Here is a 115,343-nt window from a genome sequence, read left to right on the forward strand (position 1 = left end):
GATACCTGAATTTCCGGGACATCAATTTCTGGGAGATCACCCAAAACGATCTCTTTGATGACAGGGTATTTCATATACAGTCGTCACATTTGTGTGCCCCCATTCCAACAAAGGCAATTCGCAACCATTGAAATGATTGTCCCTCGTAGCTGGAGCACTGAATCCGTTACCGGAGCCGTTACATCGGCGTAACGGAAATACAGGGTACGCAAAGGATCACCGGTTTTTATTTCAAGCATATCGCCTTTAATAATGTTGATTTCCTGGATGTCCTTTTTCATGATCGTTTGATCGCCTATATCGCTGACAAAACGAATAGCGGCTGCGTTATCCAAAATCTGGTACGACATATTAAGAGTTGTTACCGTTCTTATTTCTGGTTTCTACGATGGTTTCTCCAATGAGCGACCCCACGAATCCCCCCAGGATGATATACGCATTGGTATCCTTTTGCATCTCCCGGGCATACCAATAGGCCAGCAGGGATGTCAGCAGCGTGGCGGTGGAGACAATGGCTTTTTCCTTCATGGGTGGCTATCGGCTTAGGTAATGAGCAGCCAGCACAGCCGCAATCGCCAGCCCTATGGTTCGGAGCATACCTGCTCGTTTTTGGTGCCGGACCTGCTTTTGCAAGGCTTTGTTTTCGGTGAGAAGGGTTTGTTGTTGCTGCACCGATTGGGTAAAGGATAATTGCAGGGAGTCGTACTGCTGTCGCTGGACCTGTAGCGTCGAATCCTTGTTGCTTACCTGCTCCTGAAGGTTGGAGGTCGTCTGGTCATACAGACTGTCTTTTAGATTGTAATTGGCGATGAGGTCTTTCACGGTTGCTTCAAGGGAATCGCAGTCGGTCAGTCGGCGGGCCGTGTCCGCCACTACGGTGGGGGACCGGTCCAGGAGATCATAGACCTGCGATTGCAGCGCAATGTTTTTCTGTTTGGCCTTTTCGAGCGCCACACGGGTCGTCTGCAAGGTTGTTTGCAGGGTTTTGGCCTTAGCACCGAGCGAATCGATCCTGCCCTGGTACACCGCCTGGGTGGCGGCCACCTGCTTTTTGAGTTGATCCGGCTGAATGGTTGTGACGGAAGGCAGTCCCCGGCCGGACGCCCCGCAACCGCCAAAAAGCGAGCAAAAATAAAAGCCAAGAACAAAGCCTACTACCAGAAGAATGAGATAGGAATATTTATTACCAAAGGTTAACATGGGTACAAGTTGAAGGTGATACAATCAAAGGTCTCAGGCATCCGCTTTCGGCAGTTCGGGCAGTGTACACTTTTTTTCGAGCGAATACCCGAAAACACCCGCGCCTACAAGGCTGACAAAGGAGTAAAACATGAATTCCGGCACTTCGCGGCCAAAGAATTGCCGGGCGATCCAACTGACCAGGATGACGGCGATAAAAAGCAGGACGACTATTTCCCGCAGCGAGTAGCTGCCGTTCTTGTCCTGAAACAGTTGACTTAGAAATTTTTGTACGTTTTTCATAATTCTTCGTTTACATAGTTATAGGTAACAAGGGCGGCGGTCGCGCTGACCGCCAGCCCGATGAGAGAGAAAACTAATTTTTTTTTGCTTCCCGGATGAGCGCCCGCTCGTCGATCAGCGTATAGGTAAACTCGTTTCCGTAGAGCTGTTTATGGCGCTGGCAGAGCGACATGAACAGGTTAAAATCCTCGACGTTGGCGAAGACCTGACAGCCAGCAGAAAACTTATCGACGAACCGGGTAGTCCCTTCGCCCAGGGCGTGGTGGATATTAATCCCGAACAGGCCGGTATCTTCCTTTCCGTTCATAAAATCCAGAACGGCCTTGCGTTCGTAGTCCCGCAGCACCGTCACCGGGCGCACCTGTACCAGGGCGAGGTATTTTCCCCGGTGCATGCCGATGGCATGTGATCCCGGGTATTGGCCGGCCTTGAGGATAGCCGTTCCCTGCGGGTTTAGCGGATTTTCGAGCCAATAGGTGCCCGGGTCGGTGGTGGCCGGCCAACTGTGCAATTGCCAGTCGCCCGAGGTGGTCTTGTAATACACATTCAGCGTGTCGTCGAAGAGATTGGGCCGGGTGTTGTCCGACCGGACACCGACGATGTTCAGCTCAAAGGGACGGCTGAACTCCCGGTATCCTTTGTCGGCCAGTGCGGCCTGGATGTTGGTAAGAGACATAGGGTGATTCATTTTAGTGACGAAAAAGAGGATTACATATAGCGGACAAAGCGGGTCGGAACCAGGAAATACTGTCCCTGGTTCTCGAAGAGTGTATAGTCGAGCCTTCGGGAGACCTCGTTGCCCAGCACCACCCGCGCCGGGACACTGACCCGGCGGCGGGCATTGATCCAGATCGCCGCCGGTCGGATGGTGATGATCGGCAGACCGCCCAGACCCGACAGGCTCCACTTACTCCCATTGAACTGCAGGCCGATGCGCAGGAATTCGAATTTGATCTGTTGTTGTTGGCCCCCATCGGTAAAGGTGTTCAGCAACCCGTTGACGATCGTCTGCCGGACGCCATTGATGTGGTTGGTTTTGAAGGTGGCATTGGCGGCAGTATAGTCGGAGGTGCTGGGTAGCTTCTTCAGCGCTGTGATCGCCGCGTTAAAGTCGTTGTTCGCAACGGCGGTGTACAGTTCTTTTCCTACGGCAGCAGCACCCGACCCCGCTGATTGGACAAGCACATTGTAGGTGCTTTCATCGATGGTTGCCGGAAGCCCGATCTTCTTTAAAGCCTTTACCGTCTCGGGGCCGAAACCGCCGTCCGCCCCGTACTTCGGTAGGATGGACGCGCCATATTTGGCGATCAGGGCCTTTTGCAGCAGACGTACTATCTCCCCTTTCATGCCCTTTTTCAGCGGAAAATCGGAGCTATCGGAAGTCGTGGAAGCCTGCGACTGAACAGCAGCGGGGATAAGAGGTTGCGAACGGGACCGTTTGGCAGCCGCCTGCGAAGCAGAAGGAAGGAGTGCCGTGATATCCGTCGAGTTTCCGCCGGACGAAGGCAGGAAAGCATCCATGTCGCTGCTCGTCCCGGCAGCACCCGCCTTCTTTTGCTGGATTTTCCGGTAGAATTGCCAGCCGAAATAACCCAGCACCCCAGCAGCACTCACCGCAATGGAGGTGAGGATCACTTTTTTGGTATGCTTTTTACGCGAGGATTCCATGAGCTATGCATTAGGTTTATCGGTGATGATTTTCATGTACGAGGGATATTCCCAAAACTCCAGTTCACTGCGCAGATCGCTATCCAGCTCGTTACCATAGAGAGCTTTGTAGACAATGCCCAGCTGCCGATACGCCGCTTGCGTGGGAATCTCCATAAATACCGCTTTGATTGCCTTTTCATCCGTACCAGGGAAAATGCCATAAGTGATATCAAAAGCCGCCTTCAACCGCTGCGCCCAGGATTGGTACTGCGCCAGGGTGAGCTGGGGGGTCCGCGCAGTACTCCCTCTCGCAGGCTTAGCCGAGAGAATAGCCAGCACTTCGTTGTACTCGGTGGTCTTGAGATCGCTTTTCAGGTCCAACATCAAACTCCGGTTATAGAGCCGCTGGTAAGAGTTAATCACCTTTTTAAAAGAGGCAATGCTGGGGATTGTCAGTATCACCTGCCGCAAGGCAGGCATGTCTTTTCCCGGCCAGCCGTTGTTTTCGAGAGCCATGCGGATCTGCTGGGCGAAAGCGGCCGGGTTGCCCTCTTCAAAGGTCTTTTTTTCCTCGGCGGTGGACACCGCTTTGCGGATCAGGCTGCGGCCGAGCAAAAAACTTCCGCCCACCACAACAAAGCCAAGCAGGGTGTATTGCAGCTTCTCTTTGAACGAAAACCCATCAGGAGGTGGAGCGGAAGTGGAGGGCATAGGGATCGGGTTAGGGTACGGACAACAAACGGGCGGTTAACGGTTATACTTTCAGGTACTTTTTAGCCAGCGCGGTTTTCACCGGGTCGTGTTTAATGATATAGGCTAACCGCGTGAGTTCGGTGTGGGTCAGGGCCGAGGCCAGGGTAGTGAGGGCCGTCATCTTCGCCTCGGCTTCTTTTTCACTGGCGGCTTCCAGCGTCAGGTCATACACAAACTTTTTCATGGTTGGGGGTTTTTGATGGTGAGTAATTCGGCTACGGTGGACAGCGTTTCAGGGGCTTCGGCAAACCGGGCCAGTACCTGCATCACGGTTTCCAGCTCCGGCTGTTGGAAGGTGGCTTCCAATCGGCGGAGGGTATCGATGTAACGCAGTTGCTCCGGGGTGAGCCCTGCCCCCGGCTCGGACCTTTTGCGGAAGCTGGCCTCCGTCACCGGTTCGGCGGGCGAGGCTACGCTGGAATCAGCATTATCCTGCTCGATCAGCCCGGCCAGCGCCTCGCCGCCTGGGATGCGTTGCAGCAGCTGCGGATTGCGGCGCACGAATCCTTCCAGGATGATGGATACTACCTCGATCCCCTTGATCTGCTTTCGCTGCTGGCCAGCCTTTACCGCTTCCAGCTCCTGGCGAACACTGTCCGCCTCGCTCTCGGCTTCTTCGACCTGGGCGCGGGCTTCCTGCAACTGCTTGCGTAGGTCTTGCAGTTCATACTCCCGGTCGCGGGCGGCCAGCCTTTCGGCGACAATGGTGTCGATCTCGCCCAGGCCACCAAAGGATTTTTCCGGGCGGTCCGAACCGATCATGAAGCAATACTGGTCGTTGCGGGGAGACAGCCCGGAATTATAGACCAGGATACGCAGCTTGGCGGTGTCCTCGTCGATGTATTGTTCATAGCTGTCAAACTCGGCAACGTCTTCCGTTTTGGGTACGACCTTCAGGCTATCGACGAATATCTCATAGGGTCGGGCCTGTCCTTTGGTCGCCATATCTTCCAGGAAGCGCTTGATCTTGTCAATTTTGAAGGAATCGAATTTTTGATGAATAACGGGCATGGCTAATTAGCTTTTGGAATGACTTGGATAAACCGGACATGACTGGCAAAGACGGACAGGTTGGTGACCTGGATGTTGCCCTGGTGCTCGTATTGCAACTCGTTAGCACCGTCCTCGCTGGTATCAAAAATGCCGACGTCACTTTCTACCCGCACGCTTGCAGGCGGTTCCACCAGCAGGAACAGATCGGTATGGGCAGCCAGGTTGCGCTGTTCGCCCGGCTGCAACCGCAGGTGCCGGAACCGGAGATGGTAGTCCTCCCGGCATAGCTCGGCCATTCGTCTGGCAATGTATTCTATGGCTAGATCGGCGGTCATGCGGCAGTTTTTTCGATCCACAGATAGATATGCACGAAATAGGCATCATCGTCCGTTCGTTGGTTCCAGAAATACCCCTCGACAAAATCTGTATGGGGTAGGCTCAGCTCCCATTCCGCCTTTTTGCGGTTATGCGTCCATAGAGCGGGTGTCCAATTCCGAAAACCGATGTTCTCGTCCAAATGAATGTTCTTGTCCTTGACCAGATCGTCCTGGTAGAAAATCCCGCCGCAGCCCGGCGCTTGCAGCACCAATTTGCCAAACAGCTCGTTGGGCTGGAACTGAAAATGCGGATCGATAGGAGAAGGAGGAAGCCCTCTTTCCCCCTGGTCGGGGAGCATTCCCCATTCCACGCCGATGATCCGTCTTAGGTTATGCGGCATCCGAATTTGGAAGTAGGCCTTTTGGCCTTGCCGGGTGACGGGTATCGTATAGGCGATGACTTCTTGCTGTTGCATACGGTGTTATTCGGCGGTTTCACAATCCAGGTAGACCGTTACCCGGTAGGCGGTGAACGGGGCGGCATCGTAATTGGTATCGATATAGTCAATCTTTACCTGCCCGTTGCCCGGTGGTATACCGCCCAGGTTGTAATACCGGTCGTTTGGTGACACGTTGATCCCTGACATCAGCAGCTTGCTTTCATACTCCTGCGGGAAAATCTCTTCCTTGTTGATCTCTACGCGCTGCGATCCCCGGTAATACAAAAGGTCATCCCGGTCGGAGGTAAACAGCAAGCCATTTATCCGGGTGATCGTTTTATCCAACTCAAAGGTTTGCGAGTAGCTGCCACCGGCGGCTACCACTTGCAGATCGAATCGTTTCTTTACGTGGGTATACATGACGAAGCATTTAAAAGAGATGGGAGACCTTACGGGGTCAGCCCACCGTATGTGCGAACCATGACAAACACAAACTATTACGGGGTCGTGATCGTTCCATGAAGCCCCGCATACAAATAGGTATTGTTGGGGATGCCGTTCATGGTGCCGAGCTGTACCGTGAGCTCGATCAGGATATCGTCCAGGATCAACCGGGGATTGGCCAGCTTGTAGTACCCCTGCGGTACATTGTGGTAGCTGGACGTCTTGAAGACCGCGTTACTGGTCTCCGGAAATATCTGTTTCTTATTTGCCTTAAGGTCGGTTTCACCGGTGGCCAGTGCGGGAAAGCCTTCCAGACCGGTGTAGTTGGTGGACATGATATTATCTACCGTTTGGTCCACGGAGCTACCGGCCAGCAGTATCACTCCGCTGACCAGCAGCGCCTGGTTCTTCGGCAGCTTGGCGTTGGAGATATTACGCAGGCCGATCTGTTTATCGTCCTGGGTCTCGAACATTTTGATCGTTTTGGAATTGACGATCTTAATGGAATAGATGATCGTGTCGGCCAGCCGCAGGTCGCCCTTTGCCAGCCCATCCTTGATATAGGAGGGTAATTCCGCGAAATGCTTTTCCATTTCGGCGCGGGAGCCCCGGCTGGGCATCCCGGTGCTGGACAGCTTGTTGATCGTTCGCTGCCGCCGAATGGGGTTCATTTTGCGCAAGGCCCCCAGCAGCTCGTTATTGTCGGTAGCATCCAGCCCGATCAACGCACCCGCGTTGTTGTAATCCTCGATGCCTTCCAGAAGAGGTATCATACTATTTGTTTTCGTAGGGTGAAAAATGTGATTAGAGAAAAGTACAGCCCGTCATCAATAAAGCCTGTCATCGATGTCGCCCACCGCGTTCTCGGGCAGCTCGCCCGTTACCTCCGGCAGGTCGCCTGCTACTTCCGGAAGTTCGCCGGTGGTTTCGGGTAATTCTCCCGATATCTCCGGCAGCTCACCAGCCGGCCCCTGGAATTCCAGCGCGCTCTCGGCCAGCTGGTTCTCGATCTCGCTCAGGGCGGCCAGATCACCGCTTAGGGCATCGGGATAGGTGAAGTACTGCACGTCCCCGATACCTGCCGTTCCCTGGGGCAGCGCGGCGGGCTTTTTCTTGAGGAACTTATCGAGGTAAAACTTCTGCGAAAAGGAATCTTTGTAGGCCAGCAGGCGGTCCTTGATCCCGTCGAAACCATCCAGCCCGCTGGTCGTGCCCTGGCTGCTGGACTGGAAGCCATTGGAGGCCATCATGCCTACGCCGAGCAGCTGGACAATACGGTTATTGGTGAAGTGTCCGGCGCCGGTGACCAGGATGCCGACCAGCAGGGAGGACTTGCCGATGGCAGCTCCCGCCAGTCCGCCCCCTACCACACCGACCAGGAGGTCCTTGCCGGTTTCCACCGCCGTTTGGATCATGCGTTTGTCCGTTGGAGCGGTGTGGTCCACGCCATGAAACCCGTAGTGATGATGGTGTTTGCCTTTTTTGCCGGTGGCATGCCCGGTGGTATTTTTTCGTTTCTTAGCCATATACTCTTTTTTGATTGTGGGAAATAGGGGCAGCTCAGAGCAGCGCCACGGATCGTTTAGCAGGCATCTTTTTTTTCTTTTTCGTTTTGCGGGGAGTGCGCTTGTGCTGGCCTGGCACCCCGGAAAGCGGGGGACTGGCCCGGTGTGGCGTTGGCTTCAGCATATGGTAACCGATCGCCAGTAACGTGATCCCGCCCACGCCGATCGCTACCGGCTTTAGCCAGCTTTTGTTCTGTTGCCAGAAACTGCCGGTGGCCGGCGGTGTGCTGGCCGGAAGGGCCGGGAGGCGGGCTGCGGCAGCAGGGATCACGGGGGTAGTAACTGCGGCCGAAGTAACAGGCTCAGCGGTCGCCGCACTCGTATCATCGGCTTCGGCCGAAGAAGCGGCCGTATCCCCGGAGCTCTCGCCTCCATCCGAACCGGTGTCCACCGTCGAGGCGGTCGTCCGCTTTTTCATCGCTGCTGCAGATGCAGGGCCGCTGCCGGCATCGGAAGGGGCAGCAGCGGTGTCCGTGGCTGTTTCTGATCCGCCCGCAGCGGGTGTCACGGGGTCAGTACTGCTCCCACCAGGGTCCCCTTGTTTATCGCCGGTATCATCCGCCGAAGTATCCGTGCTCCCACCCTGGCTCTTCCCGCCGCCGAAAATGCCACCCACTTTCTTTAGCGCAGCGACCAATTTGACGATAACGCCCGATGCCGCGGTGATTGAGGCGAGCGTCACCGGTTCACCCAACGCCCCAAACCCTTTAAAGCCCTGGTAGCTCCGCTCGTTCTCACTGTAATAGATGTCCGGGCCTAATAGCTGTTCCAACGGAGTGCCCACGCCCATGCGGTCGATGTCGCCGAAATCCAGGGACCCCAGACCCGCCAGGACCGCCTTATCCTTATTGCCCTTGCCCTTCAGGATCGCTTTTTTCAGGTTGTTCAGTTTGCCACCTGCGCCGTAAAATATTTTTTCCAGGGAAGTCCGGACTTTGACCAGCCCATGCAGCTTTTGGGCGCTGATGCCCTTCGCGGCAGCCTGCGCCGGTGTCATGTAGCTCCATCGAAGTTGTTTGGCAACGCCGCCGATGTTTAGTTTCATCGAGGCCAGCAGCCCGTTACGGAGCAGGATCGTCGCCGGGTTAAACCTATTGACAACATTGAGGACTTTTTTGAGATTCACCTTTAGCCGGAATTTGCCCAGCTCACCGATCTCACCGGTGTACCCCGGCGGATATTTATCCTGATCTCCCATTCCGGAAACCGGGTCATCGATGCCATTTAAAAATTGCAAGTCCATAGGAAAATCTTTTTTTGCTGAATACGGAACTTCATAGTTGAAATCATTGGTCACGCAGTCGATGATGATCTCCCCCGAAGCCACTGGCACGACCGGATAGATGTGCTGGAAGAAATCCTGCCGGTACTTGGTGATCCGCAAGAGATGGGGAATGCCCAGGTTGAGAAGGATCGTAGAAATGAACACCGAATAACAGTCACAATCTACCCCTCGTCGTCGGTCGTGCCAGGCCCGGGCGGGACTGCGGATCTGCTCGAAGCCTTTTTTGTCTTTCTCATATTGGATGTGGTGGTACACGAAATCCCAAATATTGGAACAGGTGTCATACCTCGAACGGCCTTTCAATTGTTCCGCGATGGCCCGGGTCTGGTCAAGGTGCCTATACACGACCTTGGGAATGAACGCTACCGTATCTTCCAGTGAGGCGTTTTCCCGGACGGTATAGACACCTCCCTCCGCCCGTGGGAAAAACCGGTCGTAGGCAAGACCATCTTGGATGACCCTTTTGTGTGTTGCTTCCATGAGGTACGGATTAAGGGGTTTTTCTAGGGCTAATTTTTTAAGTCGATCTCCTGGGTGTCCGTATAGTCCAGCCGTTTCCAGCCCAGATCAACGACCGTCGCGGTTTTTACGATGATCTTGACCGGTTGCTTGTTTTGGAGGAAGCTGAGCAGGCCGGATGCCACGGATAATACCCCGGACAGCGGAATCTCGATCAGTATCTTTTGAATATTCACCTCACTATAGGCGTTAATGGTGATATTCTGGTTGACGACCTTCGAGCTGCCCAGCAGCGAATCCTTATACAGCAGCGTGACGAAGGGAAACTTGATCGAAAACCCCGAATCACTCGGATTTTTGATCTGAACGTCCGTTCGTAGTACCACTCCCGTAAGGCCGATGGACTGTACGCTTACCTGGGGCGTGATGATCAGGTTGGCCTTCATCCGGGCTAACCGCCTACCATAGTAGACGAGAACCCCGCAACCGGCAGCCGCCAGCGCTATTTTCTTCCAGTCGCTCATTGCTTTTTCTGTCTGGTTCGTTCAATACGGTCAGCGGCTAGTTTATAAGCCAGCCAGATGCCGCCGCCGATGGCCGCTTTCAGGGCATAGCCTGCTATACCTGCCCAATCCAGGTTAGCCATGAGTATGCAGCCGGCGAGTAGCACATTGCTCGATAACTTATCCATTTGAATGCTTTCTGTTTTCATACGTGAACGATTGATGGTTGAAAGGGCGGTCCAAATACCCGGATTAGCCGCCCCTGGCAAGGGAACCTGCCTCGGCGAAATGGGGTCTGCCAAAGGTCTCCAGCATGCACTCCACCTGGATGGCCGTGTAGTAGTTCCCTTCCTTCTCACCGATGGCGGCGGAATGGGTATCGATCCAATGGCGCATAGTTCGATAGCTCACGTCGAAGATGGCGCAGAGATCGATGATCCGGTAGGGCTTCACGATCAGGCGGCCACCTTCATCGAAGTATTGTTTTGGTTTTCGCTGGCTCATGGGATCAGATTGTAAAGAGAAAATTGGCGGCAAAGACCTGGAAGGCTTCGAGCGCGCCCGGCACCTGCCTGTCGGAGAAATACCCTTTCCAGTAATGGTAGTTCTTGCCGGTCGGTTCTTCGCTAAATTCCAGTACCGCTTCAGCCAGGGCTCTCAGTTCCCGGAAGTATTGCGGAAGCGACTCCCGGACCGTTTTGATCTGCTCGTACCCGGATTTGGTAATGGCGAAGCCTGATTTGTTGCGCCTGTCCAGCCAGACAGAAGGCAGCGGCAGCCGATCCATGTACCCGGCAAAAAGCACCTGGGCGAGAACGATCCGCTGGCAGAAGGCCAGGAAGGCTTTGCGGGAATCTTTAGATTGCGATAAGTACTCCTTGATCTTCTCCTTGGCGGCATCGATCTCTTTGGTAGAAAAGGGGGTGCTGTTCCAGAGGCAGGAGGAAGCAAACAGCCAGGCCGTGTTTGCCAGGGCAGCAGGGCCGGAGGCGTCCTTTTTGAAGCCCTTGATGGAACGCAGGGCGGCACGGTAGGTTTTTCCGATGCGGGAATAATGGGATTGCATTGTTTGTTTTCGTTTAAGGTTACTTGATGGATTGACGATACAAACTTACAACGGCCCGAAAACGCACTGTCCCACTCGGGATAGTTCGGGACAACTCAGGCGCAAAAAGGTTAATTTGGGAACATTATAGCATGGGAATGCAACGCAATACAATGGAAATTTTCGGGAGAAAGGAAGTCAGGATGAGGCAAACGAAGTTCTTGCCACCAGTATGGAAGAGCAAGCCGGGGATAGATAAGGGAAGCCAGTAGAGCTAACAGGAAAGAGGTTAATACGGAATCTGCAGTGGCGAGAGTGCGAGAGAAAGCTGATCTTCATTCATCGTGCACCCCCGGTGGGGGGCCCAAGACATCGAAAATGGTCTGCACTTGGAGGGTGGTATATAGGCGGCCTTCTTTTTTGCCGATAGTGGCCTGATGGGCCTTAAGCCATCGCACCATCGTTTTACGGCCCACTTCATAAATGCCTGCTAGTTCCTTGATGTTATAAGGGCGTACGTCAATTGTTCGGTTGTTCTTCATACGGTTAGAAAAGGGTCAAAGAATAGGTTAGGGGAAAGGTAAGTGATTACATGGACAATGCTAGGGAGGGATTCCATGTAGGCAGACAGCAGGGAGGGAGAACGTATATCGGAGATAGATAGCTGGTAGGCCCTTATATCCGCAGATCGTAGAGTACAAACCCTTTCCATTCCATTGCGGGAAGGTGTCGCGCATGGTCGATCTGTTTATAGAGAGTGAATTTTCTAGTGTGAATATTGCTGTGGGCCCTTGCCTAATTCCCCAATCCTCTCATAGCTTTCAGCCCACTGGGGCTCGTTTTTTAGATGCAATGACCTGCATTTTACATAACGGGCAACCAATGCCCCGTCTCAGTGTAGTCGATATACTAAATATACACGTAATATTTTATAATCAGTTGTTAAAAATTCCGAATATCTGCTGATTAGCGTCTAGGCAAGGCAGAAAGGTCGTTCACTAGTAAAATGGGCATGGCTAACCGTTAAAAGGCTTACAAGGAAGGTAATGAACCCTTAAATAGGGGATACGCTGGAGGTATTGAGGAGGAATTGCGGAATCCATGGAAATGATCGGGAATCATTTGGGATTAATAACGGGCTCCTGAAAACGACCAGGATAATAATGCGGAATATCAACAATCACCAAGGGGCCTAAATTCATACCTACTGTTTCCCCTTAGTCGAAATGAACAATTCTCGGATGTCACAATCTAAAAACTGCGAAATCTCATAAAAGGTGAGAACAGAGGGCTGAATTTTGTTTGTTATCCAATTGGACACGGTAGATTGAGCAACCCCAAAATGCTGCCTCAAATCCTCGCTGGTCTTCTTTTTATCGGCTAAGACCGCTTTAATCCTATTTATGTCGATGTTTTTTTGAGACACTTTCTTCTTTGGCATTTTGTACAGCTCTTTAAAACAAAAATAAGCTATACAAAAAACTGGAAATAAGCAGATTATAGCATATAAAACCATGTTTATATTATTTGACACTATATTTATGGCTCTTTATACTATATTTGATAAAAATTACGAGCTATAAACTCTTTTTCCAAAATTCTATAACAACAGTGAACATGAAAAATGCCCAATATACTCTCGATTCATCATAGGAATTGTAGCTTTGCAAGCTTATAAAATATTCTAAGCGAGTTTGCATTATTCTCGGTCTGCGAAACTGCGACATTTCAAGACTACGAGGAATAAGGTAAATCGCTCACGTTACGGCGTGGGCGTTCTTATTCGTAGTCAGGGTGTCGCAGCCCTCGCAGACGGTAAGGACTAACCCACGCCATTTTTAATTAGGGGAAGTCCTGCCGCTCCATCTCCAACCTATTCCTTTACCTCAATCCTTGCACCATGTCCCCCCGAGCGCTCCCACCATCTCCCAGACGGTTCTTTAAGAAAAACTCCCATCTAATTACAGTCTCCAAGCGGCTTACAATTGATATATCCAGCCAAGAAAAGCTTTTCAAAACGCTCGGACCAATACAATGTGAGCTAGTTGACACGCTTTGCAGTTTTGGTGGCGTACCGGATAATGATGTGATCATGATAATTGCACAATCACTAAAAAAGATTTGGAAAAAAAAGCAAATGCTAAGAGTAGTTGGGCCGGGCCATATTATAGCTACAACCACTTTTGAAATCATTCATGTTTACTTAGTCAAAAGGGGTTGGGGCGACAAATGGGATCAGATTGGAGATCAGTTAAAATTCTACCGCCGGATCATTGAAGAAACACTTGATTTTAAGAATTAATATCCGTTAACCATATCAATTGTACACTATGAAAAGAAAATGGCTTACTGATGCGCTAATCCCACTATCCATAGTTGTGTTCTTCCTCCCATTTCTGTATTGTGGCTGGGAATCGAAAAAGCAGTATGAAGAAAGCTGCGCTACCTTTTGCGATTCCATTAAACATCGGCATGGTTTCTACGACGTGAAAATCGATAACAGAGGTTTGCCCATGCAAATGCATGGCTTCCCTTATACCGATTGGTTTATCACTTTGCGAGGCGTGATCGACAACCAAGATAATAGCAGAGCTTATGCCAAGTGCTTTGCTGATAATGTCGCCGTCCACTATACCGGGCTTATTGATTCAATTACTATAATCTACGCGGATGAATCAACCGTGTACCGCAAAGACAGTTTCGCAAATTCTGAATTGATTGATCGGTGAGGCCGAAGGATAGGTCAATTACCAAGCTACATAATTCAAGTCAATGGAAACAAGATTATTAAACGGCGGCGAATTTTTAGAGATAACCCAAAAAATAATAAATGCGGTTCAACCCGAGTTTATTATTTGCTATGGCTGTCGAACGATAGAAAGGAAATCTTGGGGTGCCTTTTTAGATAACGGTAGCAGCACCCATAGCGTGCAAACAACCTACGATCTTCTGGTCATTCCTCCACAGGATTGCAAGTATCAGGATCACGAGGTTGTCCAAAAGGTCGAGCAGCAATCTGCACGCCATTTCCAACTAAATTGCTTAGTTCACAAAATTGGCTATGTCAATGAAGCAATTAAAGCAGGGAGCAGGTTCTATTATTCGACATTAAAATATGGTCTGACACTCTATGAATCTGGAAGGGAATTACTATTGCCGTTTCCTACGCCTCCCGACTTAAGTTCGGTAGATGATTGGAACGGATGGTTCGATCGGGCGCAGCGCTGCTTCTCATTAGCGGGTGACGCCCTTTCTCGCAAATATTACGAGCAGACTCTATTCCTACTTCATCAAACAACGGAATTTGCTTGTATAGCCCTATTACGATTCTTTACCGGCTATCACTCGGCGACGCACAATTTGACACGGCTTTTAGCGATGACCGAATCCATCTCTCTTGTGCCTCGATCCGTCTTTCCAGGTACAACGAAAGAGGAAACGGAACTACTAACCGTTTTAAGCAAGGCTTATTCCGATTCACGATACAAGGAATCGTATACGGCTAATCCCGAAAAGGTAGACATTATTATGGAAAGGGTTAAGGCTTTTATGGAAGTAGCAGTCACATTGCATATAAAAGGACCACACGCATTGGATGAGCCGACGACCATGTACGGCTATATGCAAAGGGCATCCCAACATGATCGGTGAATCCGTAAAAGCCCGTTTTTAATCCGCTACCATAATCCTATGAAATCAACCTAAGAGCGGGAATTACCCACTTATTTATATAGTTACCTGTCTCGCGTTGAAAACTACGACATTTTCACAGTGGCGAGAACAACAAGGTAACGGCAAGGCTCTAATTGGTAGTATGCCTAATCGTTTAGGCGTGAGTATCCACATTTGTCACGGGTGTCGTAGCCCTTCAACGCAAATGGGATGTCTTGCGCCTTTTTTCATTTAAACTATTTATATGCAAGTTGAATATAGACTAACACCGATAGCCCTTTGGCACATACGTAGACCGTCACCAGAAATTAAATCAGAACTGGCAAGAAAATTAGGCAGAAGTGGGTATGCCCTGGGAACACATATACAAGACGATTGGAAAGCAGATTATGTTCCAAAAGAAACAGCTTTAGCACTTCTTCGAGAAGCCACGGGACTACCAGACAACAAAATTATAGAGGAGATCGAGATCGAGTCACGGCGTAAGAGGCGTTACTAGCCTTCGCATATCGGCCCGTTTTGATCCGTTTTTAAACTTCCTATATGAAAACTAAATACAGGCTAACAATAACGGCCTTGTTGCGGATACATAGACTCCCCATAGAACGAAGGATGGAATTAGTTGGAAAGTTGGGGCGGCTCGGATACCTGGGAGGAACAAAAGTAATAGACCACTGGAAAGCGGATAATATCCCAAAAGAAACAGCTTTGGCGGTGCTTCGGGAGGCCACAGGACTACCAGACAACCAAATTATAGAGAAGATCGAGTTACCGCCTGAGCCACAATACGGGCTTCTGTATTTCGGGGCGCCTCTTTATTAATCCGTACACTGTACGGCATTTCAAGCGCGAAGTAATTCGCGTTCACGCTTCACTAAATAGTCAAGCTATGAACATGCCATTATTATCGATCAAAATACAACACCCATCTTTTTGGAAACAGACTGTAACAGTCGATTTTCCTGGCTTAACAGCATTCTATAACAGGCAAGAAGGAACACCGGCCAGTCGAATATGTGCGGTAATCTTCGGTGATTTTGCCGGCTTTGTCACACGATTCGGTGGCGGCAGCGGCGACCTTGCCGATGCGGTTGCGCTATATACAGCACTCGAACTCTTTGATGAGGATCCCATGTATTTTTCTCACCCGATCAGGGCTATGAACAGGGCTACCAATGCACTCACGGCGATGATCTCGTTTAAACGCTGGCGGGTTAGTGAGGAAAAAGGAAAATTACTCGGCCTTGAGAGAGAACTATCGCTGCTTGCTCCTTATCATGTCAAACAAAATTAAATTCAAATGTCATCAGATAATAATCTTATACCTCCACGGCTACCCGTCCCTGACGGGTTCGAGCGTGGCATGGCCCGTATCCGGCAATTCTGCCAGGATTTCTCAGAACAGGACGTTCAGTCCTCCCTTTCCAAATCGCTCAAAGCGTGTGTCACAAGTGACATACCGGATTTTGCAGACGCGGAGGACCGACAGGACATTTATTATGTGTTCGAGCACCTCGCGCAGCTAATGCACGCAGTCTATCTCCTGGGTACAGCCAGCCATCTTATTTTAAACAGATTACCAACTATTCCTACCGATGAAACAGACGAAAATCAAAGTGATCTACCATACCCGACAGGAGTATTCCCACTATAAATACCCTAAGCTCTGTATTCATGGTCGTTGGTTCGAACAATGGGGATTTCAATGGAGAGATGAGGTATTTATCGCCCCTCGCTCTAAAACAGGCCTTGTAGTAGTCAACGCCCGGATCAACGCCACCAACGTCCTACCAATACTCGCTAATACGAGGATAAAGCGATTGTCTACCACCCTGTTTGGCTATGCCGCTTTGCTTCTCCAGGGCCGTTGGTTTTGGTTTTTTGGTTTCTACCCTGGCGATCATGTCGAAATAAGTAACCCGGCCAGCGGCATAATACATATTCAAATTATACGGTCGGGAGCTGACATCGAAGCCGAGCAAGATGAGCTAAAGCGTCTCGGCATTGCAGAATGGAAACTCTTCAAAGAGCTACTTTCCACGAAGCGGGCTTAATTATTAATCGTAAAAACTACCTTATCATGCAAATCATCTCCAGCTATCTCAACCAACTTTACCCCCTACCGATATCCATTCAACAACGTATCGATGAAAGTTGCGATATAATTCAGTTCGATAGGAATGACAGTATTGACATCATCGGTAAAACTCCCGAACATTTCCTCCTACTCAAATCAGGTATCGTTAAATCCTTCCGCAGAACATCCACTTCCACACTTATCACCGGGTTCAAGGGGCCGGGTGAATCGTTGTATCACGTAAACAACTTATTCAAGCATGAACCATCAGAAGAAGGTTTTAAGGTGGTCAACGACACGGTAGCGGTTGCACTTCCTTACAGGGTGATCCACGAAATATATTCGAAGTATCCAGATTTCTTACTTCAACTTCTTAAGCTGATTGACATAAAACTACTCGATCTACAGAAACATGCGTATATCCTTTCTCAAACAATGGATCAACGCATCCTCTTTTCCTCGAAGTACTTTAGCCGCATTCTGCCGGAAATTCCCAAGACTCAATTCTGCCAGTTTCTTTGTATGTCACGGACCACTCTTTACGATTTCATAACCCCCAGAAACGAATTGTGGAAGCCAGTTGACCAACAATAGCCATAAAAGTATTACCGTATCTGAATACCAAATAATCTTCACTATTGCTTATTATATGAGAATTTAATTCAACCCACTATGAACAAGTTCATTGAACTATTGGAAAAATTCCACCCAATGAGTCCAGACCTTAAATCCAAAATATATGACTCACTTTTGCGGATGGAATTTCAACCAAAGCAGCACTTATTTGTGGGAGGTCAAATCCCTCGAAGCTTATATTTTGTTGAAAGCGGAATGCTAGAAAGTTATGTTAACGAAGACAGCGGGAGGCGATATTCTGCATTTTGGTCCGCCGGCAGTATCATCTATTATCATACCAATATATGGAACCGCGCTATTGCCGATGAATCTTTAATTGCACAAAGGTTTTCCATTGTGCATTCATTGCCTTATGAAAGTTTATTTGAAATTCACAAACTGTTCTCGGAATTTAATTATCACATTGCAGGGTTTTTGGAACGCATGAACCTCGAATTAGAAAGGAGAATCCGGATACTATCAATGAAATACACAGATGGCAGGGTTTCAAAATTTATGGAATATTATGGCCAGATTGCGTATGATATTCCCGTGACGCATCTCGCGCAATTTTTGTGTATGTCAGAGTCAACATATTATGCGATCTTAAAGCAGCAAAAGCGGTTAAAAAAATGATTATCGGCGTAATTCCTGAACATCTCTTATTAGGCACATTATGAATCTAACAAACGCAGGAAACTCGCTTTGAGCTCTTTGAGTGGTTGAGCGCTATCAAGGTAATATATTGGGGCATGTAGCATCATGCCATAGTTAATTGCAACCGCAGCCTGCATAAAAGTATGCATATCGGCCTCAAAAGGTGAAATCGGTGGCCTGCCCTGACTATTAGCTGATATCCTATTTATAATGACTTCACTTTCCGCATATAGGACTATTATTTTTTGTGGATTGAGTACTTTCATTTGTTCGGCCGAAAAAGGCAGAATCCTATATCCGTAAGCCTCCTTTGTTACGGCATGGGAGTCAACTATTACGTGCTTGGTATGTCTATGAAAGTTTGCAAAATCTAAGAGGCGGTTGTCAAGGGCATTTATATCGTCTTTTGTCACAACAGCCGCAGATTTTTCCCTTAATTCGGTTTGACTGTGTAATTGCGCACCTTTCGCTTTCAAATACAATGTGAGCTCCTTCCCATATTCAAATACAACTACACCTTCTTCCCTTTCCCTTTGGATTTCAGAAGAGAGGCTGCTTTTTCCAGAAGCGGGGGAGCCGGTCAAGTAGATAAGATTGTACATTTTTAGTATCTAAGCAATACAGCAAACGGGTCCTGAAGTTGGGCCGTATAGTCAATTTTTCTCACCGTCGGTTTATCTACCTTCGTTGTCGTTCCGAGAACGGCTTCAAGGCAAGCCTTATCTGTCCGACCCGTCAGGTACTCTGAGGCCAATTTGTCCTTGCTGGGCCCAATGCCAACGCTGAATTGATTCATGTCAACCTCCAAATCGGAGGGGTGAATTTCGTCCAATACTAAGGCATATTTAGATCCAGTTACGACTATACCGTCTGGAATTGGCTCCCAATTTACACCGTCAGTTGAATACTCCTTGGCTGGCAATGGGTTTTGGTCATGGTTAGATTTCACAGCATGCATCAGAAGATAAATGGCTCCTTTTTTTTTGACTTGAGAGTAGGCAAATGGCCTCACCTGGTTAACAGGATGACATGCTGCTCCGCCATAACCCCAAAAGGTCATCCCTGTTTTATCGAATTCTTTTTGTTTCCGGGCCAGTATTTGTTCGAATGTCTCGCCCGCATGATTTCCGACCTTCATGAATATGAATGAATCATGCTTTTGTTCATTGTTAATCATAAAATTAAATTGATCATTTCGTGATCTTTAGATGGAAGAATTCCTCCTCCCGTCAAATCTTTCACTTGTCTTATTGTTAAAGGAATATTGTCACCATAAAAGTTTTGCAGTTGGTCCGCTCGCAGCTCGGTACTGGAATATTTGGATTCATTGAAATTCAAAATTCTGAAGGAAATACAACAAGACTTTAGGCCCGGGTCATCATCTAAATGGTAACTATGAAACATCGGTATGAGTTCCGAAACCAAAAAACCGTTAGTTAGCATGAATTTTTGAGTATTAAATAGGACTTGGGATGTCCACTCGATTTTAGGATCATCTGCTATAACGACCGATGCCACACTTTCTTTGCCAGTTGCCTCTATTCCCCTCATCAAGAAAGCTTCGACACTTCTACCGCTATTGCTCGCTCCAAATGGAGGATTGCTATAAAATCCATCGAAATTTTGCCAGTATTTCCTCGGGATCGGATCAAAAACATTGTAAAGCTCTGCTGATATTCTATCAGCAATACCAAAGTGCTTCGCGAAATGCTGTATGGAAAGCACTATTCGTTCATCAAAGTCGAGGATGTGGACGCTTTTCGGGCCTTTTTCGAGTATGCCCCTATGATGAAGATGTACAAGACATAATCCAATGGAATCCCCATCACCAATGAAGACGATGTTTTTGTCGTTAAAGAATCGGCCGACGTGCTCGGCTTGAAGCAACATATCGCCCGCCCGCATATAAATCTGGTCAAATTCCCGTAGAGGTTTCGGTCGGTTGATAATAACCTCAGAAATGATGTTTAGTGCCTCCCTGAGATTGATATGGCTGCTCATTTTTATAGTTTTTTTATTAAGCTCATCACTTCCGTCCCCACCTTGGGAAAGAGATAACGAAGTACAAGCATAGTCATGGAAATTATTTCCGTAAAGACAGAGACTATAAATGTGGATGCGACCCAGTGTGGTATACTGATGACATTGAACCCAATAAGAAAAAAGGCAGTGTTTATTATAAGTACCTGGAGGAAGAGGGCGATTAGAATAGCAATCGCAAATGCCTTTCGCATTTTTCGGTCTTCAGTCTGCTGCTCCTTCCAAGCTTCAACAATTGTTCTCAGCCTGAAGCTTTTATCGTGAATCTTCTTATACTTGCCGTAAATATCCAACTGATCCGAAGTGACCGGATCTCCAATTGCCTTTACAAAATCCTGAATTTCCGTAGGTAGGTTTGGAGTTGTGCTCATTTTTTAGGCTAATCGAAGCCTCTGAAGTCGATATCCCATCGCCTCTTCAGAGACGTTGAATTTTCTCGCTAAATCTGTTATGTCATTATTTCTTTGATACTCAAGTTTAACTAATTCCGATGGCATCAAAAGAGCAGCAGCAAACTGGTTTGCCTGGACCTCGGTTCTCTTAGATTGATCCCCACCCTCAGTGTCGCGGAATAAATCGACCTTTTTGTCAACAAATTCTCCGTCACTTAGTAAGTGTAGAAAATGATGACCTAGTTCGTGCGCAATGGTAAACCTCTTTCTATAGGGCGGATCAGACTTATTTACAAGAATAGAAATATTGCTGCCTCTCTTAGCGATTAGCCCGGACAAATTATCATCCGAGAATACAGCATTATTAACCTTTATGCCGATATTGTTAGCAAGGGTGACAGGGTCAACAGGAATAGAGAATAGGCCATGATCCTTGAGAATTTGACTGGCTCTACTTTCTATTTCATTTGTATTCAAGGTCGTATTGCTCATACAATATCCGTGTATAAAGATATAGAAATAAATCTCTATTTAATAGGCTTGTGGTGAATTTTGGTAGATAGTTGAATTAGCGGTAGTATTATCTCGTTGATTTTCAATTTCTTTTGCAAATGAAACCACTTCTTCGAGGGAATGAGCAATTCTTTCAAAGACCTTGTACATGAGTTCCGGCTCTCCATCGGTAAGCAGTATAATCGTAGGTTTGCCTGCTCCCTGCATCCATCCCGCTTCTAAATGGGCTGATTTACCACAAGGGGTGACTAATACACAAATGTCCGCTTCGAGCATGGCATTAAAGTCCGAAGTAAATCCCTTCTCAACGATCGGATGTTCTAGTGATCTCGCAAATTGCCGATGATTCCATTCCCGCCAGTTCGGGTCAACGTCAGACCAGTGGAAAGGCTTGCCATGCCCTGGATTCTTAAAATCATAAACGTCAAAACCGGTTTCTCTCAGCCGCTTTACCACAATTTGCTGATAATCATTCCTAAAGCTGCTTGCAACATAAACTTTCATGGCATCTAGAAAATTAGTGAACCTCAAAATTATGTACCAAGTCAGCGACTTGTTGCCTTGTTAATGAATATTGGTTATATGTTTCCTTATTGACACCCATCTAATGGTTATTAACGGGATATCCACACTCAAATATACTAAATATATTAGTTTAATTTTAGTAAATTATTTAGCTCGGATTTATTTAGGTCAGTCAGTCGGCCATTCATTGATCTTTAGCCCCCTCCGGAATCACCGAGCACCGCCGAAGGCGAGCGGAGGCAATCCCGCCCTCTCCGCAGTATGTATCCGCAATTATTTGTTACACAAATGGTTGCGGTTTTGTATTTTGCGTGGGGAGTGAACAAGGGAACGACTTTACAAAGAATGCTATCAGCAAGGGGATTTGCTCATTTATACCTTACATACGGTATGTGGTTATCCGTGTTTAGACTATAATCACCCGCCTTAACCTGTACAACTACTTTGCTTCTTTCGTGGCCCCAGGCATTCGAAATGTAATGGATATGCGGACCTTGACCAAGTTCCTTACCGTTAACGCCGTTCATGGTATAAATGAAGCAGTGCCATAGGGAGCCTTTGTCAAGGATTCTTGCTGCCACAAAACCGCGCTGAAGTATCCCGTTTTTAATCTGCGATTTGTTCAAAGAAGTGTCACCCCAAATTCTGGTAGAGCCGTCTTCTTCAACCATTGCAGCAGCCGGGAATTCTTCCGCATTAAGGCCGGTTGGTAATTTTTCACCGGTGTACATGCTCAAAGTATATTTATGATCCAGATATGCGCGGTATATAAACGCCTGTAACACGCTGGAGGTAAGGCCGTCGGATGCAGCAATTTTGTTTATCTCAGCGAGTTGTCGCTTTTTTTTATTTAAAGACAACAGTTTAAATAGTTCTTCGGGTACAAATAAACTCATTACTTCATCATAATGCTGTTCGAATTGCCGAAGTCCTTCTTCCTGGCCGTGTTTGAAATTGACCTCAGGGTCCGAGGATTCAGGGTATCTTGGATGCTTAATTCCTTTTAAGGCCATTTGGACACTGCTGTTCACGTATATTTCGCGAACTTTCTCAATCGGATTCACATATTCGTAATCTCCATTTTTTAAAACAATGACAGAGCCCTTTTCGGTAGGAATAGACATGACCTGCATAAGTTCGATATTAGTTTATTATTGCACTTTGCGTTTCATCTTCACAAAGGTATTAATCGTGTTCAAAAGACTATAAAATACCCATTCTAATTGTTCCTCATTGTTAATTCGCCTGGTGGATAGCTTATTGTGCCGAATACTGAAGTTGTTAACTATATTGAAAAATATTTCAGTATCTCCTTCGAACATTCCATCCAATTCTTTTCTTAAGGGCTCAAGAACAAACGCCAAGGCTTCACATGCCGACCTCTTACTTTCAAAGTTGGTAGGTTCATCAAAAAATGCCTTTCTCGCCTGCTCGATCGAAGCATCACTAGTGGGATCACCTGTCGATATCTCTTGACTTACCAAGCCAAACATTGGCATCTTAGGGAGCCCTTTTTCAACCTCTTCTTTACCTATCTTGGTTAACTTTAGGCCATGATATGTACCCGCACCGTGAAATTCCTGTCTAATCTCAACCCAATACTCGGCCTTTAAGAATTCTACGATTCTTTCAAATTCATTGGGAGTCGCATAGGCAATGGTACTCACTAACCTAGCGTTAAGATCGAACGATTTGAATTCCTTTCCACCATCGTCATAGAGATATTTTAGAAAATGCCTCGCCTTCGCCTCAAATGCATAAGGTATATTTTGTTGCAAGATGTTGTTGACAATGTTTGTGGTAATCATCTCAGCGGGTTCATTTTTTATTTTTTTGTTTCTATAAATTCCAGCCAAAATATATTTTTGATCTTGCGGTAAGCCGTGTGCTGCATTATATCCTTGGCTTGAGAAGCAGACGGTTCCTGTTTCTGGCGTATCATAGCAAAACGCATCTTGGTCGCCGAGCAATCTCTCGGACACCCTCCTTCCAGTTAAAAAGCACTCTACCATAGTGAAATGTCATTTTTGGGTTCATTCGAAGTTAAATAAAATTAAAAATATCTTTTAATCATTAATTCCTTCCGATCGAATTCATCTCCCGATACAAACTAGCCGTAGCCCTTTTTGCTGACCGCTTTTGTTTATCTCAAGAGTATCGTGGTCAAGAAATGATACCAAAAGAACAGACCCCATGCCAGGGGCCTGCCTGAAAAATAATACTTCTCTCGTACATCAAGCTGTAGACCCGAATTCCTGCACTTCACACTGGACCGAGAAAAGAGGGGACCTCACCTAAAGTGATATATGCATTAAAAAATGGAATTAAAATAGAGAATTGAGCGAAGCGGATCTTACAAACGATATTAAATTAAATTAATTGATTTAATTCTAGCTTCCCACAAAATCTGAAGGATTAATTTGCTCCGTGGGTCTGTTTCGAGGAGCTTGTAGCATTAAACTCCAAAGGGCCGATCATTCGTTCAGCCTCGCCGTAAGCGGTGATTAAATTATTAATTGACGTTTCTGAGGTGTCTTTGCTTGATTCATAATTCATCATCGCTTTATTTAAGTAACGGTAGGCATCTCGAATGTCGTTAGACTTTTTCCCAAGGTTAAATGCTGACAACCATGAAAATATGCAAGCGGCCGCTACAGAACAAAACTTTACAGTTCTCTTCTTTTTTTCGTCACCTACACTGGAAGCTACATATATTGACATGGTAATAGCAGACAGGCCAAGAAATGCGAAAAGACCTTGATAAAATATGGCCATTTGGTCCCATATTCTTAATGATCTTTCCATTTCTTTTATTGCTAAAATGGGGTTGTGATAATTGCTTGTTGTAGATATCTGCCTGGCAGAATTTAAAGCAACGATACTCAATATAACTAAAAAGGAAAGTAACAGTCCTATTATTAAATATGGAATGTAGTCCTTTTTACTTTTTTTGCTTTTATTGATTTCAATATCCGGGTTTATTGCGGTTGTTTCTGTAACCATTTATTCCGCCTTTTTATATTGATAGGAACCCAATGTAACTATTGTTATACATAGTAACAACAGTCAAAACACCCATTTTATTGACAGCAAATTCAGGGAGTTATAGTATTTGACTCAGGCAGACTAAAAATATTTTAGAAAGTCATTGATTTTCAACAGGTCTTTAACAAAAATGTTCGAAAGTTGTCCCCTCCAGTCCGCTAAGATTATTTTCAAACCTGATTAAGGGCTCGTAAGACGCTGGTTCTACGGGCCCTTTTGAATTTTTCCACTACAAGTTGATCCAAAGGAATTCAAGGTTCATGGTGCCTGATTCGGTGCCCCCTTCCGCACCTCAACTTTGAGGCACCGAATCGCCCGAAAGGCCCACCCGGCCAGCGATTCCCAACGATCAACCGCTTTTGGTGACGGACGTAAAAACCGATTCGCAAACCAAAAAAACAGTGGAAAATGGAACATCGCATCAGCATCCTCTTTTACGCCAGAAAATCCAAAAAGAACAGTGATGGCCTGGCACCCGTCTACATCCGGATCACCGTCAACGGTCACAGGCTGGAACAAAGTGTTCAAAGACTCGTCGACCCATTGCAATGGTCAGCCGCTGCCGGGCGGTTGAAAGGAAACACCAACCAGGTGCGCCAGCTGAATCTCTACCTCGACACCCTATCGGCCAAAGTTCTGCAAATGGAGCGCGACTTGGTGATGGATGGCGTCGCCGTCAATTTTTCAAATTTCCGGGAAAAATGGCTTGGAGTGACGGAGCCGGCCCGAATGCTCTTGGACGTATTCCAGCAGCATAACGACCAGATGGCCGCGCTGATCCGGGCGGGCAAGGATTTTTGCCCGGCAACACTAGATCGCTACAATACCTGTCGCGACCATGTTCGGTCGTTTATTCAATGGAAATACAGAACGGCCGACATCGACATAAATCGGCTGGATTATGATTTTGTCGCCGATCTGGAGTTTTGGCTGAAAACCCTTCGGAACTGCGCCCATAACACGACCCTTAAATATATCAGCAACCTCAAAAAAATCGTGAACAGCTGCATCCGAAAGGGCTGGCTGACGAGAGACCCTTTCGCTGGATTCAAGCGGACCAAGCAGGAGGTGGAGCGAGAGGCCTTGACCGAAATTGAGTTGGAAAGGATAAATGCCAAGTCGTTCCCGACGGATCGGTTAAATTTCGTCAAAGACATTTTCCTATTCAGTTGTTATACTGGGCTGGCTTACGCCGATGTGAAGAAACTGCGGCGTTCTGAGATCGGTCTCGGAGTCGACGGAAATTATTGGATATTCACCCATCGGCAGAAGACAGACACGCCATCCCGGGTTCCCTTACTTCCCCCGGCTCGGGCGATTATTGAAAAATATAGAGACTTTCCCATATGTTGCGATTCCGGCAACGTCCTGCCAGTTTTGAGTAATCAGAAGATGAACGCCTATTTGAAAGAAATCGCCGATGTCTGCGGAATTGCCCGAAACCTGACTTTTCATATAGCCCGCCACACTTTCGCTACGACCGTCACTTTAAGCAATGGCGTCCCTATTGAGTCAGTTAGTAAGATGCTGGGGCATCGGAACCTTAAGACGACCCAACATTACGCCCGCGTTCTTGATCGGAAGCTAAGCGACGACATGCGCGCCTTGCAAACAAAATTTAACACAGAAAATCTTTCCCAATCTGCTTCGCACTCTGATATGACGGCTTAATTCGATAGTACATTAACCCAAAACGAAAAAAATGGGCAAACTACTCTACCTCGTGGAAAACGACCAAAAGCCAGCTCCCGGGCAACTCGTCACGATAAAGGATCTGGAAGAATTCCGGACGAAAATGTTAATGGACATTAAAACCATGTTCGAGGCGCACATGAATAGGACGGTCAAACGGTGGCTGAAATCCCATGAGGTCAGGAAGATGCTGGGTATCTCCGCCGGGGCCTTGCAGACGCTCCGAAATAATGGGAAGATACCATTTACCAAGGTGGGCGGTCTGATCTATTATGATGCGGCTGAGATCAATCAAATCTTGACAGAGCACAAAAAGGCGTCTTGAAAAAGGTTACGCGTTGGGGGTCTCAGAGGCTCATGCCCCAAGCTGTCTTCGCGGCTCGCTATTTTTGCGAGCCGCGAAAAGGTAGTATTAGTAGGGAGTTACTTTCTATGCATTCTCCGCCTCCAGATACTCAAATCAACGGTGGTGTCAGCAAAATTGTCATGGTACAATATCTTTCGTCCATTCGTATAAACATAGAAAGTAAAGTGCGTGACAAAAGACATTCCGTAGTCCTCCCCAACCACTACCCAATAATAAGGATGCCCTTTATCAGGATCTCCGTATATTAAGGGGAAGAGGTGTCTTTTCCCTTTTGTCTCGCGCCTGACATACAAATTAGCTTCCTTTATTTCCGGCAATTTCATAATTGTATCCATTGCGAAGTCTTCAGTTATGACACGTTTGAGGCTGGGATGCTCGATCCTGGCGTTTTGAGCATTTCCACAAACCGAAATAACTGATAGAACTAATCCGGATATTATTGATTTGTTCAACATGCCTTGAAAAGTGGTGAATCTTCGTTTGTCCGTACTAAATTTAATCTTTTAAAGCGAACCTTGGTATCGAGGCTTGAAATTCCATGGATGTACACTTCATGGAGGATAGTCCTCAAATTAGGGGGCAACGAGTGCGCATTTTAGCGCACAGCAAGATGTACGAATGTATACATATAAGGTTTTTTTACTTAGTATACGGAGAGCTTGCTTGGTTTGAGGGCGCCTTGGGTGCGCCCAGCAAGATGTATTGTTGTCAGCAATTTCTCGGCTAAGGGCCCTAAAATTCAATTCGGGTAACAGTGTTACCCGAATTGAAAAAGCCAGCACAAATTTAAGCAGCCGCAGCCGATCGGCGAGGGAATCCGGGCCCAGCATCCGGTCCGGCTTTGGCGCTTCGCGGCGGGAATGTTATTGCCCCAGCATGGGTTTCCAGCTCAGCATCGGTAAGGAGTGGACCAAATATCTCTGTTGCGCTCTATCAAAAGCAATAACATCCCTACCGCGAAGGGTGTGTCTTTTCTTCAAAAACAAAAAAACCGGCGCCTTCGCGCAGGATCGCTACCAATCTTCAGGCTCACCCGTGAGCTCAACCCTATCAGTCTTTTTTAGAATGGCCTAAACTATCGACTCGAAGCGCTCTTCCGCAAGATCGTTCAAAAGTGCAGCATTCTCTGCCACTTCCCCTATCGGCGCCTCAAGCTAAGAGAAAGTAGCAGGAATAATGACCGATCGAATTATTTAATGTTGAGTTCTTCAAAGCCGTGTGTTGTCACGAAGAATCCACTGGATCCGTCTTTCTCACAATGTCCCTTTTCCACATTCTTGTTAAGGCTATCACTCGGATTCACAAGCCTATTTTGGTTGGCTTCCCTCAGCGTACTTGCAACATCCCCTGTTTTTATACGATTTTTGCCATTCAACTGTAAAAATGCCGCTGTTGCCAAGAACTTGCGTACATTACTGGAAGTGGCATCCTTCGCTTTTAAGAATTTTGGTAAGTTATCCGGTGCGTTGGCTGACGATTCATGACCCGACTGATCTTCCTTTCCCCCATTTTTTGCTGCGTTTTCGCCAAAGGGATTGCTGGTCAATTCAATCCTTAAGAGTTCCGGGACCTTTTCAAGAAATTTTTCAAGTTGAGAGGAAACCCAATCCTGATTTCCCTCTCCAGAAAATTCTGCAATTCCAATTTTGATGTGAATTTTTGATTCGCTCATTTTAATATATTTTATTTACTAAACAAACTGTCGATTACGGAAGAATGAGTTAACCCTTGCCATTATCATATCTAGGAAAAAGAGTTGCGGAGTATCACTTTTTCAACCTCAGTAACACCGAGTGGTGAGATGCGCGCTCTGTCATTTATTTTATCGAATTCAATTAACCTGGCTTTGTGCAGAGGGTTTAGGATTCTGGCCTTAAATAAATCTTCTCTACTATATTCAACCCAACTAAAAAGGTCTGAAGCCATTGTCCAAGCCGGCCGGGTATGCAAAAGAACCAAAGTTTGATCGCGCACTTTCAAAGTCGAATCTAATACCCTTCGGACATTTTCAATCTCCCAAACTAGGGGATGCCTCCTTTCAATCAAGCAATCCGCCATCTCTTGGGCCTCAATCGTAGTCACGTTGTGGAAAACTCGTATTAGTTCCGCCAAAATCCAGCTGGAAATATTGACTACAGCCGTAGAATCCATATAGTTGGGGTCAACATCACCTCCAACATGTCCAACACCTCTGTTATTTCTAATCTCATAAAGGAAAGGAAGCACCCTGGGAATTAAAATGCGAACACTTCTATCTCCTATGAGTCCTGGATTTGCGGGAATCTTGCCAAGCGCCTGACAAGCATCAAACATATTGGAAGGTTTGGACGGACTGGGAGGGAACGTTCCGGCAATATAGCCGCTAATAATGCTATAGACCACCTCGCAAAATTTGCCACCGTTCAATTCAGAGGGTTCCCATCGATGCTCGCTATAGCTTGAAATAATACTATTATAACAATCGATTAATGGGGTACGCAAACCTGTTGGTAGATTGGCCAGAATGCCACTTGGTGAATGCATTGTTGTGCTATTTGAATAATCCCTTAACGAGTTCAGCTGCATACTTCAATCCCGGCGATGTAAGGGTCCAGCCGGAGTCTTTAGAGCCAGTCAATTTATTCCCAACCGCCTTGATATATACTGAATGATTGGCTGCACTATAACACCCGTATCTGGCGCATAATGCTCTTGCCGATTTATCATCAAATTTGGGAATGCCTGATGTCAAAAAGCTGGCAAGTCCTTGCAACATATAAGCGTTGATTGTTTTCGCTTTGCCATCTTTCCCTGGAATTTCAGAAGCGATGACGTCGGCTCTGCCATCGGCAAGGTGAAAAACAAGCTGCAAATCATCGCCTGAGACGAGATTTTGTTTCATCCAGATCTTAGCTTGACTTGACACGCTTGCTTCCCCTGGCGCATCATCACCAGGCTGGGTATCGGTATTAGGCGGAGAAATCATTGTATCACCTAACAAGGTGAGCGATGCTTGAACAATTCTCTGCCTTTCCAAAGCTTCAAACGGCTCAAGAAGTTCCACTATTTTCGAAGTGGTCTCAGTAATTTTGGGTTTTTCCATTTTTCCAATTTTAAATCGAAGATACACATTAGCTATAGTAATTAAAAGTATTTTTTTATCCGGTAAATGCATCGTATCCTATAATACCCGTCTCTACTGGTATTATTACGACATCATAGTGAATTTAACCACTCTATCAATTAATCTAGCTTACCATTCGTACATAAAGAGAACATAAAAGTTTTGTAATCACTTAATTATTAGATGTTTTTGATTTTTCATAAGCAGTAGTCATATATGCATTGCATGTGTTGATATGCATTTTTATATTGCTAAATTGACAAAACTAATTTAGAATTGATATTTATCAATAAACGCATTTAACAAAATCAATTTAGAAGGCAAATTTGAATCAATAACACATTTACAGGCATAGTTCTACGCTGTCTACAAATCAAAGCCGATGTAAAAAGGCAGAAGACAAGCTAAAAAGTAAAATAAAAGAGAAATGATGGAAGGAGGCGCATGGATTATACTAGTCTATCATGCAAACAAAATGCGAATTACAAATAATCCCATTTATGAGACTAAGTCTTACAATTTATATGCGCACAATAATTTTACAATTTCAATATTTAAGGCAAGCTATTGGGCTATTTTGCATATATTTTTCTTTTCTCTTTAAATTTTACCTAATTATATCCACGATAATTGGTACTATATCAATTATATTGCATATTGGGACGATTTTAGAACCGAAGGGGAAAGGTAGATATGATAGCACAGTCACAACTGAATTAATAATACCACGTTTTCAATTTCATTGGCAAACGATTCTTCCCAGCCATTGTTTTTAGCTCCTTCTATTATCATCAAGTTGCATGGGAGGTGGAACCTAATCTAATGCGAATCTTGCTTATTGTTCGCGATTTGGTTCGGAGTTAGGACAGATTTTGCCAAAAACAGTGAAAATTGCAGGCGTTGAAATTCAGATATAGGACACACTGAAAGGGGTTTATTGAAAAATCTGTCAAATTGTATTAATTATCAAAATATTTCAATATTGACATGCTAATTCTTCCCAAATTTTGCTGGTGGATTGTTGCTTATCAAAATATTGTATGGAAAGAAAGGCACCAATTAATTCGAATCTTGCTTATTGTTCGCGATTTAGTTCGGAGTTAGGCCAGATTTTGCCAAAAACGGTGAAAATTGCCGACGGTTCGTGTTGAGGAACACTTAATTCAAATGTAGCATATGGATAGGTCTATTGGAAAGGCTGAGCAATTCTGCTCTAAAATGGCTTAAATATAGTCTCAGGGTTCTCTGATTTTAGCCGCCCGTAGAACTCAATTGCATATCTATCTGTCATTCCGGCTATAAAATCACCAATGCACCGGTACTTATTAGGTAGATCTAAAAAGTGATGAAAATTCCTCTGGTAGTCGGCTGGCATTAGACGCCAGCCTTCATCATCTATTAAAGCTTTAAAGATTTCTTTGACGATTTCCTTGCCTCGAAATTCAGATACTTTTAATCTCGGAGAAAGAATTTGGCTCTCAAAAGTAAAATTCTTTAGGACTTCCACTCTAATCAATAGGTCTCTTCTGAGTTGCACCTTTGACAGTGCAGGATGCTGCGGATCAGGAAAATATTCTACGCCATTTACCGCTTCTCCGACTAAACCTGAGGTAAACTCGGTTCGAATGTAGCCATTGTCTGCGAGGTTCTTAGACGCTGTGAATGCGATGTTGGTCAAATTAGCAAAAGTCGCCTTTGCTTTGCTTTCTTCAATTGCAAAATATGTCTTGTCATCACCTTCGGCTTTAACAAAGCTAGACTCAGGGAATTCATAGATCGACCCAAAAATTCTGAGCAATTCTTCTCTAACATCTGCTGCACTAAATGGACCATCAATTGCTTTTGCTACCTTCCTAGCGACATTTTCAAAAACTTCTCCAGGATAGCAGAAAAACATTACTGGATGATAGAATCCTGCCTTGAAGCCATCCTCTAGATCATACGTCGAATATGCGATATCATCGGCAATGTCCATTATTCTACACTCAATCGTCTTAAACTTTCCCTCGAAATCCGGCCCAGCAACGTTTGTTTTTATTGTTTTTACTAGAGGCAACTCGCTATAATAGAAGCCTTTTATTGCATGGTTTTTCTGAGATTCAATGCGGTCTTCAGATACTTGAGGAATTACATTATCATATTTAAGAATTGAGGCCAATGATCTGTAGCAAACATTCAGCCCAAATCTATATTCGTTATCTTTTGTTTCTAGTTGCCCTTTTGCCCTCTTTTCAATCCTTGACAGAATACGCAAAGTCTGAGCATTACCTTCAAATCCTCCAAAATCGCGGAGACATTCATCCAAGGCTTCCTCACCCTGATGCCCGAATGGCGGATGACCCAAATCGTGTGCTAGACCAGCAAATTCACAAATATCTGGATTGATTTGATCGGCGACCTTGAGTTTGTAGACAGAATTTATTCTAATCGCAATAGATTTTGCAATCTGGGCGACTTCCAGGGAGTGTGTAAGTCTATTGCGAAAAAAATCTGACTCTAGCCCTGGATATAATTGGGTCTTGCCTTGTAATCTTCTAAATGCAGGAGAATGAATGAGACGGCCGTAATCCTTACGAAAAGGGGATCTATAGTTTTCATTTGGATCGTCAGGTTCAGGGTACTCTCTTGCAGAGTCTTTCTCACTATACATTACTTTTTAATCGTTATTTTAATAGAATCCTGCTTTTCGTTTATTGCCCCTCCCTCTTTTCTTGAGGATTGGCCAGTTTGGGAATCTCTAAAATGATACGTTTCATTATAGGCTTTATCCTTTGCCTTTTCAATTGCTGAGAAAGATTTTGTTGAATCGTTAGTTTTTGCTTTTCCCATAGAATTATAACGATTTGATTTTCTCAAATGTACAACAATTCAAGGGATACTCATAACCAATCTCCTAGGTAAGCTAAACGTACTGAAGCCTGATAATCAATAGGTAATGATTTTTCGACTTTGCCTGTGCGAGTAATTTTACAAACGAGTATAACGGGAAGGCACGTTCCTGGCTTGCCAAAAAGAGCAAATCATGATTTCCAAACAATCTACGTCAACGATAACAAACCACTACTAGTCTTGGAACGCTGGGAGAATGCTGAAGTAAAAGATTCCGTCGTACTACAATTTCCAGAAAATCGCCCACCTACTAATACGTAACGCTAGGCTGCCAAAATCTTGACAAATTCCCAAATCACCTTAATTGAATTTCGTTATTTTTGACATCAAATGTCATCAAATAATTAAGTGGGAAATTCGGTGCCCTAATCCAGCCCGATCGAGCCAACACCTTGAAAATAAGTGCCGTCGGAGACTCTGTTCTTGTCCCTCCCTCTCCGCAAACGCATGGGGATCCAATGGAATCCATCGAAATCCACGGGAATCCAACGAAATGCCTTCAGAATTAGCAAATCTGAAGGCATTTTTCTTTCACCTCGTCTCGCAACGGGTGTTTTTCAAATTGTACCCATGTGTATTCTCTCACATTGGATGAAGATTCCAACGAGCTCCCACTATCAATTCATGCTGATTTTTAATTTTTGGCTACAAAGTCCCTCAATCAGGCTACAAGGGGTGAAAAGCCTCTGCCGATCTTTGAACTCTAAAAAATAAAACATAAAAATATGGGAACTAAAACCTGGCTTATTACAGGAGCTTCACGAGGTTTTGGACGCGTTTGGACCGATGCTGCGCTTAAGCGTGGCGACAAGGTAGCAGCTACAGCACGCAACCTGACAAGCATCGCCGGCCTTAAAGAAAAATATGGCGAAAACGTTTTGACGCTTCAACTCGACGTAACCAACAGTGAGCAGGTGAAAACTGTCGTGGCACAAGCGCACGCTCATTTTGGGAGGCTTGATATCGTTTTGAATAATGCAGGCTATTCACTTGTCGGCACCATTGAGGAAGCCAGTGCTGGCGACGTCCGGGCGCTTTATGAGACCAACATTTTCGGCCCGCTGCAAATAATTCAGGCAGCCCTGCCGCTGCTGAGAAAACAGGGTGGCGGTCACATTCTTGGGACATCAAGTGCACTTGGCCATGTGGTAATGCCGGTCATCGGCTACTATTGTTCCTCTAAATGGGCATTCGAGGCCATCCATGAAAGCCTTGCGGCGGAGGTTAAACCTTTTGGCATTAAGGTAACGATCATAGAACCTGGCGCCTATGCCACCGAGTTCGGCAGCCAGGAGTCATTGAAGTTTGCAGCAGGACTCGATATCTACACAGACTTTAAAGCACAATTTGTTGGTGGGTTAAGAAACCTGGAAAGAGGTGATCCGAATGCGACAGCGGAGGCACTCTTCAAAGTTGTGGATGCTGAGCATCCGCCGCTACGGTTCTTTCTTGGCAGTCACAATTTGTCAGCTGTGCGTGCTGCCTATGCTGAGCGACTGGCCACCTGGGAAGAATGGCAATCCATTTCCGCCTCGGCACAAGGCCAAACCAAATAAAGAAAAATCTTTATAAATTGCTGAACATGAAAAAAGAAGGAAATAGCCATCATAAATTCAATTCTCTATCAGACGCTCACCGGGCTCTGGGGTTACCTCAACCCAGGCATCCGCTGATCAGCCTCATCAATGGTGAGAATAATGCGGCAAGCATGAATATGCCGTCCGGCTCCCATGTCCTGAATTTTTATAAAATATCGTACCGGCCAAAGTACAGCGGGAAAGTAAGGTATGGCCAGCGCTATTATGACTTTGCTGAAGGTGGTTTGTTATTCGCTTGTCCGGGTCAGGTGATCGGCGGCAATCATAACGACGTTGATGTGCGGTCTTGTTTCGATTACACGTTACTGATACATCCGGATTTTTTGTGGAATTATCCGTTGGCTAAAAAGATCAAACAGTATGGCTTTTTTTCTTATTCGGCCAATGAAGCATTGCACCTTTCGGAAGATGAAAAAGCAACGATCATTTCCATTTTTAAAATGGTTGAAGCAGAGTTGAACGGCAGGATAGATGATTTTAGCCAGGATATCATGATTTCTCATATCGAGCTATTGCTAAATTACGCGAACCGCTTCTACAAGCGCCAGTTTATTACTCGCAAAGTAATAAACAATGATCTTTTACTAAGACTGGGCGATCTGTTAAACGATTATTTCAACAATGAAACGTCAGCGAACCAGGGATTACCGACCGTTCAATACCTTGCAGGACAATTGAACCTCTCACCAGGTTATTTAAGTGATATGCTGAGATCACTCATCGGGCAAAGCGCACAGCAATATATTCACGAAAAACTCATTGAAAAATCCAAGGAACTTTTATCCACAACCAGTTTGCCAGTGTCACAAGTTGCTTTTCAGCTTGGTTTTGAACATTCACAATCATTCAGCAAGTTTTTCAAGACAAAGGCCAGGCTTTCTCCCTTACAGTTCAGACAATCATTTAACTGATGCCCCTTATTTCTTGATTAAAATGCCCTAACATTGAAGCGTGTGGGTTCGCCCGGCGCGACGGTATTGGGCCGGTTGGATGCCATATTCCGCTTTAAACGCACGGCCAAATGCGCTTGCGTTGTCGAATCCGCATTGCCAGCTAACGTCCATCACCGGCAAATCGGTGCGGCGCAAAATATCGGCTGCATGATGAAGCCTCACCCGGGTTAGATAGCAGTGCGGTGTCAGCCGGAAAGCGTATTTGAATTGCCTGACGAGTTGCGGAACGGAGAGGCAGGATACTCTGCTGATGGTGTCCAGGTCCAGCTTTTCCTTATAGGCCGAATGTAAAAAGTCCTTCGCAAAACATACCCGGCTGAAAATCTCCTTCCTGGTACTGGCTTTAACAGCATCGATCCTATTGGTGCCGTCGACCTCGGACTTATGGGTCCGGACAAGCTGCCGCAACAAAAACAGCAGATGTTCATCGGCCAGACCAGTTTGATCACCCAGGTTATCCAGGTGGGTCGTGAGATCCCGCAGTTGGCGAAGTAATCGCGGCTCAACCGGGTGCAGCGTTTGAAAAAATTCAAGAGTATCGTTAGCGGAGTGAAACGGATTGTCCGCCGAAGCTTCTTCGCTGCACAGGCAGTCACGAAAGACGGCACTGGCAAATTCTCTTTTAAAAAAGATGGACAGCACCTTGGTCGGTTCTCCTTGTTGAACCTGGCAGGCGTAACGTTGATCATCATTGAGAATCAGGAATTCACCGGGCCTCACCGCTACCCGCCGACGATCAATGGTATACCACTCTTCACCGCTGAGTACTGTTTTCAGCGAAAGGCAGCCGATGTGATCTTCGCAATGCGATCCATTGCTCCAGGCATTGAAGACGACATTGTGTATTTTAAATTGGCTGAAATGTCGTTCTTCATCGAACCCTGGCTCGCTGGCATCAGGCAGTCGGGTATAATACATAACTGGTCAAAAGATACAATTTTGATCATTTTGGCACATTGGTTTTTCCATGGACGGCATAATTTGGTTCCATTAAAATCAGCCATCTATGCGATCTGCTTCATCAAGGCAATCTGTTTCATCTATCCGATTCGTTTTTTTGGGGGCCGCGGGGCTGCTGCTGGCAGCCTGCCATTCCGGGGGGCATCCCGATGATCCGGCCTTACTTCAGCGGGTTTTGACAGACTATTTTGATGCGATCGGGCAGCACGACACGGCAAAGATGCAGGCGCTGACAACAAATGATTTCATTCTGTACGAGGACGGTCTCATCTGGAATAATGACAGCGCCTTTAAGAATATCCGGCGGCACCTGCCTTTTACTGTAAAATACACGTTGGGCAATATGCATTCCTACGTGGATGAACATTCAGGCGATTGCGTGTACACCAACCGTGCCGATTTTGTCTTCCACGACAGCGACAACGTGCATATAGAATTTCTCGAGACCGCCAGCTTTCGGAAGACGGCGGCGGGCTGGAAGATGAATGTACTGCATGTCACTGAGCGGGAGCCGCGTTACGACACGATCCGGTATTTGCGTGATCATTATGCCCAAAGGTTAAAAGTCTTTGCAGCCGAGCCGCTGGTAATGGGAAGGCTTGTGTTCCTGGGCAACAGCATCACGGAGCTCGGAGACTGGAAAAAGCTCACCGGTGATTCGACAGCGGTGAACCGGGGTATTGCAGCTGACAACAGTTTTGGGGTGCTTGACCGGCTGGGGGAGGTGATCGCGCGGCGACCGCGTAAACTGTTCTTGGAGATCGGCATCAACGATATTGCCCAGGATATCCCGGTAGGGGTGATCGAGAATAACATTTATTCGATTGCCCGGCTTGTCAGGGCAGGATCTCCGAATACGTCGGTGTATGTGACCAGTATTTTGCCGACAAATAATGACGTCCGGCAGGAATACCCTGAGCTTTATGGAAAGAACGGTATAGTGCAGCGGCTGAATTACGAGTTGCGTCTTCATGCCATGGAGAATGGGTTTGGTTATATCGACGTTTGGCGCCGGGTTGTCACCGCAGACGGCGATCTTCACCGGCGGTATGCGCGGCCAGACGGCCTGCATCTAAATGAGGCGGGTTATCGGGTTTGGGCGGAGTTGATACGAAATCTGCCGCACTAATCCAACGATCTGACACTTCTCCTCAAAGCCGAATCCAGATAATCAGTGAACCGGATAGTATTGGTCGAATCGATAAAGATCATCGTACTATCCATCTTCGACTTATCATTCTTGCTGATAAAATAAGCACACCCTATCAGATAGCCGAACCTCCGGCTCGTATCTCCTTGCCCGATGCTCCTGGATATCGAATCGATCTCTTTCTCCATATACCCTATCTCATACTGGTAAAATGCAATACTATCCTTATCATTTTTTTGTTGCGCTTTGGAAAGCTGCGCCTTTATTCTTGTATACTCTCTCACATATATTGTATCATCGAAGATCCTGCCAAATCGTTGCGTAACCGGCACATTCCATCGAACATGCACCGAATCCAGTGTAGCAGATGAATCCAGCCTCTTCAAATGATCGGAGAAAGTTGTATTCAATTGTTCTGTCAACGTTTTCCTGTGGCCGCACGTAGTGAGAAACAACAAGGCGAATGCCGCAAGCGTGAATTTTCTCATACGCGTCTTATTTACATATTAAGTTACAACTATTTTCACATAACGAATAGAACGAACCCTAACCGCCTTGTCATACATTTACTAATAAAAAACTATAAATATTGCAGACCTTTATCGCCGCTAGAATAACCTATGTCCTGTCGCATACGATTACTTCCTATACTATTCCTTCTCCAGCTTCAATGCCTGGCATCGAGAGCACAGTCAATCGCTCCCGGGTATACCATAACCAATTATAACAGTGATAACGCCCTCCCTCAGAACAGCATCAATGAAATGGCCTTCGACAGAAACGGCTTTCTATGGATTGCGACCCATATGGGCTTGGTCCGCTTTGACGGCAGGAATTTCCGCGAATACAACATGGCCAACTCCCCTGCCCTGTATTCCAACAGGGTTCAAGCGACCATCCGGTCAAAGTCTTCCGGGAAAATAATCATCGAGCCGGTGTTTCCCTCCGACCGTATCCTGACGGTCACCGACGACTACCAGCTAATAGAGGATAGCCTCCTCTCCGCTAATGCCCGGCAATCTCACCTACGCAGCAGCCCGCTATTCACTTACGACCACCTCTTTAAGAGGTGGGCAGCCGGTGACACCACGGTCTTCGACGGACTATTCATCAGGCTCCACCTCAACAGCGACATCCTTACGGTGAACGAACGACAAGCCTATGCAAGAAAAGATGAACATTATTACTACCTGGATGATAATACCGCCGATGTTCAACCGCTGTCGGAGATTTCCGGCCATCAGCTCAAGATCCAATTCATGGTAGGCGATGTCTATATCTTTGTGGACAGACAGAATCGGCTCTATGCCTATAAGGCTGGGCTCTTGCAGAAGATCACCGGGAGCCCCCGGCTCATGCAACTGCTGGGCGAGGTAGACGTCATCGGACCCTACCCGATACAGGCTGCCTTGCGGGCATTCAGGGACGACAACCACAGCTTCCTCGTACACAAAGGCGATATCCTGCTGCTTAGCATCATCAATGGGCAACTGGATGCCGAAACATTGGCCGCCAATACGCCCATAAGGAATGTCAATGGCCTCATCTATGACCAGCAAAATAAGATCATATACGTAGGTACAGCAACCAGCGGCCTGTATATTCTCAAAAAACAGGAATTCCAAAGACTCTTCTTTTCGAGCGACAATTATATCATCAATAGCATGTACGCGCAGGTGGAATTATCCGATGGCAATATCCTCACCTCCTCCGGTATCCTCAACCGCCGCAATAAAATAAACATCCCTACGCCGGGTATCTACGATCGCCCGGCCTTCCTACGCTCATCAGACGGCCATATCTGGTATTGTTCCTATGGCTGGTTAAAAAGAACCGACTCCAATCTGCATGAAATTTCGAACATCACCAACCTCGGCGACATCACCTACGTTGGCATCTGGGTCACTTCGATCGTCGAAGCCGACAATAAAGACATCCTGTTCAGCACTCAGAAAAAACTATTCCGGGTGAGAGGAACAACGGCAACCCTTTTGCTCGACACCAGAGCATCGCTGCAGAACGCTGAAATAATGACGATCAGGCAAGTGAGTTCAAATGATCTTTGGATCGGCACCGACGCAGGATTGTTTTCTTATAACCTGCAACACAATACGGTAAGCCGGGTGCCCGGATTGGAGAAGGCCACTATCAGAGCGATCTATAAAGCCAGGGATGGCAGCATCTGGATCGGCACCTACGGCCAGGGATTTTATAAGTACGTCAATGGCTGCTTTCTCCGGATGCCGATGGATGCCGTGGGCAACCTGGCCAGCGTCCATTGTTTCCTGGAAGACAAACACGGGAATTTCTGGCTGCCCACCAACAAGGGGCTCTTCAAGGTGGCAAAAAGCGAACTGGACAGCTTCGCATCGGGCAAAAAGAAAGACGTCTTCTATTATTACTTCGACAAGCAATCGGGATTCGCCACCAATGAATTCAATGGCGGATGCAGTCCCTGTGGTATTGTCACAAAAGATGGCCGCTTTTCTCTCCCCTCCCTGGATGGGTTGGTACAATTCGATCCGGACAGTGTGACGATCATCCCTCCTGCCAACCCTATCTTCATAGACCGGCTTTCCGCGGATGAAAAGAAAGTGCTTTCCGGTGATAATTTCAAACAAAAGCAGGACGCGGGTCCCTTGGTTTTTACCGTTTCTTCGCCCTATTACGGCAACCCGGTCAACCTGTACATGGAATATTCCATTCCCCAGCTCGACAGTAACTGGCATCCTGTGAACAAAGACGGCAGGCTGGAGCTCACCGGTTTGGGCCATGGCAGCTATACATTTACCATCCGAAAGCAGAATGGAGATGGCACGTACAGCTATAAAACGGTAAGATGGACCATACTCCCTTATTGGTACGAGACCATCTGGTTCCGGCTCCTGGCTGCCGTGGTGATCATCAGTATCCTCCCGCTCATGCTCTGGACGCGCTATTTGCGGCAACTGGCAAGAGCCAGGCAGCTCGAACAAAAGGTGGCAGAAAGGACGGAGGCGCTGTCTGAAAGCAACCGGATAAAAGAAAAAATGATCGCCATTATCCTGCACGATCTGCGTTCGCCCCTCCGCTTCCTGCATATGCTGGCTGTTCATATCTTTGAAAATTATCAAAAGGTGCCCGCACCCGAACTGGGTGAAATGTTGCAGAAGTTTCAAAATGCGACAAACGACCTGTACGGATTTACGCAGGATTTCGTGGTCTGGACAAATGCTCAGAAAGAAGGGTTCGTCGTACAACGGGAAAAAATAGTCCTGCGGGAGATCGTCGGAGAGATCGTCTCGCTCTATGAGACCGGCGCCGATATCCGCAATAATACCGTGCTCAACCTGGTGCCCGCTGCGATCACCCTGACTTCCGACCCCCATATATTGAAAACGCTCATCCGCAACCTTACGGACAACGCCAATAAATATACCCTCAACGGGGAAATAAAGATCGAAGCAGCGCAGCATGATTCCGTCGTCAGCATCTCCATCATCGACAGCGGCAGAAGCATGGAGAAAGCGCTGGTAGAGGAGATCCTTAATAATACCTATAAAACGGAAAGCGACACCAATGGTTTTGGCTATCACATCATCCTGGAATTATTAGCCAAGATCCAGGGCCAGCTGCTCATAGATGCACCGGGCATTACAGGCAACAGGATAACCCTCCTATTCAAGACCGCCGCATAGGAGACCATGTAGTGCAAAGCTTGGATTTTATACATAAGTGCTTCATAGTATTAATTGGATTTAGTGTAAGTGCTACTCTATATTCAGAGGAGAAAAAACACAAAAATGTCATTCCGTAAATACTTAAAGCCATCCAAATCAGTTATATTTATATTATAAATGTCAATTAAACAACTATATCGATCTCTTCACCATTATACCTATATACTTTATGACACGAGGCGCAGCCGACTGCATAACACCATTAAAAAAAAATTGATCCGTTATGAAAAAGATCCTGATCGCAGATGACCACAACATCGTAAGGACAGGGCTCATCTTCCTTTTAAAAGGTGAGTTCATGCAGGTGGAAATAGATGAATGCCGGGATGGGAACAGCACCTGGGAAAAGATAGAGGCCAGTGAATATGATCTCGCAATCCTGGATATCTCCATGCCCTCTACCGACTCACTCGCCCTGCTGAAAAAAATATTTACCCTCAGACCCGATCAGAAGGTCCTCATCCTCACCATGAACAGTGAAGAAGTATACGCAAAAAAATACCTGCAGCTGGGCGTAAAAGGGTTTATCAACAAAGAAGCGCCCCCCTCCGAGATCCGCAAAGCCATTGTAAACATCCTCAACAACAAAAAATACATCAGCTCCAGGATGAAGGATGCGCTCACCCGGGAAGTGCTCGAAGGAGAAGGACACAACGTCTTCGATAGTTTGTCCCCGAGAGAACTGGAGATCATGAATCACCTCATCGACGGGAAAAATGTTTCGGAGATCGCCGCCATCCTCTCTGTACATATTTCGACGATCAGCACGCATAAGGCGAAGATCATGCAAAAGCTGGGGGTATCCAACATCATTGAATTAAGCAAAATGGCGCAGATGTTCTAAAGCCCTATCTCATAGGCTTGCAATTTAAGATCGAAATTCCGTATTTTCAGCGCATGAACATACTAGGCAATCTGATATGGCTCATCTTCGGCGGCCTGGCGGCTGCACTGGGATATATAGTCGGGGGATGTATATTGTGTCTCACGATCATTGGCATCCCTTTCGGCCTGCAATGCTTCAAGCTGGCCCGCCTCGAGCTCTGGCCCTTCGGGAGCAGGGTGGTGCCCGTCAATAGCGCTACAGGTTGCCTGTCCATCTTTTTCAATATACTCTGGCTGCTCTGCGGCGGGCTCTATACAGCCCTGGTGCACCTGCTGTGCGCTTTTCTGCTGTTCATTACGATCATCGGCATCCCCTTTGCCCGCCAGCATCTCAAGCTGATGGAGCTCTCGCTGATGCCTTTCGGCAAGCAGGTCCTCTAATGCCGCGGTCTTCGCAGCCCCTATGCGCATCTGCATTGTGCTCCCTATCTGTCCGCCACGATCACCTTACTTCGCTCGATCGCCGCCTCGAATGTATCCGTCACATTTGCCTTCCCAACGGCAAATAACAATCTCGCATCCTTCAGCTCCTGCCATATCTGCTGACTATGCACCTCCGATAAGATCACTTTTATCCCCCGCTGTTTCGATTCCTTATATACGTCCCGGAGGGTCTTTATGCCGGTGGCGTCGATAATAGGCACCTTTCGCATCCGGATGATGAGCACCCTGGGATGCTCTTCGATAAACCGAATGGCATCCTTGAATTTATAGGCCGCGCCAAAAAACAACGGACCGCTTATTTCAAACACCTGGACATTTTTCGGTATCGAATAATTCACGGTCAATCCATTATCATCCCCCTCATCCTTCCACAGATTCACGGCACTGCTCTTGATGATAGTACGCATAAATAAGAAAATGGCGAGGATCATTCCTATCTCGATCGCTACTGTCAGGTCGACCAACACCGTCAGCAGAAAGGTGGTAAGCAGAACGGCTATATCACTCCCCGGTCCTTTTAACACCGCAACAAAAGCTCTCCATTCACTCATATTATAGGCGACAACAATAAGGATGCCGGCCAGCGTAGCCATCGGAATCAGGGCAGCCCATCTGCCAAAGAAGATTAATATCAACAGCAAGGTGATGGCGTGAATCATTCCAGCGACAGGAGTGCGGCCGCCATTCTTCACATTGGTCGCAGTCCGCGCGATCGCCCCGGTGGCCGGGATGCCGCCAAAGATGGAAGAGAACAGGTTGGCAGTGCCCTGGGCCACCAGTTCCATGTTCGACCGGTGGTTGCCACCGATCATTCCATCCGCTACGACGGCGGATAACAAGGACTCGATGCCCCCCAGCAAGGCAATGGTAAAGGCTGGTTGAATTAATTTCTTTATCGTAGAAGCATCGATAGCGGGGACCACAGGCTTGGGCAAAGAGGATGGGATATTCCCAAACCTGCTTCCGATGGTCTCGACAGGCAAATGAAGCAATTGCATCAGCACCGTGGTCAGCAGGATGGCGACCAGCGAACCGGGAATTTTAGCCGTCACCTTTGGCCAAAGAACGATAATCCCGATGGTGGCCGCACCAATAGCAAGCGTATAGGGATTTATGGTGCCGATATGCTGCACATAGCTTTTCCATTTTTCAAGGAAGTCCGCAGGGACGGCGCCCATTTTCAAACCAAGCAGGTCCTTCACCTGCGAGGATAAGATGATAAGGGCAATACCGCTGGTGAATCCGATGATCAGCGGGTGAGGAATATATTTGATCACCGAGCCAAGCCGGGCAAAACCCATGATGATAAGCATGATACCCGCGATGAAGGTCGCGATGGTCAGACCGCCTACACCATGTGCGGCCACGATGCCATAGACGATCACGATAAATGCACCGGTAGGACCGCCAATCTGCACCCGGCTGCCTCCCAGCGCCGAGATGATAAATCCCGCGACGATGGCGGTGAACAATCCTTTTTCGGGGGATACTCCTGATGCAATGGCAAAGGCGATGGCAAGGGGAAGGGCTACGAGACCTACGATCAACCCGGCCATCAGATCTTTAAGGAAAAGCTGACGGTTATACCCTTTTAGGGTATCAAATAACTTTGGTTTGAACATGGTTACGATCTGCTCCGATGGCTGGTTCTATAAATGCCTCTACTCCACTGTCCGCATCGCTGGCCCACTCCAGCAGGATCTCGCTGTCCAGCGGCGCATAAATCTCCTTTTCATTGGGGTCTTCGGGAAGCTCTCTCACCGGAACAAGGGTAAAATGATTCAGCTCTATATAATCGGCGCGTCTGTCTATCGCATATCCCTTCACTAGCACAAATCGAAATCCGAGGTCTTTTAATTCCTGTAGGCTTTCTTTCGTCAATCTGCTGGCAGATGTGGGGTTCTCACCCCCTTTTCTTTTCCCTTTCATAGCAATGTAAATCTAGCAGAATGTCGAACAGGATGCGGTGACAGTTATCACGGAAAAAAGTGAGGAAAATCAATTTTTAAAACGATAGCTTTGTAATAGTCTATGAGTATACAAGGAATCTTTCCGATAGAGAAGTGGGATTTTAAAAGTGAATCGATACTCGCCGATTTGCCCGGGGAAGATTTGAAGTTGCTGATGGCCCGGAAGTTGGAGCAGGCCTATAAGAAAGGAGAGATCATTTTCAAAGAAGAGGCGTATCCCTCGGGAATATTTTATATCGCCCGGGGAAAGGCAAAAAAATATAAGTTGGACAAGGACGGCCGCGAACAGATCATCTATGTCGCCAACACCGGAGAACTGTTAGGCTATCACGCGATCCTTTCCGGGGACAACTATCCCGATTCCGCAGCCGTAATGGAGGACAGCATTATTGTATTCATCCCCAAGGAAGATTTTTTGGAGACGTTGCGGCAGTCCGATGTGTTGAACCGAAGGCTGCTCAAGACATTGAGCCATGAATTCGTAGTGTTGACAAACAGCCTCACCCTGTTCGCCCAACGTTCGGTAAGGGAGAGGCTGGCGCTTCAGCTGATAGTGGTCCGCGAAAAATATAAAGTGGATTTTGAACCCGGCATGCCAGTCGAGATCAATATGAGCCGCGACGACCTCGCCAGTCTCGTCGGTACTGCAAGAGAAAACGTCGTCCGGATGCTGTCGGAATTCAAGAGTGAAGGCATCGTCGAAACCCGCGGAAGACGCATCATCGTACTCGATGTAAAAAAACTGATCAAGGTCGCCAACTTCAGTTAACCCCGGCTTCCAACCAATCATTTGGCCCGAACGGCTCCAGCCTGATCATATTGTTGAAGGTATTCATCAAGATTACCCAGCCCGGCGGTAAACCCTTCCTGGAAGCCCATCTGGATGATCGTCTCCATATCGGCCTCCCGCGGGAAACTGATCTCCACCCGCACCGTCGTGACATCCCCTGACTGGCTGAACTCCTTCCGCCAATCCATCGTCGGCATATCGGGATTCTTATTACCTTCCTCATCGCAAAACGAGACCCCGGTGGTAATACGCTGGTAAGGTGCTATCGTTTTAAAGTCTACTCTGCACCAGGCGTGGTCCCCATTTGGCCCCTTCATACAATACAACCAAAAACCTCCTTCCCTGAAATCCATCGTCTTCGTCTCCGCCCGCCAGGGCTTGGGCGCCCACCACTGGTCAAGCATGTCGCTCCGCGTCCAGGCTTTCCACACCAGCTCCAGCGGGGCATCGAATTCCCTTACAACTGTCAGTCTCTTGTTTGGAAGGTCTTTTGAAAAGACCGTTTCTCGCTTCATCATGGTTTTTTATTTTTAGATTTTCCAATATTTGGCAACCGTTCAGTTGCAAATATACGGGCAACCGATCGGTTGCGCAAATTTATTTTTATTTCCATTTTCTCAAATAAAAAAATATTTACATTGTGTCAAAATGACTCAATGAGAATTATCTGCTTGCCATTCGCCCGGCTCCGCGCCTGGGCCATAACCACCGCAACCGCCGTCACAACCGCAACCGCCATGCCTGCCCAGGCTCAAAACACCCTGCCGCAATTAGGCAAAAACTCCACCGCCGAAGTCATCGCCGCCATGACCCTCGAGGAAAAAGCCAACCTGGTAGTAGGTAATGGTTTTTATATCCCCGGCGCCAACTTCCCGGGCATGAATTCCGCCCAGCTCAACGAAGCACAAAAGAAAGTACCCGGGGCTTCCGGCGTGACCCGGGGCGTACCCCGCCTCGGCATCCCCCCCATCGTGGTCACCGATGGTCCCGCGGGCGTACACGTATTCAACACCGGAAAGGGCCGGGTCTATTACGCCACGGCATGGCCCGTAGGAACCCTTCTCGCCAGTAGCTGGGATACCGCCCTCGTAAGAAGGGTAGGCGTAGCCTTTGGCAGCGAAGCAAAAGAGTATGGCGTCGACATCATCCTCGGCCCCGGCCTGAACATCCACCGCAATCCCCTCGGCGGCCGCAACTTCGAATACTATTCCGAAGACCCCCTCATCACAGGCAATATCGCGGCCGCACTTGTCAACGGCATTCAAAGCAACGGTGTCGGGACATCCATAAAACATTTCGCCGCCAATAACCAGGAGACCGACCGGAATTCCGTCAACACCGTCGTCAGCGAACGCGCCCTGCGCGAGATCTACCTGAAAGGTTTTGAGATCGCCGTAAAACAAGCCCAACCCTGGACCGTCATGACCTCCTACAACCTCATCAACGGGGTTTACACCTCCGAACGCCCCGATCTGGTCACCACCATCCTGAAGAACGAATGGGGCTTCAAAGGTTTTGTCATGACAGACTGGTTCGGCGGAAAAGACCCGGTTGCACAAATGAAAGCCGGCAACAACCTGCTGATGCCCGGCACAGCCGACCAGGTGAAAAAGATCGTGGATGCAGTAAAAGGCGGCCAATTGGATGAGAAGGCGCTCGATCGCAATGTGGAAGGCATCCTCAACATCGTCCTGCAATCCGGCACCTTCAAGGCAGACAAGTACTCCGACCAGCCCGATCTGACAAAAGACGCCCAGATCGCCCGCGAAGCCGCCGATGAAAGCATGGTCCTGTTAAAGAATAACAACAATACACTGCCCATCGCCGCCAACAGCCACATCGCACTCTTTGGCATCAACGCCTTCAACCTCATCGCCGGCGGAACGGGCAGCGGTGATGTCAACAGACTCTACACCGTCTCGCTGGCCGAAGGCCTTTTCCACGCCGGCCTGATGGAAGACGGCGCCCTGTACACGGCCTATAACGAATACATCGCACAGGAGAACGCCAAACACCCGAAAAAAGGCTTTTTCGAGGAGTTCATGAACCCCACTCCGCCCATCCAGGAATATCCTATCGCCCCCGATATGATCACCCGCCAGGCCGCTATCGCCGACATCGCCATCATCTCCATCGGCAGGAATTCCGGCGAAGGGACAGATAGAAAAGTGAGTGAGTTTTATCTGGGCGAAACCGAAAAGCAGCTCATCGCCAACGTCGCCGCCGCCTTTCATGCAAAAAACAAAAAGGTCATAGTAGTGCTCAACATCGCCGGTGTGACGGATGTTACGCAGTGGGAAGACAACGCAGATGCGGTATTGCTCGCCTGGCAGCCCGGACTCGAAGGCGGCAACGCTATAGCGGACATCCTCAGCGGTAAAGTAAACCCATCCGGTAAGCTGGCCACCACCTTCCCTGTCCATTATGACGACGTCCCCTCGGCCAAAAACTTCCCCGGCAAAGAATTCCCCGAGAAAGCCACTACGGGCATGCTGGGAATGAAAGCCATTCCCGCCGAAGTGACATACGAAGAAGGCATCTACGTCGGTTATCGTTATTACAACACCTTCGGGGTCAAACCCGCATACCCCTTCGGCTATGGCCTCTCCTACACAACCTTCGGCTACAGCGATCTGAAGCTCAGCTCGCCCACCTTTACCAACACCATTTCGGCTTCCATAACGGTCACCAACACCGGAAAAGTCGCCGGCAAAGAGGTGGTCCAGCTCTATCTCACCGCGCCTGTCCATAAGTTGGATAAGCCGGCGGAAGAGCTCAGGGCATTCGCCAAAACAAGCCTCCTGAAACCCGGGGAAAGCCAAACCCTGACGTTTACCCTGACGCCGGCCGACCTGGCTTCTTATAACACAACCGCATCGGCATGGATAGCGGATGCCGGAAAATATACCGTAAAGATCGGCGCCTCGTCTGACGATATCGACATCAAACAAACCGCCACCTTCAACCTGGCAAAGGATATCGTCGCCGAAAAAGATGAAAAAACGCTGACCCCGCAAACCCCATTCACCGAACTAAAACCAGTAAAAAAATAACCCCTGGCTTCACGTTGTTTTATCCAGCAATCCCTGGATAAAAGCTATCTCCCGGCTTCTCGTCGTCTGCCCAAGGGCCCTGGTGAGGAATTCCTTTGCCCTCACCGGGTCCCCTTCCAGCAGATAAAGCTTTCCCAAAGCGGCATTCAACAAGAAATAGTGATACGGGAAAGGATGCCCGGCCCACATACCTGCCACCATTGAGCAAAGGTTCGGCCTGCAGATAATTGCCTGTCTGGGCCATGGATTCGATCCATTTAGCCATCAATCGTGCATTGCGGTTAAATTCCTCAGGGGACATTTTATCCCTGATCTTCAGGTCCTCCCGGATAAGCAATAAGAACTTCTCCATGATGACTGTCTTTTTAAATTAAGCTATGTTTTGTATCCAAGACAAGCCCACACTGGCAAACCGGACAAAAAAATAATTTTTTTATCATTCTAATCCCCTTCTAACCCTATTCTAGCGGTCTTTTAATGCTCACTGCGTATATTTGGCACGCAAAATGCTCCTATAGCGTATTTTAGCAACAAAAAGATCGTAACTTGTTTATGACAAAAAAACTTTCCTTCCCCACCGCAGTCTTCGCAGGAATCCTTTTTTTCGCAAGTTGTGTCCCCACAAATAAATTCAACGCTGTACAACAAGCCCTGGCATCAGCCAGATATGACAGCGCACAACTCGCCAACAAAGTAAAAGACCTGCAATCCAACATGTCCCTGAGCCAGAAGCAAGCAGCTCAAAAGATCGACTCGCTCAATCAGGTCATCGCCGGCCTTAACCAGCAGATCGCCGGGCTGAATGGAAAAATCGGCGACTTACAGACCGATGCCACAAACCGCAATGCCCTCCTGAGCAAAAACCAAAAAGACCTCCTCGACCAACAGGCCAAGCTCGAACGCCTGCAGGCCCTGATGGATAAGCAAAAAGCAGCGATAGAGGAGATCAGAAAGAAAATGACGAAGGCCCTGGTCGGGTTCAAATCTAACGAACTCACCGTGTCCATCAAGAACGGAAAAGTATACGTCAGCCTCCAGGAGAATCTGCTGTTCCCCTCCGGTAGCGCAGTGGTCAATCCCAAAGGGAAGGATGCCCTTGGCAAACTGGCCGCGGTCCTCAACCAGAATACGGATATCACTGTCGACATCGAAGGTCACACCGATTCTATCCCGATCCACGCAAAATTCCAGGACAACTGGGACCTCAGCCTGGCCCGGTCGGCTTCCATCGTCCGCATCCTCACTACCGACTATAGCGTCGACCCCACAAGAGTCATCGCTTCCGGCCACAGTCAATACGACCCCGTACAGCCGAACAGCACCCCGGAAGGAAGAGCACAGAACAGGAGAACGGATATCATCCTCTCCCCCAAACTCGACGAACTCTACCGGTTATTGCAGACCCCCGGCGTGTAACCCGGCTTCGCACAATAAACGATTTCCCGACCCTGGTCTCACGGCCAGGGTCTTTTTTTACTGGGAAGTATTTAGCCGTGGAGACTATAAAACTTAATCCTGGCAACAAGCCGCCTTCCCTTGATGCGTTAGCGTCTTTCCCACCGTTAATTTGTTGTATAAATATACTCGTTATGACACGAGGCCTAAGCCGACTGCATAACACCACTGAACAATAATTGACTCGTTATGAAAACCCAGTTCTTCGCTTCCAGCACCACCCTTCAACGACCCCTCCCGCAGAACGCGCAGACTGTCACCCCGCCACCCGCCGGTTCTGTAAGAGTCTCCTTGCACCGAATGATCGATCAGTTGCTCGCCGGCCTGCAACCCCTCGCCCTCCGGCACGGCAACATCCTCTTCAACGGCATACCCGAACACCTCGCCATCAACGCCGACGAGAACATGCTGGCCTATGTGCTGGGGAGTATGATTCACAGTGCCGTCGCAGGCAGGAAAAACGAATTCATCCAAATCGCAGTGCTGGTTGCTGAAGACCGGACGATCATCTGTGTCAAAGATGTAGGAACCTACTATTATCACGCCATTTCAACCGAATACCGGAAGATACAGTACGCGGCGGAAAAACTCGGCGGAAGCATCAGCGTCGACAACGACGACAGCCTCTGTACAAATGTCTCTTTTAGCATCTCCAACCGCCTGCTGGCCGCCTGACGGCAAACCCTATACCCAGATCCCTCCTGGCCTTCCACCGCAAGCTGCCTGAACCGCCCCTATTTCGCCTGCTTCCACGCCCAATCTGTAAGATACCCCAACGCCACCGGCGAAAAGGTCTCTTTGATACTCGCAACCTCCGGTAAAAGGCCTGTCGTACACTCCTGGAAATAATGGTTCAGACCGGGAAACTCCTTCACCTCGAAATGCCGGTTCCCGCCTTTCTCCAGTGCCCGGCCGATAGCGACAAGATTATCCTCCGGCGCCACCTCCAGATCTTTGGCCCCGGCCATGGCCAGCACAGGGCATCTCACCTGCTCCAACGCGGAATCGGGGTCGTAGGCCAGGTAATCCGCCGGCCGGTGCCGCATACTATCCTGCCCCAGGCTGTCCCCCGCCTGCGCCATAAGCTGCTGCCGCTGCAACTGGACTTCCTTACCCCGCAACCCCTGCCCCGCCAGCAGCACGATAAACCGGACATCCCCCCGCCGCGCCGCCACCATCGGAGCGAGGATGGCGCCTTCCCCATGCTCGATAAGCCCCATCCGGTGAGCGTTGATCTCCTTTCTCGTCCTGAGATAAGCAATGGCCGCCTCCACATCCGTGGCAAGATCGGCCGTCGTAGCCTTGCCGAAGTCGCCGGTAGACTGCCCTATCCCCCGGCAGTCGTATCGTAGCACCGCAACCCCTCTGCGGGTAAGTGCATCCGCTATCACCAAAAAAGGTCTGTGTTGGAAAATTTCTTCATCCCGGTTGTTCGATCCGCCCCCCGCAATCAGGATGACGACCGGGAATTTACCCTTGCCGGGCGGCAGGGTAAGCGTGCCCGCCAGCGTGATACCCGCTCCGCTGTTGGCGAACTGTACTTCTTCCGCTTCATAAGGGTAGGGCTTCACCGGCTCCTGTGGCCGGGCGGTATCCATCGATGGCCGGGCAGTGTCCTGTGCAGTTGCGGCCAAAGTGATCCAAAATACCCATACGGCCGCGAATACTCTTCTCATAAGAAGTTCCGTTAGTTTTCGGTCCTTCTCTCAAGTTACGTCATTAATTGCATTCCACTGCCGTCTAATTGCACTCCACCGATGTCGCAATCACCCCGTTGCCCCGCTTATCGACCAGCTGGAGGGAATAGACGCCCGCCGGTAGACCCGCCGGCAACGCCAGGCTCCCGGCGACCACCGATCCCCCGGAAAGGGACTGCCCTGCCACCAGGTGCCCACTCATATCCACAACCCGAAGACCATAGGTCCCCGGCTGCAATCCCTGCACCGTATAGCTGATCCGCTTACCCGTCACCGGGTTGGGGTAAACCGACAGGCTAACACCCGCCGCGACGCCCAACACCACCCGGCTCACTGTACTGTAAGCAGCCTCCATACCCCGCAGGTCCACCAGTTTCAGCCGGTAATAGTCCTCACCAGGCAGCGGCTGAACATCGACCGCCGTCTGCTGGCTCGTCAGGGGGGCCGCGAATTCCATCAAGGGAGTAAAATGTTCGCCGTCAGCACTCCTTTCCACCACCAGCTTTCCGATGTCATCCACCGCACCAAGCGCCCAATCGAGCTCAACCTTACCATCCGCCGGATTGGCGGCAAAGCTGTTCACCCGGTCGGGCAAGACTACATAGGAGGCATTGGTCACCCAGAGCCCCGACACCGCCACCTGGTCGATGCCCCCGGCAGCGAAATTCGAATTGGTGGGAAAATTAGCGGCATTGTTATAGTTCACCAGGTTAGCAGCAGCCGTACTGCCCAGGTCGGCAGGAAAAAGGGAATACCCATAGATCTTTGTGCCGTTGGGCACCCCGAGCGCTTGAAAATTCATGAAAACCCCGTCCCGGTATTGACTGGTGGAATTGTTCATCATCAGCAGGTGCGCATCGACAGGGCCAAACTGATTCTTGCGCAGGATAATATAGTTCATCAACGGGCTGACATCAAATCCATAGCTGCCGGAGGCCACCGACACGGCGTTATAATACGTCAGAGGATTTCCGCTGGCATCCAGAGAAGCGATGGCCGCGACATAGAATGGGTCATGACCACCACCATTCCCCCGGTCGAATACTACAAAACCCGCTTTGGTATTGTCCGAAGCAATGACGCCGGAAGTAATAATATGATCCACCCGTTCGATATTGTTGTTGTTCGTACCCGAACCGTTACCCTGATTCTGGAAATTGTTGTCAATCCCGACGTTGAAGATCTGGCCCTGGGAAAAGATGCTTTCCAGGCTGTCGTCATAAGCCGGAAGGAGCGAGACCGTCCCGCCCGGGTTCACCGTCGTGCCGCTGCTTTGTTCGAACCACAAGGACTTCCGCAAACCCGTAACAGTAGCATTGTTCACCCGCCGGAATTTCACCGTTGTCGGGTAAGTAAAATGATAGTTCAGCGTGGCAGCGGTAAAAGAATCCAGGATGTTAAAGTTGGGAGTGCCCACGGCCGTGCCAAAATCATAATTGTAGGTATTCCCGGTCAACCCGCTTCCATAATTGCCCGTGGCGCCGGTGCCGGAATAACTGGTGGAGGTAGTAGCATTGGTCCAATGGGTAAACTGTGCCGTCACAGCCGACTGCGCCGTGACCGGCGCGGGCAACAAAGAAGATAAGATCAGCAGACAGCCCGCAACGAGGAGAAATGTCCACATGGTCAGGGTAAAGGTCGTTTTCATGGATTTGGTATTTACAAAGGCTTAAGAGGTCAGCCCACGCATTAAAATTAATAACAGGATGTAGTTAATGGAAGCGAATTAGCGTTTTCTCCGGCCGGTTAAACGGTAACCATTATCCCCCCGGTCCAAGTATTACTAGAGGGTGGATAGAACAAGGCCGCCCCGGTTGCGGGGCGGCCTCTTTACTAAAGGTTGCTGAATTCGAGTCGAGACTGGGAGACGGATTGTGCAATAGGTAAGGGCTCGACAGCTAATGGTTATGGAACACGCGACACAAACTATCTATTGTTCAACATTGGCTTTTTTCAGTTCTTCCTTATAGATCAATTCGAACATCTGCCGCACATCGATATTGAACAGCTCGGCCATCTCATATACATCTGCCACGGAGAACTTCTTCGGCTGCTCCATCATGATAGTAAACCGGTCCACCTTCTTCCCCATATCGTTGGCAACAACGGTTTTCTTGATGTATTTGAAGACGTCGGCAAAAGATTTAATCTGACCTTCAGAAAGCATGGGTTTAATTAGGTCATAACGCGGATCTCTCGTTCCCATATTCCAAATAAAATGTTTTTTTTGACTAAGCTGAAGGCCTTCAAAAACTATTTTTTTGGTGTGTCCTTTTTCATATCCCACATATTCATCTTCTTAACCCCGATCGGTCATCGTCAAACTCCCGATTTGTCATTTTCTTCGAAACCCGCTGCAGCAAAGGATCACAAGGCCTCTTTGCTGAAACAAATTTACTAATTATTTTAGTATTGAAAGACTAAAAATATTAGCTTTGTTTTCAACAAGACCTACCATGTATCTTTGCAAATCCTATTTTAGTTTCAACTACGGCACCTTTTCCACAGAAGAATTAGTAACAGCAGGCGCAGAAGCCGGAGCTACCACGCTGATCCTCACGAACATCAATTCTACCTGCGACGCCTGGGATTTTGTCCAGTTTTGCGGCCGGCAAAACATAAAGCCCATCCTCGGCGTGGAAGTGCGCAACGACAACACACTTCTTTATATCCTCATCGCGGCAAATAACAAAGGCTTCCAACGCATCAACGAATTCCTCTCCGAATATTTACGCGAAAAAAAACCATTCCCGCCCTGCGATAGCCCCGACCCCATATTCCATAACCCGGCGGACGGATTCATCATCTATCCGTTAGGCAATAAATCTCCCGAAGCGCTCAACAGCAACGAACGCATCGGCGTGCTCCCCGGAGAAGTGAATAAATTGCTAAAACAACCCCTGGCTTCCTATCCTGACAAATGGGTCGTCCGGCAACCCGTCACCTTTCAGAACAAAACGTATTACAACCTGCATCGTCTCCTCCGGGCGGTCGACCGCAACACGCTATTGACCAAACTGACCCCGGAAGACATCGCCTCAACGCAGGAATACTTCCTTCCCCAGGTAGAGCTGCTCACCGCCTTCCGGCAATATCCCTTCGTCATCACCAATACCTACAAGCTGCTGGATGCCTGCTCCATAATGATGGATTTCGGAGTGGACAAGAACAAACAGCTCTTTAGCGCCAGCCGGGAAGACGACCGGGTGCTGCTCGAAAAGCTGGCCCGGGACGGCTTCCGGCTCCGATATGGCGCCAATAAGAAGGTAAAAGAACGGTTCAATAAAGAACTGCGCATCATCGATCAAATGGGCTTCACCGCCTATTTCCTCATCACCTGGGACATGATCCGTTATGCCCAAAGCCGGGGCTTCTATCACGTCGGCCGGGGCAGCGGCGCCAACTCCCTTGTCGCCTATTGCCTCCAGATCACCGATGTTGACCCTATCGAGCTCGATCTTTACTTCGAACGCTTCCTGAATCCACACCGCACCAGTCCACCCGACTTCGACATCGACTTCTCCTATCTCGACCGCGACGAGATCATCGACTATATGATGAAGCGGTATGGCCGGGATCACACGACCCTGCTGGGCATGTATCCTACCTTCCAGTACAACGCCATCATCAGGGAATTGGGTAAGGTCTTTGGCCTTCCAAAAGCCGAGATCGACGACCTGGCTGTAAAAGGATACTACAACGGCAACAGCCGGGGCGAGAGCTTTGGGAAAACGGACACCGACAAGATCCATCGCGCCATCCTCCAGTATGGTAAACTCCTTCAGAATTTCCCCAGCGGACTAAGCATCCACCCCGGCGGCATCCTCATCTCCGAAAAACCTCTTTCCAGCTATTGTACCCTCCATCTCCCGCCAAAGGGATTCCCCACCGCCATGATCGACATGTTCGTCGCGGAGAACATCGGCCTCTACAAATTGGACGTGCTAAGCCAGCGCGGCCTGGGGCATATAAAAGAATGCATCCAACTGATAAAGACCAACCACCACATCGATATCAACATCCATGAAATAGATAAATTCAAAAAAGACCCGGCTATAAAAGAACAGCTCCGTGCAGGCAACACCATCGGCTGTTTCTATATCGAATCACCCGCCATGCGGCAACTGATAAAAAAGCTAAAATGCGACAACTATGAGACCCTCGTTGCGGCAAGCTCGATCATCCGTCCGGGTGTGGGCCGAAGTGGCATGATGCATCAATACATCTATAGATATAACAACCCCGGTAAATTCGAATATGCCCACCCGAAGCTAAAAGAGATCCTGGGCTCCACCTATGGCGTCATGATCTACCAGGAGCAGGTCATCCAGGTAGCCCATGAATGGGCCGGGTTGGACATGGCCGATGCCGATCTCCTGCGACGCGCCACCAGTTCCAAATACCGCGGAAAAGGCCATCTGCCCATGCTGAAAGAAAAATTTTTTGCCGGCTGCGCGGAGTACGGCTACCCAACCGATGTAGTGGAAGAGGTCTGGCGGCAGATCGAGAGCTTCGCCGACTATAGCTTCTGCAAGGCCCACTCCGCCAGTTATGCCGTAGAAAGTTATCAGAGCCTTTTCCTGAAAACCCATTTCCCCATGGAATTCGCCGTAGCCGTCATCAACAACTTCGGCGGGTTCTATAGCCGGGAATTGTATTTCTATGAATTGATGAAGACGGGCGCCCACGTACACCGGCCCTGTGTGAACAACAGCGACTACTACACCAATATCCACGGCAAGGATGCCTATGTTGGCTTTGTCCATATAAAAGGACTGGAACAGACTTTCGCCACCCGCATCCTCGAAGAAAGGGAAAGGGATGGCGCTTATGCCGATCTGGCCGATTTTATCCAGCGCACCGCCGTCACGCCCGAACAGCTCGACATCCTCATCCGCACCGGCGCTCTCCGCTTCACAGGGAAAAACAAGAAAGAACTGCTATGGGAAGGGGATTTTCTGCAAAAGAAGACAAAGGCCATCAACCCGATGCCTCACCCGCTCTTCAAAGAACCACCCATTTCGTTTACCCTGCCCGATCTCCCCGTCTATCCAATGGATGATTTTTATGACGATGTAGAACTGCTGGGATTCCCTGCTGGCGATCCTTTCACCCTGGTGGACGATGACCCATCCCGTTACCTGCCCGCCCACAGTCTTGCCGGCCATCTCGGTGAGACGGTCACCGTTCTGGGCTATCATATCACCCATAAACCCGTTCGGACGATAAAAGGCGATACGATGAGTTTCGGCACTTTCCTCGATGCGAACAAGGACTGGATCGACACCGTGCACTTCCCGCCTATCCATGCCGCCCATCCGCCCCAGGCCGGCTTCTATCGCATCACCGGAAAAGTGATCGAAGACTTTGGCGTATACAACATCGAAGTCACCCGCATCGAAAAAGCAGGAATAAAAACCCGAACACTTCAAACTGTCTGACATGTCTGCCCCCCGCCATACCGCCTCATCTTCCCCCGCCATACCGCTCCCGCCGGCCGCCCCTCCGGCGGCCTCCCTGTCAGCCGCAGCCTCGCCAACTGTACCCCCGCCGGCCGCACCCTCGCCAGCCTCAGCCGCACCCCCAAGCACCCTGGACATCGCCGGGCCACATCGTCACATCGCCCACTTCGATCTCGACGCCTTCTTCGTGTCGGTGGAATGTCTGAAGAACTCCAGCCTGAAAGGCAAGCCGCTGCTCGTAGGTGGCTCCGGCGACCGCGGTGTCGTCGCGGCCTGTAGCTATGAGGCCCGGAAATTCGGCATCCACAGCGCCATGCCGATCAAACTCGCCCGGCGCCTCTGCCCCGAAGCCATCATCATCCGGGGTGATATGGAATCTTATTCGAAATATTCACGGCTCGTCACCGAGATCATGCAGGACAATGTCCCCCTGTTCGAAAAAGCGTCCATCGACGAATTCTATATCGACCTCTCCGGAATGGACAAATTCTTCGGCTGCAGCCTCTTCGCCCGCGAACTAAAGAAAAGAGTAATAAAGGAAAGCGGCCTGCCCGTATCCTATGCCCTCGCCAGCAACAAGCTCATCAGCAAAGTGGCCACAAACGAAGTAAAACCCAATGGACAGCTCGAGATCGCCTTCGGCGGCGAAAAAAGTTTCCTGGCCCCGCTATCGGTATCCAAACTGCCGGGCATCGGAAAAGAAACCGCCTACAAGCTCATCCGGCGCGGCGTGGAGACGATAAAGACGTTGAGCGATATCCCCATGGAAATGCTCGGCACGATGCTGGGGAAGAATGGCATCGACCTCTGGCGAAAAGCCAACGGCCTCGACGAATCACCCATTATCCCCTACCGGGAGCAAAAATCTATCTCCACCGAACAAACCTTCGAGACCGACACCATCAACCTCGGCTTCCTCCATGCCCAACTGGTGAGGATGACCGAATCCATCGGTTTCGAACTGCGCCGGCAGGACAAACTCACCGGCTGCGTCACCGTCAAGCTCCGCTATTCCAACTTCGACACCGTAGTAAAACAAAAGACCATCGACTATACCAATGCCGACCACATCCTGCTCGCGACAGCCCAGGAAGTCTTTGACAAGCTGTACGATCGCCGCATGCTTATCCGCCTTCTCGGCATCCGCTTTACCCGCCTGGTGCCGGGTAACTACCAGATCAAACTCTATGAAGACACCCAGGAAATAATCCGGCTCTACCAGTCGATAGACTCCATCAAACGCCGCTATGGCGAACAATTGTTAGTAAGGGCCGTGGGGGTCAAAGGGGGATATGGAAAGTAATAAAATGGGATGCAAAAGGTCAATACTCGGGAGATGGGGCGTCAAACCTATGCTTCGGCGGTAGTTGAACCAAGCAATAACCACGTATTTTGAAAATGGCTAAGCATAATGGATATGATCTCGTCAGGCCGATGTTCACAAGTGGAAGGTTAAAGAAGCTTAGTGATATCTTCAAATTCAGGCTGGTGCCGATCACCGTGGTAGCGACCGATCTGGGGAAAGAAAAGAATCGCTTCAAAGAGCTGATCGAAAATCCCGATGATTTCATTTATCAGGAAATAAGGTTGTTCAGCACCAATTGCAGACTGGCGCCATTCGAAATGGGAATATTGATAGAAACAGAACACCCCGGGCATCGGCTCAAAACCGATCAGGAGAAAGAAGAGAAATATGCGGCGATAAAGCCGCTCGTCGAAGAAGGGACGATCACCTGTCTCGACGAGATCTTCAAGTACGTTCATAAATATACGGTGGCCGAGCAAATCGGCAGAAAAGGCGCCACCCTCGATCGATACCTGAAAAATGTGGACAATTTCCCCATCGGGGATATTCGCGCCATCGGCGGACTCTTTGAGCTAAAACTTTCCGAAATGTTGAAACTGGTCGAAGTCCAATACGATAAGCAGACCAGCGGCGCACTAAAAAAGCCTGAGTAACCAAACCATAGCCATCCACCGGCGCCTGCCTGTTTTGAGCCCCAAAAAGCCGGTCACGGATTTAGACCGAAAAGACCTTACCAACCGCCGCTCCCCCGGGGGATCATCCTCCTGGGGGGGCGGTTTTTTTGTCCCCCCTACGCCCTCCAAACCTCCCTCAGGCCGGTAAAAACCGTAATTTACAGGTCATGTACAACCCGCTGCCTTTACTGACCCGGGGCCTCCTGGAGGACCAGCTCTCCAAAGGCAAACGCTGGTTCGTCCGGCAGACCTTCCCCCGCGGAATGGAAGCCCGCCTCATCGCCGCCTTCCTCATCCGGGGCTATGACGACGAAGAAAAGCCGGCGGCCGACAACCACCTGACCGCCCTCGCCGCCGATGGGAATGCTTTCCTCTACGACGCTGACGATCCCGCACACCTGGAAAAACTAAAGATCGCAGCCGGCCAGCCCTTTGGATACAAGATCTTCTATGCGGCAAGAAAGGGAGTGGAATGGAAGCCGCCGCCCCGCTACCAGGAGAAAATGCGCCATTACCTCCGCCGCCATCATCCCGCATGGCGGGTCCAAAAAGAAGGCGACAAGATCCAAATCGGCCTCTATGAGGAATTTGGGCAACTATTTCTTAAATTCAGCTTCGCCGGCGAGGACGACACCATACCCTTCGACCTGATTGAAAAATATTGATCACCACCAGCAAATAATTGAACCATGTGCCTTGACATCGCTTTCTACTCCGCTCTGGAATTGATAGATGATTATTTCCCCGATCTTACCCACGATGGGGAGATCCACTTCGATCTCGACATGGGCGCGCACTTCATGGCCCTGGGATATAACCGTTATCCCATCATCGATTTTGAAAAAAGCCACTACCACCGGAAGTTTTTTGAATGGGGCATCATCGCCGAATACATGAATACCCCCGAAAAGATCAAGACCATGCGCCGGTCGATGGTCAACGCCCGAAGCGAAAAAATACTCGACGACAAACGCTCCTTCTGGCACCGCATCCGCAAGACCCGCTGCCTGATACCCGTCACCGGCATCTACGAACACCGGGAAGTAAAAGGCTGGAAGAATAAGATCCCATACTACATCCAACTAAAGAACCGGCCTTTCTTCTGCATCCCCGGTCTCTATCATTATAATACGAATATGCCATCCGACCCCGAGACAGGGGAAATGCGAGGCATGTTCACCCTCATTACCCGCGCGGCCAATCCCCTCATGCGCCAGATCCACAACAGCGGCGACAACGCTTTTCGCATGCCTCTATTTCTACCAAAAGAAATGGAACTGGAATGGCTTAAACCCGATCTCACGGACGATGGCATAGCCCGCATCCTGGGCTATGAGATACCTTCCGACCAGCTAATCGCCAATACCGTCTTTAGCATCCGCGGCAAAACGGCCCGGCTCGACGGAAAACCAAAGAACGCTCCCTATGTTTACCCCGACCTCCCACCACTGGGAAACGACGACGGACAAACGCAGAAAGCGCTCTTTTAAAGTGAGGTAGTCTCTTCAACCACCTTACCAAGGCTAATGCAGACAGTGATTAATGCAGAGAATAAAGTATTACAAGCAATAAGGCGCAATACTACTCAAAAATATCCCCTGCCCGTCTACCGCTCATGGATTTTTGTATTTTGGCCTCCAAATCGCCAAAATGCGCGCATCCGATCTCATCGTCATCCTGCTCTTACTCGCCGGCGCTGCAGCCAGCATCTACTGGAAAAAGCTGACACCCGCAGCAGCCATCACCGGCGTCATCACCGGCAGCGCCATCTATGCCGGTGGCGGTTACCCGGGACTGTTGTTCCTCGCCCTGTTCTTCATCCTGGGGACAGCCGCCACCTCCTGGAGAAAACAGGATAAGCTATTGGTGCGGGGTACTGCTGCCCATGAGACGACAAGACGCGCGGGGCAGGTCATCGCCAACGCCGGTGTAGCCGCCATCGCTGGATTGCTGGCTATCCTGTTACCCGCTGACAAACCCCTTTTCCTGTTGCTGATGGCCGCAAGCTTTTCTTCCGCCACCGCAGACACGCTCGCTTCCGAATTGGGTATGGTATATGGCCGGCGTTTCTATCACCTGCTCACACTAAAACCCGACCAACGAGGCCTCGATGGGGTCGTCAGCATCGAAGGTCTGCTGCTCGGCATCGCCGGCTCCACCCTCATCGCCGCCGCCTACGCAGGTACAACGGGATGGAATATCCGCCCCATCGCCATCATCATCCTGGCGGGAACAGCCGGCAATCTCATCGACTCCCTGCTCGGAGCGCTCTTCGAACGAAAAGGGCTCCTCACCAACGACACCGTCAACTTCCTCAACACACTCGCCGCAGCCCTCATCGCCGCCGTCCTTTACTGACGCCCCGCCCCGGACCCCCAAAAAAATCCGCCTCATTTTGCCAAATTATTTAGCAAATCCCTTATCTTTACATTCGCTCACACGGTGCGCAGGGTTGCACCGATCAGGCCATAGTCATTCAGCCTTATCCGCTGGCCGGCTGCCGCATGGTGGCCGGTCAGTCGCATTCAGAAGCCGCCGGTGGCGGGGCATTTCCGATATATTCTACCCGGAAACCCGTACAGGACAGTACAGGACGGTGATAAGTAAAACTACCTGATTTTGCAGTTGGGCTTCATATTAAAAAATCGATGAAACACAGCACCAGCAAGGGTTTTACATAAACTTTCACGGCTTTGAGATAATAGAATTAACATTAAGTTGTTTGCACCTCACCGGAAAAGCATACTATATTTGTATCATCAAAGACGAGATAATCCGGGCGCTTGACGAACACTAATAAAAGTTGGGCACCCATCGAGATAAAGAGTTTTCATATGGCAAGCAATCGTTAGAGGTCGACTGTTTCTACAGTGGACCTTTTTTTTGCCCCTCCTTTTCCAGCACCGCCAAAATCGCCTGCGCCACCGTCACCCAGGGCCCCGGCCATGGGTCCGCCCAAAAACAGAAATCCGCGAACTAAGTCGCGGACTCTGCTTCCTATATGTAACACGCGCAGTATGCACTCTCTTAGAAGAACCAGCTTGACAGCTGACTCCGGCTCGCCCGCAACCAGTTTTGCGCAGGCTTGGGACTATTGTCCACCAGTTCGAAATCCTGGATCTTGATCTTCACCGCGATCACCTCCTCATCACTCATCCTCGCCTTCATCCCGGCAGACAGCTCTGCGTTGCCGTTGGCTTCTGCAAGATCGGTCTGCAGAAAAGCGGTACCCCTCAACTTCACAAAGAAATCCTTTCCTTTCTTAAAGAAATCAAGCTTAGCAGCCATCTCCTTGTCATACGCTTCAATATGCATCGCAGGCTTCGGGATCACAAACCAGATTTGTCCTTCGCTATCCAATTCCACATCAGAAATTACATGTGTCGGAAGCTTTACTATCGAAAGGCTTTCAGTGAAAAACAAAGCACTCTGCAATTCCATGATCTTGCTCTTCAAAATTCCTACTTGCAATTCCTGGGAGGTGGCGAATGTCATAATCTAAGTATTAGGGTAATGATTAAAGTTGTTTGATTCTCGTCTCGAAGTTTTTTGTCATCAACTGCGGACATACATGTAGAGACAATTGGTATACCAACTCTCAAAACACTGATTTCAAACTAATTAAAAACCCTTACCCCCCTGCCAATCGTCCCAGTTTGGGATTATCTTTCCAAAATTTGATCAAGGATATTTTTTAAGTCATCTTTGCGGCGCTGTTTTTGCAGGCCAACCGGCCAGCGAACCCAACATGCGCTTTTCTGTTATAGCTAACCCGAAAGACACCATTAGATTATTATGAGAGCATGTCTCTTTATTTTTTTATTATTATCCCTCTCCGTACTGGCCTTCGGGCAACGGAACCGTATTCCTTCGGACACCGTGCCCACTGCGAAGGATCTCGCTCCCTTTACGATCAAATTACCCCAGCTGCCGCATAAAGACACTTCCGTTGCCGCCGCCAATAAGAACTTACTGGCCTTCCCCTTTGCCGTCCGCTCGCTGGAAACCGACTGGGGCTTCGGTGGCGTTGTCGCCCGTTTCTTCAAGGCCGAAAAACACGATACTACCATCCGTACATCGGACGTCAACCTGCTTGGTCTTTACACCCTGCGGTCACAGCTGATCCTCGTGCTCAGCTCCACCGTCTTCTTTCCAAAGGAAGATCATATAGCCCGATTCCAGGCCTCTTATAGTTATTATCCCGACGATTTCTGGGGACTGGGCAATCACACGCACGCCACCGATCAGGTAGGGTTCGCCCAAAAACAATACTTTGTTAACCCCCAATTCCTCAAACGCGTGCATGGTAACATGTATCTGGGCGTCACTTACGAATTCCAGCACACCGGAGGCGTAGTCTATACCCCCGGCAACATCATCGATCAGGAGAATATCACGGGCCGGCATGGGGGCAACACCTCCGGCATCGGCCCCATCCTGTCCTGGGATACCCGAAACAATGCCTATAGCCCCGATCGCGGGTTTTTCGCCGAGATCCAGTATGAATATTTTGACAGATTCCTGGCGAGTGATTTCAACTTCAGCGTCCTGAGCATCGATCTCCGGAAATTCCTCCACATCTCCCCCAAAGAGGTTCTTGCCTTCCAGGGACTCGGCGGGCTCACCTTCGGCAATACCCCCTTCCGCAAGCTGGAAGAGCTGGGTGGTGCGGATATGATGCGTGGCTATTATGGCGGTCGTTTTACAGACAAATGCCTCATGGCCTACCAGGCAGAATACCGCCGCTTCCTGTTCTGGCGATTCGGAATGGTAGTCTTCGGCGCCATGGGCGAAGTAGCTCCCATTGTGAGTAAGTTCGAACTCGACGGGCTCCACTACACCTATGGAGCAGGAGCGCGCTTTGCCCTCAGCAAGGAGGAAAAGCTAAACCTGCGCATAGATTACGGCATTGCAAAACATTCCAATGCCTTTACCGTACAATTAAGGGAAGCATTTTAGTTGGCGGCTCGGGCTTTCCTCGGAAAATAAGCCCTCGCCGCCAAATGGCTAATGTCGGGCCTTCGGCCAGCGGGCCCGTGGCCCGCTCTGGCCCGGGCTTCCTCAGCCGCGGTCGCGCCCGCTCAGGCCATCTTCTTCAATCCAACGATCCCAACCAGGATCAACCCCATAAAAAAGAATTGCTGCCATTCAAAAGGCGCTTTGAGGAAGATCATCTCCGCCAGCTTCACCCCGATAAGCGCGGTCCCCATCCAAACAGCAAGCGCCGTGGACGCGGGAATCTCTTTCATAGCCAAAGAAAAGAAATAGATATTACCCAGCCCGAACACGATATAGCCGGCAAATGGCCCCACGATGGCCCAGGGGCTCCAATGATTAAAAGCCGCCCGCCATTGCACCTTCTTTAGCTCGCTTACGTCCATAAAACGAAGCGAGAAGGTCCACGCGATCTCAAACACCGACGCCACAAAAAGATATATCCAGGCCATAATTAATTGTAAAAATTTACGCCCTCCCCCCGGGCCTCCACTTAGTCATACCCCCTCCGGGCCCCGTCTATTTACGCCCTCGCCGGGTCCAGGCCTTCTACTACCTGCGGTCCACTCACAGCAACCTCCGCCCCACCCACCGAAGCCTCCGATACAGCAACATCCTGTACCCCGGAAGACTCCTGCCCCGCCGCCGGCTTCAGCTTCCGCATCCCCCACTGCATCAACCGCTGACGGGAAAAATAATACCAGCGGAAAAGCGGATACCGCTCCACCAGCTTCTTTTCATCCATCCGCTTTAACGAGAACCAATGCTGCAGAAAATAGTCTTTTGGATAGTCATAATATAACCCATACTCTGCAGGCTTCTTCCGCCCGGGAAGATAGGCTGTCCCGAACAACCAGTCCCAGATGGCGAATTTGGTGGAATAATTCGCATAGAACACCGCCCTGTCGTTTGCATGGTGCCACTGGTGCATCTCGGGACCATTGATGACATACTGCAGCTTCCCGCTGCGCACATCGATGTTCGAATGGATATACATCCCCCACACCGCATCGATCAACGCCTTAATGGCCACCACGGGCGAATCCGGCCCCAGCAGCAGCACGATCGGCGCAAATTCGATCGTCTGATTGATGATGATCTCCACCACATGCGATCGCGTCCCGGCAAGCCAGTCCACCTCCTTGTTCGAATGATGCGCCTCATGCGTCCGCCAAAGCAGCTTGGAGTGATGCTGCGCCCGGTGAAACCAATAGATATAAAAATCATGGATCACCAGGAAGAGCAGCACCTGCAGCGCGATCGGCCAGCCATCCAGCCAATGCATCGACTCCAGGTGCCAGCTCCGCCGCATCGGCTCGATAAGAAACCCAAAGATGAATATCTTTAGAAAATAGCTCTGAATAAAGGTATACCAGATAAGGTCTACCCAGAATCCATCCCTGAAGATGGGAATCCCCTTCGTATACGGGAACTTCCGCTCCAGCCAGATGAAGACAAAAACACTTAAAACCAGGATTCCGGTAGTATAATAAACAATGGTTCCCATGGAACAAATATAATGTGCGCCAATAGGCTTATAAGGTTGTGCTCGTCGACTGCGCCCTTCTCAGGCGTTTCATCGCACCCATTTCGCTGTCATACACCCGCTTGATGCCATCTCCCAGTGCCAGCTCCACATCGCGGATATCCCTCACCAGCTTCTGCATCCCCTGCGGTTCTACGGACGCAGCCTGGTCAGAACCCCACATGGCGCGGTCAAGCGTAAAATGCCTTTCGACAAAACAAGCCCCCATCGCAACCGCCGCCACCGTCGTAGCCAGACCCGTTTCATGACCGGAATAACCTATCGGCGTATCGGGGTAAAGATCGGCCAGGGTCTCTATCATCCGAAGGTTGAGCTCCTGCGGCGGACAGGGATAGGCCGAGGTCGAATGCGCAATAAGCAAATTATCCGTACCAAACTTATCGATTGCGCTCTTTATCTGCTCCATCGTAGACATCCCGGTAGACAAAATATAAGGCTTGCCCGTCTGCTTTACTTTTTCGATCAGGGCATGATCAGTCAAAGACGCTGATGCAAATTTATAAACTCCCGGGTTGAACTGCTCCATAAAATCCACCGACTCCTCATCCCAGCAGGAGACGAACCAGTCGATCCCTTTCTCCTTGCAATAGGCGTCTATAGCGGTATACTCATCATAACCGAGTTCAATGATCTTCCGGTAGTTGATATAGGTCATCCGACCCCAGGGTGTGTCCCTTTCCAGATGCCACTGATCCTTGGGTGTACAGAGCTCAGGCGTACGCTTCTGGAATTTTACAGCATCGCAACCCGCTGCAACCGCCTCGTCGATCAGCTTCTTTGCAATGTCGAGGCTGCCGTTGTGATTAATGCCTATCTCGGCAATGATATACACGGGCTGGCCTGCGCCAATGCTTCTGTTAGGGCTTACTCGAAATTTGGTGTTCATACATTATTATTTAAGTAGTTCAATGATCCATTCTGCAAATTCTCTAAAAGCGCCATACCCGCCTTTCACGGCACAGCGGTAATCCACCACCCCACACACCGCCGCCATCGCATCGGCCGGACAGGCGCTAAGCCCCACCCTTTCCAGCACTTCCAGGTCGTTGACATCATCCCCGATGAAGGCGATCTCCTCCCAGCTCAGGCCGGTGGCCGCCATAATCTCGGTCAACCGGCCTCGTTTATCCTTCACCCCCAGGTACAGATGAGTGATGTTCAACTTCTCCGCCCGCCGGGCGACAGAAGGCGACATCTCCCCGGTAACAATACCCGTGTCGATACCACATTGCTTCCGCAACCTTTCTACACCCATCCCATCCCGGATGGAGAACCGCTTGAGCACTTCTCCACCCTCGCCATAATACACTCCATTATCCGTAAGGACCCCATCCACATCCGTCAACAATAACTTTATCCGCCGGGCCTTCTCTTTATATATATCTACATCCATCATATCGCCGTCCACCCTCCATCTACCACCAGGTTCGCCCCCGTCATATACGCAGACGCATCACTGGCCAAAAATACGATCGCACCCTTATAATCCGAAGGCGCCGCCATCCGGCCCAAAAGCGTCTTCCGCGAATAATTAGCCTTAAAAAACTCGTCCTGCCGGTTCTCTACTCCCCCGGGCGAAAGGGAATTGACCCTCACCCCCTTGTTACCCCAGTAAGCAGCCAGGAATTTCGTAAAGCCAATCACCGCCGACTTGGTCACCGGGTAAGCCGGCGATTTATAAAAGGTCTGCTCTCCCGCCTCATTCTTATAAATGCTTTGATCAGGCGCCACGATCCCATAGGTGGAAGCAATATTGATAATGCTCCCCGATCCCCGCTCGGCCATTACTCCGCCCAACACCTGCGAACAGAGAAATACGCCGCTTACATTCACCTTCCAGCTGCGATCCCACATCTCGAGGGGATAGTTCTCGAACATCGATTGCTGCCCCGCCAACAGGGGATTCTCGAACATATCGTTGATCGCCGCATTATTGACAAGCACATCGATATGCCCGTAAGCATCCATGATTCGCTGACGAGCCGCCTGCAAAGAGGCCACACTCGTCACATCCACCCCGATGCCCAGATGGCCCTTGCCAAGCCGGGCCGCTACTCCATCAGCCGCCTTCTCATCCAGGTCGGCCGCAACTACCTTCGCTCCTGCCGCCGCCAAAGCCTCACAATGTTGTGTCCCCAAAAGCCCGCAGGCGCCAGTGACAATCGCTACTTTATCGTCTAAAGAAAATAACTCCATGCTTATTTGTTGCTATCTATTTTGCCTTGACAGGTTTCATATTGAAATTGCTGATCTTCCTGAACACGGCCTCCACCGGTTTCCCTTTCAGCCTTGCCGCTACATCCCCCGCTGCCACCGCTTCCTTCAACAATCCCAGCACTTCCCGGTAGGCCTTCAGCGTATACTCTACATCAGCATCGGTATGGCTAAACATCATATTGTGGAAACCAGACCAGAGGATGCCTCTTTTGATCATCTCCTGCTGGACATAGGATTTCAACTCCAACGGATTGCCCGCCGTGGCGTCAAAGCTCACCAGCGACCGGCACTCATAGCCCGTACACCGCGTATAACCATCGATGCCCAGTTCCTTCGCCAGCGCATTATACCCGTCCTTCAGCTTCTTCCCCTGGGCAGCGAGATGAGCAGGAACATTCTTCTCTATCAGTTCGTGGATCGTAGCCACCGCCGCAGCCAGTGACAACGCCTCACCGCCAAACGTCGTATAGAAAAACACATCCCCCTTGAACAGCTCCATAATCTGCCGCCTGCCAGTCAGCAAGGAGATGGGCATGCCATTGGCACAGGCCTTGGAGTAACACGCCAGGTCAGGAACTACCCCAAAATATTCCTGGGCGCCCCCTACGGCTATCCGGAACCCCGTCCACATCTCATCGAAGATCAGCAGCGTACCGTTGGCGGCACACAAGGCCTTCAGCTCGTGCAAAAAGTTATTTTTAGGCGCCTCGAATATAAAAGGCTCCAGAATGACACAGGCCGTATCGCTATCCAGCGCATCCCGCACCGAATCGATATCATTATACTCAAAGGTACCGCTCAAATCTTTCACCGCATCGGGGATCCCTGCACTGCGGCTGGTGACGCCGATATACCAGTCATGCCAGCCATGATAGCCACAGCATAAGACCTTGTTACGGCCGGTATACGCTCTCGCCACCCGCACCGCCGCGCTGGTGACATCACACCCGGTCTTGCTGATCCTGATCGACTCGGCATTCGGAATCACCTGGTGGACCAGCTCGGCAAGCACCACTTCCAGCTCATGCATCATCGAGAAGGTGATACCATCCTTCAGCTGCGCGGCAATCGCCTCATCCACCCGCGGATAAGCATACCCAAGCGACAATGGCCCTATCGCCGCATTATAATCGATGAACTCGTTACCATCCACATCCCATACATGGGACCCCTTCCCTCTCTTCACATATTTCGGCGCCACGCCATCCACATACTGACCGGGCCCTTTGGCCATCGTCTGCGTCACAGGCGTCATAATAGGTTGAGCCCGCTGATACAGGGCCTCAGACTGCGTCGTCACCGGGTAATCTTCGTTAAAAGCGACTTTATTTGGCATAGCTAACTAAATTTTCTTTTACCGTGGCAGCAATCTTTTCCGGCGTAAACCCTTCCGTCTCCAACACCTGCGCCAGCAGCCCCGGACGGAACCAGCGCTCCCCAAGCGAAAGTGCGGTCACAGCCGCCGAAACCCGCCGCCGCAACAACACCTCCGCTACAATGGAGTACAACCCGCCTGTCTGCAGATGGTCTTCTATAGTCACCAGATGCTGTGAACCGGTAGCAGCCCGTACAATAGCTTCCTCGTCCACTGGCTTCAGGCTGCGCATATTCACCAGCCCTACCGAAAGCCCTTCCTTCTCCAGCAGGGACTTCGCCTGCAACGCATTCTCAAAGAGGAACCCGTATACCAACAGGGTCACATCCGTACCCTCGGCAACGACCTCCGCCTTCCCGGGCTGGTAGGGCGCATGGGTAAAATTCCCTTTCTTATGATTGATCCGCGTATAAGCCGGCGCCGGAGCACTCCAGATATGCGGTAGCATCTTGACAAGATCATCCTCATCAGCCGGCGCATAGACTTCCATTCCCGGAATACCCCGCATGATCGATACATCCTCGATGGATTGATGCGTAGGTCCGTTGCCATCCGAAAGAAAGCCGGGGATATACCCGCTCAGCTTCACCGGAAGATGGGCGATACCCACATCGGTACGGATGAATTCATAGGCGCGCATAGTGAGAAAAGGTGCCAGCGCATGCACAATAGGAATCCTTCCCCTCAAGGCAAGCCCCGCCGCCATCCCTACCATCGTCTGTTCCGTAATGCCCGTATCGACAAACCGGGGCCCCAGTATCTTGGGTATGTTCCGCACCAGTGCCCTGTTCTCAGCCGTCATCACGATGATGCGCTCATCTTCCAATGCAGTTTGTATCAAAAGTTCTTCGTAAGTCATATTGCTGTATTACCGTACTACTAATGTTTCTGATTCGATAGATGCTTTTACATGGCCATGCAGTTCCTCCAGCAGCTGGGCTACCTCCGTCGCCGTGAACGCACAGAACCAGCGGTCGGCCCTTGCCTCGATACTGGGCAACCCCTTCCCTCTCACCGTGTCGGCGATGATCACCTTCACCTTGCCCCTTCCCTCGGCAGCGCTGCCGGCCCAGACCCCGGTCACCCGGCTATCGATGTCTCCAAACGCCTTTTCCAGCGCCAGGAAATCATGCCCGTCAACGCGGATAACGTCACAGCCAAAGGCCTCGAACTTATCCACCAGCGGCTCCAGCGGCACCAGTTCCTCCGTTCGGATATTGGCCTGAAAAGAATTACGGTCGACCACAAGGGTCAGATTATCCAACCCATAGGCATTAGCTACCAATATCGTCTCCCAAACACTGCCCTCATTCAGCTCTCCGTCACCCGTAATAACGACAATCCGGTTGTCTCCCACCCCCAGCTTGCAATCGAGGGCAACCCCGGCCGCCACGGCAGGAAGATGACCAAGAGAGCCGGAATGGAACTCGACCCCGGGTATCTTCCGGTTCGGATGCCAGTAAATGCTGTCACTCGTCGACAAATGATTGGCCAGACGCCCCGGCTCCAGCAGCCCCATCTCCACAAAAGTTCCATAGAGGGCCGGCACATCATGACCCTTGGAAAGAAAAAGGTAATCCCGATTGAGGTCTGTGGGCTTGTCTTTATCCCTCCGGATCACCCGCGCATACGTATAGACCATTATCTCCACACAGGATAGCGATGCACCGATAAAACAGCCCCCGCCTTCCGACATCCGGATGATATGTTCCCTCACCTTGAGGGCCGTCGATTGCAGGGCGGCCAATTCGTTCTTTGTCATCATTCGATATACTTATAAGTGTTTTGTCTGTTCTGCGCCAACCGTCTTCAGCTCATCCAGGTGATGCCGGTACCAGTTGACTCCCGCATAGCCGGCATTGATGGCATAGATGTCTGGCCGCCGTTCGAGCAGCGCGAGAATATCCCCAACTCCGAATAAGGGGTTCGAAGGATACAGCTCGTCATATACGGCACGTATAAAGGCATAATCCTCGGCATAGTCGATCGTAAACCGATGCGTCATTGAATAATCCACACCACCCTCCATGGTTACATTACCGATGCGGAATTGCTCGGGCCGCTCCCAAATATAAGGAGTGCTGTGCTCCCGCTCCAGCGGCCGGCCGGCTTCCCGCCAGGCCCGCTCCAACGCAGAAAAGGTCATGATCTCCACATCATTCCCATCCGGATAAGTAGCCGGGTGAAGATTGCTCACAAAGTCATACTCGTCGATATGGTCCAGGTAAAAAGAGATCACCTTGTCAATAATGATGGGGTCAATCAGGGGGCAATCACTGGGAATTTTGATGACAGTCTCGGCCGGGAAACAAAGTGCGGCCTGGTAGTGCCGGTCCAGCAGGTCGAGCGCATCGCCGCGGAAGCAATCCAACCCCTCCTGCCGGCATACCGCCTCGATGGGATCGTCACCTGCTTCGGTAGTGGTGGCGATGATCACCCGTCCGCAAAGCCTGGCCGCCTTTACACGCTCGGCCTGGCGTACGAAGAGCGGCTTGCCCTGTAAAGGCATCAACACCTTGTCAGGCAGACGGGAAGACCCCCTCCTGGTTTGAATAATGGTAATGATCCGCTCTTTCTCGTTCATGTAAGCTTATTGTGTTCGTAGCCGTCCTGACTATCCGTAAAAATTCGTCTTTTGGTCCTTCAAACTCGATATAGCGACGGCAAAGATCGGCAATTCTTGCTGCCGAAGTACCGCCATTCTGAATTGGCGCTAATTTTCTCAACTGGTCGACATCAAAATAAGAGTGCACTTTCTTGCCAAGAGCGATCCCGATATAAACGACCGTGGAATACTGTGTGATCAGCTCATCGCAATTGGCAATCATCTGCTCGGTATTCCCCTCGGTATAAATGGCGGCAGAAGGTGCCCACTGCCTGATCTCTTCGATAGCCCGCTCCTTCTTTTCGTTGGGGTGAAGCTTAAAAAGCAACGGTCTTCCCGCTGCGATCCGGACACATCTCCGGATGAAGGCAGGCCGGTCTTCTTTCTCGAATGTATTATTAACCTCCCGGTTATCCGAGGTCGCCACCATCACATACCCACTATAGGGAAAATCATTGTTTAGCAGCGCAGCGGCGTTGTCATAGTTCGGGATACCCGTAACTACTATCTTGTCCACATCGGTACCCAGCTGGCCAAACTGCTCTCTATAACCCGGCGAAGCGGCGCAATAGATATCGCAGATATTGCCAGAACCGTTAAAAGCCGTATTCGCCGCCCAGTAACCCGGCAGCCCAAGCCGGCGGGTCCACTTACCCCACGAAGTAATAGGGTCGGTCATCCCCTCCTGCACCCAGACCGTCTTGCCCTTCCTCAACTCCTTCGTCACCAACAGGTCGGAGCATAGTACTGTAAGATCATAATTATTATGGTAAATCTCCCGGGCGTAGTCATTACGCAACCGGTGCTTCTCCAGGTAAGCATCCCCTCTGCGCCTGAACTCCCCGGCCAGAATGGTCGTATCAAGAACCCCCATACGAACTGCCGCCTTCACTACCGGATGCTTGCTGTAGATTTGAGTGAAGAAACAATCATAGTCAGCCAAATGAGAGGCTATCTGATGCATCTGGCTGGTCTGATTGGGCGATCCTATCGTAAAGAGTATCTTCTTTCTTGGCGACTTGGTATCCTTCGTCATGCGGTAGCAGCTTGGTTTGCACTTCGATAACAACTTATCGGCCGTAAAGTTAATAAGCCTGCCTAATTAATCCACAAAAAACTTTCCCCCCTTTCCCAACCTGGGAAACCCGCCAGCCGGAAGACAGCCTCCGGCCGGAAGACAGACGGAGTACAGACCCTTACTTATCCAGATACGGCAATATCGCCTGCTGCCATATCTTATATCCCTTCTCATTCATATGCAGCTTATCCCCCAAAAAAAGCTCATCCATCGGATGCCCCTGCGCGTTGAGCATCAGGTGGTATACATCCACAAAAGCAGCATGACTTCGCTGGGCCATGAAATTCCTGATCAGATCGTTCGCCCTTTCCATCTCCGGCATCAGCCGCTCCCTGCTCGGACTTGGCTTGATCGACACATACAGAATATCGACATCATTACCCAGATGCTTCCGGATCATCTCATATAAGCGCTGAAATTGCTTATATACCTTCTTCCCCGAAATATTCTGGACCAGGTCATTATCCCCGCAATAGATCACCACCTGCTTCGGCCGGTAGGGATAGATGATATCCCCCGCATAATGGATCACATCATCGAGCGTAGAACCGCCAAATCCGCGGTTGATGATCGGGTAGCCGGGAAAGTCAGCCTGTATATTGGTCCATTTGCGAAAGGACGAACTCCCTACAAAAAGTATCGCATTGGCAGGCGGATGATGAAGACTGTCTTTTCGTTTGAACTCCGCAATCTCATTCCAGAAAGGCGGTTGAACGGCCACCGCAGGCGGAGAAGCAAAGGGCGCCTGCGGCGGGGGACTTTGCGCATTTACCAAAAAAACAAATAACAAGAGACAGGCAATCAGGAGGGGTTTTTTCATACGTGGCTTTTCCATGGTTTCGCCAAAGCTACGATATTCCGGTATCTTTACACCCATGGTCACCGCCATCCTCCTGGCCGCCGGTTCCTCCAAACGCATGGGCGCATGCAACAAGCTGCTTCTGCCCTGGCAGGGTAAGACGGTCCTATCCTCTACGACCGAACGATTACTCGCCGCCGGCATAGAAGAGATCATCCTCGTCACCGGCCATGAAGCGCCGGCAATAGAAGCCACGGTCGCCAACCTCCCCGTCTATATCATCCACAACCCGCATCACGCAACAGGAATGACCAGCTCCATCCAGGCCGGTATCCGCATCGCCCATGGCCAGGGCTATATCATCTGCCTCGCCGATATGGTCCTCATCACCCCGGCGGAATATCGTCTCCTGGCAACAGCCTTCGAAGAAAAATATTCCACCGACCCCCAATGTATCATCATCCCCGAATACCAGGGCCAAAAAGGCAACCCAGTGGTCTTTTCCGCTTCCTGGCGTGAAGCCATTCTGCAACACTCTGAGGAAGAAGGCTGTAGAACCCTCGTCCGCAGCCACCCGGAACACCACTTTTACGTCCCCATGCCCACCGGCCACATCCTCAAAGACATCGATTTTCCCGAAGATTATCAAACTATGATCAGGTAGTTTTCCTCCAGGTTCTCTTCAGAATTTTTTCAGACTTTTGTCCCAACCCACTTCAAATGAAGGTCCTGATCATCGAAGACCAGCAGGAATTGTCGGACAGCATCATGGCCTATCTGGCCCGGGAGAACTTTGCCTGCGAGGTCGCCTATGACTTCGAGACGGCAAGAGAAAAGGTCAATAAGTACGAATATTCCTGTATCATCCTGGATATCAGCCTCCCGCTCGGCAATGGTCTCAACATCCTCAAGGAATTGAAGGCCCGCGACAAAGCCGAAGGCGTACTCATCATCTCTGCCCGGAATTCCCTGGACGACAAATTGCACGGCCTCAACCTGGGCGCGGACGATTATCTCACCAAACCCTTCCACCTGCCCGAACTGGCGGCACGCGTCAACGCCATCATCCGCCGTATGTCCTTCGAAGGCAAGAACAAGATCGTCCAGGGCTCCCTGAGCCTCAATTTACGGGACAAAACCGTCACGGGTGCAAAAGGGCCCATACCCTTGACAAGAAAAGAATACGACCTCCTGGTCTATTTCATGGCCAATATCAACAAGGTCGTCACAAAGGAAGCCATCGTAGAACACCTCTGGGGCGACAATATCGACATGGACGATAACTATGACTTCGTCTACGCCCATATCAAAAACCTCCGGAAAAAACTGATGCAGGGAGGCTGCCCCGATCATATAAAGGCGATCTACGGAATGGGTTATAAATTTACCGCAATAGAAGAAAAAAAGCGATGAAGCTGTTCACCAAATACTACCGCATCAACCTGCCGGTCATGATGGTCATCTTTTTACTGTCCGCAGGAATGGTCTATCTGCTCATCGACGGGATCCTTATCCGGGAGGTCGACATCGGCCTGGCCGGCGCCGAACGGGGCATCAGAACCTATTACTCCCTTCACCACCAATTCCCCCAGCAATACCCATTGGATGACAGCAAGCTCAACTACGAGCTCACCGACAAACCCATGGACCAGAGCCTCTTCTCTCCCATCACCCTATACAGCAACGTGGAGAACAAGATGCACAATTTCAGAAAAGTGGTCTTTACCATCACGGACGGCAACAAGATATACAAGGTCACCTACTCCAAACCGCTGCAGGGCATCCACCATCTGTCCAGGGCCATCATTTTCGTGTCTCTTCTCACCGTGCTGACCACCATTTTCGCATCGGTCATCACCAACCGCATCCTGCTGCGCCGGTTGTGGCGGCCTTTCTATGACGCCCTTCATGCCATGCGCAACCTGCAACTGGGGGATGCCCGCAACCTGCACTTCCCCATCACGACGACCGAAGAGTTCCGTTACATGAACGAAAGCCTGGGATTGGCAGCCCGCAAAGCCGGGGAAGACTACCTGCTGTTAAAGGAATTTACCGAAAACGCCTCTCACGAACTGCAAACCCCGCTTTCGATCATCCGCTCCAAACTGGAGGTCCTCATCCAGGACGAAGACCTCACGCCAAAACAAAGTGAGGTCGTCAGCAGCGTCTTCGCTTCGCTGAAAAAACTTTCCCGCCTCAATCAATCCCTGCTGCTGCTGACAAAGATCGGCAACCAGCAATTCCACCACACGGAAAAGATCGATCTGAAAGAGAGAATGGAAGACCTCCTGCCACAGTTCCGTGAACTCTGGTCGGCCAATAATATAGCGGCATCGTGGGAGCTGGAAGCCTCCAGCATCGAAGCCAGCCCCGACCTCATCGACGTCCTGCTCAACAACCTGCTCAGCAATGCAGGCAATCACAACGTCGGCGGCGGCCTCATCCGCATCCAGCTGCAACCCAACAAACTCACCATCGGCAATACCTCCCCGTCATCGGCCCTCGACCCCAAACGCATCTTCACCCGGTTCTATAAAGGACCCTCGAATAACGGCAACAACGGGCTTGGCCTGTCCATCGTAAAAGAGATTTGTGATGCTTCCGCCATAGTCCCCGGCTACCACTACACGGCGGACGTCCATTATTTCAGCTTCGCCTGGTAAAAGCGCCTATCTTTACCGACACGTATGTCGCACAAGGCAGTACTGCTCATCATCCTCACATTTGCGCGCATTTACTGCGATGCCCAGTCGCCCACCTTATCCATCCACGGGACGGTTCAGGATAGCGTCAATAAACAAACACTGGAAGACGCGACTGTGTCACTGGTACACTTACCCGACGGTGCTGTACTGCGACAGACCCGCAGCAGAAAAAAAGGATTTGTCTTCTACGGTCTTTCCGCCGGCCATTATTCCCTCGTCACATCCTATCTCGGCTATGCAACGGATACCACTACCCTCACCCTCGGCCACACCGACAGCACGGAAAAAAGCATCCGCATCCTCCTGCACCATAGCGCAAAGGCAATGATGGAAGTCGTGGTCCGTGCCGTCATTCCCCCGGCCATCGTAAAGAACGACACCATCGCTTTCAATGCGTCCGCCTATCCTACCCGGCCAAACGCCACCGTCGAAGACCTGTTACGCAAGCTTCCGGGCATCGACATCGATAAAAACGGCAACGTCACTATGCAGGGGCAGAAAGTAGATAAGATCTACCTGGACGGCAAGGAATTCTTCCTAAACGATCCGCGTACGGCAACTCAAAACCTCCCCGCCGACATCGTCGATCAGATAGAGGCCTTCGACTCACAGACCGACAGGTCCAGACTCACGGGAATAAAAGAGAATACCGGAACGAAATCGATCAACATCCGGCTGAAAAAGAACCGGCGAACGGGCTATTTTGGAAAGGTCTATGCCGGGACGGGGTCCGGCGGCGGGGATGGGAAAGGTGGGGTTACCAGCAGCTATTCGGCCGGCGGCACGGTCACCAACCTTGGGACCAACTGGGTCTTCGGCACCGGCAATGCCAACAATATGAACAACCAGTTCACCGGCGCCGACAACAAGACCGGACCAGGCGCCGGCGGCCTCCAGACACTGGATAACACCCAGCTCAACTTCCGCACCAACAAGAGCAATCGCCTCGTCCTTACGCTCAATGGCGGCACCAACGGCGCCCGCACTACCCTCGATCAGTCGACCCAGCGCAAGACCCTGCTCACCGACTCCTCGCTGTATGAAAATCGCTATAGCAACCAGTCATCCCACAACCGGTCGTACAATGCCAATGCCTTTGTGGAATACAATCCCGATAGCTTCACCGTCTTTAATCTCCGCACCCTCTGGACGTCGCAGACTTCGTCGGCAAACAACCAGGATACCGTGGGCATCTCTACGGAAAAAGGCAACACTGGCTGGCTCAGCAACCAGGGCCACACCGGCAACACCAGCCAGTCCGATAACTATTTAATAAGTAATACGGTGAGTTTCCGCCGCCGCTGGCGGCTCCCGGGAAGAACGCTCTTCGCCACGGTCACCGAGGCGACAAGCCACCAGGATCAGCCTTCTTCCATCTATAATCTCGTAAATAACTTCGACAGCACAGAAACCCTGCTGAACCGTACCCTTACCAACCAGGTTTCTTCGCAGCACGCTAATACGGACACTTATAATGCCGCCGTCTCCTATACCGAACCGCTGAAACCGGGACATCTCCTCGATCTCACCTATGGGCTCAACCGCAGCGTCAGCCATTCCGACCGGCAGTCCTATGATTTTGACAGCGCCACCCGGCGGTACGACCTCCCAGATACGCTCACGACAAATCACTTCATCAATTACAATACCATCCACCGCTTCAGCACAGGCTACAACGCCACCGAAGGTAAGGTCCGTTATCAATTAGGGGTCACGTTCCAACTCAGCGATCTGGTCAACCACAACCTCACCACCAGCACCTCCCTCACCCAGCGTCAGTACAACTGGTATCCCCGGGCCTCCCTGTTCTATAATCCCACAAAATCCGCCAGTTTCAGACTGTTCTATTCCGCCAATACCACCAGCCCGACGATCCAGCAGTTGCAGCCCCTGCCCGATCTCACCAATCCTTTCCTCGTAAAGATCGGCAACCCCGGTCTGCTGCAACAACTGACCCACACCCTCAATGCCACCTATGCCAATCTCAATAGCCGCACCTTCCGCAACATCCAGCTGTCACTCCAGGGCGATCTTTCCCAGCACGAGATCACCCAGGCCACGACCGTATTGTCCGGCGGCATCCAGCAACAGCAGTATGTCAATGTCAACGGTGTCTGGCACTTGTCTTCCAATCTTACGTATGGATTTCCGCTGGGCGATCAGCGCAAAGGCAACAGCAGCATCACCCTCCGTGGACATTATGGACGGGACGTCAGCATCGTCAACGGGAGTGAGAACATAACGACCGGCCTGGGCTGGGGCAGCACCCTGAAGCTGAACTATCACCCGGCAGCAAAATTATTCGTGGAAGGCATCGGCAGCGTGGACTATACGGGCTCCATGTATTCTATCTACCCCAACCAGAATACCCAAACGCTGGCACAGAATTATTCCTTGGATGCTTCTTATGAACTGCCCGGCGCCCTCACCATCGCCAGCAATTACAGCCTCCAGATCACAGGCAGCCAGGGCGCCTTGCCCGGCAAACAGGTGGCCCTGTGGAACGCCAGTATTTATAAGGATTTCTTTCGCGATCGCAGCGCGCAGCTTCGTTTCTCCGCCTTCGGCATCCTCAATACGCCCAGCAACTTCAGCCAAAGCGTCGGTCTCAACTACGTCCAGACCCAACAAACCAATATCCCCGGCCGCATCTTATTATTAAGCTTTATCTACCGCTTCAAACACTTTCCCTCAGCGCCTCTACCTCATCCGCCTTCTTAACCAAAGGCTTACCAAGAATCCGGCTCCCCTCCGCTATCACCAGCAGATCATCCTCGATACGAATGCCACCAAACGACCGGAAGGCCTCCAGCTTATCGTAATTAATAAAGTCCATATACTTCTTCTCCGCCCTATACTGGTCCATCAGCTCAGGAATAAAATAAAGTCCCGGCTCGATGGTCACCACAAATCCGGGCTCAAGCTCGCGCGCCAGCCGCAGCGACTTCCAGCCGAACTCACGGCTCTTCTTCAACGTCTCGGTATACCCGACATATTCCTCGCCAAGGTCCTCCATGTCGTGGACATCGAGACCCATCATATGTCCCAGTCCGCATTGAAAGACGATGGTATGGGCGCCGGCCGCAACCGCCTCTTTCGGGTCGCCCTTCACCACGCCAGCCTGCTTCAATCCTTCCATCAGCTTTTCCGCAGCCAGGGCATGCACATCCCGGAAAAACACACCCGGACGCAACGCCGCGATAGCCGCCTCCTGGGCGCCAAGTACGATATCATACATCTCCCGCTGCTGTGAAGTAAACCGGCGGCCCACCGGGAAGGTCCTCGTCATGTCACCGGCATAATGCATCGCATTCTCCGCACCACTGTCGCAGATGGCGATACGCCCCTCCTTCATCACCGTGGGGCCATAATGATTGTGCAACACCTGGCCATTCACCGTTAGGATAGTGGGAAAGGACAAATTACCCCCCGCAGCGATGGCGATGCCTTGCAACCCGCCTGCTAACTGGGCTTCCGTCATCCCGGCCCGTACGCCTTTCATCGCCGCCAGATGCATGGCGGCAGTAGTATTGACAGCCTGCTCTATCTCGACGATCTCTTCCGCCGACTTGATGCTGCGCTGCGCGACGATGGCCTTTATCAGCGGCACGGAAGCGTGTCCCTTCAGGCTGGCGGGAGAAACACCAAGCCAGGCGGTGAGTTTCAGGCTGTTCTCAGGCCGGTAAGGCGGAAGAAAGTGCAAAGGACGACCGGCAGAACGAACCGCAACGATATCGGTAGTCAATGCCTCCACCGGCCGGACAACGGTGATGCCCGCAGCAGCAGCCTGTTCACTAATCGAAGGCTGCGGCCCCGTCCACACGATCTCATCCATCGTCAGCTCCCGGCCATAAATAACCTCCAGGTTATTCTCGATGTCGATGATCCCGGTCAGCCCCGGCTTGTCCAGCCCAAAAAAATAAAGAAACGAACTATCCTGGCGGAAAGGATAGAGGTTATCCCTGTAGTTCATGCTGCTCTCTTCGTTTCCGAGCAGCAGGATAACCCCATTGCCAACCTGCGCTTTTAGCTTGTTGCGCCGCGCCTGATAAATGCTTTTATCGAACATAGTTCAAAAATTTACCATTATCTCCCGTCGGGATCAGGATTATCTCCCGTCGGGATCAGGATTATCTCCCGTCGGGATCAGGATTATCTCCCGTAAGCAAGTCCCCACTGCACTCCCCTCAACTCCGCAAGTCCGCGAAGCCGGCCGATGGCGCTATAACCCGGATAGGTCTTCTTATTCAGATCGTCCAGCATCTGGTGACCATGATCGGGCCGCATCGGCAGCGAAAGACCTCTCTTCTCCTGTACAGCCAGCAGCTCACGGATGACGGCGACCATATCGACATCTCCCGTCAGATGATCGGCTTCATAGAAATTACCCTCGGCATCCCGCTTGGTGCTGCGAAGATGAATAAAATGGATATGATCCCCCAACCGGCGAACCATTCCCGGCAGATCGTTATCCGCCCGCACCCCATAGCTGCCCGTACAGAAACACAGCCCATTGGCCGGCGAAGGCGCACAGTCCAGCAGCTCGCGGGCATCCCGCTCCGTACTTACGATCCGGGGAAGCCCCAATATTGGATACGGCGGATCATCAGGATGAATGGCCATCTTCAGACCCTCAGCCTCTGCTACCGGCACCACTTGCTGCAGGAAATAGAACAAATGTTGTTTCAGCTTCGCCGCATCGATGCCTTCATAGGTCTTCAACGCCGCCAGTATCTGCTCCTCGGTGAACCGTTCTTCACTACCGGGTAATCCAAGCAAGGTATTGCGATAGAGCGTTTCCTTTTCCGTCGCCGTCATCGTGCTCAGACGCTTCTCCGCCGCAGCTATCTCCGCCGCCGTATAATCTTTTTCCGCGCCCGGCCGCTTCAGCAGGAAAAGATCGAATGCAATAAAGGCCGCCTTCTCAAACCGCAACGCCCTGCTGCGATCGGCCATCTCATAGGCAATATCCGTCCGCATCCAGTCGAGAATGGGCATAAAATTGTAAGTCACCACTTCCAGTCCCCCCTTTGCCACGTTGCGCAGGCTTTCCTGGTAGTTGGCAATATATTTCTTATAATTACCGGTCTGTTTCTTGATGTCCTCATGCACGGGCAGACTTTCGATCACCGTCCAGCGCATTCCGGCATTCTCCACTTCTGTCTTTCTTTTCTGGATCTCTTCCAATGTCCAGACCTCGCCGACAGGAACATGATGAAGCGCCGTCACAACACCCGTACATCCCGCCTGGCGGATATCCCAAAGGCTCACCGGATCATTGGGACCATACCATCGCATGGTCTCTTCCATTAAAAAGGGTCTTTTCATACTTATATGTTCGATATGTTATTTCACGACCACCTCCGTGCTCACCCCCTTGGCCGCACCCAGGGCCTCACTTCTCGCCGTCGGCAGGCTTCCCCCGACACTGATCCTGATCTTACCTGCGGGCACAAAGGACTTCCCCTTCGCATCTACCAGCGACAGCTGTTCCGATGTCAGCACAAAACTCACCCTGGTCGAAGCGCCGGGCGCCAAAGATACACGCTGGAATCCTTTTAGCGCAAATAAAGGCCCGGAATCGTTTGCAGAGACATTAGCCTCATGGGTAAGATACAGCTCCGCCACCTCATCACCGGCCATCTTGCCCGTATTGGTCAGCGTCACCTCCACCGTCACCGACTCACGCTCCCCGATCTCTTTCTTCGACACTCGCAGGTCGCTATACGCAAACGTCGTATAAGAAAGCCCAAAGCCAAACGGATACAGCGGCTCCGCCGTCATATACCTGTAGGTCCTGCCTGCCATCGCATAATTCTCGTACGGCGGCAGCTGATCATACGATTTTGGAAAGGTCACCGGCAGCTTCCCCGAAGGCGATACCTTCCCGAAAATAATATCGGCCACGGCATTTCCCCCTTCCTCCCCCGGATACCAGACAAGCAGGACAGCGTCGGCAATTTCCTGCACCTCCGCAAGATTCATCGGACTGCCGCAGGTGATGACAGCAATAACAGGATGGGTATTGCCTTGCTTCAATTTCCGCAAGTAATCGATCTGCGCCTTGGGTAAATTATAATCGAGCCGGTCGCCAAAAGACGGGGAAGCCAGCGACTCACCTTCCTCCCCCTCCAGCAACCCGGAGATGCCTAGTACCGCGATGGTGGCATCAGCCGTTTTCGCTTCGCCACTGGCCCAATCTATCGGGTTTACATTCGGCCGGTCGAGCAAAACACCCTGACGATAGGTCATCTGGCTGCCCGGCTGCGCCTGCGCGGCAAGCCCCTCGAGAATAGTCACCAATTGGGGATTAACTCCATAATAGTTGCCCAATAATACATCGACGGCCGCCGCATTTGGACCAGTTACATAATATTTTTTCAAGCCGGTTGTAAGGGGCAGTGCGCCATTATTCTTCAGCAACACAACGGATTTCTCGGCTGCTTTCCGGGCTAAGGCCCGGTGCTCCGAACTATTGATAACCGACTCGGGTATCCGGTCATACGGGTTGGAACCCGGAGGATCAAAAAGCCCCAGCTTGAACCGCGTGCGTAACAAAACCGCCAGCGAACTATCGATCGCTGCCTGCGTCACCAGCCCCTGACCCAGGGCATCCGTCAACGCCAGATAGGTATCCCCGCAATTGAGGTTAACCCCGCGTTGCAACGCCAGCGCAGCAGCACCCGTCCTGCTGCTGACGAGTTTATGTCCGTCATAGATGTCGGCGATGGCGTCACAGTCCGAAACGATATGCCCCTTAAATCCCCATTGCTTCCGCAACACGTCTTCCAGCAGATAGGTATTCGCGCAACAGGCTTCGCCATCCGTCCGGTTGTAGGCACACATGACGGCCTCTACCCCCGCATTCACCAGGGCATGAAAGGCAGGCAGATACGTCTCCCAGAGGTCCTTTTGCGTGACTTCCGCATCGAAATGGTGACGCAACCGTTCCGGACCGCTATGCACCGCATAATGCTTGGCGCAGGCGGCCACCTTAAGATAACGCGGATCATTACCCTGGAATCCCCTCACCAACGCCACACCCATCCTCGCCGTCAGATAAGGGTCTTCGCCATAAGTCTCCTGTCCCCGGCCCCAACGCGGGTCCCGGAAAATATTGATGTTGGGCGTCCAGAAGGTGAGCCCTGCAAACCGTGGCCGGTAATCTTTTTTTATCGCGGCATTGTACATCGCCCGCGCTTCATCGGAAATGACATCCGCCACCTGGCCCACCAGGCTGTCGTCAAAAGTCGCCGCCATCCCGATCGGCTGCGGGAAGACAGTAGCAATACCACTACGGGCCACCCCATGCAGCGCCTCGTTCCACCAATCGTATTCGGGTATATGAAGCCGTTGGATAGCCGGCGTGCTGTTCATCATTTGGTACACCTTCTCCTGTGGCGTCAACCTGCCGAGAAGGTCCTTCACCCGGACATCGATAGATAAGGTAGGATTCAGATAGGGTTCCTGCTGCGCCCTGGCTTGGATCCAAAAACAAAGGATAAATGTTGCGAGGAAGAGGAGTATTTTCTCCCGTACGCCGTGTCTTCTCAATGTCAGCATTGAAGCACGCTTGGAATGTTGGGGGTTCGATTTCATGGCAGAGCTGTTGATTTTCAGCTAAAATAGGGAAAAACAGCGAAAATGCAATCGGTTACATTTCCCCCGGTCCGACGCCTCGTAATCATTCAAAACAAGCCATATGAATCTACGCACTCAACATCGGCGCTGGCTGATGGCCCTGCTCATCATTGCCCTGCCTGTCCTGTATTTCTCCTGCAAAAAAGACCAGAAACCCTCGGTATCACTCACCAGGACCACCCCCCGGGGGCTCAACGAGACCGTAAATGTCTGGGAGACCACCACCGACCAGTCCAATTTGTTAACCCAACAGCCGGATATCACTTTCGCACCAGACGCCGGCAGCAACCCGACAACCATCACCGTAGACGAGACCACCACCTATCAAACCATCGATGGCTTCGGCTATGCCCTCACCGGCGGAAGCGCGCAGGTGATCAATGGAATGGGCGCCAATCAAAGCACGCTGCTGAATGACATCTTCTCCACAGCCTCCGGCCACCTGGGTTCGAGCTTCCTGCGCATCACCATCGGCGCCTCAGACCTCAGCTCCTCGGATTTTACTTATGACGACATGCCCGCCGGCCAAACCGACAACAATCTCACTAACTTCAGCGTCAACAAGGAAATGACCGATCTCGTGCCGGTTCTGAAAAATATCATCGCCATCAACCCCGGCATCAAGATCCTCGCCACCCCCTGGACGGCGCCGGTGTGGATGAAACAGAACACGACAGGAAACAACGGCTTCACCGGCGGCAACCTGAATCCCCAATACTACGATGCCTATGCCCGGTATTTTGTAAAATATATCCAGGCCATGCAGGCACAGGGCATAACCATCTATGCCGTCACCCCGCAGAACGAACCGCTCAACCCCTATAACAACCCGGCTATGACGATGCAGCCCAGTGAAGAGGCGAATTTCATCGCCAACAATCTCGGCCCCCAGTTCGCAGCCAATGGCATCACGACCAGGATCATCTGTTATGATCATAATTGCGACCGGCCCGACTATCCCCAGACGGTGCTCGGAACCTCCGCGGCAAATCCCTACGTCGATGGCTCCGCCTTTCACCTCTACGCCGGCGATATCAGTGCCCTCACCACCGTGCACAATGCTTATCCCACTAAGAATGTCTATTTCACCGAACAGTTTGTTGGCGGACCGGGTAACTTCGCCGGCGATTTCGACTGGCACATGAACAACCTCATCATCGGCGCACCCCGCAACTGGAGCCGTGTGGTGCTCGAATGGAACCTGGCTTCCGACCCCAATTACAATCCGCATACCTCCGGCGGCTGTTCCAATTGTATGGGCGCCGTCACCGTCTCGGGCAGCAACTATACGCGCAACACCTGCTATTACACCGTCGCCCATGCCTCCTCCTTTGTACAGCCCGGCGCGGTCCGCATCTCCTCGAATACCTTTTCCTCTGCAATCCAGGACGTCGCCTTTAAGAACCCCGATGGAACAAAGGTGGTCATCGCCCTCAACACGTCCTCTTCCAGCCAATCTTTTAAGATCAAATGGGGTTGGGAGTCCTTCACCTATACCTTGCCCGCAGGCGCGGTAGCCACCTTCAAATGGGCCGGTACGCAATCGGCCGGCGGACCGCCCATCGGTCAGACGATCACCCTGAAATGTTTCCACAATTTTTACGTGAGCAGCGAGGACGGCACAAAGCCCATGACCTCAACACGCACGGTCGCACAGGCCTGGGAGCAATTCACCGTCGTCGATGCAGGCAACGGGAAGATCGCCCTGCAAAGCATAGGGCATTATGTATCGTCGGAAAACGGGGTGAACCCGATCACCTGCAACCGGACCAGCTACAGCACCTGGGAAGAATTCAACTGGATCACCAACGCTGACGGAACGATCTCGTTGCAAGGCAATAATGGCGACTATATATCCTGTGATAACGGGGCCTCGATGACCTGTGACCGGACATCCATCGGTGGCTGGGAAGCCTTCAAAGTCAACCAATAGCTATTTCGGCTGGGGCGCTGCGCGCCCCAGCCTTTATTATTTCACGCGGCCAGTGAAAGCCGGAGCCGGCAGCCCATCCTTGAACAAAATATCTCTATTATACAAATTAGCACCGGCCGGATTATCCGCCCACGCATACCGCACACTCACCGGATGCGGAACGAGCTCACTCGTCACAATAACGACCTTCCCTTCGATAGTAGCCTTTGCCGGGACAAAATGCCCATCATCCCCCGCAACCGTAAACCCTTTGAGCTCACCCCCACCCTTGACAATAAGCCCCGTATTCTCCTCCGTAAAATTGATATGAACCCTGTCCCCATGCACCCGCATGGAATGGTATAAAGGACCGGATGAGATAAAATTCTTTTTCCCATACGCGATGCTCTCCGCCGCCAGCAGCAACCGCTGACTCAACTCTTCCCTGTTCTGCCCCGGGACATCATCGGCGTCACCAATATCGGTAGCCACGGCCATCCCCGTTTGCGGCAGGGTCAACGCCATCCGCTGCGCCTCCCGCAGTTCGGCCCACTTGCTTTCCCCGGGTGTCTCCTTCACCGGGCCATGAGCAGGCAACTGCACGTACAAAAAGGGCAAGTCCCCCTCATTCCAGTGCCGCCGCCAGTCATTGATCAACAGGGGCAGCAAAGCCGTATATTCCGGCGCCTTTGCCAGATTCGCCTCCCCCTGGAACAAAATGATCCCCCTTACGGTATGGGTGCATACCGGCGCGATCATGCCGTTGAACAATCCACCGGGCGCCATCGGGTCGGCAGGCCCCGTCCCATCCTTGAATACACTGTCGGTATAACGGGTGGCAGCAGCCGCATAGTCGGGGAAGACCTTCAGAGCATCCTTGCTGAGCCAGGCCTCGGCCGGCGCCTCAGGGGCGCAGACATTGATCAACCCTATCGGAACCCGATAGTGCTCGTACAACTGCCGGGCAAAGACATAACCCAGCGCCGAAAAAGACAGCACCGACGTAGGAGTGGCCGCTTCCCAGCGGCAGCCCGGCGGCGCATTCTCCCGCGGGGTCTTGAAATCATATCGTAAGGTCACCTGGAATTGACGGATCGGCACATCACCCGCATGGGCAATAACATCAGCATACTTGTCTTTCACGACCGACATCGGCATCGCCATCCCCATCTGCCCCGAAAGGACCCATACTTCCCCTATCATAATATTCTTTATCCAGACATGATTGATGCCGTCGATATCCATATTGAACGGACCACCCGCCTTTTTCGGCGACAACTGCACCGCCCACTTCCCATTGTCATCCGTGACACCGCTCACCGTCTCCCCACCAAACTTCACCGTCACCTTCTCCCCCGGCGATGCAAAACCCCAGACGCGTATCGGCATATCCCGTTGCAACACCATCCCATCGCTCACCATCCGGGGTACCCGTATCTGGGCAAACGCCCCAACGCCAAACAAAAGCATCCCAAAAAACAGCCTCACTTTTTTACTGTTCATGCAAGATTATTTGGCATGCAATATATTCTTATCCACCCACTCGATAAAGTATTTTACATTCGGAGCATCCGTGTGCCCCCCATCATGCTGCCTCCAGGCAAGCTGCCCGTCCAGCAGCCCGGTGTTCACCGGCGGCATTTTTTCGGCTTTATAATCATTCGATACCCCCAGGTCCTTCGCCCCGAGCAATTTGAAAACAACCCCCGCCGCCACCGTCGCCATATAGCTCCCCTGGTGGTCGAGCCACTTGGCATCCCCCTTCTCAGGAACGCCATAACTGATAAAGGTGAGGCGCGGGGCGCACAACGCGATCAGCTCATGGGCATCTACCGGCAGGTCCTTGGCGGTCTTTGCTCCAAAGACGGCATCGGAGGCCCCGTATTTCATAAAATTCCCTGCCATCCAATAAAATTCACCACCTGTAATATTTTCTACGGACTCCCCCCAATTTCGCCGGTTCAGTTTGGCCCCGCCTTCACCCGAAGACCCGATAAGCCCCATCGCAAAGCGGGACTCGAAGGCCAGCGTCACCAGCGCGGCCTTCCCATACCGGGAGACGCCTTCTATTCCTACATGTTTGCTGTCTGCCATGGGCTCGTTCGCTTCCAGGTAATCGAGGGCCCTCGCTGCCCCCCAGGCCCAGGCGCGCAGCGCACCCCAGTCATCCGGCTTCCGCGGCTGCCCCTTGTTCACAAGCCCGATGATACCCCTGGTAAGCCCTGCGCCATTGTCCGCCTGTATACTGTTGGGGTCGATCTGCAGATAACCCCACCCGTCGGCAATCAGCTGCTGCGTCGTGGCAGGCAGCGCGAAACGCCCAAATAGCATGAGCACCGGCGACGGAACCTTCGCATTGGCTGGCAGCACAAGGGTCGCCTTGATGTCGACATCGATCAGCGGATAGGCTGAATTATCAACATGCCCTACCAGCTGTTTGGTAACAACAGGCATCCCTCCCACCGAGTCCCGCCTTTCGACAGCCACGGTCCAGGTTACACGAGGCTCATTCGCAGGCACGCGTCCATACACCTCCGTTTCGAAGGCTGCAACGATCTCAGGCCGGCGAAGCTTCCACCACTGGTCAGGTGTAGTCACCGGGCTGCCATCCTTCAACGTAAGGACATCGGGAAGATCGGGATAAGGATTGGCCAGCGCCTCATCGTAATTGGCATGATCGGGAGCTTTTTCGTCACCGCTGGGCCCTGGCCGCAGAACCCTGATGCCCAGCTGCTGCATCATGTTGTCATGATCTTCCTGTGCGGTGAAAGTGACAGGTAGCGGGTATTTCCCGTCGTCCCGGTCCGTCCGAAACGGGGACGCCGGCAAACCTTCCTTGTTATATAAATTAGCGCCTTCCGGATTGTCAGACCAGGCATACCGCACAAACCACGGATGCGGAATTTCATCGCTCGAAACGACCACGGTGGAGCCTTCTATCCGCGCCTTCGCCCATACAAACTTCCTGTCGGCGCCGGCAATGGCAAATTGCTGCAACGGCCCGCCACCTTTAGCCACCAGGCCGCCACCCACACTCGTAAAGGAGATAACGATACTGTCACCCCCCACCTTCGCCGATTGGTAAACAGCACCGGAACCAACCACCCCCTTCTCCCCATAGGCAATATTCTCAGCAGCCAGCGCCAGCCTGTCCCCAACATCTTTCTTATCCAGCGGATGAATATCATTCCATTCACCGATGTCGATGGTCACCACCATGGCGGTATTGACGACGCCCAGGGCATCGAGCTGCGCTTCCCGCAATTCGGCCCACTGGCTCTCCGCTGGCGAGTACTGCACCTCCATAAAGTTGGGCAGCTGGACATATAGGAAGGGCAGGTCTCCCAGACGCCATTTGTTACGCCAGTCCGCGATCAGGGCCGGCAGCAGCTGACGGTATTCCCGCGGATTGCCAGTATTGGCCTCGCCCTGGTACCAGAGAAATCCTTTGATGGCATAGGACGTCGCCGCAGCCACCATCGTATTGTAAAGCCCTGTAGGCTCATCCTGTGCAGAAAACGGCCGCGCTCCGCCACCAAAGCTCCTCGGCGGAAAAACGGCTCCCACCTTATATTGCCAGTCCCCACGTATATCAATATGCGTAGCCCCGTCCGTCAGCTCATATCGTTTATCCGGCACAAAACCACCCTTCCCAAACGTATTGGTAACCCTTACGACCAGGACATTCTTCCCGGCCTTTAACAGCCCTGCCGGTATCTCATAACGGCGGGGCGGGTATTGGTAGGTGATATTCCCCACCTTGACCCCATTGAGATAGGTTTCATCGGCATCGATAATCCGGCCGACAAACAACTTGGCCGCCTTGCCTGCCATCGACGCCGGAACATCGATCTCCCTGCGAAACCATACGATGCCATTCAGCCCTTTCACCCCCTGGTCCGCCCAATAACCAGGCAGCCAGAAGGAGTGCCAGCCTTCGGGAACATATTGCACGTCATACCACTTGACAGGCCCCGCCAATCCCAGGTCGACATGATGGGGCATCGAACCATCCCTGCCGCTCGCCGCCGAACCACCGGCACTGCCCGGCAACGCCGCACCACCAAAATTGCCCGGTCGCATCGGATGCAGCTGCCGGTTAAGCCACCCGGTATCCCTAAACTGCGCCAACCTCCCCGCGTAAGCCGGCAGATCATGAAACCCCTCCGCACTGATCCATGCCTGTATCGGCGTCCCCCCCACACTCGAATTGATGATCCCTATCGGAACATGATAGCGTTGATACAACTGTCTTGCAAAAAAGTACGAAGCCGCCCCAAAGGCCAACACATTGACAGGATTCGCCTCCATCCATTTGGACGCCGGCAGGTCTGCATGCACCCCGGCAACATCCGCCACGGTAGGCACAAAAAAATTCCGGATTTGCGGGAGATCCGCCCCGGCAATAGCTTCCGGATACTTCTCCTTCACCCGCTCCATCGGGATCACCATGTTGGACTGCCCCGAACAAAACCATACATCGCCCACCAGCACGTCTTTCACCAAAATCCGATTGCTGCCGAGGATCTCCATCGTATAAGGACCACCGGCCTTCTTCGCCGCCAGCCTCACCGACCATGCGCCCGCCGCATCGGTCACCGCCGATCGGGTCTCCCCATCAAAACGCACCCGCACTCTTTCTCCCGGCGCAGCCCAGCCCCAAACCTCTACGGGCCGGTCGCGCTGCAACACCATCCCGTCACCGATCAACTGCGGTAGCCGCACCTGCGTCCACCCCGCCTGCACAAGCAACAGCAGCGCCACAACAAGCCAATTGACCCTACGCATATCAAACATAGTTCGTTCTTTTATACATCGATCTCCCGCCCCTAATAGCCCCGCGAATTCAATAGCCCGGATTCTGCGGGAAAGCCGGTCCCTGCACCACCCTATCTATCTCATCCTGCGGAATTGGCCGCAACATATCAAAATTTTGGATATAAGGCGCCGCCTCGGGATTCCAGGCCTTGACCCGGTTGATAAGACTCCGCGTCCGCACCAGGTCGAGCCACCGCTGCCATTCCCCATAAAACTCCCGACTACGCTCGTCAAGGATAAAATCAAGCGTCACCTGCGAAGACGTAATCGTATTGGCCGCCACCGCAGCAGCATTCTGCGCCGCCGTATTCGTTTTCCGGAAAGCCGCCCGTTGCCTTATCACATTGATCAAAGCGGCGGCGTCCGTCGGATCTCCAGCGGCAAAGGCAGCCTCAGCCCCGATAAGATAAACATCGGAGTACCGGTAGATCACCACCGGCCGCGTCGACGGATCATTGAAATTCGAGCCCCTGCTGGGATCCATGAATTTCTTCACCGAAGGGAAATAGGAATTCGTCCAAAGATGCGGCGGAATAATGATGCCTTTAAACGGCGTCGAATTGTTGAACTGGGGCGCCCCCGCTACCTCATAAGACGGTATCCATACCGCCGTATCCACACCGGCCGTCATCGAATAGGAGATGCCCCGTGTATTATGCGCAGCCGTAGCGCTGTTGGACACAGCCACATTGGAGATCCAGACGCTCTGGAAAGTATTATCATACCGCGAATCGTTGACCCTGTCGGCAAATGCCTGGTCCAGGATATAACGCTTGCCCGTAGTCGGTCCTTTACCCGTATTGGGCCTGATCCGGACATAAGGCCGGCCATTGGCGGCATCCCGCACCATCCCCGAGCTTCCGGAGTTGACAAGCGCACCGCTCCCACTCAGATAGGAATTGATACCGCTGTTGGAAGGATAGTTCCAGATATAGAACCAGGGCGTAAGGTTCTGCGCCGCACCACCGGAAGCCGCACCACCAACCGTATATTGCCCGTACTTCGGGTCATTGTCATGATCGCTTACAAACATCGTTTCCTTCCCATAGTCATTGGCCGGGTTAAAAGCATCGCCATAATCCTGCCAGAGAGCGAGCCCGTACGTAGCCTGGTTAGCGATGATCGTTTGACAGATGGTATAGGCCTGCTGAAAATCCGCCTGCGTATTGTTCAGCCACCCTCTCGTCAGATAAGCCTTTGCAAGCAGGTAAAGCGCCACCGGCTTGGTAGCCGCCTTCCCGAGAAAAGGCGCCGTCGGCGTGTTGGGCAGGTCTGTCGAGGCCTGCGTCAGGTCCTGGATGATCAGCGCATAGATATCCGCTGTCGATGCACGGGAATCAGCCTGCGAAGGAGTAGTAATAAAAGTCGTATGCAACGGGATATCGCCATATTGCTGCACCAGCAGGAAATACCAGAAAGCCCGGAGGAAATGCGCCTGGGCCAGGTATTGTTTTTTCAGCGTGGAATCCATCGTCAGGGCCTGGCCATACTGCAATACCCCATTCAGCGTATTGATATCCGTATAGGGCCCAAAACCGCCACTGGTCGAAGTACCGTTCAATCCATTGTAATTATGAAATACCAGCCCGCTGGCGCTGGCGCCGGCCAGATGCTCATCCGTCCCCGCTACCATCGTGGTAGTAAAACCCTCCGTTCCGTACGAGCTGCGGATATCGTTATATACCCCGCTGATGCCGCCCAGCACCCCCGCCGGACTGTTAAAGAAAGAAGGCACGATGCTGGCCTCGGGATGTTCTTCCAGTAATTTCTTACACCCGCTGTCAAGCAGGGCAACCGCAACCAGCACACTACAGATAATTTTATTATAGATTTTCATAACGAGTTAAAATTGTGGAGGTTTAAAATCTTGCATTGACACCGATGAGCCATTGCCGCGCCGGCGGATTGTTCAGGTTCACACTTATCTGCCGCGTCGGCACCCCTACATCGGCCCCTGCCGCGGAAACGGCTCCACCATAGCCGTTGCCTTCCGGATCGACACCTAATCCTTTCGACACCAGCGGCGAATAAAGGATCAATGGATTGGTGGCATTGACATATACCCTCAGCGAAAGGATACCAGCCTTCTTCAACACCGCCGAAGGAACATCATAACCCAGGTTGATGCTCCGCATCTTGATAAACGACCCGTCCTGGTAACCCAGCGTCGACCCAAAGAACAGCCTGTCCGTACCCGCATCGGGCGCAGGAAAATCGTTGGTGGGATTGTTCCGCGTCCAATAATTGGTCTTTATCTGGTTAACCCGGCCCTGGTTGAAGAAGGCAAATCCCTGGTTGCCGCCATCTGCCGTCAGATAAGGCACCAGCACCTTCATCCCCATCCTGGCAAAGATCACCACCGAAAGGTCAAAGCCCTTATAGCTAAACCGGTTGGTGATACCGCCTTCCCACTTTGGCTGGAAATTGCCCAGTATCTGCCGGTCATTGGCATCGATCTTCCCGTTGCCATCCAGGTCCTGCACCCTGATCTGCCCCGGATATTGCACCGGCGAGGTCTGTTGGGCGATAAGGCCCTTGGCGGAATCCGATGTCTGCCAGATACCGATCTTCTTGACATCATAGATCACCGTCAGCGGCTGGCCCACAAACCAGCCATTTCCTTTATCGAATTGTTGCTGAGGCGTCGTCAGCTGTACGATCTTCTCCCGGTTGAAATAGAAGTTAACATCGGTACTCCACGTAAACCCGTCCCTGGTCTGCACATTAATGCTGCTGAGGTTGATCTCGATCCCCTTGCCGCTGGTCTTGCCAAGATTCTCTAGGGTGCTTCCGGCGCCATTGCTGGCTGGCAGGTTCACCGTCAGCAGGATGTTCTTCGTTTGCTGGTCATACACATCGACAGATCCCGAAAGCCGGTTGCCCAACACCCCGAAATCGATCCCGACATCAGTCTGCGACGTCGATTGCCAATTTAGACTTTGATTCGCCAGCGAGGTCACAAGATAGGCTGGCTGCTGGCCTTGGGTACTCGTTCCGAAATTATACGTGCTGGCGCTCAACAGACCCAGGGTAGCATATGGACTGACATTCCGGTTGCCGCTGATCCCCCAGCCGCCTCTCAATTTAAGATTGGAAATAAAGCCCACTCCCTTCATGAAGCTTTCATTGGAAATATTCCAGCCCGCCGCCACCGCAGGATAGGTAAAATACTGATGCCCCGGCGACAGCGTAGAAGACCCATCCACCCTCACCGTTGCCGTAAGGAGATAACGGTTATCATAGCCGTAATTGGCCCGTCCCATATAGGAGACCAGGCCGCTTTCTGTAAAGTAAGTATTATTCGCGTCGGCAACGATCGTCCCCGTCGCCAGTCCTAAATTGGAATTCAAAATATAATCCGCCGGTACACCCGTCACCGTGAAGGCGCTTTGCTCACCATGGTCCTTTGTCACCTCGAATAATCCAGTCAACCCGATCTTATGTTTGTCGGCGATCACCTTATCATAGTACAGCAGGTTTTGGATATTATAGTTATATGCTTCGCCATTTCTGACGGCCGCATTGGACGAGGACTGCACCGTCGCCTGGTTCGTCCACACATTCGGACCGTTATAAGAATTATAATTATCCTGCCGGAAGCTCAACCCCACATTCAGCCGGTATCGCAATCCCTCGATGATTTTTACCTCCCCATAAAGGCTGTTGAAAGTAGTGATCCGCCGGTCGCGGGATAAGATGGCGTCATGCCGCGTCTTCAGCGTCAGCGGGCTCACAATGGCCGCATCGATCGAGCCCACGGCCGGGTTCAGGTTCACCGTTCCATCGGTATTATATGGGGAAGCCAGCGGCGTCAGCCGCACCAGCCCGCCCGAAACATCGCCGGCCGGGTTGTTGGTGTATTCCAGCGAATTGATAGAATTGAGCCCGATCTTTATCCGCGAACTCACCTGGTGATCGATGGTGGTCCGAATGGCATACCGCTCGAACTTCTGGTAAGGGACGATGCCGGTAGTATTGTAGTACCCTCCGCTAAGGCTGTATTGCGTCCCTTCGGTGCCGCCGGAAACGCCTATCTGGTGGTTGGTCGTAAATCCCTGTTGATAGATCAGTTTCTGCCAGTCGGTGCTCACGCCCGCCGCAAGCGCTGACTGCTCGGCAGCCGTCAGCGGATAGGAAGTGGTGCCCGGCGCAGTCCGGTTATACGTAGCAGCATCGGCCTTGAATTGAGCGTATTGCTGTCCGTTATACACTTTGTACTTGCCCATTGCATCCGAAATGCCGTAATAACCATCATAGCTTAATACAGCCTTTCCTACCCTCCCCCTTCTGGTGCTAATGAGGATGACGCCGCCCGCACCCCGCGATCCGAAAATGGCCGTCGCCGAAGCATCCTTAAGCACCTCCACCCCGGTAATATCATTCGGATCGATATCGTTGATACTGCCGCCATATGGGATGCCATCCACCACCAGCAGCGGTCCATCCAACACATCGCTCTGGCTTGCCGCAGTCGTACTTGCACCGACGAGCGTCCTGTTCCCCCTGATCCTGATCTGTCCGCTGGCGCCCGGCGCCGTACTGTTGCTCACGATGTCGACACCGGCCGTCCGCCCTTTCAACTGATCGATCAGGTTGGGCGACGGCACTTCTTTCAGCGTAGTGCTCGTCACGGATGCCACCGAGCCGGTGATATCCCGTTTCTTTTGCGTCCCATAACCCACGACGATCACCTGGTCAAGGGAATTGGATGACACCTCCAGGGCAACATCGACCGATGTCCGGCCCCCAACACGGATATTGACAGCCGTGTACCCGACAGAAGTGATCACCAGCGTGCCATTGGAAGGCGCACTGATGTCAAAATTCCCGCTTTCGTCTGTGGTAACCGCCTCCTTGGCCCCCTTCACCTGCACCGTAGCATTGGGAACAGGCTGGCCGTTCTTGTTCAAAACACGCCCCTTGATATGGAGGGTATTCTGCGCCCCGGCGGATAGGGCAAATAGCAAGATCGCTAGAATACATATGGCAGCTCTCATACTTGAAAGGTTTAAAAAATGATTGTTTTGGTTACTATATTATTATATCATTTGACAGCAGGGCTATTATATAGCCGCACTCGTTGAATACCCCATTCATCTGTAGAAAATCGAATATGCCTTCCTTGATGATCCTGGTCCCCATTCATCCGTCGCCCCAATACCTCCTTTCCATCTATATAGCTTACCTCGTCGCTACTCGCTATGTTCGTCACCAAGGCAGTATCGGTATTACTAAACGTCGCTACGAACCCGGTTCCCGCAACTAGGAACTCGTCCGCCCCGGTTTGAATGATCAAACCGCCGGTGGTGCTCCACACCGAATCCCGACTCTCATGTGCCCAGGGCAGCACATTATAGTGCGACAGAGCTATCCGGTAATGGCCCATCCGGATAGTGTCGGCCCGGTCTTTTTTATCAAATAAAAACCCGTCCATCCCGAGATAGGTTCGACCAGTGATGATGGGCGAAAGCTGTTGCAGAACAGCGTAACTCCTTGCTAACGGCGCCGAAGCATCCGATTCGGACTCTATGGAAAACGGCGAGAACCCCAGGGCGTTGTAGTGGCCGACGACAAAGAATACTTTCGCCGCCACCGTTTTGTCAAACCGCATTTCCGGGATGAACAAAGGGTTCTCATTTCTTAGATACAAGTCGCACCAATAGCGGGTATCCGGGTTGTAAAAATCCGGGGATAAAATGTCTATGGCGGGCGCAGCAGCCTGCCAGATGTTCAATAGGTGTGGCAACGGACCGGCACTGGGATACCTCCCCGGCAACACCCCCGGACGAGGAAGGGCCGCATTGACATACATAGGGAGGTTATATTCCTTTTTTCCCGCCAGAGCAACAGCATTCACATACTTACCATAATACCAGGCCTGAAAGATCTCGTCGGTTGCCAACCCCCTTCCAAATACATCCTCCCAGGCCCCATCGACTCTCCGCCCATTCTCCTCCCATCGCTTTCTTAACTCGGGTACCAGGCGTTGGTCGTTTTGCTGCAAATAATGCGCAAGCTCTTCGGGGATCCTCGCCTTATAAAGGGCATTGGCCTTATCCGAAACCTCCCTCGCCGTCGAAAGCATCCCTATTTCGTTTTCCACCTGCACCATGATCACCGTTTTTTTCGATGCATCATTTTCCCGAATATGTCTGAGCAACGTTACAAAAGCCTTTTTATCAGCCTCGAGCGTCTCACTACCAAATACGGACAATATCTCCTGGCTTCTGCCGCTGCTGTCGAAAGTCCGGGGAAACCGTTTGGAGTCGGTCTTCATCCAAATCGGGACATAACAGCTCATGCTGTTCTTCCAGGTTCCAAACCACAACAGCACCAGCTTCAGATCATACCGCCTGGCCGACTCGATCAGGCTGTCGACAAGCGTGAAATCAAACCGGTTTTCCTCCGGCTCCAGCAACTCCCAATACACCGGCGCGATCACCGTATTCAAATTCATCTCCCGGATGTGCGGTAGGTAAGGTCTCAGATAGTCCATATTGGAAGCGCTGGAATTACCCAGTTCGCCGCCAAGTATCAAAAAGGGCTGTTGGTCGATCGTCAGTTGCGCAACACCATCCTTCTTCCCGATCCTGATGGCGGACGCCCCACTTTGTCCCCACACATAGCCACAACCGACCAGGCTTAATAATAATAGGGAAGAATGTTTTGAGTAAAGCCTCATAAGCAATCGTTTTTAAAAAATGGTGCGTCCTTGCGCCCACTAAGATAGGAAGTTTTTTGAAAAATGTAACCGATTACAATTTTTTTGAAAAAAAAATGTACATTTATCCCTGTAAACTTCATGTAAACGATTGTATGAGTAGAGAGAAAGAAGTAACCATATACGATCTTGCCCGTAAGCTCAATATCTCCATTGCCACGGTAAGCCGTGCATTGGCGGACGACCCGGTAGTCAGTAAGAAAACAAAGAAGAAAATAGCCGATCTCGCCCAGGAAATGGGCTACCGGTCGAATAACTTTGCCCGCAACCTGCGCACCCAAAAGACCAATACTCTCGGCGTCATCATCCCCCGCATCAACAGTTATTTTATGTCTTCGGTCATCGCCGGCATGGAGAACGTCGCCACCAGCGAAGGATATACGCTCATCATCAGCCAGTCGTCCGAGTCGGTGGAGAAGGAAAAGGCCAACGCCACTACCTTATTTAATAACCGCGTTGACGGCCTGCTGGTCTCCCTCGCCTACGACACCGATTCCCTCGCCCATTTCGAACCCTTTACAAAAAAGAAGATCCCCCTCATCTTCTTCGACCGTACCGCCGACCACCGGGACTCCACCTGCGTGCTGATCAACAATTTGAAAGCAGCCTACGAAGCCACGACCCACCTCATCAGCCAGGGTCGCCGCCGCATCGTCCACATCACCGCCACGCAAAAACGAAATGTCTATATCGATCGCCTCCAGGGATACAAACAGGCCCTCGCCGACCAGCACATCCGCTTCCGTGAAGACTATGTCATCGTAGGCAACCTCAGCCAGGAAGCCGGCGCCGACGCTGCCGCGCGCATCCGCCAGATGTCTCCCCTCCCCGATGCCGTTTTCGTCGCCAACGACAACTGCGCCGTCGGCTGCATGATCGCCCTTAAACAAATGGGCATCCGCATCCCGGAAGACATCGCCTTCGTAGGATTCAACAACGACCCGGTGTCTACCGTCATCGAACCAAACCTTACCACCATCAACTACCCCGGCTATGAAATGGGCCAGGTAGCCGCCCGCAACCTCATCGCCCAGCTCGGCGGCGCATCCGGCACCCGTTCAACCAATACGATCATCTTGCGCTCAGAACTGGTTATCCGCGAGTCCTCCGCAAGCAGGAAACCAACTTCATAAATTATGTCCCAGGAACAAACGGTTAACAACACGACTTCAACGGCTCAACGCATCGCAATCATCACCGGCGGCGGCTCGGGCATCGGCCTGGCCACTGCTACAACATTTGTAAAGGCAGGCATCTTAACCATCATCATAGGCCGTGACCCCGAAAAACTAACCGCAGCAAAAGAACAATTGGGCTCCCTCTGCCACCCCATCACCCAGGACCTCAACGACCTCGACGCCATCCCGCGCCTCATCCAAAGGATCGCCGCGGAATTCGGTCACATCGATATCCTGGTGAACAACGCCGGCATTAACATGAAAAAAGAATTCACCGACGTGACAGACGAAGAATTCCAACGCATCCTGCATACCAACGTCTGCTCTGTTTTCACCATCTGCCGGGAAGTCGTCAAGGTGATGCTGCCCCGCGGCAAAGGCAATATCATCAACATCAGCTCCATGGCATCGCAATACGGTATTCCCAAGGTCATCGCCTACACCGCGTCCAAAGCTGCCATCGAAGGAATGACAAAGGCCATGGCGGTCGAACTTTCGCCACTGGGTATCCTTGTCAACTGCATCGCCCCGGGTTTCATCGCAACCGATATGTCTTCAAAGGCGCTCAACGGTGACGCGGAAAGAAAACAAAAGGTCTTCTCCCGTACCCCCCTCGGCCGCCTGGGTGAGCCCGCCGATATCGGCGACGCCGCCCTCTTCCTGGCCTCCGATCAGGCAAAATATGTCACCGGGGTCATACTGCCCATCGACGGCGGTAACTCCATCGGCTTTTAAAAAACCTTGCTATATGAAGAAAATTTTCCTCGTCCTGCTGTCGGCACTACCCGTCCTGACAACAGCCGCGCAGGACTTCCCCCTCGTGTCCCAAACCCAAGGGGCCACCCCGATCTACGTAGACCCGCAGGATCATTGGCTCGTCAAAAAGGTCGCCAGCATGTTCTGCGAGGATGTCGAACGCATCACCGGCACAAAACCCCTGCTCCTGCACACCCTGCCGGAAGTATCCATCCCCCGGCTGATCATCATCGGCAGCAGGGACAGCTCGGCCATCATCCGGCAGCTGCTGGAAAAGGCAGCACTCTCGGCAAAACAAACCGGGAAATGGGAAGCCTATACCCGCAAGACGCTACGCCACCCGACACCCCGCATCGGCGAAGCCCTGATCATCGCCGGCAGCGACCGCCGGGGCACGGCCTACGGCGTTCTCCAACTCTCCCGGCAACTGGGCGTCTCCCCCTGGTACTACTGGGCCGATGTCCCCACCCAGCACAAAGACGAACTCTACTGCAAACGGACGTTTACAGAATCCGACGGACCGGCAATAAAATACCGCGGTTTCTTCATCAACGACGAAGCCCCGGCACTCAGCGGCTGGGTACACACAACCTTCGGCAACTTCAACCACCTCTTCTACGAACATGTCTTCGAGCTCCTGCTTCGCCTCAAAGCCAACTATCTCTGGCCGGCCATGTGGGGTAATGCCTTCAACGATGACGACACCCTCAACCCCATCCTGGCCTCCCGATACGGCATCGTCATGGGCACAAGCCACCATGAACCGATGCTGCGCGCCCAGCAGGAATGGAAACGGTATGGCTCCGGCCCCTGGGACTATACGACCAACGCCGCCGTCCTCGACAGCTTCTGGGAAAAAGGCATCGTCCACATGGACCAACACGAAAGCATCGTCACCATTGGAATGAGAGGCGACGGCGACAAACCGATGACGGAAGGTAGCAACATCGCATTACTGGAAAAGATCGTCGCCGATCAACGCAACATGATTCATAAAGTCACCGGCAAAGATCCCGCCGCAACACCCCAGTCCTGGGCACTCTATAAAGAGGTGCAGGATTACTACGACAAAGGCATGCGCGTGCCGGACGATGTGACGCTGCTGCTCTGCGACGACAACTGGGGTAATGTCCGCAAACTCCCCATCTCCACCGATAAACCCCGCACCGGGGGCTATGGCCTCTACTACCATTTCGATTACGTCGGCGGCCCCCGTAATTACAAATGGATCAACACCAACCCCCTTCCCCGCGCCTGGGAAGAGCTGCATCTGACAAAGGAATATGGGGTCGACAAGATCTGGATCGTCAACGTCGGCGACATCAAACCCCTCGAATTCCCCACCCAATTCTTTCTCGACTATGCCTGGGACCCAAGCGCCATCCCGGCACAGGGACTAGCGGATTATACCTTTCAATGGGCCACTGCACAGTTCGGCCCCGACCACGCCGCCGACATCGCCGATATTCTCGCCAAATACGCCAAATACAACGGCCGCCGCAAACCCGAACTCCTTTCACCCGACACCTATAGCCTGTTCAACTACCGCGAAGCGCAGTCCGTCGTCAGCGATTACAAGCTCCTGGCCGAAAAAGCAACGGCCATCAGTAAACAACTGCCCGCCGAATACCATGACGCCTATTTCGAACTGGTAGCCTATCCCGTCTTCGCCAGCGCCAACCTCAACGAATTATATTACACCGTGGCCCTCAACCATCTTTATGCCCGCCAGGGCAGAGTGCTGACGGACAGCCTGGCCGCAGAAGCAAAAGGCCTGTTCATCAAGGATTCACTCATGGCGTACACCTATAACCACAACGTCGCCAACGGCAAATGGCCCCACATGATGGACCAGACCCACATCGGTTACACTTACTGGCAGGAACCCCGGCACAACAACATGCCCGCCACCGACACCATCGACCTCGCCACCGCAAAAGACCCAACCTGGGGTATAGCCGTAGAAGGAGCAACAGACTGGTGGCCAAACGCCACAACCGAAGCCCGCCTTCCTTCCTTCAACCCCTACGATAACGCCGGCCATTTCATCGACATCTTCAACCGGTCGGCTCATCCCTTCACTTATACCATCACCACCGGCGAGCCCTGGATACACATCGATAAAGCCAACCCAACCATCTCCACCGAACAACGCATATGGGTATCCATCGATTGGCAGAAAGCTCCCAAAAGCTCCGGACTAACCGGCCTTAAGATCACCGGTCCCTCCGGCCCACCCGTCAAAATAAAAATTATCCTGGATAACCCCGCACCACCACCCCCCGCTTCCTTCAAAGGCTTTATAGAGACCGGCGGCTGCGTCTCCATCGAAGCAGAACATTATTCCAGGGCCGTGACCAACCCAACCATCCAATGGCTGACGATCCCCGATCTCGGCCGCACAGGCTCCGCCGTACAGGCCATCCCCGTCACCGCTAAATCAATCACTCCCGGCGGTAACAGCCCCCACCTCGAATACCAGGTTTATCTCTTCGACACCGGCGCCGTCAACGTACAGGCATACTTCTCACCCATCCTCGAATTCAACCGGAAACCGATCCATTACGCCATTGCCTTTGACAACGAGCAGCCCCAGACCATCGATCTCAGCACCGGCAACGAAGCCCGCGGCTCCTGGGACAAAATGGTCTCCTACAACATCCGCATCGTCCTGTCAAAACATATCCTCACCCGACCGGGCATCCACACGCTGAAGGTCTATTTCGTAGACCCCGGCCCCGTACTCCAAAAGTTAGTCATCGACGCCGGCGGCGCAAAACCATCCTATCTCGGTCCACCCGAATCACCCACCTACAACTAGAACCCATATGCGCTATACCCTTCTTTTATTGCTCGCCTATCTGCCCGGCCGTGCTCAACAGGGCTTAAAAGACTATTACCGCGATTACTTCCCCATCGGCGTCGCGGTCAGCGCCCGCGATCTCACCGGGCCCGACACAACCCTCATCCTCCAACAATTCAATAGCCTCACGCCGGAAAACGCGATGAAGATGGGACCCATTCACCCTGAAGAGAACCGCTACAACTGGAAAGACGCCGACGCCATCGTCGACTTCGCCGTCAGCCGCCACCTCCGCGTCCGTGGACACAACCTGTGCTGGCATGAACAGACCCCAGCCTGGATGTTCAAAGATGCCAATGGTAACCCCGTAACAAAAGAAGTATTGCTCCAACGGCTAAAAGAGCATATCACCACGGTAGTAAGCCGTTACAAAGGGAAGATATATGCTTGGGACGTAGTTAACGAAGCTGTTGCCGACGACAGCACGAGTCTAATTCGCAACTCCCCCTGGTACGCCATCTGCGGCGAAGACTTCATCGCAAAAGCCTTCGAATACGCCCACGCCGCCGACCCCGACGCCCTGCTGTTCTACAATGATTACAATACCGAACGGCCGGAGAAAAGAGAACGCGTCTACAAACTACTCCAACACCTGGTAGCCTCCGGCGTCCCCATCAATGGCGTCGGCCTGCAAGGCCATTGGTCCATCTTCGAACCCACCGCCAGTGAACTTCGCACCGCCATCGATCGTTTCGCCGCTATCGGCTTAAAAGTACAGATCACCGAACTGGACATTTCCGTCTACCCCTGGGAAAAGAACCGCCGCCCACGCCGCCCGGACGAACACGACGAGTTCACCCCACTACTGCAGCAACAACAGGCCGATCAATACAAGATGATCTTCTCCATCTTCCGCCACTCCCCTATCGGGGGAATCACCTTCTGGAACATCACCGACCGCCGCACCTGGCTCGACAACTACCCTGTACCCGGCCGGAAAAATTATCCACTCTTATTCGACACTAACGGACAACCTAAAAAGGCCTTTTGGGAAGTGGTGAACTTTTAATTTTTTTACCTATATTTATTGAAGATTCCTTGCGTCACGTCTGTTGACCAGCCATTCAAAAACGACTGCTTGCCCCCGGCAATAGATTCTTATTGCCGGATAGGTAAATCAATTTGTTTGTATGTTAAGACCCTTACTTATCCTTCTGTTCGCCGCTTTCAGCTCCATTGCCCTCTACAGCCAGTCCCTATACATCCCCAGAGACATAAAAGAAGCCTATAAAAAAGGCACCCGTTCGCCCGATGGCCGCCCCGGCAGCCACTATTGGCAGAACAAAGGCCGCTATGACATCACCGTCACCGCAACCCCACCCGACAGAACTGTCCGGGGCTCGGAGACCATCACGTATTTCAACAACAGCCCCGACACCCTGAAGACCCTCGTCTTCCGCCTCACCATCAATATTCACAAACCGGGCGCCGTCCGCTTGTCACAGGCCGATTCCGCTTACCTCACACCTGGCATCGCCATCGATACGTACGCCGAGAACGGCAAGTCAAAGACCTGGCACAACAACCCGCAGGATGGTACCTGGAAACAGGTGCGCCTCAATACCCCGCTGACGCCGCATGATTCCATCCGGCTCGACATTGGCTGGCATTACACCATCTCCCAACGCAGCAACCGCGAGGGGATGATCGACTCCACCACGTATTTCCTGGCTTATTTCTATCCCCGCGTTGCGGTATATGATGACTACAACGGCTGGGATCTGACCGAATTCAACGACATGCAGGAGTTTTACAACGACTTCAACGATTATACCCTCCGCGTAAAAGCTCCCGCCAATTATATCGTCTGGGCCACCGGCGACCTCCAGAACCCCGATGCGGTGCTCAACCCTGCCTATGCAAAAAAACTGGCCGCCTCCTCCAGCAGCGACAACATCGTAAGCATCGCAACACCCGGCGAAATTGCCCAGGGAAAAGTGACCCGGTCCAATACACTAAATGCCTGGGTCTGGAAAGCCACCGACATCACCGACGTCACCTGCGCCCTCAGCAACCACTTCGCCTGGGACGCTTCCAGCGTAGTCGTTGACGACGCCACGGGCCGCAGGGCAAGCGTACAATCCGCTTATAACGATAGCGCCAAAGACTTTCACCGGATGGTCGAGTTCGGTCGTCATGCCCTCGACTGGCTCTCCCATCATTGGCCCGGCGTATCCTATCCCTTCCCAAAGACCACCATCGTCCAGGGCTTTGCCGACATGGAATACCCGATGATGGTAAACGATAACACCAACGAAGACCCCAGCTTCTCCCGCCTCGTAGCCGAACACGAGATCGCCCATAGCTGGTTCCCCTTCTATATGGGCATCAACGAATCCCGCTTTGCCTACATGGACGAAGGCTGGGCCACCACCTTCGAGCTGCTGATCGGCAAAACCGACCTTGGCGAAAAAAGAGCCGAGGATATGTACAAAGAATTTCGGGTCAACTATTATACCTATGATCCCGCCTTTACGGAAGACCTCCCGATCATCACCCCAACCGACGCCCTGACACCCGCTGCCTATTCCAACAACGCGTATGGCAAACCCTCGCTCGCCTATCTGGCAGTAAAAGACCTGCTCGGCGACGAAATGTTCAGGAAATGCCTCCACACATATATGGACCGCTGGCATGGTAAACATCCCATCCCCTGGGACTTCTTTAATTCTTTCAACGATGCCTCCGGCAAAAATTTGAATTGGTTTTGGACCAACTGGTTCTTCAGCAATAATTACCTCGATCTGGCCATCGATGGCGCCATCGCACGAACCTCCGACGGCGCGTCGATCGTCACCATCCACAACATCGGCGGCTTCGCCATCCCCTTCGACCTTGTCGTAACCTACACCGACAGCAGCACCGACCGCTTCCATCAAACACCCGCCGTCTGGAGCACCAACCAATCGAAGACCGCCATCACCCTACCCCCCAAAACCGGCAAAACGATCCACTCTATCGAGGTGAACAACGGCATCTTTGTAGACGCAGACCCCTCCAACAATAAATGGACAGTCAAACAATAACATGCGCCGGAAGCTCTTATCTATCTATTGCTCAGAATTCATCGGTACGGCCTTGCTCGTCCTCGTCGGGCTCTCCGTCGTCATCTTTAACAATGGCGAAGGTTCACCTCTCTGGCAATGGCTTCCCTCCCCCGGCGCCCACCGGGCCCTCACCGGCTTCCTCTTCGGCTGCACCGGCTGTCTTATCACCTTGTCTCCCGTCGGCCACATCAGCGGCGCGCATATCAACCCTATTGTCACCATCTCCTTTCTGCTAAAGCGAAGGATATTCACCCGTCACGCCATCGGTTATATCATTGCCCAGCTTTCCGGCGCCATCACCGGCGCCATCCCCCTCCTGCTCTGGGGCCGCCAGGGCAAAAGCATCCAATACGGCGCAACCGTGCCCGAAACAGGAAGATGGCCCGCGGCCTTCGTTGGGGAAACGATCACTACTTTTATGCTCGTAGCAGGCATCTTCTTCTTCACCGGTCACCGCCGGCTACGTCGGTTCACCCCCTTCCTCATGCCCCCGCTCTACTGCTTCATGGTCTATTGGGAAGGCCCCCTATCCGGCACCAGCACCAACCCCGCAAGATCCATCGGCCCCGCCGTTATCAGCAATTGCTGGACAGGCCACTGGCTCTACTGGCTGGCCCCTCTCGCCGGCGCCACCCTTGCCGTAGCGCTGTTCCAACTCCCCGTACTCAAATGGCATCCGGTACAGCCACGACTCCTACATCGCCGGCTCCAAAAAAACTAAAGGCCCATTATTCACCGCAAGCACCAGCACTTTCTTTCCACCCGCCATCCCGATCCATTTGGCATCCCGCGCCTCCGCGGCTATCCCTGGCAGCTGCCCCAGCAAACCAAATCGACCTCCCTTGTCACACCAAAACACAGTAGGGTTCAGCGCATCATAACGGCCCTCAAAAGGTTGAACACCATAAAAATCACCGGCAGCAAAATAAGCGTTCCCTCCGGCCATGGGAAAAGGCGCAAAAGTGAACACCGGCGCCAATTGCAACTCATCCGGCAAAACCCTGGAGACAAAATTCCCCTTACCATCGTTGATAAAACAGGCCGAACCAAGTGTCTCCACCGACAACTGCTCAGCGCCATCCAATCCATTGCCAAACAGGTACTGAACGGACTCGCCCGCTACCTCGCCATAAGTAAGATGATTCTTTTTCAACCCCGGCAGGGCCAGCTCCAGAAAGTCTTTTCCAAGAAAAGGATATTCCTTGCCGCCGATGGCATAGGTCATCACCTGCTGCGTCGTACCGTTACCATCGAAGTCTTTTACATATAACTTCAGCGGACCATCCTTGCCCGCATATAATTTCGAATTATGCCCCCAATTGCCGGCCAGGATATCCGTATACCCATCTCCGTTGACGTCCGTTGCCAGCAGGCTTTGCCAGAGACCGGTAGACCCGCCGATATCCGATTCACTATAAACACCCCGGTGATTGATAAATAGTTTCAGCGGCATCCACTCGCCCGCAACGACAAGGTCCGGCCACCCGTCATGGTTGATATCGGCAAAGACACCGGAGGTCACCATCCCGATCCCTTTCAGGTCGATGACAGCCCTATCCGCCTCCCGGAATTTTCCCCGGCCATCATTGACCAACAAATGGGACGACACAGGATAGCCATACCGATCGGCATCAGCCAGGCCACCCACAAAAAGATCAGGGCTGCCATCCCCATTGACATCCGCGACGGCCACACAGGATTTGTTGGTCAGGATAGCAGGAAGCGCTCCAACGGATTCCGAAAAATGCCCCTTACCATCATTGAGATACAAATGATCGGCAAGCGCCGGATCACCATTCGCATATTCATTACCACCACTCACGACATACAGATCGGGATAGCCGTCCCCGTTCACATCCACAAAAACGGCATCGACACCTTCCGAAGCCGCATTCCTCGAAAAAACTGCCGTATCCACCGGTACAAAATTACCCTCCTTCGTCTGCACAAGCAGCACGCCCGGCTGTCCCCTTGCCCCGCAAACGAAAATATCATCCAACCCGTCCTTGTTCACATCGGCCACGGCCAATCGGGGTCCTCGGGTCGATTCCATATGCGGGATCAGGTAATGCGTTTTAAAATCGATAAAGGGATCCTCCTTATGCCGCCACCCGGTATGGATGCGATCGGAGATATCCCTCATCACCGGTTTCCGAGCCGGGAAAAAGTCCCGGTAGGCAAAGTCGCTGACCGCATCTACCTGGCGAAGCACCAGTTGCCGGTCGGGCTGTACATGCCGCAACAGCTGATATTTCTGATCAGGCCAGACCACCAGCAGGCTATCCACCTCCCGCAGGGTATCCAGCCCGAAATGCAGCCGCGTGTCGGAGGATGACAGAAACCCCCGGGTAGCCATCGATTCCTGGTATTGTAGCTTGCCCCCTGCAAAGATCCAGGCCTTTGCGCCGATACCAGCCGTGTTCATCCCCTTCCCCTTAAACCCAAGCGATAGATAATGCTTCTTCGGGGCCTCATTTCGCAACACCACCGCCGGGGTATTCAGACAATTGATCACCAGGTCGAGCCGGCCGTCATTATCCAGATCGGCATAAGCCGCTCCATTAAAATATCCCCGCATATCCGCCGTCCCCCATTGAGCGCTTACATCCCGGAACCCCAGATCGCCATTCCCCCGAAACAAAAAGGGATGCGACGCCCCATCCGGCATCTTATCCATAAGCGCCTTTTCAAAATCCTCTGGACTGCCGAATTCCCGCGGATCACGGATATTGGAGTAGAACAGGATAAAATCCAGGTCGAGCGGCCGGCGCACGATGCCGCTCGAAACAAAGAGGTCCTTATCACCGTCGTTATCGAGATCCGCCAGCAACGGGCTCCAGCTCCAGTCGGTTGCCCCTACCCCCGCGATAAGCCCCACATCGCTAAAACTGGCCCCATTGCCATTGTTCCGTTGCAGACAGTTGCGGGAATACTGGTCCTGGAATCCGTTGCGCGTTATCTTCTGGTAATAAGTATCAAGATGTTCGCCATTACCATAGCTCTTCAGCGTCTTTTCCTCACCTGGAAGCATATCCGCGGTGAAGATATCCGGCTGGCCATCGTTATTGAAGTCGGCAATATCATTGCCCATGCTATACCGGCTATAGTGCCTGAAATGCCCGGCACCGTTCTCCGCAAAACGGCCGTTCCCTTCATTGTGATAATAGTAATCATTCTCATGGAAATCATTCCCCACATAGACATCGTCCCATCCATCGTTATCGAGATCGCCAACCCCAAGCCCCAATCCATAACAAAGGCTGCTCTGGTAGATACCGGCCTCTGCCGTTACATCCGTAAACTTCGGTCTGCCATTTACGCCATCGTTCCGGAAAAGCCTTCCCCCCGCATATGGATCCGAACGACGCCTGTTAGAAGTATCCACAATATTTTGATTCGGATGCTCCGAATGGTTGAGCAGGAAACAATCCAGGTCGCCATCATGGTCGTAGTCGAAGAAGGCAGCCTGGGTGGAATACCCGGCGAAATCCAATCCATACAAAGCGGAGCTCTCCGTAAAAGTTCCGTCCCCATTATTAATAAACAGCTCGTTATGCCCCTTCAATCCATGCGTATTGGCGACAGCGCAGACATAGATATCCAGCAGACCGTCACCATTCACATCGGCCATCGTCGCTCCCGTACACCAGTCGGCCGTGCCGGCAACACCCGCCCGCTCGGTTATATCCTCGAAGACAAAATTTCCCTTATTTAAATATAATTTATTCCGCCCCTTGCTGTTGGCCGTAAAATAGATGTCCGGCAGACCGTCATTATTGATGTCGCCGATAGCAACCCCGCCGCCATTGTAATAGTAAATATATTCAAGGATACCCAACCCCGGCCTCTTCTCCGGGTCATTGGAAAAATCGATATGAGTCTGTGAAGAAGGCAGGACAGTCAACAGGGCCGGCTCCGGCCGGTGACAAGCAACAGCCGCATAGAGCAGAACCCCCGCTATCCCTATCTTCATTGTTGAATAGTTGACAGATCCCTCATCATCAGATCCCGCAACACCGCGCCGCCGCCAGTCGCAAAAACCGCCACTCCGTCGGCGCCTTCCGCAGGATAAATATAGGTCGAAAGAACATACAATCCTCCGTCGACAAACACTTCCAGCGAAGACTTATCGAAAAACACTTCCAATTGGACACTATCCGCACCCGCCGGCAGTTCCACCGTCCGCCGCGGTTTCCCTGCCCGGTCCAGATAAAGCGCATGAGCGGAAGCAGCATAACCAATCTCAGCCCCGGCCAGCCTGAAACCAGCCGATGCCGCCCCCTTGAGACCAATTATAGCCTTCAGATAATAAGCATTCCCCCGCGGCGCCCGACCCAGCACCATCGCTTTATTATCCACCACAAGTTCCTTCACGGCAAACAGCTTCCCTCCACTCTGCTTTACTAGATTCTCCATAAACACCTTCGAAGGCGCCTGCACCAGCCGAAGCCCTTTTCCCGTCTCCACCAGCGCCAGGTCACGCGGCACCGACATCTGACCCTTCCAGGGATATGTAGCTCCAGACCCCGGCACCATCCACCCTATAAAGGTCTTCTGGTCGTCAGGCAACCCGTTCCAGGGAATGGCCGCATAGAAACAATCCCCATAATCCAGCGTCAGCTCCATGTCCGGCGGATTATCATTCTTAAACGTGACACCGTCGAACTCCCCGACAAAATATTGCATAAAGGGCCCACGCGCTTGGCCACCCGCGGAATTCGCCAGTACCCATTTCTGCCGCCCCGACCCGGCATTCACCGGCAGCCTTATCAAAAACGGACATTCCCAATGCGCCCCCACAAATCCCTCCGGCCCAAACTCACTCAGCAGGCTCCACTCCTTCAGGTTCGGCGACCCATAGAACCTCACCTTATGCTCGGCAGGCAACGCCACCACCATGATCCACTTCCGCCCTGACGCATACCAAAACACATTGGGATCACGAAAATCCTTCTTGTGCAGATCGATCACCGGATCCCCCGTATAATCTGTCAGAGTCATGCCTCCATCATTACTATATGCCACAAACTGCGACTCCTTGTGCAGGTTAGGCTGATCAGCCGTGTAGACAGCGACAATACAACCGCCGTTCTTACAGAACCCGCTGGTATTATCCTTATCCCACACCGCGGACCCTGAGAACCGCCAGGTCGTATCCTCCCCAATGTCCTCAAGCAGGGCGATAGGCAGGTGCCGCCAATGAACGAGATCGGTGCTCGTCGCATGCCCCCAGCTCATATGCCCCCATTTGTTCTCATACGGGTTCTGCTGATTGTACAGATGATAGATCCCATCGAGATAGAGCAGACCATTGGGATCGTTGGTCCAATTCTTCTCCGGCGTAAAATGATAGCGCGGCCGCCATTGTGGCGTCGGGGTCGGCGCCTGCACCTCCTGGGCCCGGCTGGCCGGGGGTGCCAGCACGAGCAACAGGATGACTTGTAAAACCACATTTTTCATATGCATAGGTCAATACCCATTATTTTGTGTATACAATCCATTCGTAAATACGATCTGCTCCTGGGGTATCGGGAAATACTCATGCACCCCCTTGGTGAACTGTGCATTCAGCAGGAAAGGATGTCGTATCTTCTCGATCGAAAAATAATTATTCAACACCTTGTCCGCCATCCCCCAGCGCACAAGATCAAAGAACCGGTATCCCTCCATCGCAAATTCCAGCCTTCGCTCCCATTGCAGCGCAAGAAAGGCCGTCGGCTGATCCCATGTGATATTGACCCCGGGTTTGTAAAGCCCGATCCGGTAGTTGGAAGGATTCGTCCCATCAAGCCGCTTGACAAGGGGACTGATATTGGCGGCTCTCGCTCGTATCTGGTTGATCAACGGCAGCGCAGCCATGGGATTACCCAGTTGTATCTGGGCCTCCGCCTGCATCAGCAGCACATCATCATACCGGATGACATCCATGTTCACCGAGGTTCCATAGAAAGGCCCGAGTTTCTTAAAACAGGCGCAGGTGGCCAGCTGCAATTCCTTCATCGTGCCAAAGCCGCCATAGTCGCCGTTGTCCCGCTCCCAGGAATGTTCGTAGGGCACGGCCGCGCTATACTTGAAGGGATGTCCTGCAATGCCGACAGTATGATCGATCCGCGGGTCGACACCATTGGTCCGGAAGTCGATGGAATCCTTCATTTCCTGGCCCAGTGTATTGAACGTGTTAAACTCCGGAAGCCCATTGTTGTCCGTCTTAAACGCATTCACCAGATTCTGTGAGGGAATATGAAAAGCGCAACATCCATACTGCGGCGCCCCAGCAAAATAGTTCAGGCTCGTAGACATACTAAGCCTTCCGCCGATAGCGGTCCCGTCATTGATGGAATACTGAATCGCAAAGATCGATTCCGGACCGTTATCATGACCATCCAAAAAGTTATACGCAAAATCGGTGTTTAGACTGTATATCCCGGAATTGATCACATCATTGGTCAGGCTCACCACCTGCTGGAGCTTGCCCGCATCCACACCCGTGACATTATAATGACCGTCCTGCGTATAAGCATGATAGAGCAGGGCCTTTGCCAGGTAGGCCTTTGCCGACATCTTATTGGCCCTGCCCGGCTCGCCGGGCTGGGTCACCGGCAGATCGTTTATCGCCGTCTGAAAATCACCCTCTATCTTTTGCCAGAGCGAGTCGTTCGACATGGTATTCGCAATCTTCACGATCTGATCATTCGTAGCATTTTCATCAAACCAGGGAATATTCCTGAACAGCACCTTAAGCAGAAAGAACATATGTCCCCGCAGAAAATGCATCTCCCCGATACGGATAGTCCGCTTCGGGAATTGCGCATCCGTCAGGTTGTTGAGGGCCCGCAGCGCGGCATTGCACCGCGAAATGGCGCCATAGGCCCTTATCCATGCGCCGGGGAAACCGAAGTCGCCCGCGCCGTTGTTGGAAGAGTTGACCAGGTAGAATTGCTCATACTTATCCATCTGCTGCTGGTCGTTGAGGCCCCCACCCCCTTTATAGGCATCGTCCGACCGGATGCTGCCCCATTCCCAGTTGCTGGTGATAGGCGCATCCCACCAATCGTTGGCAATGCCTGCATAGGCGGCCGTAGCCAGTCCGTCTACCGCCGTCGGGGAAGTAAGCCCACTGGCCGATAACGCGCCCTGCGGCTGATAATCCAGGTATTTCTTACAACCGGCGCCACTAAGCGCTACCGTTGCTATAATAAAAATCAATATCCGCTGTTTCATATTGTCGTTTTTATAAGAGTTAGAAATTAGCATTGATCCCAAATGTATAGGAGGTTGGTACAGGCCACAAAGCGAATGAATTGGCCCGCTCAGGATCTTTGCTCAAAAAATTCTTATGCTTGAAGGCGATAAGATTCTGCCCCGACACATAGAGCCGCAGCGACTCCATCTTCACCGATCGGGCAAGCACCGCCGGCAGATTATATCCCAGCTGCGCCTGCCTGATCTTGAAATAAGAAGCATTGACATAGAAGAAATCCGAGACCCGGTCTTCGAAATTGCGGTTGAGGATGGACAAGGCGGGAGTCTTGGAACCAGTATTTTGTGGTGTCCACGCACTCAGCACCCCGGGGCCATAGTTGTTCCGCGTGTCGATAAAGGAGTTCATAAACTTCACAGGATCGAACCCGGTCTTGCCCGCAACACCCGAACCAAAGATCGAAAAGTCAAAGCTCTTATAGCTCAGGTCGATGCGGATGCCGTATTCTACCTTTGGCAAGGTAGTCCCCAGCCAGGTCTGGTCGGTCACGTCGATCTTGCCATCGTGGTTCTGGTCGACATAGCGGATGCGGCCGGGAGCAGCTCCGGGCTGTGCGGGCGCGGAAGCCACCTCCTGCCAGCTCTGGAAGAGCCCTTGCGTCTGGTAACCAAAGATGGAGAACTGCGAATGCCCGATGATAGAGTGGTTGGGGTCACCGGGGTACGCCGCCCGCACATCCTCCGGCAGCTGTGTAATAACATCCGCCCAATGGTCGGCATTCACCGTGACGCCATAACCCAGGCCACTCGACGTCCGGCTGTGATAACCAACCACGGCCTCCCAGCCCTTGGTAGACTTGCTGGCGCCATTGAGGAATTCCAGTTGCCCCTCACCTACCGCACCGGCTACAGGCGGCTGAATGAGAATATTGCTGGTGTTGCGGTGGAAATAATCAAAGCTGCCGGTCAATGTCTCATTCCAGAACCCGAAATCCAATCCGACATTGGTTTCCGTCGTCTGCTCCCACTTGAGGTTAGGGTTGCCCCGCTGCGTTTGAACAAAACCGGAAGGAAGGGTACCCGTGTTCACCCCATTGATATCATAGGCCGTCCCGGTGTTGAGCCACAGCGGGAAGGCAGCGCTGGCAGTGCCGTAATTGGCATAATACAAGGTATAAGCCGCGAGGTTACCGATCTGCTGGTTACCCACCGTACCGATACCGGCCCTCAGCTTAAGGTTGGAGATATTCGTCCTGGCTGCCGTATTCCGAAAGAAGTCTTCATTATTGATCCTCCACCCAAGCGTAAAGGCAGGGAAGACACCATATGGGTTATTGGTACCAAAACGCGAAGACCCGTCCCGCCGGATGGTGAAAGAAGCCAGATAACGGTCGGCATAACTGTAAAAGACCTTACCGAACTGTGATAACAACCGGTAACCTGTCGCCGAACCATTGTCCGTCTGAGCGCCCGAACCACTGCTCAGTACGAAATAGTTGACGTCCTGGATGGCGAAATTGGTATTGGCAGCCCCGAAAGTGGAAAAGTCGTCCCTGACGGCTTCGATCCCCGCCAGCAGGTTGAGGCGGTGCCTGCCAAACAACAAATTGTAATTGGCGGTATTAGTCCAGGTAAAAGTAAAGTCCTTACTCTCCTGCATCGAAAGACTGTTGGTAGAGTTTACGGGTCCTTCCTGGCCTGTCTGCTTGATCACCTTCCCCAATCCATCCGAATAGTCGAAGCCAAGGCTGGTCCGCAGGACCAGGTTCTTCACCGGCTCCAGCTCCACATAGATATTACCGGTAGCGAGGAAGAGATTGGTCGTATTCCACCGGTTCAGGAACTGCATGTCAACGGGGTTGTTCCGGTCGGAATAACCGGCGCCCACCGGTCCGCCATAGGTTCCATCGGTCTTATACAACGGAATGGTCGGCGCCAGGGTCAATGCCAGATCACCCACCGCATCACCCCCCACATCCGTTGTCGAGTTTACCTGGGAAGTCCTCGACAATTGCAGGTTCTCACCGAAGCGCAATTTGTCGTCGAAGGCTGTGGTATGGGAGTTGATGCGGGCGCTATATCGCTGGAAGTGGGTAAACTGCATGAGCCCGTCATTGTTGTAATACCCAAGATCGAGCAGGAAACCGGTCTTGCTATTGCCGTTGGAGATGGCGATATCGTTGGAGGTGACCAGCGCCGTGCGATAGAGCGCGTTCTGCCAGTTGGTGCTGGCAGCAGGTTCCAGGCTGTCACCGCCGACAAAGGGCGCGATATTCACACTGTTAAGAACGGGATTGGTGTAGTCGCCGTTCCAGGTATACGTATAGATATTCTTTGTAGAATTCTGATTGGGGTCGGTACTGTCGTTCACGGCTGCCCGCCACAAGGCTACGCCCCGGTCGTGCGCACTGAGCACCGGCTGCTGCCATGGTCTTTCCGTCTGCCAGGTAAGGCTCGAGCTCAGGGCAATCCGTGTTCTGCCTCCGCTGGTTGTGCCGTCCTTCGTTGTGACGATGATCACCCCATTGGCGGCCCTCGACCCATAGATGCTGGCCGCACTCGCATCCTTCAACACCTGCATGGAAGCGATAGCGTTGAGGTTCAGGTTCGCAAAATCCTCATACCGAGTAGTAGGCACCCCGTCGATGATGTACAACGGCGGGTTGGTGTTTCCCAGCCCGTTCAGGTTGTTGACGCCGCGGATAATTACGGTGGGCGCCCCGCCATTGGCGCCGGTAGGCGAGCCATCCGTCTGGATATACAGTCCGGGCACCTGCCCCTGTAAGGCCAGCATCGGGCTGGCGACGGGGTTAGTCTTGGCGGCGGAAAGGTTCACAACCGATACGGCCCCCGTCAGGTCGACCTTCTTCTCCGACTTATACCCCGTCACCACCACCGTATTCAGATCGCTGTTGCTTTCCTCCATAGTAAGGTTGAACTCTGCAGTAGTACTCGAAACCCTCATCTTTTGCGTGGTCATGCCCACAAAGCTGAAGGTGAGGGTTTCCCCCGGCGCAGCGGCAATCGTGTATTTGCCCGCTGCATCCGTTTGGACCGACCTGCTGCCAACCGTGACCGTTACCCCCTGTAATGGTTCACCGCTGGTCTTGCCGGTCACTTTCCCGGTAATGTTCTTTTGTTGCGCGATACCAAACAAGGCCAACAGCAACATAGGCAGTAAGACCTGTAATTTTCTCATAATGGAAGTTTTAATCGTTTAGGAATTTGTACTAATCAGTTGATCAACC

Annotated in this window: 110 protein-coding genes (2 of these 110 only partly in view); 40 read left to right on the top strand and 70 right to left on the bottom strand. The window is 51.4% G+C overall.

Translation table 11 applies throughout. The features are described from left to right. The 14 genes from IEY39_RS05830 to IEY39_RS05895 all read right to left on the bottom strand — a co-directional run. Positions 1-74 carry the 5' portion of a JAB domain-containing protein gene (locus IEY39_RS05830; RefSeq protein ID WP_188929402.1) on the bottom strand. It extends 5,428 nt beyond the left edge of the window, so 74 of the gene's 5,502 nt are visible here — the first part of the coding sequence; it begins with the start codon at positions 72-74; the stop codon falls past the left edge of the window. 9 nt (positions 75-83) lie between these two features. Further along, positions 84-350, bottom strand: a complete 267-nt coding sequence (locus IEY39_RS05835) for a hypothetical protein (RefSeq protein ID WP_188929404.1) — start codon at positions 348-350, stop codon at positions 84-86. Position 351: 1 nt separating this feature from the next. Beyond that, positions 352-528, bottom strand: a complete 177-nt coding sequence (locus tag IEY39_RS05840; RefSeq protein WP_188929406.1) for a hypothetical protein — start codon at positions 526-528, stop codon at positions 352-354. Positions 529-534: 6 nt separating this feature from the next. Beyond that, positions 535-1,200 carry a hypothetical protein gene (locus IEY39_RS05845; protein ID WP_188929408.1) on the bottom strand — a complete coding sequence of 222 codons (666 nt, stop codon included), beginning with the start codon at positions 1,198-1,200 and terminating at the stop codon, positions 535-537. Between the two features lie 33 nt (positions 1,201-1,233). Then, positions 1,234-1,482: a hypothetical protein gene (locus IEY39_RS05850; RefSeq protein ID WP_188929410.1), complete on the bottom strand. Its 249-nt coding sequence runs from the start codon at positions 1,480-1,482 to the stop codon at positions 1,234-1,236. Between the two features lie 73 nt (positions 1,483-1,555). Further along, positions 1,556-2,158 (bottom strand): hypothetical protein, encoded by a 603-nt coding sequence (locus IEY39_RS05855; RefSeq protein ID WP_229688786.1) that lies wholly within the window; start codon positions 2,156-2,158, stop codon positions 1,556-1,558. A gap of 32 nt (positions 2,159-2,190) precedes the next feature. After that, the gene (locus IEY39_RS05860) at positions 2,191-3,150 is read right to left on the bottom strand and encodes a peptidoglycan-binding domain-containing protein (RefSeq protein ID WP_188929414.1); all 960 of its coding nucleotides are present in this window, start codon (positions 3,148-3,150) and stop codon (positions 2,191-2,193) included. A 3-nt stretch (positions 3,151-3,153) separates the two neighbouring features. Next, positions 3,154-3,843: a hypothetical protein gene (locus IEY39_RS05865; protein ID WP_188929416.1), complete on the bottom strand. Its 690-nt coding sequence runs from the start codon at positions 3,841-3,843 to the stop codon at positions 3,154-3,156. Positions 3,844-3,886: 43 nt separating this feature from the next. After that, entirely contained in the window at positions 3,887-4,069 is a 183-nt protein-coding gene (locus tag IEY39_RS05870) for a hypothetical protein (RefSeq protein WP_188929418.1), read from the bottom strand. Further along, positions 4,066-4,896, bottom strand: coding sequence for a hypothetical protein (locus IEY39_RS05875; RefSeq protein WP_188929420.1), 831 nt, complete (start codon positions 4,894-4,896; stop codon positions 4,066-4,068). The genes IEY39_RS05870 and IEY39_RS05875 overlap by 4 nt, the downstream gene beginning before the upstream one ends. 2 nt (positions 4,897-4,898) lie before the next feature. Then, the gene (locus IEY39_RS05880; RefSeq protein WP_188929422.1) at positions 4,899-5,213 is read right to left on the bottom strand and encodes a hypothetical protein; all 315 of its coding nucleotides are present in this window, start codon (positions 5,211-5,213) and stop codon (positions 4,899-4,901) included. Then, positions 5,210-5,671, bottom strand: a complete 462-nt coding sequence (locus tag IEY39_RS05885; protein ID WP_188929424.1) for a hypothetical protein — start codon at positions 5,669-5,671, stop codon at positions 5,210-5,212. The genes IEY39_RS05880 and IEY39_RS05885 overlap by 4 nt, the downstream gene beginning before the upstream one ends. A gap of 6 nt (positions 5,672-5,677) precedes the next feature. Further along, the gene (locus IEY39_RS05890; RefSeq protein ID WP_188929427.1) at positions 5,678-6,055 is read right to left on the bottom strand and encodes a hypothetical protein; all 378 of its coding nucleotides are present in this window, start codon (positions 6,053-6,055) and stop codon (positions 5,678-5,680) included. A 77-nt stretch (positions 6,056-6,132) separates the two neighbouring features. Beyond that, a complete protein-coding gene (locus IEY39_RS05895; RefSeq protein ID WP_188929429.1) occupies positions 6,133-6,852 on the bottom strand; it encodes a hypothetical protein in 720 nt (239 codons plus the stop codon). On the opposite strand from IEY39_RS05895, the gene IEY39_RS30200 reads away from it, so the two are divergent. Then, on the top strand, positions 6,790-7,014 hold the full coding sequence (locus IEY39_RS30200; protein WP_373285432.1) for a hypothetical protein: 225 nt from the start codon (positions 6,790-6,792) through the stop codon (positions 7,012-7,014). The two genes, IEY39_RS05895 and IEY39_RS30200, sit on opposite strands and share 63 nt — an antisense overlap. On the opposite strand, the gene IEY39_RS05900 is transcribed toward IEY39_RS30200, so the two are convergent. From IEY39_RS05900 to IEY39_RS30060, 8 genes are all read right to left on the bottom strand, one after another. Beyond that, positions 6,907-7,605, bottom strand: coding sequence for a hypothetical protein (locus IEY39_RS05900; RefSeq protein ID WP_188929431.1), 699 nt, complete (start codon positions 7,603-7,605; stop codon positions 6,907-6,909). The two genes, IEY39_RS30200 and IEY39_RS05900, sit on opposite strands and share 108 nt — an antisense overlap. A 34-nt stretch (positions 7,606-7,639) precedes the next feature. After that, the gene (locus IEY39_RS05905) at positions 7,640-9,409 is read right to left on the bottom strand and encodes a transglutaminase-like domain-containing protein (RefSeq protein WP_188929433.1); all 1,770 of its coding nucleotides are present in this window, start codon (positions 9,407-9,409) and stop codon (positions 7,640-7,642) included. Between the two features lie 29 nt (positions 9,410-9,438). Continuing rightward, positions 9,439-9,912: a hypothetical protein gene (locus tag IEY39_RS05910; RefSeq protein WP_188929435.1), complete on the bottom strand. Its 474-nt coding sequence runs from the start codon at positions 9,910-9,912 to the stop codon at positions 9,439-9,441. Next, on the bottom strand, positions 9,909-10,100 hold the full coding sequence (locus tag IEY39_RS05915; protein ID WP_188929437.1) for a hypothetical protein: 192 nt from the start codon (positions 10,098-10,100) through the stop codon (positions 9,909-9,911). The genes IEY39_RS05910 and IEY39_RS05915 overlap by 4 nt, the downstream gene beginning before the upstream one ends. A 43-nt stretch (positions 10,101-10,143) precedes the next feature. Beyond that, positions 10,144-10,395 carry a hypothetical protein gene (locus IEY39_RS05920; protein WP_188929439.1) on the bottom strand — a complete coding sequence of 84 codons (252 nt, stop codon included), beginning with the start codon at positions 10,393-10,395 and terminating at the stop codon, positions 10,144-10,146. Between the two features lie 4 nt (positions 10,396-10,399). Next, positions 10,400-10,957: a hypothetical protein gene (locus IEY39_RS05925; RefSeq protein WP_188929441.1), complete on the bottom strand. Its 558-nt coding sequence runs from the start codon at positions 10,955-10,957 to the stop codon at positions 10,400-10,402. 314 nt (positions 10,958-11,271) lie between these two features. Continuing rightward, on the bottom strand, positions 11,272-11,478 hold the full coding sequence (locus tag IEY39_RS29735) for a DUF4248 domain-containing protein (protein ID WP_229688787.1): 207 nt from the start codon (positions 11,476-11,478) through the stop codon (positions 11,272-11,274). A 662-nt stretch (positions 11,479-12,140) separates the two neighbouring features. Then, positions 12,141-12,452 (bottom strand): helix-turn-helix transcriptional regulator, encoded by a 312-nt coding sequence (locus IEY39_RS30060; RefSeq protein ID WP_308423206.1) that lies wholly within the window; start codon positions 12,450-12,452, stop codon positions 12,141-12,143. Positions 12,453-12,836: 384 nt separating this feature from the next. Here IEY39_RS30060 and IEY39_RS05935 point away from each other — a divergent pair, with 384 nt between their 5' ends. From IEY39_RS05935 to IEY39_RS05975, 9 genes are all read left to right on the top strand, one after another. Then, positions 12,837-13,238, top strand: coding sequence for a hypothetical protein (locus IEY39_RS05935; RefSeq protein ID WP_188929445.1), 402 nt, complete (start codon positions 12,837-12,839; stop codon positions 13,236-13,238). A gap of 28 nt (positions 13,239-13,266) precedes the next feature. Next, a complete protein-coding gene (locus tag IEY39_RS05940; RefSeq protein WP_188929447.1) occupies positions 13,267-13,665 on the top strand; it encodes a hypothetical protein in 399 nt (132 codons plus the stop codon). 43 nt (positions 13,666-13,708) lie between these two features. Beyond that, a complete protein-coding gene (locus IEY39_RS05945) occupies positions 13,709-14,587 on the top strand; it encodes a HEPN domain-containing protein (protein WP_188929449.1) in 879 nt (292 codons plus the stop codon). Positions 14,588-14,852: 265 nt separating this feature from the next. Beyond that, on the top strand, positions 14,853-15,107 hold the full coding sequence (locus IEY39_RS05950) for a hypothetical protein (RefSeq protein WP_188929451.1): 255 nt from the start codon (positions 14,853-14,855) through the stop codon (positions 15,105-15,107). Between the two features lie 44 nt (positions 15,108-15,151). After that, on the top strand, positions 15,152-15,430 hold the full coding sequence (locus IEY39_RS05955; protein WP_188929453.1) for a hypothetical protein: 279 nt from the start codon (positions 15,152-15,154) through the stop codon (positions 15,428-15,430). 67 nt (positions 15,431-15,497) lie between these two features. Beyond that, positions 15,498-15,902: a hypothetical protein gene (locus IEY39_RS05960; RefSeq protein WP_188929455.1), complete on the top strand. Its 405-nt coding sequence runs from the start codon at positions 15,498-15,500 to the stop codon at positions 15,900-15,902. Between the two features lie 301 nt (positions 15,903-16,203). After that, on the top strand, positions 16,204-16,662 hold the full coding sequence (locus IEY39_RS05965; RefSeq protein ID WP_188929457.1) for a hypothetical protein: 459 nt from the start codon (positions 16,204-16,206) through the stop codon (positions 16,660-16,662). 26 nt (positions 16,663-16,688) lie between these two features. Next, complete coding sequence (locus tag IEY39_RS05970; RefSeq protein ID WP_188929459.1) at positions 16,689-17,279, top strand: Crp/Fnr family transcriptional regulator; 591 nt, start codon at positions 16,689-16,691, stop codon at positions 17,277-17,279. A 78-nt stretch (positions 17,280-17,357) separates the two neighbouring features. Next, the gene (locus IEY39_RS05975) at positions 17,358-17,936 is read left to right on the top strand and encodes a Crp/Fnr family transcriptional regulator (RefSeq protein WP_188929460.1); all 579 of its coding nucleotides are present in this window, start codon (positions 17,358-17,360) and stop codon (positions 17,934-17,936) included. A 38-nt stretch (positions 17,937-17,974) separates the two neighbouring features. On the opposite strand, the gene IEY39_RS05980 is transcribed toward IEY39_RS05975, so the two are convergent. From IEY39_RS05980 to IEY39_RS06020, 9 genes are all read right to left on the bottom strand, one after another. Continuing rightward, positions 17,975-18,559 (bottom strand): AAA family ATPase, encoded by a 585-nt coding sequence (locus tag IEY39_RS05980; RefSeq protein WP_188929462.1) that lies wholly within the window; start codon positions 18,557-18,559, stop codon positions 17,975-17,977. Positions 18,560-18,561: 2 nt separating this feature from the next. Beyond that, positions 18,562-19,134, bottom strand: a complete 573-nt coding sequence (locus tag IEY39_RS05985; protein WP_188929464.1) for a hypothetical protein — start codon at positions 19,132-19,134, stop codon at positions 18,562-18,564. Further along, positions 19,131-19,958: a bis-aminopropyl spermidine synthase family protein gene (locus IEY39_RS05990; RefSeq protein ID WP_188929466.1), complete on the bottom strand. Its 828-nt coding sequence runs from the start codon at positions 19,956-19,958 to the stop codon at positions 19,131-19,133. The genes IEY39_RS05985 and IEY39_RS05990 overlap by 4 nt, the downstream gene beginning before the upstream one ends. 2 nt (positions 19,959-19,960) lie before the next feature. Then, positions 19,961-20,368, bottom strand: coding sequence for a hypothetical protein (locus IEY39_RS05995; protein WP_188929468.1), 408 nt, complete (start codon positions 20,366-20,368; stop codon positions 19,961-19,963). Positions 20,369-20,371: 3 nt separating this feature from the next. Continuing rightward, positions 20,372-20,881 carry an ImmA/IrrE family metallo-endopeptidase gene (locus tag IEY39_RS06000; protein ID WP_188929470.1) on the bottom strand — a complete coding sequence of 170 codons (510 nt, stop codon included), beginning with the start codon at positions 20,879-20,881 and terminating at the stop codon, positions 20,372-20,374. 39 nt (positions 20,882-20,920) lie between these two features. After that, on the bottom strand, positions 20,921-21,406 hold the full coding sequence (locus IEY39_RS06005; protein ID WP_188929472.1) for a TIR domain-containing protein: 486 nt from the start codon (positions 21,404-21,406) through the stop codon (positions 20,921-20,923). Positions 21,407-21,795: 389 nt separating this feature from the next. Continuing rightward, a complete protein-coding gene (locus IEY39_RS06010; RefSeq protein ID WP_188929474.1) occupies positions 21,796-22,560 on the bottom strand; it encodes a hypothetical protein in 765 nt (254 codons plus the stop codon). Between the two features lie 18 nt (positions 22,561-22,578). Further along, positions 22,579-23,439 (bottom strand): hypothetical protein, encoded by an 861-nt coding sequence (locus tag IEY39_RS06015; RefSeq protein WP_188929476.1) that lies wholly within the window; start codon positions 23,437-23,439, stop codon positions 22,579-22,581. A gap of 403 nt (positions 23,440-23,842) precedes the next feature. Next, positions 23,843-24,430 carry a hypothetical protein gene (locus IEY39_RS06020; protein ID WP_188929478.1) on the bottom strand — a complete coding sequence of 196 codons (588 nt, stop codon included), beginning with the start codon at positions 24,428-24,430 and terminating at the stop codon, positions 23,843-23,845. 450 nt (positions 24,431-24,880) lie between these two features. Here IEY39_RS06020 and IEY39_RS06025 point away from each other — a divergent pair, with 450 nt between their 5' ends. Together IEY39_RS06025 and IEY39_RS06030 are read left to right on the top strand one after the other, a co-directional pair. Beyond that, on the top strand, positions 24,881-26,143 hold the full coding sequence (locus IEY39_RS06025) for a site-specific integrase (protein WP_188929480.1): 1,263 nt from the start codon (positions 24,881-24,883) through the stop codon (positions 26,141-26,143). A 31-nt stretch (positions 26,144-26,174) separates the two neighbouring features. After that, positions 26,175-26,489 carry a helix-turn-helix domain-containing protein gene (locus tag IEY39_RS06030; protein ID WP_188929482.1) on the top strand — a complete coding sequence of 105 codons (315 nt, stop codon included), beginning with the start codon at positions 26,175-26,177 and terminating at the stop codon, positions 26,487-26,489. A gap of 1,231 nt (positions 26,490-27,720) precedes the next feature. Here the strand turns inward: IEY39_RS06030 and IEY39_RS06035 are convergent. The 5 genes from IEY39_RS06035 to IEY39_RS06055 all read right to left on the bottom strand — a co-directional run bounded on the left by IEY39_RS06035 (position 27,721) and on the right by IEY39_RS06055 (position 32,463). Beyond that, positions 27,721-28,203: a hypothetical protein gene (locus tag IEY39_RS06035; protein ID WP_188929484.1), complete on the bottom strand. Its 483-nt coding sequence runs from the start codon at positions 28,201-28,203 to the stop codon at positions 27,721-27,723. Positions 28,204-28,274: 71 nt separating this feature from the next. After that, complete coding sequence (locus IEY39_RS06040) at positions 28,275-29,054, bottom strand: hypothetical protein (RefSeq protein WP_188929486.1); 780 nt, start codon at positions 29,052-29,054, stop codon at positions 28,275-28,277. Between the two features lie 7 nt (positions 29,055-29,061). Further along, positions 29,062-29,613, bottom strand: coding sequence for a hypothetical protein (locus IEY39_RS06045; RefSeq protein WP_188929487.1), 552 nt, complete (start codon positions 29,611-29,613; stop codon positions 29,062-29,064). A 1,234-nt stretch (positions 29,614-30,847) separates the two neighbouring features. After that, positions 30,848-32,284: a deoxyguanosinetriphosphate triphosphohydrolase family protein gene (locus tag IEY39_RS06050; protein ID WP_188929488.1), complete on the bottom strand. Its 1,437-nt coding sequence runs from the start codon at positions 32,282-32,284 to the stop codon at positions 30,848-30,850. After that, on the bottom strand, positions 32,284-32,463 hold the full coding sequence (locus IEY39_RS06055) for a hypothetical protein (RefSeq protein WP_188929489.1): 180 nt from the start codon (positions 32,461-32,463) through the stop codon (positions 32,284-32,286). Before IEY39_RS06055 ends, IEY39_RS06050 begins: the two co-directional genes overlap by 1 nt. 785 nt (positions 32,464-33,248) lie before the next feature. On the opposite strand from IEY39_RS06055, the gene IEY39_RS06060 reads away from it, so the two are divergent. Further along, positions 33,249-34,079, top strand: coding sequence for an SDR family NAD(P)-dependent oxidoreductase (locus IEY39_RS06060; protein WP_188929495.1), 831 nt, complete (start codon positions 33,249-33,251; stop codon positions 34,077-34,079). A gap of 26 nt (positions 34,080-34,105) precedes the next feature. After that, the gene (locus tag IEY39_RS06065) at positions 34,106-35,032 is read left to right on the top strand and encodes a helix-turn-helix domain-containing protein (protein ID WP_188929497.1); all 927 of its coding nucleotides are present in this window, start codon (positions 34,106-34,108) and stop codon (positions 35,030-35,032) included. Positions 35,033-35,059: 27 nt separating this feature from the next. Here IEY39_RS06065 and IEY39_RS06070 read toward each other — a convergent pair whose 3' ends face one another. Beyond that, complete coding sequence (locus IEY39_RS06070) at positions 35,060-35,992, bottom strand: AraC family transcriptional regulator (RefSeq protein ID WP_188929499.1); 933 nt, start codon at positions 35,990-35,992, stop codon at positions 35,060-35,062. Positions 35,993-36,080: 88 nt separating this feature from the next. On the opposite strand from IEY39_RS06070, the gene IEY39_RS06075 reads away from it, so the two are divergent. Further along, positions 36,081-37,163 carry a GDSL-type esterase/lipase family protein gene (locus IEY39_RS06075; RefSeq protein WP_188929502.1) on the top strand — a complete coding sequence of 361 codons (1,083 nt, stop codon included), beginning with the start codon at positions 36,081-36,083 and terminating at the stop codon, positions 37,161-37,163. Here the strand turns inward: IEY39_RS06075 and IEY39_RS06080 are convergent. Further along, positions 37,160-37,672, bottom strand: a complete 513-nt coding sequence (locus IEY39_RS06080) for a hypothetical protein (RefSeq protein WP_188929504.1) — start codon at positions 37,670-37,672, stop codon at positions 37,160-37,162. The genes IEY39_RS06075 and IEY39_RS06080 overlap by 4 nt on opposite strands. 132 nt (positions 37,673-37,804) lie before the next feature. On the opposite strand from IEY39_RS06080, the gene IEY39_RS06085 reads away from it, so the two are divergent. The 3 genes from IEY39_RS06085 to IEY39_RS06095 all read left to right on the top strand — a co-directional run bounded on the left by IEY39_RS06085 (position 37,805) and on the right by IEY39_RS06095 (position 42,169). After that, complete coding sequence (locus tag IEY39_RS06085) at positions 37,805-40,861, top strand: ligand-binding sensor domain-containing protein (RefSeq protein ID WP_188929506.1); 3,057 nt, start codon at positions 37,805-37,807, stop codon at positions 40,859-40,861. A gap of 265 nt (positions 40,862-41,126) precedes the next feature. Further along, complete coding sequence (locus tag IEY39_RS06090; RefSeq protein ID WP_188929508.1) at positions 41,127-41,747, top strand: response regulator; 621 nt, start codon at positions 41,127-41,129, stop codon at positions 41,745-41,747. A gap of 53 nt (positions 41,748-41,800) precedes the next feature. Continuing rightward, entirely contained in the window at positions 41,801-42,169 is a 369-nt protein-coding gene (locus IEY39_RS06095; protein ID WP_188929510.1) for a YccF domain-containing protein, read from the top strand. A 44-nt stretch (positions 42,170-42,213) separates the two neighbouring features. Here the strand turns inward: IEY39_RS06095 and IEY39_RS06100 are convergent, their stop codons facing one another. Next, positions 42,214-43,854: a SulP family inorganic anion transporter gene (locus tag IEY39_RS06100; RefSeq protein WP_188929512.1), complete on the bottom strand. Its 1,641-nt coding sequence runs from the start codon at positions 43,852-43,854 to the stop codon at positions 42,214-42,216. Further along, positions 43,832-44,161 carry a hypothetical protein gene (locus IEY39_RS06105; protein ID WP_188929514.1) on the bottom strand — a complete coding sequence of 110 codons (330 nt, stop codon included), beginning with the start codon at positions 44,159-44,161 and terminating at the stop codon, positions 43,832-43,834. The genes IEY39_RS06100 and IEY39_RS06105 overlap by 23 nt, the downstream gene beginning before the upstream one ends. 102 nt (positions 44,162-44,263) lie before the next feature. Between IEY39_RS06105 and IEY39_RS06110 the strand changes: the two genes are divergently transcribed. Beyond that, positions 44,264-44,971, top strand: coding sequence for a Crp/Fnr family transcriptional regulator (locus IEY39_RS06110; RefSeq protein ID WP_188929516.1), 708 nt, complete (start codon positions 44,264-44,266; stop codon positions 44,969-44,971). Between the two features lie 17 nt (positions 44,972-44,988). On the opposite strand, the gene IEY39_RS06115 is transcribed toward IEY39_RS06110, so the two are convergent. After that, positions 44,989-45,510 (bottom strand): SRPBCC family protein, encoded by a 522-nt coding sequence (locus IEY39_RS06115; RefSeq protein ID WP_229688788.1) that lies wholly within the window; start codon positions 45,508-45,510, stop codon positions 44,989-44,991. 138 nt (positions 45,511-45,648) lie between these two features. Between IEY39_RS06115 and IEY39_RS06120 the strand changes: the two genes are divergently transcribed. Next, positions 45,649-48,045 carry a glycoside hydrolase family 3 C-terminal domain-containing protein gene (locus IEY39_RS06120; protein ID WP_229688789.1) on the top strand — a complete coding sequence of 799 codons (2,397 nt, stop codon included), beginning with the start codon at positions 45,649-45,651 and terminating at the stop codon, positions 48,043-48,045. Between the two features lie 9 nt (positions 48,046-48,054). Here IEY39_RS06120 and IEY39_RS06125 read toward each other — a convergent pair whose 3' ends face one another. Continuing rightward, positions 48,055-48,246 (bottom strand): hypothetical protein, encoded by a 192-nt coding sequence (locus IEY39_RS06125; protein WP_188929518.1) that lies wholly within the window; start codon positions 48,244-48,246, stop codon positions 48,055-48,057. Between the two features lie 351 nt (positions 48,247-48,597). Here IEY39_RS06125 and IEY39_RS06130 point away from each other — a divergent pair, with 351 nt between their 5' ends. Both IEY39_RS06130 and IEY39_RS06135 read left to right on the top strand, forming a co-directional pair. Continuing rightward, positions 48,598-49,461 carry an OmpA family protein gene (locus IEY39_RS06130; protein ID WP_188929520.1) on the top strand — a complete coding sequence of 288 codons (864 nt, stop codon included), beginning with the start codon at positions 48,598-48,600 and terminating at the stop codon, positions 49,459-49,461. 228 nt (positions 49,462-49,689) lie between these two features. Beyond that, the gene (locus IEY39_RS06135) at positions 49,690-50,175 is read left to right on the top strand and encodes an ATP-binding protein (RefSeq protein ID WP_188929522.1); all 486 of its coding nucleotides are present in this window, start codon (positions 49,690-49,692) and stop codon (positions 50,173-50,175) included. Positions 50,176-50,234: 59 nt separating this feature from the next. Here IEY39_RS06135 and IEY39_RS06140 read toward each other — a convergent pair whose 3' ends face one another. The 3 genes from IEY39_RS06140 to IEY39_RS06150 all read right to left on the bottom strand — a co-directional run bounded on the left by IEY39_RS06140 (position 50,235) and on the right by IEY39_RS06150 (position 53,403). Continuing rightward, on the bottom strand, positions 50,235-51,176 hold the full coding sequence (locus tag IEY39_RS06140; protein WP_188929524.1) for an alpha/beta hydrolase family protein: 942 nt from the start codon (positions 51,174-51,176) through the stop codon (positions 50,235-50,237). Positions 51,177-51,240: 64 nt separating this feature from the next. Continuing rightward, positions 51,241-52,845: a T9SS type A sorting domain-containing protein gene (locus IEY39_RS06145; protein ID WP_188929527.1), complete on the bottom strand. Its 1,605-nt coding sequence runs from the start codon at positions 52,843-52,845 to the stop codon at positions 51,241-51,243. Between the two features lie 282 nt (positions 52,846-53,127). After that, complete coding sequence (locus IEY39_RS06150) at positions 53,128-53,403, bottom strand: hypothetical protein (protein WP_229688790.1); 276 nt, start codon at positions 53,401-53,403, stop codon at positions 53,128-53,130. Positions 53,404-53,653: 250 nt separating this feature from the next. Here IEY39_RS06150 and IEY39_RS06155 point away from each other — a divergent pair, with 250 nt between their 5' ends. From IEY39_RS06155 to IEY39_RS06180, 6 genes are all read left to right on the top strand, one after another. Then, positions 53,654-56,638 (top strand): DNA polymerase III subunit alpha, encoded by a 2,985-nt coding sequence (locus IEY39_RS06155; protein ID WP_188929530.1) that lies wholly within the window; start codon positions 53,654-53,656, stop codon positions 56,636-56,638. 1 nt (position 56,639) lies between these two features. Continuing rightward, positions 56,640-57,962, top strand: coding sequence for a DNA polymerase IV (gene dinB, locus IEY39_RS06160; protein ID WP_229688791.1), 1,323 nt, complete (start codon positions 56,640-56,642; stop codon positions 57,960-57,962). Positions 57,963-58,057: 95 nt separating this feature from the next. After that, positions 58,058-58,618 (top strand): hypothetical protein, encoded by a 561-nt coding sequence (locus IEY39_RS06165; protein WP_188929532.1) that lies wholly within the window; start codon positions 58,058-58,060, stop codon positions 58,616-58,618. A gap of 188 nt (positions 58,619-58,806) precedes the next feature. Next, entirely contained in the window at positions 58,807-59,304 is a 498-nt protein-coding gene (locus IEY39_RS06170; protein ID WP_188929534.1) for a hypothetical protein, read from the top strand. Between the two features lie 24 nt (positions 59,305-59,328). Further along, on the top strand, positions 59,329-60,129 hold the full coding sequence (locus IEY39_RS06175; protein WP_188929537.1) for an SOS response-associated peptidase: 801 nt from the start codon (positions 59,329-59,331) through the stop codon (positions 60,127-60,129). A gap of 160 nt (positions 60,130-60,289) precedes the next feature. Further along, complete coding sequence (locus tag IEY39_RS06180; RefSeq protein ID WP_188929539.1) at positions 60,290-60,997, top strand: DUF92 domain-containing protein; 708 nt, start codon at positions 60,290-60,292, stop codon at positions 60,995-60,997. 669 nt (positions 60,998-61,666) lie between these two features. On the opposite strand, the gene IEY39_RS06185 is transcribed toward IEY39_RS06180, so the two are convergent. Continuing rightward, on the bottom strand, positions 61,667-62,134 hold the full coding sequence (locus tag IEY39_RS06185) for a hypothetical protein (protein ID WP_188929541.1): 468 nt from the start codon (positions 62,132-62,134) through the stop codon (positions 61,667-61,669). Positions 62,135-62,434: 300 nt separating this feature from the next. Here IEY39_RS06185 and IEY39_RS06190 point away from each other — a divergent pair, with 300 nt between their 5' ends. After that, the gene (locus tag IEY39_RS06190; protein ID WP_188929543.1) at positions 62,435-63,598 is read left to right on the top strand and encodes a BamA/TamA family outer membrane protein; all 1,164 of its coding nucleotides are present in this window, start codon (positions 62,435-62,437) and stop codon (positions 63,596-63,598) included. Between the two features lie 122 nt (positions 63,599-63,720). On the opposite strand, the gene IEY39_RS06195 is transcribed toward IEY39_RS06190, so the two are convergent. The 11 genes from IEY39_RS06195 to IEY39_RS06245 form a co-directional block, all read right to left on the bottom strand. Next, entirely contained in the window at positions 63,721-64,086 is a 366-nt protein-coding gene (locus tag IEY39_RS06195; RefSeq protein ID WP_188929545.1) for a DMT family transporter, read from the bottom strand. 71 nt (positions 64,087-64,157) lie between these two features. Further along, positions 64,158-65,141, bottom strand: a complete 984-nt coding sequence (locus tag IEY39_RS06200; RefSeq protein WP_188929547.1) for a sterol desaturase family protein — start codon at positions 65,139-65,141, stop codon at positions 64,158-64,160. Between the two features lie 28 nt (positions 65,142-65,169). Next, the gene (locus IEY39_RS06205) at positions 65,170-66,066 is read right to left on the bottom strand and encodes an N-acetylneuraminate synthase family protein (protein ID WP_188929549.1); all 897 of its coding nucleotides are present in this window, start codon (positions 66,064-66,066) and stop codon (positions 65,170-65,172) included. A 6-nt stretch (positions 66,067-66,072) separates the two neighbouring features. Beyond that, positions 66,073-66,576 carry a KdsC family phosphatase gene (locus IEY39_RS06210; RefSeq protein ID WP_188929550.1) on the bottom strand — a complete coding sequence of 168 codons (504 nt, stop codon included), beginning with the start codon at positions 66,574-66,576 and terminating at the stop codon, positions 66,073-66,075. Then, positions 66,573-67,376, bottom strand: coding sequence for an SDR family oxidoreductase (locus tag IEY39_RS06215; protein WP_188929552.1), 804 nt, complete (start codon positions 67,374-67,376; stop codon positions 66,573-66,575). The genes IEY39_RS06210 and IEY39_RS06215 overlap by 4 nt, the downstream gene beginning before the upstream one ends. A 16-nt stretch (positions 67,377-67,392) precedes the next feature. Then, complete coding sequence (locus tag IEY39_RS06220) at positions 67,393-68,733, bottom strand: aminotransferase class III-fold pyridoxal phosphate-dependent enzyme (RefSeq protein WP_188929554.1); 1,341 nt, start codon at positions 68,731-68,733, stop codon at positions 67,393-67,395. After that, the gene (locus IEY39_RS06225; RefSeq protein WP_188929556.1) at positions 68,723-69,631 is read right to left on the bottom strand and encodes a transketolase family protein; all 909 of its coding nucleotides are present in this window, start codon (positions 69,629-69,631) and stop codon (positions 68,723-68,725) included. Before IEY39_RS06225 ends, IEY39_RS06220 begins: the two co-directional genes overlap by 11 nt. A gap of 9 nt (positions 69,632-69,640) precedes the next feature. Continuing rightward, on the bottom strand, positions 69,641-70,537 hold the full coding sequence (locus tag IEY39_RS06230) for a transketolase (protein ID WP_229688792.1): 897 nt from the start codon (positions 70,535-70,537) through the stop codon (positions 69,641-69,643). 9 nt (positions 70,538-70,546) lie between these two features. Next, positions 70,547-71,356 carry a cytidylyltransferase domain-containing protein gene (locus IEY39_RS06235; protein ID WP_188929558.1) on the bottom strand — a complete coding sequence of 270 codons (810 nt, stop codon included), beginning with the start codon at positions 71,354-71,356 and terminating at the stop codon, positions 70,547-70,549. Next, on the bottom strand, positions 71,292-72,413 hold the full coding sequence (locus tag IEY39_RS06240; RefSeq protein ID WP_188929561.1) for a hypothetical protein: 1,122 nt from the start codon (positions 72,411-72,413) through the stop codon (positions 71,292-71,294). The genes IEY39_RS06235 and IEY39_RS06240 overlap by 65 nt, the downstream gene beginning before the upstream one ends. A 160-nt stretch (positions 72,414-72,573) precedes the next feature. Then, complete coding sequence (locus IEY39_RS06245) at positions 72,574-73,275, bottom strand: GDSL-type esterase/lipase family protein (RefSeq protein ID WP_188929563.1); 702 nt, start codon at positions 73,273-73,275, stop codon at positions 72,574-72,576. 13 nt (positions 73,276-73,288) lie between these two features. Here IEY39_RS06245 and IEY39_RS06250 point away from each other — a divergent pair, with 13 nt between their 5' ends. Genes IEY39_RS06250 through IEY39_RS06265 form a run of 4 tightly spaced genes read left to right on the top strand, consistent with a single transcriptional unit; the run spans position 73,289 to position 78,680 of the window. Next, the gene (locus IEY39_RS06250) at positions 73,289-73,918 is read left to right on the top strand and encodes a nucleotidyltransferase family protein (protein ID WP_229688793.1); all 630 of its coding nucleotides are present in this window, start codon (positions 73,289-73,291) and stop codon (positions 73,916-73,918) included. 56 nt (positions 73,919-73,974) lie between these two features. Beyond that, the gene (locus tag IEY39_RS06255) at positions 73,975-74,667 is read left to right on the top strand and encodes a response regulator transcription factor (protein WP_188929565.1); all 693 of its coding nucleotides are present in this window, start codon (positions 73,975-73,977) and stop codon (positions 74,665-74,667) included. Further along, a complete protein-coding gene (gene porY / locus IEY39_RS06260) occupies positions 74,664-75,917 on the top strand; it encodes a sensor histidine kinase (protein WP_188929567.1) in 1,254 nt (417 codons plus the stop codon). The genes IEY39_RS06255 and porY overlap by 4 nt, the downstream gene beginning before the upstream one ends. 24 nt (positions 75,918-75,941) lie before the next feature. Further along, positions 75,942-78,680 carry an outer membrane beta-barrel protein gene (locus IEY39_RS06265; RefSeq protein WP_188929569.1) on the top strand — a complete coding sequence of 913 codons (2,739 nt, stop codon included), beginning with the start codon at positions 75,942-75,944 and terminating at the stop codon, positions 78,678-78,680. Here IEY39_RS06265 and IEY39_RS06270 read toward each other — a convergent pair. The 3 genes from IEY39_RS06270 to IEY39_RS06280 all read right to left on the bottom strand — a co-directional run bounded on the left by IEY39_RS06270 (position 78,637) and on the right by IEY39_RS06280 (position 83,558). Then, positions 78,637-80,028: an aminopeptidase P family protein gene (locus IEY39_RS06270; RefSeq protein ID WP_188929571.1), complete on the bottom strand. Its 1,392-nt coding sequence runs from the start codon at positions 80,026-80,028 to the stop codon at positions 78,637-78,639. The two genes, IEY39_RS06265 and IEY39_RS06270, sit on opposite strands and share 44 nt — an antisense overlap. An 83-nt stretch (positions 80,029-80,111) precedes the next feature. Beyond that, entirely contained in the window at positions 80,112-81,287 is a 1,176-nt protein-coding gene (uxuA, locus tag IEY39_RS06275) for a mannonate dehydratase (RefSeq protein ID WP_188929573.1), read from the bottom strand. A gap of 18 nt (positions 81,288-81,305) precedes the next feature. After that, positions 81,306-83,558, bottom strand: a complete 2,253-nt coding sequence (locus IEY39_RS06280) for a glycoside hydrolase family 3 C-terminal domain-containing protein (protein ID WP_229688794.1) — start codon at positions 83,556-83,558, stop codon at positions 81,306-81,308. Positions 83,559-83,661: 103 nt separating this feature from the next. Here IEY39_RS06280 and IEY39_RS06285 point away from each other — a divergent pair, with 103 nt between their 5' ends. Then, a complete protein-coding gene (locus IEY39_RS06285; protein WP_229688795.1) occupies positions 83,662-85,533 on the top strand; it encodes a glycoside hydrolase family 30 beta sandwich domain-containing protein in 1,872 nt (623 codons plus the stop codon). Positions 85,534-85,569: 36 nt separating this feature from the next. Here the strand turns inward: IEY39_RS06285 and IEY39_RS06290 are convergent, their stop codons facing one another. From IEY39_RS06290 to IEY39_RS06310, 5 genes are read right to left on the bottom strand one after another with little or no spacing between them, the layout of a single operon-like run. Next, the gene (locus IEY39_RS06290) at positions 85,570-87,015 is read right to left on the bottom strand and encodes a sialate O-acetylesterase (protein ID WP_188929575.1); all 1,446 of its coding nucleotides are present in this window, start codon (positions 87,013-87,015) and stop codon (positions 85,570-85,572) included. Between the two features lie 6 nt (positions 87,016-87,021). Next, positions 87,022-90,300 carry a glucuronyl esterase domain-containing protein gene (locus IEY39_RS06295; RefSeq protein ID WP_188929577.1) on the bottom strand — a complete coding sequence of 1,093 codons (3,279 nt, stop codon included), beginning with the start codon at positions 90,298-90,300 and terminating at the stop codon, positions 87,022-87,024. A gap of 58 nt (positions 90,301-90,358) precedes the next feature. Then, entirely contained in the window at positions 90,359-92,167 is a 1,809-nt protein-coding gene (locus tag IEY39_RS06300) for a RagB/SusD family nutrient uptake outer membrane protein (protein WP_188929580.1), read from the bottom strand. 22 nt (positions 92,168-92,189) lie between these two features. Continuing rightward, positions 92,190-95,327 (bottom strand): SusC/RagA family TonB-linked outer membrane protein, encoded by a 3,138-nt coding sequence (locus IEY39_RS06305; RefSeq protein ID WP_188929582.1) that lies wholly within the window; start codon positions 95,325-95,327, stop codon positions 92,190-92,192. Positions 95,328-95,374: 47 nt separating this feature from the next. Then, entirely contained in the window at positions 95,375-97,012 is a 1,638-nt protein-coding gene (locus tag IEY39_RS06310) for a GH35 family beta-galactosidase (protein WP_188929584.1), read from the bottom strand. Between the two features lie 134 nt (positions 97,013-97,146). Between IEY39_RS06310 and IEY39_RS06315 the strand changes: the two genes are divergently transcribed. From IEY39_RS06315 to IEY39_RS06340, 6 genes are all read left to right on the top strand, one after another. Further along, entirely contained in the window at positions 97,147-98,184 is a 1,038-nt protein-coding gene (locus tag IEY39_RS06315) for a LacI family DNA-binding transcriptional regulator (protein ID WP_188929587.1), read from the top strand. 3 nt (positions 98,185-98,187) lie between these two features. Continuing rightward, positions 98,188-98,964, top strand: coding sequence for an SDR family NAD(P)-dependent oxidoreductase (locus IEY39_RS06320; protein WP_188929589.1), 777 nt, complete (start codon positions 98,188-98,190; stop codon positions 98,962-98,964). Positions 98,965-98,977: 13 nt separating this feature from the next. Beyond that, positions 98,978-101,806: a glycosyl hydrolase 115 family protein gene (locus IEY39_RS06325; protein ID WP_188929591.1), complete on the top strand. Its 2,829-nt coding sequence runs from the start codon at positions 98,978-98,980 to the stop codon at positions 101,804-101,806. A gap of 7 nt (positions 101,807-101,813) precedes the next feature. Next, complete coding sequence (locus tag IEY39_RS06330; protein ID WP_188929592.1) at positions 101,814-102,857, top strand: endo-1,4-beta-xylanase; 1,044 nt, start codon at positions 101,814-101,816, stop codon at positions 102,855-102,857. Between the two features lie 121 nt (positions 102,858-102,978). Next, positions 102,979-104,874, top strand: a complete 1,896-nt coding sequence (locus IEY39_RS06335) for a M1 family metallopeptidase (RefSeq protein WP_188929594.1) — start codon at positions 102,979-102,981, stop codon at positions 104,872-104,874. Position 104,875: 1 nt separating this feature from the next. Continuing rightward, complete coding sequence (locus IEY39_RS06340; RefSeq protein WP_188929596.1) at positions 104,876-105,616, top strand: MIP/aquaporin family protein; 741 nt, start codon at positions 104,876-104,878, stop codon at positions 105,614-105,616. Here the strand turns inward: IEY39_RS06340 and IEY39_RS06345 are convergent. The 5 genes in view from IEY39_RS06345 to IEY39_RS06365 are tightly spaced (at most 19 nt apart) and all read right to left on the bottom strand, a layout consistent with a single transcriptional unit that may run on beyond the window. Further along, positions 105,590-108,868 carry a VCBS repeat-containing protein gene (locus IEY39_RS06345; protein WP_188929597.1) on the bottom strand — a complete coding sequence of 1,093 codons (3,279 nt, stop codon included), beginning with the start codon at positions 108,866-108,868 and terminating at the stop codon, positions 105,590-105,592. The two genes, IEY39_RS06340 and IEY39_RS06345, sit on opposite strands and share 27 nt — an antisense overlap. Then, positions 108,865-110,361, bottom strand: a complete 1,497-nt coding sequence (locus IEY39_RS06350; RefSeq protein WP_188929598.1) for a glycoside hydrolase family 32 protein — start codon at positions 110,359-110,361, stop codon at positions 108,865-108,867. Before IEY39_RS06350 ends, IEY39_RS06345 begins: the two co-directional genes overlap by 4 nt. Positions 110,362-110,364: 3 nt before the next feature. Further along, a complete protein-coding gene (locus IEY39_RS06355) occupies positions 110,365-112,116 on the bottom strand; it encodes a RagB/SusD family nutrient uptake outer membrane protein (protein ID WP_188929599.1) in 1,752 nt (583 codons plus the stop codon). Between the two features lie 19 nt (positions 112,117-112,135). Next, a complete protein-coding gene (locus IEY39_RS06360; RefSeq protein WP_188929601.1) occupies positions 112,136-115,294 on the bottom strand; it encodes a SusC/RagA family TonB-linked outer membrane protein in 3,159 nt (1,052 codons plus the stop codon). Positions 115,295-115,312: 18 nt separating this feature from the next. Continuing rightward, positions 115,313-115,343, bottom strand: partial view of a carbohydrate kinase family protein gene (locus tag IEY39_RS06365; RefSeq protein WP_188929603.1) — the final stretch only. Its footprint extends 872 nt past the window's final position; the window shows 31 of its 903 coding nt (coding positions 873-903); its start codon lies beyond the right edge, outside the window — the gene reads right to left on this strand; its stop codon occupies positions 115,313-115,315.

This window comes from Puia dinghuensis, from assembly GCF_014642875.1.
In the GTDB taxonomy this organism is placed as follows: domain Bacteria; phylum Bacteroidota; class Bacteroidia; order Chitinophagales; family Chitinophagaceae; genus Puia; species Puia dinghuensis.

Bases quoted from the DNA above. Each gene is read 5' to 3' on its own strand.
- IEY39_RS05835 (WP_188929404.1), bottom strand. From the start codon at position 350: ATGTCGTACCAGATTTTGGATAACGCAGCCGCTATTCGTTTTGTCAGC.
- IEY39_RS05840 (WP_188929406.1), bottom strand. From the start codon at position 528: ATGAAGGAAAAAGCCATTGTCTCCACCGCCACGCTGCTGACATCCCTG.
- IEY39_RS05845 (WP_188929408.1), bottom strand. From the start codon at position 1,200: ATGTTAACCTTTGGTAATAAATATTCCTATCTCATTCTTCTGGTAGTA.
- IEY39_RS05850 (WP_188929410.1), bottom strand. From the start codon at position 1,482: ATGAAAAACGTACAAAAATTTCTAAGTCAACTGTTTCAGGACAAGAAC.
- IEY39_RS05855 (WP_229688786.1), bottom strand. From the start codon at position 2,158: ATGTCTCTTACCAACATCCAGGCCGCACTGGCCGACAAAGGATACCGG.
- IEY39_RS05860 (WP_188929414.1), bottom strand. From the start codon at position 3,150: ATGGAATCCTCGCGTAAAAAGCATACCAAAAAAGTGATCCTCACCTCC.
- IEY39_RS05865 (WP_188929416.1), bottom strand. From the start codon at position 3,843: ATGCCCTCCACTTCCGCTCCACCTCCTGATGGGTTTTCGTTCAAAGAG.
- IEY39_RS05870 (WP_188929418.1), bottom strand. From the start codon at position 4,069: ATGAAAAAGTTTGTGTATGACCTGACGCTGGAAGCCGCCAGTGAAAAA.
- IEY39_RS05875 (WP_188929420.1), bottom strand. From the start codon at position 4,896: ATGCCCGTTATTCATCAAAAATTCGATTCCTTCAAAATTGACAAGATC.
- IEY39_RS05880 (WP_188929422.1), bottom strand. From the start codon at position 5,213: ATGACCGCCGATCTAGCCATAGAATACATTGCCAGACGAATGGCCGAG.
- IEY39_RS05885 (WP_188929424.1), bottom strand. From the start codon at position 5,671: ATGCAACAGCAAGAAGTCATCGCCTATACGATACCCGTCACCCGGCAA.
- IEY39_RS05890 (WP_188929427.1), bottom strand. From the start codon at position 6,055: ATGTATACCCACGTAAAGAAACGATTCGATCTGCAAGTGGTAGCCGCC.
- IEY39_RS05895 (WP_188929429.1), bottom strand. From the start codon at position 6,852: ATGATACCTCTTCTGGAAGGCATCGAGGATTACAACAACGCGGGTGCG.
- IEY39_RS05900 (WP_188929431.1), bottom strand. From the start codon at position 7,605: ATGGCTAAGAAACGAAAAAATACCACCGGGCATGCCACCGGCAAAAAA.
- IEY39_RS05905 (WP_188929433.1), bottom strand. From the start codon at position 9,409: ATGGAAGCAACACACAAAAGGGTCATCCAAGATGGTCTTGCCTACGAC.
- IEY39_RS05910 (WP_188929435.1), bottom strand. From the start codon at position 9,912: ATGAGCGACTGGAAGAAAATAGCGCTGGCGGCTGCCGGTTGCGGGGTT.
- IEY39_RS05915 (WP_188929437.1), bottom strand. From the start codon at position 10,100: ATGAAAACAGAAAGCATTCAAATGGATAAGTTATCGAGCAATGTGCTA.
- IEY39_RS05920 (WP_188929439.1), bottom strand. From the start codon at position 10,395: ATGAGCCAGCGAAAACCAAAACAATACTTCGATGAAGGTGGCCGCCTG.
- IEY39_RS05925 (WP_188929441.1), bottom strand. From the start codon at position 10,957: ATGCAATCCCATTATTCCCGCATCGGAAAAACCTACCGTGCCGCCCTG.
- IEY39_RS29735 (WP_229688787.1), bottom strand. From the start codon at position 11,478: ATGAAGAACAACCGAACAATTGACGTACGCCCTTATAACATCAAGGAA.
- IEY39_RS30060 (WP_308423206.1), bottom strand. From the start codon at position 12,452: ATGGTTTTATATGCTATAATCTGCTTATTTCCAGTTTTTTGTATAGCT.
- IEY39_RS05935 (WP_188929445.1), top strand. From the start codon at position 12,837: ATGTCCCCCCGAGCGCTCCCACCATCTCCCAGACGGTTCTTTAAGAAA.
- IEY39_RS05940 (WP_188929447.1), top strand. From the start codon at position 13,267: ATGAAAAGAAAATGGCTTACTGATGCGCTAATCCCACTATCCATAGTT.
- IEY39_RS05945 (WP_188929449.1), top strand. From the start codon at position 13,709: ATGGAAACAAGATTATTAAACGGCGGCGAATTTTTAGAGATAACCCAA.
- IEY39_RS05950 (WP_188929451.1), top strand. From the start codon at position 14,853: ATGCAAGTTGAATATAGACTAACACCGATAGCCCTTTGGCACATACGT.
- IEY39_RS05955 (WP_188929453.1), top strand. From the start codon at position 15,152: ATGAAAACTAAATACAGGCTAACAATAACGGCCTTGTTGCGGATACAT.
- IEY39_RS05960 (WP_188929455.1), top strand. From the start codon at position 15,498: ATGAACATGCCATTATTATCGATCAAAATACAACACCCATCTTTTTGG.
- IEY39_RS05965 (WP_188929457.1), top strand. From the start codon at position 16,204: ATGAAACAGACGAAAATCAAAGTGATCTACCATACCCGACAGGAGTAT.
- IEY39_RS05970 (WP_188929459.1), top strand. From the start codon at position 16,689: ATGCAAATCATCTCCAGCTATCTCAACCAACTTTACCCCCTACCGATA.
- IEY39_RS05975 (WP_188929460.1), top strand. From the start codon at position 17,358: ATGAACAAGTTCATTGAACTATTGGAAAAATTCCACCCAATGAGTCCA.
- IEY39_RS05980 (WP_188929462.1), bottom strand. From the start codon at position 18,559: ATGTACAATCTTATCTACTTGACCGGCTCCCCCGCTTCTGGAAAAAGC.
- IEY39_RS05985 (WP_188929464.1), bottom strand. From the start codon at position 19,134: ATGATTAACAATGAACAAAAGCATGATTCATTCATATTCATGAAGGTC.
- IEY39_RS05990 (WP_188929466.1), bottom strand. From the start codon at position 19,958: ATGAGCAGCCATATCAATCTCAGGGAGGCACTAAACATCATTTCTGAG.
- IEY39_RS05995 (WP_188929468.1), bottom strand. From the start codon at position 20,368: ATGAGCACAACTCCAAACCTACCTACGGAAATTCAGGATTTTGTAAAG.
- IEY39_RS06000 (WP_188929470.1), bottom strand. From the start codon at position 20,881: ATGAGCAATACGACCTTGAATACAAATGAAATAGAAAGTAGAGCCAGT.
- IEY39_RS06005 (WP_188929472.1), bottom strand. From the start codon at position 21,406: ATGAAAGTTTATGTTGCAAGCAGCTTTAGGAATGATTATCAGCAAATT.
- IEY39_RS06010 (WP_188929474.1), bottom strand. From the start codon at position 22,560: ATGCAGGTCATGTCTATTCCTACCGAAAAGGGCTCTGTCATTGTTTTA.
- IEY39_RS06015 (WP_188929476.1), bottom strand. From the start codon at position 23,439: ATGGTAGAGTGCTTTTTAACTGGAAGGAGGGTGTCCGAGAGATTGCTC.
- IEY39_RS06020 (WP_188929478.1), bottom strand. From the start codon at position 24,430: ATGGTTACAGAAACAACCGCAATAAACCCGGATATTGAAATCAATAAA.
- IEY39_RS06025 (WP_188929480.1), top strand. From the start codon at position 24,881: ATGGAACATCGCATCAGCATCCTCTTTTACGCCAGAAAATCCAAAAAG.
- IEY39_RS06030 (WP_188929482.1), top strand. From the start codon at position 26,175: ATGGGCAAACTACTCTACCTCGTGGAAAACGACCAAAAGCCAGCTCCC.
- IEY39_RS06035 (WP_188929484.1), bottom strand. From the start codon at position 28,203: ATGAGCGAATCAAAAATTCACATCAAAATTGGAATTGCAGAATTTTCT.
- IEY39_RS06040 (WP_188929486.1), bottom strand. From the start codon at position 29,054: ATGCATTCACCAAGTGGCATTCTGGCCAATCTACCAACAGGTTTGCGT.
- IEY39_RS06045 (WP_188929487.1), bottom strand. From the start codon at position 29,613: ATGGAAAAACCCAAAATTACTGAGACCACTTCGAAAATAGTGGAACTT.
- IEY39_RS06050 (WP_188929488.1), bottom strand. From the start codon at position 32,284: ATGTATAGTGAGAAAGACTCTGCAAGAGAGTACCCTGAACCTGACGAT.
- IEY39_RS06055 (WP_188929489.1), bottom strand. From the start codon at position 32,463: ATGGGAAAAGCAAAAACTAACGATTCAACAAAATCTTTCTCAGCAATT.
- IEY39_RS06060 (WP_188929495.1), top strand. From the start codon at position 33,249: ATGGGAACTAAAACCTGGCTTATTACAGGAGCTTCACGAGGTTTTGGA.
- IEY39_RS06065 (WP_188929497.1), top strand. From the start codon at position 34,106: ATGAAAAAAGAAGGAAATAGCCATCATAAATTCAATTCTCTATCAGAC.
- IEY39_RS06070 (WP_188929499.1), bottom strand. From the start codon at position 35,992: ATGTATTATACCCGACTGCCTGATGCCAGCGAGCCAGGGTTCGATGAA.
- IEY39_RS06075 (WP_188929502.1), top strand. From the start codon at position 36,081: ATGCGATCTGCTTCATCAAGGCAATCTGTTTCATCTATCCGATTCGTT.
- IEY39_RS06080 (WP_188929504.1), bottom strand. From the start codon at position 37,672: ATGAGAAAATTCACGCTTGCGGCATTCGCCTTGTTGTTTCTCACTACG.
- IEY39_RS06085 (WP_188929506.1), top strand. From the start codon at position 37,805: ATGTCCTGTCGCATACGATTACTTCCTATACTATTCCTTCTCCAGCTT.
- IEY39_RS06090 (WP_188929508.1), top strand. From the start codon at position 41,127: ATGAAAAAGATCCTGATCGCAGATGACCACAACATCGTAAGGACAGGG.
- IEY39_RS06095 (WP_188929510.1), top strand. From the start codon at position 41,801: ATGAACATACTAGGCAATCTGATATGGCTCATCTTCGGCGGCCTGGCG.
- IEY39_RS06100 (WP_188929512.1), bottom strand. From the start codon at position 43,854: ATGTTCAAACCAAAGTTATTTGATACCCTAAAAGGGTATAACCGTCAG.
- IEY39_RS06105 (WP_188929514.1), bottom strand. From the start codon at position 44,161: ATGAAAGGGAAAAGAAAAGGGGGTGAGAACCCCACATCTGCCAGCAGA.
- IEY39_RS06110 (WP_188929516.1), top strand. From the start codon at position 44,264: ATGAGTATACAAGGAATCTTTCCGATAGAGAAGTGGGATTTTAAAAGT.
- IEY39_RS06115 (WP_229688788.1), bottom strand. From the start codon at position 45,510: ATGATGAAGCGAGAAACGGTCTTTTCAAAAGACCTTCCAAACAAGAGA.
- IEY39_RS06120 (WP_229688789.1), top strand. From the start codon at position 45,649: ATGAGAATTATCTGCTTGCCATTCGCCCGGCTCCGCGCCTGGGCCATA.
- IEY39_RS06125 (WP_188929518.1), bottom strand. From the start codon at position 48,246: ATGGTGGCAGGTATGTGGGCCGGGCATCCTTTCCCGTATCACTATTTC.
- IEY39_RS06130 (WP_188929520.1), top strand. From the start codon at position 48,598: ATGACAAAAAAACTTTCCTTCCCCACCGCAGTCTTCGCAGGAATCCTT.
- IEY39_RS06135 (WP_188929522.1), top strand. From the start codon at position 49,690: ATGAAAACCCAGTTCTTCGCTTCCAGCACCACCCTTCAACGACCCCTC.
- IEY39_RS06140 (WP_188929524.1), bottom strand. From the start codon at position 51,176: ATGAGAAGAGTATTCGCGGCCGTATGGGTATTTTGGATCACTTTGGCC.
- IEY39_RS06145 (WP_188929527.1), bottom strand. From the start codon at position 52,845: ATGAAAACGACCTTTACCCTGACCATGTGGACATTTCTCCTCGTTGCG.
- IEY39_RS06150 (WP_229688790.1), bottom strand. From the start codon at position 53,403: ATGGGAACGAGAGATCCGCGTTATGACCTAATTAAACCCATGCTTTCT.
- IEY39_RS06155 (WP_188929530.1), top strand. From the start codon at position 53,654: ATGTATCTTTGCAAATCCTATTTTAGTTTCAACTACGGCACCTTTTCC.
- dinB (WP_229688791.1), top strand. From the start codon at position 56,640: ATGTCTGCCCCCCGCCATACCGCCTCATCTTCCCCCGCCATACCGCTC.
- IEY39_RS06165 (WP_188929532.1), top strand. From the start codon at position 58,058: ATGGCTAAGCATAATGGATATGATCTCGTCAGGCCGATGTTCACAAGT.
- IEY39_RS06170 (WP_188929534.1), top strand. From the start codon at position 58,807: ATGTACAACCCGCTGCCTTTACTGACCCGGGGCCTCCTGGAGGACCAG.
- IEY39_RS06175 (WP_188929537.1), top strand. From the start codon at position 59,329: ATGTGCCTTGACATCGCTTTCTACTCCGCTCTGGAATTGATAGATGAT.
- IEY39_RS06180 (WP_188929539.1), top strand. From the start codon at position 60,290: ATGCGCGCATCCGATCTCATCGTCATCCTGCTCTTACTCGCCGGCGCT.
- IEY39_RS06185 (WP_188929541.1), bottom strand. From the start codon at position 62,134: ATGACATTCGCCACCTCCCAGGAATTGCAAGTAGGAATTTTGAAGAGC.
- IEY39_RS06190 (WP_188929543.1), top strand. From the start codon at position 62,435: ATGAGAGCATGTCTCTTTATTTTTTTATTATTATCCCTCTCCGTACTG.
- IEY39_RS06195 (WP_188929545.1), bottom strand. From the start codon at position 64,086: ATGGCCTGGATATATCTTTTTGTGGCGTCGGTGTTTGAGATCGCGTGG.
- IEY39_RS06200 (WP_188929547.1), bottom strand. From the start codon at position 65,141: ATGGGAACCATTGTTTATTATACTACCGGAATCCTGGTTTTAAGTGTT.
- IEY39_RS06205 (WP_188929549.1), bottom strand. From the start codon at position 66,066: ATGAACACCAAATTTCGAGTAAGCCCTAACAGAAGCATTGGCGCAGGC.
- IEY39_RS06210 (WP_188929550.1), bottom strand. From the start codon at position 66,576: ATGATGGATGTAGATATATATAAAGAGAAGGCCCGGCGGATAAAGTTA.
- IEY39_RS06215 (WP_188929552.1), bottom strand. From the start codon at position 67,376: ATGGAGTTATTTTCTTTAGACGATAAAGTAGCGATTGTCACTGGCGCC.
- IEY39_RS06220 (WP_188929554.1), bottom strand. From the start codon at position 68,733: ATGCCAAATAAAGTCGCTTTTAACGAAGATTACCCGGTGACGACGCAG.
- IEY39_RS06225 (WP_188929556.1), bottom strand. From the start codon at position 69,631: ATGACTTACGAAGAACTTTTGATACAAACTGCATTGGAAGATGAGCGC.
- IEY39_RS06230 (WP_229688792.1), bottom strand. From the start codon at position 70,537: ATGATGACAAAGAACGAATTGGCCGCCCTGCAATCGACGGCCCTCAAG.
- IEY39_RS06235 (WP_188929558.1), bottom strand. From the start codon at position 71,356: ATGAACGAGAAAGAGCGGATCATTACCATTATTCAAACCAGGAGGGGG.
- IEY39_RS06240 (WP_188929561.1), bottom strand. From the start codon at position 72,413: ATGACGAAGGATACCAAGTCGCCAAGAAAGAAGATACTCTTTACGATA.
- IEY39_RS06245 (WP_188929563.1), bottom strand. From the start codon at position 73,275: ATGAAAAAACCCCTCCTGATTGCCTGTCTCTTGTTATTTGTTTTTTTG.
- IEY39_RS06250 (WP_229688793.1), top strand. From the start codon at position 73,289: ATGGTTTCGCCAAAGCTACGATATTCCGGTATCTTTACACCCATGGTC.
- IEY39_RS06255 (WP_188929565.1), top strand. From the start codon at position 73,975: ATGAAGGTCCTGATCATCGAAGACCAGCAGGAATTGTCGGACAGCATC.
- porY (WP_188929567.1), top strand. From the start codon at position 74,664: ATGAAGCTGTTCACCAAATACTACCGCATCAACCTGCCGGTCATGATG.
- IEY39_RS06265 (WP_188929569.1), top strand. From the start codon at position 75,942: ATGTCGCACAAGGCAGTACTGCTCATCATCCTCACATTTGCGCGCATT.
- IEY39_RS06270 (WP_188929571.1), bottom strand. From the start codon at position 80,028: ATGTTCGATAAAAGCATTTATCAGGCGCGGCGCAACAAGCTAAAAGCG.
- uxuA (WP_188929573.1), bottom strand. From the start codon at position 81,287: ATGAAAAGACCCTTTTTAATGGAAGAGACCATGCGATGGTATGGTCCC.
- IEY39_RS06280 (WP_229688794.1), bottom strand. From the start codon at position 83,558: ATGAAATCGAACCCCCAACATTCCAAGCGTGCTTCAATGCTGACATTG.
- IEY39_RS06285 (WP_229688795.1), top strand. From the start codon at position 83,662: ATGAATCTACGCACTCAACATCGGCGCTGGCTGATGGCCCTGCTCATC.
- IEY39_RS06290 (WP_188929575.1), bottom strand. From the start codon at position 87,015: ATGAACAGTAAAAAAGTGAGGCTGTTTTTTGGGATGCTTTTGTTTGGC.
- IEY39_RS06295 (WP_188929577.1), bottom strand. From the start codon at position 90,300: ATGCGTAGGGTCAATTGGCTTGTTGTGGCGCTGCTGTTGCTTGTGCAG.
- IEY39_RS06300 (WP_188929580.1), bottom strand. From the start codon at position 92,167: ATGAAAATCTATAATAAAATTATCTGTAGTGTGCTGGTTGCGGTTGCC.
- IEY39_RS06305 (WP_188929582.1), bottom strand. From the start codon at position 95,327: ATGAGAGCTGCCATATGTATTCTAGCGATCTTGCTATTTGCCCTATCC.
- IEY39_RS06310 (WP_188929584.1), bottom strand. From the start codon at position 97,012: ATGAGGCTTTACTCAAAACATTCTTCCCTATTATTATTAAGCCTGGTC.
- IEY39_RS06315 (WP_188929587.1), top strand. From the start codon at position 97,147: ATGAGTAGAGAGAAAGAAGTAACCATATACGATCTTGCCCGTAAGCTC.
- IEY39_RS06320 (WP_188929589.1), top strand. From the start codon at position 98,188: ATGTCCCAGGAACAAACGGTTAACAACACGACTTCAACGGCTCAACGC.
- IEY39_RS06325 (WP_188929591.1), top strand. From the start codon at position 98,978: ATGAAGAAAATTTTCCTCGTCCTGCTGTCGGCACTACCCGTCCTGACA.
- IEY39_RS06330 (WP_188929592.1), top strand. From the start codon at position 101,814: ATGCGCTATACCCTTCTTTTATTGCTCGCCTATCTGCCCGGCCGTGCT.
- IEY39_RS06335 (WP_188929594.1), top strand. From the start codon at position 102,979: ATGTTAAGACCCTTACTTATCCTTCTGTTCGCCGCTTTCAGCTCCATT.
- IEY39_RS06340 (WP_188929596.1), top strand. From the start codon at position 104,876: ATGCGCCGGAAGCTCTTATCTATCTATTGCTCAGAATTCATCGGTACG.
- IEY39_RS06345 (WP_188929597.1), bottom strand. From the start codon at position 108,868: ATGAAGATAGGGATAGCGGGGGTTCTGCTCTATGCGGCTGTTGCTTGT.
- IEY39_RS06350 (WP_188929598.1), bottom strand. From the start codon at position 110,361: ATGCATATGAAAAATGTGGTTTTACAAGTCATCCTGTTGCTCGTGCTG.
- IEY39_RS06355 (WP_188929599.1), bottom strand. From the start codon at position 112,116: ATGAAACAGCGGATATTGATTTTTATTATAGCAACGGTAGCGCTTAGT.
- IEY39_RS06360 (WP_188929601.1), bottom strand. From the start codon at position 115,294: ATGAGAAAATTACAGGTCTTACTGCCTATGTTGCTGTTGGCCTTGTTT.